Origin of the sequence: Capnocytophaga gingivalis ATCC 33624 (assembly GCF_000174755.1) — a bacterium.
Taxonomy (GTDB): domain Bacteria; phylum Bacteroidota; class Bacteroidia; order Flavobacteriales; family Flavobacteriaceae; genus Capnocytophaga; species Capnocytophaga gingivalis.
The window spans coordinates 1-115,343 of sequence record NZ_ACLQ01000035.1 but is presented as its reverse complement, the minus strand read 5'-3'; the positions used below and the strand labels follow the sequence as shown (position 1 = coordinate 115,343).

Annotated in this window: 87 protein-coding genes and 1 pseudogene (1 of these 88 running past the window's edge); 36 read left to right on the top strand and 52 right to left on the bottom strand. The window is 39.8% G+C overall.

All coding sequences use genetic code 11. The features are described from left to right. A protein-coding gene (locus tag CAPGI0001_RS11855; RefSeq protein WP_002670383.1) for an OmpA family protein crosses the window boundary here: on the top strand, nucleotides 1–351 show its end. Its footprint begins 816 nt before the window's first position; 351 of the gene's 1,167 nt are visible here — the last part of the coding sequence; its start codon lies off the left edge, out of view; its stop codon occupies nucleotides 349–351. A gap of 140 nt (nucleotides 352–491) precedes the next feature. Here the strand turns inward: CAPGI0001_RS11855 and CAPGI0001_RS11850 are convergent, their stop codons facing one another. Genes CAPGI0001_RS11850 through CAPGI0001_RS11810 form a run of 9 tightly spaced genes read right to left on the bottom strand, consistent with a single transcriptional unit; the run spans nucleotide 492 to nucleotide 8,658 of the window. Next, on the bottom strand, nucleotides 492–785 hold the full coding sequence (locus tag CAPGI0001_RS11850; RefSeq protein ID WP_002670627.1) for a hypothetical protein: 294 nt from the start codon (nucleotides 783–785) through the stop codon (nucleotides 492–494). Between the two features lie 26 nt (nucleotides 786–811). Further along, on the bottom strand, nucleotides 812–1,147 hold the full coding sequence (locus tag CAPGI0001_RS11845; RefSeq protein ID WP_050769256.1) for a hypothetical protein: 336 nt from the start codon (nucleotides 1,145–1,147) through the stop codon (nucleotides 812–814). 2 nt (nucleotides 1,148–1,149) lie between these two features. Further along, nucleotides 1,150–1,605 carry an Imm26 family immunity protein gene (locus CAPGI0001_RS11840; RefSeq protein WP_002670471.1) on the bottom strand — a complete coding sequence of 152 codons (456 nt, stop codon included), beginning with the start codon at nucleotides 1,603–1,605 and terminating at the stop codon, nucleotides 1,150–1,152. Between the two features lie 16 nt (nucleotides 1,606–1,621). Further along, nucleotides 1,622–2,185 (bottom strand): 5-formyltetrahydrofolate cyclo-ligase, encoded by a 564-nt coding sequence (locus tag CAPGI0001_RS11835; protein ID WP_002670354.1) that lies wholly within the window; start codon nucleotides 2,183–2,185, stop codon nucleotides 1,622–1,624. After that, nucleotides 2,182–4,929, bottom strand: a complete 2,748-nt coding sequence (gene uvrA / locus CAPGI0001_RS11830; RefSeq protein WP_040360408.1) for an excinuclease ABC subunit UvrA — start codon at nucleotides 4,927–4,929, stop codon at nucleotides 2,182–2,184. Before uvrA ends, CAPGI0001_RS11835 begins: the two co-directional genes overlap by 4 nt. Nucleotides 4,930–4,940: 11 nt before the next feature. Next, nucleotides 4,941–5,465 (bottom strand): gamma carbonic anhydrase family protein, encoded by a 525-nt coding sequence (locus CAPGI0001_RS11825; protein WP_002670457.1) that lies wholly within the window; start codon nucleotides 5,463–5,465, stop codon nucleotides 4,941–4,943. Nucleotides 5,466–5,473: 8 nt separating this feature from the next. Further along, nucleotides 5,474–6,160 (bottom strand): immunity protein TriTu family protein, encoded by a 687-nt coding sequence (locus CAPGI0001_RS11820; RefSeq protein WP_002670527.1) that lies wholly within the window; start codon nucleotides 6,158–6,160, stop codon nucleotides 5,474–5,476. Nucleotides 6,161–6,174: 14 nt separating this feature from the next. Further along, nucleotides 6,175–6,516, bottom strand: coding sequence for a DUF7668 domain-containing protein (locus CAPGI0001_RS11815; protein ID WP_002670397.1), 342 nt, complete (start codon nucleotides 6,514–6,516; stop codon nucleotides 6,175–6,177). 12 nt (nucleotides 6,517–6,528) lie between these two features. Further along, nucleotides 6,529–8,658, bottom strand: coding sequence for an LTA synthase family protein (locus CAPGI0001_RS11810; protein WP_002670625.1), 2,130 nt, complete (start codon nucleotides 8,656–8,658; stop codon nucleotides 6,529–6,531). A gap of 95 nt (nucleotides 8,659–8,753) precedes the next feature. Here CAPGI0001_RS11810 and CAPGI0001_RS11805 point away from each other — a divergent pair, with 95 nt between their 5' ends. The 10 genes and pseudogenes from CAPGI0001_RS11805 (at nucleotide 8,754) to cmk (ending at nucleotide 20,045) form a co-directional block, all read left to right on the top strand. Continuing rightward, nucleotides 8,754–9,674: an ABC transporter ATP-binding protein gene (locus CAPGI0001_RS11805; RefSeq protein WP_002670366.1), complete on the top strand. Its 921-nt coding sequence runs from the start codon at nucleotides 8,754–8,756 to the stop codon at nucleotides 9,672–9,674. A gap of 41 nt (nucleotides 9,675–9,715) precedes the next feature. Beyond that, nucleotides 9,716–9,946, top strand: coding sequence for a DUF6341 family protein (locus CAPGI0001_RS11800; protein WP_002670570.1), 231 nt, complete (start codon nucleotides 9,716–9,718; stop codon nucleotides 9,944–9,946). A gap of 214 nt (nucleotides 9,947–10,160) precedes the next feature. Further along, the gene (locus CAPGI0001_RS11795) at nucleotides 10,161–12,329 is read left to right on the top strand and encodes a S9 family peptidase (RefSeq protein WP_002670435.1); all 2,169 of its coding nucleotides are present in this window, start codon (nucleotides 10,161–10,163) and stop codon (nucleotides 12,327–12,329) included. Between the two features lie 28 nt (nucleotides 12,330–12,357). Then, a complete protein-coding gene (locus CAPGI0001_RS11790; RefSeq protein WP_002670629.1) occupies nucleotides 12,358–13,824 on the top strand; it encodes a peptide MFS transporter in 1,467 nt (488 codons plus the stop codon). A gap of 280 nt (nucleotides 13,825–14,104) precedes the next feature. Continuing rightward, nucleotides 14,105–15,037: pseudogene (locus CAPGI0001_RS11785) on the top strand (PorP/SprF family type IX secretion system membrane protein). Between the two features lie 25 nt (nucleotides 15,038–15,062). After that, nucleotides 15,063–17,069, top strand: a complete 2,007-nt coding sequence (locus CAPGI0001_RS11780) for an OmpA family protein (RefSeq protein WP_002670751.1) — start codon at nucleotides 15,063–15,065, stop codon at nucleotides 17,067–17,069. A 182-nt stretch (nucleotides 17,070–17,251) separates the two neighbouring features. Then, a complete protein-coding gene (locus CAPGI0001_RS11775) occupies nucleotides 17,252–18,199 on the top strand; it encodes a transporter (protein ID WP_248601320.1) in 948 nt (315 codons plus the stop codon). Between the two features lie 176 nt (nucleotides 18,200–18,375). After that, nucleotides 18,376–18,846: a hypothetical protein gene (locus CAPGI0001_RS11770; RefSeq protein WP_002670517.1), complete on the top strand. Its 471-nt coding sequence runs from the start codon at nucleotides 18,376–18,378 to the stop codon at nucleotides 18,844–18,846. Between the two features lie 11 nt (nucleotides 18,847–18,857). Then, a complete protein-coding gene (locus CAPGI0001_RS11765; protein ID WP_002670413.1) occupies nucleotides 18,858–19,235 on the top strand; it encodes a hypothetical protein in 378 nt (125 codons plus the stop codon). Nucleotides 19,236–19,334: 99 nt separating this feature from the next. After that, nucleotides 19,335–20,045, top strand: a complete 711-nt coding sequence (gene cmk / locus CAPGI0001_RS11760; protein WP_040360373.1) for a (d)CMP kinase — start codon at nucleotides 19,335–19,337, stop codon at nucleotides 20,043–20,045. Between the two features lie 20 nt (nucleotides 20,046–20,065). Here cmk and CAPGI0001_RS11755 read toward each other — a convergent pair whose 3' ends face one another. From CAPGI0001_RS11755 to CAPGI0001_RS11745, 3 genes are all read right to left on the bottom strand, one after another. Then, nucleotides 20,066–21,355, bottom strand: coding sequence for a nucleotide sugar dehydrogenase (locus tag CAPGI0001_RS11755; RefSeq protein ID WP_002670393.1), 1,290 nt, complete (start codon nucleotides 21,353–21,355; stop codon nucleotides 20,066–20,068). A 23-nt stretch (nucleotides 21,356–21,378) separates the two neighbouring features. Further along, nucleotides 21,379–23,784 (bottom strand): FtsK/SpoIIIE family DNA translocase, encoded by a 2,406-nt coding sequence (locus tag CAPGI0001_RS11750; protein WP_002670334.1) that lies wholly within the window; start codon nucleotides 23,782–23,784, stop codon nucleotides 21,379–21,381. Between the two features lie 86 nt (nucleotides 23,785–23,870). Then, nucleotides 23,871–25,040, bottom strand: coding sequence for an AIR synthase related protein (locus tag CAPGI0001_RS11745; RefSeq protein ID WP_002670600.1), 1,170 nt, complete (start codon nucleotides 25,038–25,040; stop codon nucleotides 23,871–23,873). Between the two features lie 180 nt (nucleotides 25,041–25,220). On the opposite strand from CAPGI0001_RS11745, the gene CAPGI0001_RS11740 reads away from it, so the two are divergent. From CAPGI0001_RS11740 to CAPGI0001_RS12845, 6 genes are all read left to right on the top strand, one after another. Beyond that, the gene (locus CAPGI0001_RS11740; RefSeq protein WP_002670356.1) at nucleotides 25,221–25,655 is read left to right on the top strand and encodes a hypothetical protein; all 435 of its coding nucleotides are present in this window, start codon (nucleotides 25,221–25,223) and stop codon (nucleotides 25,653–25,655) included. Between the two features lie 226 nt (nucleotides 25,656–25,881). Beyond that, nucleotides 25,882–26,844 (top strand): lytic transglycosylase domain-containing protein, encoded by a 963-nt coding sequence (locus CAPGI0001_RS11735; RefSeq protein WP_002670583.1) that lies wholly within the window; start codon nucleotides 25,882–25,884, stop codon nucleotides 26,842–26,844. A 49-nt stretch (nucleotides 26,845–26,893) separates the two neighbouring features. Then, nucleotides 26,894–27,562 (top strand): ABC transporter ATP-binding protein, encoded by a 669-nt coding sequence (locus tag CAPGI0001_RS11730; protein ID WP_002670428.1) that lies wholly within the window; start codon nucleotides 26,894–26,896, stop codon nucleotides 27,560–27,562. 113 nt (nucleotides 27,563–27,675) lie between these two features. Beyond that, nucleotides 27,676–27,912, top strand: coding sequence for a 50S ribosomal protein L28 (gene rpmB, locus CAPGI0001_RS11725; protein ID WP_002670675.1), 237 nt, complete (start codon nucleotides 27,676–27,678; stop codon nucleotides 27,910–27,912). Between the two features lie 20 nt (nucleotides 27,913–27,932). Then, nucleotides 27,933–28,115: a 50S ribosomal protein L33 gene (gene rpmG, locus CAPGI0001_RS11720; protein ID WP_002670724.1), complete on the top strand. Its 183-nt coding sequence runs from the start codon at nucleotides 27,933–27,935 to the stop codon at nucleotides 28,113–28,115. An 8-nt stretch (nucleotides 28,116–28,123) separates the two neighbouring features. After that, nucleotides 28,124–28,276 (top strand): DUF4295 domain-containing protein, encoded by a 153-nt coding sequence (locus tag CAPGI0001_RS12845; protein ID WP_002670441.1) that lies wholly within the window; start codon nucleotides 28,124–28,126, stop codon nucleotides 28,274–28,276. 248 nt (nucleotides 28,277–28,524) lie between these two features. Here CAPGI0001_RS12845 and CAPGI0001_RS11715 read toward each other — a convergent pair whose 3' ends face one another. Continuing rightward, nucleotides 28,525–29,760 (bottom strand): 3-deoxy-D-manno-octulosonic acid transferase, encoded by a 1,236-nt coding sequence (locus CAPGI0001_RS11715; RefSeq protein ID WP_002670529.1) that lies wholly within the window; start codon nucleotides 29,758–29,760, stop codon nucleotides 28,525–28,527. 125 nt (nucleotides 29,761–29,885) lie between these two features. Between CAPGI0001_RS11715 and CAPGI0001_RS11710 the strand changes: the two genes are divergently transcribed. From CAPGI0001_RS11710 to CAPGI0001_RS11700, 3 genes are all read left to right on the top strand, one after another. Further along, the gene (locus CAPGI0001_RS11710) at nucleotides 29,886–30,332 is read left to right on the top strand and encodes a hypothetical protein (RefSeq protein ID WP_002670720.1); all 447 of its coding nucleotides are present in this window, start codon (nucleotides 29,886–29,888) and stop codon (nucleotides 30,330–30,332) included. A gap of 80 nt (nucleotides 30,333–30,412) precedes the next feature. Continuing rightward, nucleotides 30,413–34,084 carry a phosphoribosylformylglycinamidine synthase gene (gene purL, locus CAPGI0001_RS11705; RefSeq protein ID WP_002670437.1) on the top strand — a complete coding sequence of 1,224 codons (3,672 nt, stop codon included), beginning with the start codon at nucleotides 30,413–30,415 and terminating at the stop codon, nucleotides 34,082–34,084. 7 nt (nucleotides 34,085–34,091) lie between these two features. Continuing rightward, nucleotides 34,092–34,994, top strand: a complete 903-nt coding sequence (locus CAPGI0001_RS11700; protein WP_002670462.1) for an NADPH-dependent FMN reductase family protein — start codon at nucleotides 34,092–34,094, stop codon at nucleotides 34,992–34,994. A 198-nt stretch (nucleotides 34,995–35,192) separates the two neighbouring features. On the opposite strand, the gene CAPGI0001_RS11695 is transcribed toward CAPGI0001_RS11700, so the two are convergent. From CAPGI0001_RS11695 to CAPGI0001_RS11670, 6 genes are all read right to left on the bottom strand, one after another. After that, nucleotides 35,193–36,389 carry an HmuY family protein gene (locus CAPGI0001_RS11695; RefSeq protein ID WP_155813486.1) on the bottom strand — a complete coding sequence of 399 codons (1,197 nt, stop codon included), beginning with the start codon at nucleotides 36,387–36,389 and terminating at the stop codon, nucleotides 35,193–35,195. Between the two features lie 12 nt (nucleotides 36,390–36,401). Continuing rightward, the gene (locus tag CAPGI0001_RS11690) at nucleotides 36,402–38,504 is read right to left on the bottom strand and encodes a TonB-dependent receptor plug domain-containing protein (RefSeq protein WP_002670447.1); all 2,103 of its coding nucleotides are present in this window, start codon (nucleotides 38,502–38,504) and stop codon (nucleotides 36,402–36,404) included. Next, entirely contained in the window at nucleotides 38,497–39,369 is an 873-nt protein-coding gene (locus CAPGI0001_RS11685) for a lipocalin-like domain-containing protein (RefSeq protein WP_002670588.1), read from the bottom strand. Before CAPGI0001_RS11685 ends, CAPGI0001_RS11690 begins: the two co-directional genes overlap by 8 nt. A 12-nt stretch (nucleotides 39,370–39,381) precedes the next feature. Next, nucleotides 39,382–42,300: a leucine-rich repeat domain-containing protein gene (locus CAPGI0001_RS11680; protein WP_002670417.1), complete on the bottom strand. Its 2,919-nt coding sequence runs from the start codon at nucleotides 42,298–42,300 to the stop codon at nucleotides 39,382–39,384. Between the two features lie 84 nt (nucleotides 42,301–42,384). Then, nucleotides 42,385–43,563, bottom strand: a complete 1,179-nt coding sequence (locus CAPGI0001_RS12645) for a leucine-rich repeat domain-containing protein (protein ID WP_002670681.1) — start codon at nucleotides 43,561–43,563, stop codon at nucleotides 42,385–42,387. Nucleotides 43,564–43,570: 7 nt separating this feature from the next. Then, a complete protein-coding gene (locus CAPGI0001_RS11670) occupies nucleotides 43,571–44,740 on the bottom strand; it encodes a leucine-rich repeat domain-containing protein (RefSeq protein WP_111986515.1) in 1,170 nt (389 codons plus the stop codon). A 420-nt stretch (nucleotides 44,741–45,160) separates the two neighbouring features. Between CAPGI0001_RS11670 and CAPGI0001_RS11665 the strand changes: the two genes are divergently transcribed. From CAPGI0001_RS11665 to CAPGI0001_RS11645, 5 genes are all read left to right on the top strand, one after another. Continuing rightward, nucleotides 45,161–48,196 carry a thrombospondin type 3 repeat-containing protein gene (locus CAPGI0001_RS11665; protein ID WP_002670432.1) on the top strand — a complete coding sequence of 1,012 codons (3,036 nt, stop codon included), beginning with the start codon at nucleotides 45,161–45,163 and terminating at the stop codon, nucleotides 48,194–48,196. Between the two features lie 3 nt (nucleotides 48,197–48,199). After that, nucleotides 48,200–49,096, top strand: a complete 897-nt coding sequence (locus CAPGI0001_RS11660) for a PorP/SprF family type IX secretion system membrane protein (RefSeq protein ID WP_002670698.1) — start codon at nucleotides 48,200–48,202, stop codon at nucleotides 49,094–49,096. Nucleotides 49,097–49,178: 82 nt separating this feature from the next. Further along, nucleotides 49,179–50,636, top strand: coding sequence for an MFS transporter (locus tag CAPGI0001_RS11655; protein ID WP_002670502.1), 1,458 nt, complete (start codon nucleotides 49,179–49,181; stop codon nucleotides 50,634–50,636). Nucleotides 50,637–50,726: 90 nt separating this feature from the next. Continuing rightward, on the top strand, nucleotides 50,727–52,181 hold the full coding sequence (locus CAPGI0001_RS11650; RefSeq protein ID WP_002670571.1) for an MFS transporter: 1,455 nt from the start codon (nucleotides 50,727–50,729) through the stop codon (nucleotides 52,179–52,181). A 33-nt stretch (nucleotides 52,182–52,214) separates the two neighbouring features. Next, a complete protein-coding gene (locus CAPGI0001_RS11645; RefSeq protein WP_002670556.1) occupies nucleotides 52,215–52,946 on the top strand; it encodes a lysophospholipid acyltransferase family protein in 732 nt (243 codons plus the stop codon). Here the strand turns inward: CAPGI0001_RS11645 and CAPGI0001_RS11640 are convergent. From CAPGI0001_RS11640 to CAPGI0001_RS11575, 13 genes are all read right to left on the bottom strand, one after another. Continuing rightward, entirely contained in the window at nucleotides 52,943–54,298 is a 1,356-nt protein-coding gene (locus CAPGI0001_RS11640) for an SWIM zinc finger family protein (protein WP_002670747.1), read from the bottom strand. The two genes, CAPGI0001_RS11645 and CAPGI0001_RS11640, sit on opposite strands and share 4 nt — an antisense overlap. 83 nt (nucleotides 54,299–54,381) lie before the next feature. Next, nucleotides 54,382–56,937, bottom strand: a complete 2,556-nt coding sequence (locus CAPGI0001_RS11635; RefSeq protein ID WP_002670512.1) for a DUF6493 family protein — start codon at nucleotides 56,935–56,937, stop codon at nucleotides 54,382–54,384. Between the two features lie 12 nt (nucleotides 56,938–56,949). Further along, nucleotides 56,950–59,532 (bottom strand): DUF6493 family protein, encoded by a 2,583-nt coding sequence (locus tag CAPGI0001_RS11630; RefSeq protein WP_002670385.1) that lies wholly within the window; start codon nucleotides 59,530–59,532, stop codon nucleotides 56,950–56,952. Nucleotides 59,533–59,556: 24 nt separating this feature from the next. After that, complete coding sequence (locus tag CAPGI0001_RS11625) at nucleotides 59,557–62,007, bottom strand: DUF6493 family protein (protein ID WP_002670752.1); 2,451 nt, start codon at nucleotides 62,005–62,007, stop codon at nucleotides 59,557–59,559. Nucleotides 62,008–65,023: 3,016 nt separating this feature from the next. After that, nucleotides 65,024–67,660, bottom strand: a complete 2,637-nt coding sequence (locus CAPGI0001_RS11615; protein ID WP_002670586.1) for a DUF6493 family protein — start codon at nucleotides 67,658–67,660, stop codon at nucleotides 65,024–65,026. Between the two features lie 24 nt (nucleotides 67,661–67,684). After that, nucleotides 67,685–70,372 (bottom strand): DUF6493 family protein, encoded by a 2,688-nt coding sequence (locus tag CAPGI0001_RS11610; RefSeq protein WP_002670679.1) that lies wholly within the window; start codon nucleotides 70,370–70,372, stop codon nucleotides 67,685–67,687. 80 nt (nucleotides 70,373–70,452) lie between these two features. Further along, nucleotides 70,453–71,229, bottom strand: coding sequence for a lipocalin-like domain-containing protein (locus tag CAPGI0001_RS11605; protein WP_002670333.1), 777 nt, complete (start codon nucleotides 71,227–71,229; stop codon nucleotides 70,453–70,455). 527 nt (nucleotides 71,230–71,756) lie between these two features. Further along, complete coding sequence (locus CAPGI0001_RS11600) at nucleotides 71,757–73,772, bottom strand: M3 family metallopeptidase (RefSeq protein ID WP_002670765.1); 2,016 nt, start codon at nucleotides 73,770–73,772, stop codon at nucleotides 71,757–71,759. Between the two features lie 110 nt (nucleotides 73,773–73,882). Beyond that, nucleotides 73,883–74,686: an acyl-ACP--UDP-N-acetylglucosamine O-acyltransferase gene (lpxA, locus tag CAPGI0001_RS11595; RefSeq protein ID WP_002670567.1), complete on the bottom strand. Its 804-nt coding sequence runs from the start codon at nucleotides 74,684–74,686 to the stop codon at nucleotides 73,883–73,885. A 1-nt stretch (nucleotide 74,687) separates the two neighbouring features. Beyond that, nucleotides 74,688–76,085, bottom strand: coding sequence for a bifunctional UDP-3-O-[3-hydroxymyristoyl] N-acetylglucosamine deacetylase/3-hydroxyacyl-ACP dehydratase (locus tag CAPGI0001_RS11590; RefSeq protein WP_002670755.1), 1,398 nt, complete (start codon nucleotides 76,083–76,085; stop codon nucleotides 74,688–74,690). Between the two features lie 38 nt (nucleotides 76,086–76,123). Further along, nucleotides 76,124–76,525: a hypothetical protein gene (locus CAPGI0001_RS11585; RefSeq protein WP_002670554.1), complete on the bottom strand. Its 402-nt coding sequence runs from the start codon at nucleotides 76,523–76,525 to the stop codon at nucleotides 76,124–76,126. A 6-nt stretch (nucleotides 76,526–76,531) separates the two neighbouring features. Next, the gene (lpxD, locus tag CAPGI0001_RS11580) at nucleotides 76,532–77,563 is read right to left on the bottom strand and encodes a UDP-3-O-(3-hydroxymyristoyl)glucosamine N-acyltransferase (protein ID WP_002670746.1); all 1,032 of its coding nucleotides are present in this window, start codon (nucleotides 77,561–77,563) and stop codon (nucleotides 76,532–76,534) included. A 184-nt stretch (nucleotides 77,564–77,747) separates the two neighbouring features. Next, nucleotides 77,748–78,965 (bottom strand): exo-beta-N-acetylmuramidase NamZ family protein, encoded by a 1,218-nt coding sequence (locus CAPGI0001_RS11575; protein WP_002670336.1) that lies wholly within the window; start codon nucleotides 78,963–78,965, stop codon nucleotides 77,748–77,750. A gap of 21 nt (nucleotides 78,966–78,986) precedes the next feature. Between CAPGI0001_RS11575 and CAPGI0001_RS11570 the strand changes: the two genes are divergently transcribed. After that, the gene (locus CAPGI0001_RS11570; RefSeq protein WP_002670596.1) at nucleotides 78,987–80,237 is read left to right on the top strand and encodes an ABC transporter permease; all 1,251 of its coding nucleotides are present in this window, start codon (nucleotides 78,987–78,989) and stop codon (nucleotides 80,235–80,237) included. Between the two features lie 173 nt (nucleotides 80,238–80,410). Here the strand turns inward: CAPGI0001_RS11570 and CAPGI0001_RS12640 are convergent, their stop codons facing one another. From CAPGI0001_RS12640 to fabD, 10 genes are all read right to left on the bottom strand, one after another. Beyond that, nucleotides 80,411–81,775, bottom strand: coding sequence for a leucine-rich repeat protein (locus CAPGI0001_RS12640; RefSeq protein WP_002670581.1), 1,365 nt, complete (start codon nucleotides 81,773–81,775; stop codon nucleotides 80,411–80,413). A 168-nt stretch (nucleotides 81,776–81,943) separates the two neighbouring features. Continuing rightward, on the bottom strand, nucleotides 81,944–83,053 hold the full coding sequence (gene alr / locus CAPGI0001_RS11560) for an alanine racemase (RefSeq protein ID WP_040360371.1): 1,110 nt from the start codon (nucleotides 83,051–83,053) through the stop codon (nucleotides 81,944–81,946). 4 nt (nucleotides 83,054–83,057) lie between these two features. Then, nucleotides 83,058–83,225, bottom strand: coding sequence for a hypothetical protein (locus tag CAPGI0001_RS13175; protein WP_002670606.1), 168 nt, complete (start codon nucleotides 83,223–83,225; stop codon nucleotides 83,058–83,060). Then, the gene (locus CAPGI0001_RS11555) at nucleotides 83,222–83,971 is read right to left on the bottom strand and encodes an enoyl-CoA hydratase/isomerase family protein (protein ID WP_002670693.1); all 750 of its coding nucleotides are present in this window, start codon (nucleotides 83,969–83,971) and stop codon (nucleotides 83,222–83,224) included. Before CAPGI0001_RS11555 ends, CAPGI0001_RS13175 begins: the two co-directional genes overlap by 4 nt. A 46-nt stretch (nucleotides 83,972–84,017) precedes the next feature. Next, a complete protein-coding gene (locus tag CAPGI0001_RS11550; protein ID WP_002670685.1) occupies nucleotides 84,018–84,830 on the bottom strand; it encodes a hypothetical protein in 813 nt (270 codons plus the stop codon). A gap of 133 nt (nucleotides 84,831–84,963) precedes the next feature. Further along, nucleotides 84,964–85,926, bottom strand: a complete 963-nt coding sequence (locus CAPGI0001_RS11545; protein WP_002670469.1) for an RHS repeat domain-containing protein — start codon at nucleotides 85,924–85,926, stop codon at nucleotides 84,964–84,966. 21 nt (nucleotides 85,927–85,947) lie between these two features. Then, nucleotides 85,948–86,598 (bottom strand): hypothetical protein, encoded by a 651-nt coding sequence (locus CAPGI0001_RS11540; protein WP_002670658.1) that lies wholly within the window; start codon nucleotides 86,596–86,598, stop codon nucleotides 85,948–85,950. Between the two features lie 34 nt (nucleotides 86,599–86,632). Further along, complete coding sequence (locus CAPGI0001_RS11535) at nucleotides 86,633–87,604, bottom strand: polyprenyl synthetase family protein (RefSeq protein ID WP_002670767.1); 972 nt, start codon at nucleotides 87,602–87,604, stop codon at nucleotides 86,633–86,635. Nucleotides 87,605–87,609: 5 nt separating this feature from the next. Next, nucleotides 87,610–88,278, bottom strand: coding sequence for an epoxyqueuosine reductase QueH (locus CAPGI0001_RS11530; RefSeq protein WP_002670368.1), 669 nt, complete (start codon nucleotides 88,276–88,278; stop codon nucleotides 87,610–87,612). A gap of 167 nt (nucleotides 88,279–88,445) precedes the next feature. After that, nucleotides 88,446–89,324: an ACP S-malonyltransferase gene (gene fabD, locus CAPGI0001_RS11525; protein ID WP_002670761.1), complete on the bottom strand. Its 879-nt coding sequence runs from the start codon at nucleotides 89,322–89,324 to the stop codon at nucleotides 88,446–88,448. Nucleotides 89,325–89,479: 155 nt separating this feature from the next. On the opposite strand from fabD, the gene CAPGI0001_RS11520 reads away from it, so the two are divergent. From CAPGI0001_RS11520 to CAPGI0001_RS11495, 6 genes are read left to right on the top strand one after another with little or no spacing between them, the layout of a single operon-like run. Further along, the gene (locus tag CAPGI0001_RS11520) at nucleotides 89,480–90,229 is read left to right on the top strand and encodes a glycosyltransferase family 2 protein (RefSeq protein WP_155813485.1); all 750 of its coding nucleotides are present in this window, start codon (nucleotides 89,480–89,482) and stop codon (nucleotides 90,227–90,229) included. Further along, entirely contained in the window at nucleotides 90,226–91,044 is an 819-nt protein-coding gene (locus tag CAPGI0001_RS11515; protein WP_002670381.1) for a glycosyltransferase family 2 protein, read from the top strand. The genes CAPGI0001_RS11520 and CAPGI0001_RS11515 overlap by 4 nt, the downstream gene beginning before the upstream one ends. Next, nucleotides 91,037–92,002 (top strand): glycosyltransferase family 2 protein, encoded by a 966-nt coding sequence (locus CAPGI0001_RS12635; RefSeq protein WP_002670656.1) that lies wholly within the window; start codon nucleotides 91,037–91,039, stop codon nucleotides 92,000–92,002. The genes CAPGI0001_RS11515 and CAPGI0001_RS12635 overlap by 8 nt, the downstream gene beginning before the upstream one ends. Beyond that, nucleotides 91,999–92,868, top strand: coding sequence for an alpha-1,2-fucosyltransferase (locus tag CAPGI0001_RS11505; protein ID WP_002670361.1), 870 nt, complete (start codon nucleotides 91,999–92,001; stop codon nucleotides 92,866–92,868). Before CAPGI0001_RS12635 ends, CAPGI0001_RS11505 begins: the two co-directional genes overlap by 4 nt. Nucleotides 92,869–92,882: 14 nt before the next feature. Further along, nucleotides 92,883–93,920 carry a WaaS/CpsH family glycosyltransferase gene (locus CAPGI0001_RS11500; RefSeq protein WP_002670577.1) on the top strand — a complete coding sequence of 346 codons (1,038 nt, stop codon included), beginning with the start codon at nucleotides 92,883–92,885 and terminating at the stop codon, nucleotides 93,918–93,920. Nucleotides 93,921–93,942: 22 nt separating this feature from the next. Beyond that, complete coding sequence (locus tag CAPGI0001_RS11495) at nucleotides 93,943–94,986, top strand: glycosyltransferase (RefSeq protein ID WP_002670467.1); 1,044 nt, start codon at nucleotides 93,943–93,945, stop codon at nucleotides 94,984–94,986. On the opposite strand, the gene CAPGI0001_RS11490 is transcribed toward CAPGI0001_RS11495, so the two are convergent. From CAPGI0001_RS11490 to CAPGI0001_RS11450, 9 genes are all read right to left on the bottom strand, one after another. Next, a complete protein-coding gene (locus CAPGI0001_RS11490) occupies nucleotides 94,972–96,339 on the bottom strand; it encodes an O-antigen ligase family protein (protein WP_002670766.1) in 1,368 nt (455 codons plus the stop codon). The genes CAPGI0001_RS11495 and CAPGI0001_RS11490 overlap by 15 nt on opposite strands. Nucleotides 96,340–96,357: 18 nt before the next feature. Further along, nucleotides 96,358–97,911, bottom strand: coding sequence for a phosphoethanolamine transferase family protein (locus tag CAPGI0001_RS11485; protein WP_002670757.1), 1,554 nt, complete (start codon nucleotides 97,909–97,911; stop codon nucleotides 96,358–96,360). Further along, entirely contained in the window at nucleotides 97,904–98,677 is a 774-nt protein-coding gene (locus CAPGI0001_RS11480; RefSeq protein ID WP_002670691.1) for a polysaccharide deacetylase family protein, read from the bottom strand. The genes CAPGI0001_RS11485 and CAPGI0001_RS11480 overlap by 8 nt, the downstream gene beginning before the upstream one ends. Nucleotides 98,678–98,700: 23 nt before the next feature. Beyond that, entirely contained in the window at nucleotides 98,701–99,627 is a 927-nt protein-coding gene (locus CAPGI0001_RS11475; protein WP_002670552.1) for a glycosyltransferase family 2 protein, read from the bottom strand. Next, complete coding sequence (locus CAPGI0001_RS11470) at nucleotides 99,624–100,793, bottom strand: glycosyltransferase family 87 protein (RefSeq protein ID WP_002670444.1); 1,170 nt, start codon at nucleotides 100,791–100,793, stop codon at nucleotides 99,624–99,626. The genes CAPGI0001_RS11475 and CAPGI0001_RS11470 overlap by 4 nt, the downstream gene beginning before the upstream one ends. Before the next feature lie 14 nt (nucleotides 100,794–100,807). Beyond that, complete coding sequence (lgt, locus tag CAPGI0001_RS11465; protein WP_002670716.1) at nucleotides 100,808–101,722, bottom strand: prolipoprotein diacylglyceryl transferase; 915 nt, start codon at nucleotides 101,720–101,722, stop codon at nucleotides 100,808–100,810. A 217-nt stretch (nucleotides 101,723–101,939) separates the two neighbouring features. Next, nucleotides 101,940–102,971 carry an endonuclease/exonuclease/phosphatase family protein gene (locus tag CAPGI0001_RS11460; RefSeq protein WP_002670422.1) on the bottom strand — a complete coding sequence of 344 codons (1,032 nt, stop codon included), beginning with the start codon at nucleotides 102,969–102,971 and terminating at the stop codon, nucleotides 101,940–101,942. An 11-nt stretch (nucleotides 102,972–102,982) separates the two neighbouring features. Then, nucleotides 102,983–104,122: a glucosaminidase domain-containing protein gene (locus CAPGI0001_RS11455; protein WP_002670430.1), complete on the bottom strand. Its 1,140-nt coding sequence runs from the start codon at nucleotides 104,120–104,122 to the stop codon at nucleotides 102,983–102,985. Continuing rightward, nucleotides 104,103–105,032: a 1-aminocyclopropane-1-carboxylate deaminase/D-cysteine desulfhydrase gene (locus CAPGI0001_RS11450; RefSeq protein WP_002670711.1), complete on the bottom strand. Its 930-nt coding sequence runs from the start codon at nucleotides 105,030–105,032 to the stop codon at nucleotides 104,103–104,105. The genes CAPGI0001_RS11455 and CAPGI0001_RS11450 overlap by 20 nt, the downstream gene beginning before the upstream one ends. A gap of 616 nt (nucleotides 105,033–105,648) precedes the next feature. Here CAPGI0001_RS11450 and CAPGI0001_RS11445 point away from each other — a divergent pair. Beyond that, complete coding sequence (locus CAPGI0001_RS11445; protein ID WP_002670460.1) at nucleotides 105,649–109,860, top strand: cobaltochelatase subunit CobN; 4,212 nt, start codon at nucleotides 105,649–105,651, stop codon at nucleotides 109,858–109,860. Between the two features lie 107 nt (nucleotides 109,861–109,967). On the opposite strand, the gene CAPGI0001_RS11440 is transcribed toward CAPGI0001_RS11445, so the two are convergent. Next, nucleotides 109,968–110,510 carry a hypothetical protein gene (locus tag CAPGI0001_RS11440; protein WP_002670404.1) on the bottom strand — a complete coding sequence of 181 codons (543 nt, stop codon included), beginning with the start codon at nucleotides 110,508–110,510 and terminating at the stop codon, nucleotides 109,968–109,970. A gap of 213 nt (nucleotides 110,511–110,723) precedes the next feature. Between CAPGI0001_RS11440 and tamL the strand changes: the two genes are divergently transcribed. From tamL to ctlX, 3 genes are all read left to right on the top strand, one after another. Further along, nucleotides 110,724–113,297 carry a translocation and assembly module lipoprotein TamL gene (gene tamL / locus CAPGI0001_RS11435; protein ID WP_002670585.1) on the top strand — a complete coding sequence of 858 codons (2,574 nt, stop codon included), beginning with the start codon at nucleotides 110,724–110,726 and terminating at the stop codon, nucleotides 113,295–113,297. 30 nt (nucleotides 113,298–113,327) lie between these two features. After that, on the top strand, nucleotides 113,328–114,302 hold the full coding sequence (locus tag CAPGI0001_RS11430; RefSeq protein WP_002670593.1) for a deoxyhypusine synthase family protein: 975 nt from the start codon (nucleotides 113,328–113,330) through the stop codon (nucleotides 114,300–114,302). An 85-nt stretch (nucleotides 114,303–114,387) separates the two neighbouring features. Further along, nucleotides 114,388–115,323 carry a citrulline utilization hydrolase CtlX gene (ctlX, locus tag CAPGI0001_RS11425; protein ID WP_002670631.1) on the top strand — a complete coding sequence of 312 codons (936 nt, stop codon included), beginning with the start codon at nucleotides 114,388–114,390 and terminating at the stop codon, nucleotides 115,321–115,323. The last annotated feature ends 20 nt before the right edge of the window (nucleotides 115,324–115,343 follow it).

Genomic DNA, 115,343 nt, shown 5'->3' with positions numbered 1-115,343 from the left:
AGACGTACATTAGAAGACCTATTGGCTAAATATGGGAATAAAAAGACTCCTATTTACTTTGCAAACAATGCGTATGTACCTTTGCCACACGATACAGAAGCTATGGATCAGATAGTTGCTATGCTCCGAGATAATCCAGAACTATCCATTCTATTAGAAGGATATGCGAGCAATGTGGGTACAGCCGAGTACAATAATCAGTTGTCAATGAAGCGTTCAGAGAGTGTAGCGCGCTTACTTCAAAAGCAAGGAATCTCATTACAAAGGATACTTACCGCTTTTAGAGGAATAGACGATTCAGTGGATAAAGAAAAAGCGCGAAGAGTAGATATCTCTGTTATAATACGCTAATGAAAGAGGAGTTTGTTTGAGAGAATTCCTACAAATTCTTGATATAAAAGGCACGAGCATTTCGCTCGTGCCTTTATAATTATACTTGATGTTTGATAGACTGAAAAGGAGGTTGAACCCTGAACAATACAGCCGATGCATTACCCTTTGTCTGATAGACTATATAAGTAAGATATGGATGAACGAATCTCCTCATCCTCAATAGTAGCTAATAATGATAAAGTCTTTTTATCTATTATAATCTTTTCTTCTATGAGATTTTCCAATAGAATATCTAAGGCTAATCTTTTCTTACCAAAGGAGATGAGTTCTCTCGCATCTTTGATAATTGCTGTCACATAGGAGATAAGTTCGTTAGTAGGTAAGTTAGGCTTAACAAACTTTTCTAATCTGTCTATAAACTTTTCTACTGTAAAGGTATCTATTTTACTCATAATACGGACAAATTTGTTCCCTTAATCTAATTTTTAGGAATAGATGAATCAAATAGAGCTTTATCAAGACAAAATTCCACTAATTTCTCATACAAACAATTGATTAAGAGTATTTCATCTTCTTTGGTTAAAGTCTTAGCAAATTCTTTTTCGAATAGGTAATATTTGATTTGTTGAGAGAAGACAAAGTTAGGAGGTAACTTATACTTAGAAGCTAACCATTCGTTGAATCCTTTCAGCAGCGTATGTTCCTTAGCCAAATCATAGCCAATAATAAGGGATACATAATTGTCATAGGAGCTATTGGGTACGAACAAGCCAAGGCGATCCTTTATATGTTTAAACAATTCTATTTCTTTCATAACTAATGAATCATCAGGTCAATTTTATTAGATAGAACAGCCTCTACAGCTTTATAACCATAGATTCCATCACTGTAATATTTCTCCGCTTCTTCTTCTGTTATGCAGTATCTTTTAGAAGAAATGATATCGTCATCATGTACAATAGCATAGCATACGCTTTCATTGATAGGGTCTCTTAGTTTGAAAGTGGGCACTTCCCATTCTTGCCTATTCCACATAGGGAAGTCTCCAATGATTTCCCATTCCTTGTTTTTTATACCCAATGCGCTAAATAAGCATATTAGGCAGACTTCTGACGGTTTCCACTCTGTAATAGTGGGTAAGTTTCTATAGGTCTGTCTAAAAAAGTAACCTAATAGGATATCTTTATTCTGACGAGTTACTAAGCCTGTCAGAAACAGATGCTCTTTCAAAGGTAGCCCTATTACTTTTCCTTCCAATAGATGTTTCTTCATTCCTATAACCCTTAATTCAAAACTTAAAAACGCCTTCTGGTGTTACTACATAATCCAAAGGAATATCGCCTTCTCTTACGTCTTCTATATGAGGTTCTGCAGGGAAGAAAGAAAGTCCAATCTTGAGAGTATCTGCCTTGCACTCTTCTAAGAAATTGTCATAAAAGCCCTTACCATAGCCTACACGGTTGCCCTTGGTGTCATAAGCTAAGAGAGGGACAAAAACGACTTCAATCTCTTCACTCTTTATAGGAATTCCTCCTTGGGGTTCAGGGATATGCCATTTGTTATTGGTATCTATCTGGGTAGGATCATATAAGAAATGTTCCATACGTACCGTCTCCATTAGGGTGCGAGAGACGACCAGGGTCTTTTCATGCTCCTGCAAAAGGTGAATAAGGTAGCTGGTATCCACTTCTCCAAAAGAGATGATAGAAAGAAAGCTATGGAAAACCTGTTTATCCCAAATGGGAAGCCTCAAAGCCTGTTGGGCTATCTGCTGGCTTAAGAGGGCTTGTTGCTCAGGGGGGATAGCAGCTCGCTTTTGCCTATAGAGGGAGCGGAGGGCTTTTTTGTTCATATATATTGTCCTGTATAGCTATTTTTGTTTTTCCTAATTTCCTCTGGGGTACCTGTGGCTATGAGGTTTCCTCCCTGTGCTCCGCCTTCTCGGCCTAAGTCTATGATATAGTCAGCACGGCGAATGACCTCTACATTGTGTTCTATCACGATAATAGAGTGCCCACGCTCGATCAGGGCATTGAAGGAACGTAGTAGCTTGCCTATATCGTGGAAGTGTAGCCCTGTGGTAGGTTCGTCAAAGATAAAGAGAGTTGGGGTTTCTTGGTATGATTTTACTAAGAAAGATGCTAACTTGATACGCTGTGCTTCCCCACCAGAGAGGGTGGAGGAGGGTTGCCCTAAGGTTACATAGCCTAAGCCTACCTCTTGCAAGGGGAGGAGCTTTTGGGCAATTTTCTCCTGCTTGTGCTGGGTAAAGAAGGCTACTGCATCGTCGATAGTGGTCTCCAGTAGGTCGTGTATATTCTTCCCTTGGAAAGTAACTTCCAGAATCTCAGGCTTGAATCGCTTCCCATCACAAGCCTCACAAGTCAGATGTACATCGGCCATAAACTGCATTTCTATAGTTACCTCTCCTTCGCCTTTGCAGGTCTCACAGCGTCCCCCCTCGGTATTGAAAGAGAAGTGCTTGGCGGTATAGCCACGCATTTTGGCAAGTTTCTGGGAGGCAAAGAGCTGACGAATATCATCGTAAGCCTTGATATAGGTTACAGGATTGGAACGGGTGGACTTTCCTATGGGGTTTTGGTCGACAAACTCAACCCGCTTGATATAGGAGAACTTCCCATCCATACTGCTGTACTCACCTATCTTGTCTGTAGGTTGGTCGAGCTTGCGCAAAAGGGCAGGGTAGAGGATATTCTTTACTAAGGTACTTTTTCCACTGCCTGATACACCGGTTACTACGGTGAGCATATCCAAGGGGAAGGTAACATCTATATTCTTTAGATTATTGGCACGGGCGCCTTTGATTTCGATAAAGTGCTTGGAGGTACGCGCTTTTTTAGGCATTTCTATAGTGCGCCTGCCGCTGAGGTATTCTCCCGTAAGGGTAGGAGCCTTGAGGATCTCCTCATAGGTACCTGTGGCAACCACTTCTCCGCCTAGGGTACCCGCTTCGGGTCCTATGTCTATGATATAGTCAGCCGCTTTCATGATATCTTCATCGTGTTCTACCACAATGACGGTGTTGCCCAAGTCTCTAAGTGATTCGAGTACATGGATAAGACGTTCGGTATCTTTGGGGTGTAGCCCAATGCTTGGTTCGTCCAAGATATACATGGAGCCTACCAAACTACTCCCCAAGGAGGTAGCCAAGTTGATACGCTGACTCTCTCCCCCTGATAGGCTATTGGACTTTCGGTTGAGGGTAAGGTAGCCCAAACCAACGTCCAACAGGTAGTGCAGGCGGTTGTGTATTTCTCTTAAGAGGCGCTCGGCGACCTTTTGTTCGTAGGTATTGAGTGATAGGTTATCAAAGAAAACCACCAAATCGGAGATAGGCATAGAGACCAAGTCAGAAATAGACTTTCCTCCTACCCGTACATAATTGGTTTCAGGGCGGAGCCGCTTACCTCCACAGGCATAGCAGGTGGTCTTGCCTCGATAGCGTGCCAACATTACTCGGTTTTGTATCTTATAGTTCTTTTCTTCTAATTCTTGGAAGAAAGCGGTAAGTCCTGTAAAGTACTCGTTGCCGTCCCAAACAAGCTGCTTTTGTGCTTCGGTGAGCTCATACCAAGGACGGTGGATAGGGAAGTCAAACTTGTAGGCATTGTTCACCAACTGATCTCTGAACCACGACATCGTCTCCCCACGCCAAGGATAAATAGCATTATCATATACTGAAAGGGAGGTGTTGGGTACAATGAGAGTTTCATCAAGTCCTATAGTATCGCCGTAGCCTTCACATACAGGGCAAGCCCCATAAGGGTTATTGAAGCTAAACAGATGCACATTAGGCTCTAAGAAAGTAATCCCATCTGCCTCAAACTGGTTGGAGAAGTGATGTACCTCTCCTGTGGTTAAGTCCTCCACAAAACATACCCCTTTCCCTTCGAAGAACGCTGTGCTTACCGAATCAGCCAAGCGCTGGGTGGTTTCCTCTTCATGATCCACCACGATACGCTCTACTACTAAGGAAAAATCACCTTTAACCTTCTTGAAATCCAAATCACTCAGGCGCTCTACTTTCCCTTGATACTTGATACGAGCGTATCCCTGTTCTTCCAATAGACGGAGCGTTTGCTCGTAGGTACGCCCAGCACTAAGGGTAATAGGGGAGAGCAGTAATAGCTTGTGCTCATCAGGGAAGGAAAGGATAAAGTCTACCACATCCGAGACAGTATCTTTCTTGACCTCTCTACCTGAAATGGGTGAAAAGGTGTGTCCCACCCGAGCAAAGAGTAGCTTTAGGTAGTCATACACTTCGGTGGAGGTACCTACTGTAGAGCGAGGGTTACTGGTATTGACCTTCTGTTCGATAGCAATAGCAGGGGAGATGTTCTCAATGAAATCCACCTTAGGCTTGTCCAACCTACCCAAGAATTGGCGAGCATAGGAACTTAGGCTTTCCACATAACGGCGTTGTCCCTCTGCATAGAGGGTATCAAATGCCAATGTGGATTTCCCAGAGCCTGAAAGCCCCGTTACCACCACCAATTTCCCTTTGGGAATAGCTACACTGATATTTTTAAGATTATGTAATTTAGCTCCTTTGATAAGGATTTGTTCTTCTTTCATTTTTTCACTTTTCACTTTTCACTTTCTTGGTACCACTGGGCATACTTTACATAAGCATTGGCGATACGATTGATTTCTCCTTCGGTGAGTTCGGGAGAGATGTCCTTAATTTTCTTGGCAGGGATGCCTGCCCATACTTCGCCTGCACCTATATGGGTGCCTTTGGTAACTACGGCACCTGCTGCCACGATGGAGTTACTCTCCACCACACACCCATCCAAGACGATGGCTCCCATACCAATAAGTACATTGTCCTTAAGGGTACAGCCGTGTATGATGGCATTGTGCCCTATAGAGACATTGTTGCCGATAGTGGTAGAGGTTTTCTGATAGGTACAATGTACCATCACATTGTCCTGTATATTTACCTTATTGCCGATGACAATAGCATTCACATCGCCCCTAAGGACGGCATTGTACCATATACTACAATCCTCTCCGAGAGTAACCTCGCCAATAAGGACAGCAGTCTCGGCTATAAATACGTTCTTTCCTATAATCGGGGCTTTTCCCCTAATTTCTCTGATGATAGGCATAAAATGGTTTATTTCTTCTTAAATCTTTCTGGAGCTTCTATATACTCTTGCATTACCTCCTCATAACGCTCATAACACCGGTTTACAAAGGCTTGCATTTTAGGCTTTAGCACTTCAAGAGTTCCTTTTGTTGCTTCAAATTCTTCATAGGTACCTCCCCCATGACCGGTTACCCAATAGCCTAATACTTCTATCTCCTCACCTATGTATTGGTAAAATAAACAGAGGTCTAATAGGTCTATATCCTTTTCGTTCAAGTATTCTTCTTTCCAAAGGAGCGAAAGATATTTTTCATATGGATAATTATCCCCTTTGTACTTGCTATAATGGTCTTCTCTTATGATATTTGCTATTTCTTCTCTATCTGTTAGGCGTGCTCGGTAGTCCTCATAAAGTTGGTTGATGAATGTATCTACCTCTGAGTAGGCGGTATGATAGAATCGGTTGAAGATACTTATGAGCTGGCTCATATTATCAAATTCCTTACTCTCATACACGCTTAGCTTATCAGTAGCTATACACAAGGCTTCGTAATCACAACGTAGGTAATTCCTCCATACGGTGAACCTTTTCAGGTGCGTTTCGGTTTCGAAATCCACCACTATGCCCTCGTTATCCTCCCCAAAAAACCTTAGGTTCTCTTCGGGGATTTTCTTTTCAAGCACTTCTTTTATAAAGGGTTCTACATCAATCATAGATAAGGGGGGTATTAGGGAACAAATACATCATAGATAACGACTTCCTCAGCCCCATCGTTCATATAGCACGAAAGAGCAAGCATTAGGTCACTTCTTCCCTCTTCTTTTGTCCAGAAGGGAATATATACATCAAGGCTCTTTTTCTCCTCTATGAAGCAACTTTCTGCTAAGTCAAATGCTTCATCAGGCAAAGGGATTATTTTATAAGGATACCAATGAATCACCTCAGCCAAATCCTCTACAAGGATATCTCCATTTTGCCCCTTGCGCTCTATGGAGGCGTAATCGTCAATAGAAATATGATACACCAATTCCTTAATGATAGGAATAAAAGTACTCAGTTCTAAGGCCATAGGTGTAGTTGGTTATTTATCCAGTTCCCCATTCTTTAGCAAGAAATAGGTGGTTTCGTAAGCGGATATACATTTTTTCATTAACTTTCCATCAGGTTGAGCTACTTTGAGCTGTTGGTAAAAAATAGGAAGCTCTACCTTAGGTTGTTCAGCCTCTGGAACTATTTTATATTGTATCTGCTCACGCAAAGGCTTGATAATGGAAAGAGTGTCAGGGGTAAGGTATCCCAGCTCGCGGTAGGTAGCGATATAAGCACGTGGCTTGTAGAACCTACTGAAAATATCCTGACCTAAGAACTTGCTCTCATAAGAAAAGTTCAAGAGTTCCATTACGGTAGGCATCACGTCTATTTGAGAAGCGAGCTTATCTATCTGTTCGGCTTCTAAGAAGTCAGCATAGATAAGGCAGGGAATACGATACCTATCCAAGGGCAATTCGGTACGCCCAGCACTCGAAGCGCAGTGGTCGGCAACAATTACAAATACCGTATCCTTAAACCACGACTCTTTTTTAGCCAACTCGAAGAACAGCTTGAGTGCATAGTCAGTATATTTTACCCCACCTTGTCGCGACTTAGCCGTACCAGGGATATCAATGCGACCTTCTGGATAGGTAAAAGGACGGTGGTTGCTCACGGTCATCCAGTGGTTAAAGAACGGTTTGCCTGTTTTCGCTTGGGCATTCATCTCCTTAATGGCTTTGCGTGCCATATCCTCATCACTCACTCCCCAGATGTTGGCAAAGGTAATCTCCTCAGGAGTAAAGTTGTCTCTATCTATGATATCGTAGCCGTTACCTCCGAAGAAGTCTTTCATATTGTCAAAATAGCTATAGCCCCCGTAAAGGTATTTCACGCTATACCCTTTGGACTTGAAGACACTCCCCGTGGTGAATTTGTTCTTGTTGTCCTTGCGCTTAACGATACTCTCACCTGGTGTAGGTGGTACACAAAGGGTCAGAGCCTCCAAACCTCGCACGGTGCGATTACCCGTAGCGTATAAGTTAGTCAGGAAAATACTCTTTTGCGCTAAGCTATCAAGGAACGGAGTAATGCCCTCAGTATTGCCATAAGCCGCCATAAACTCCGCAGAGAGGCTCTCTACTGAGATAAGCACCACATTCTTATGCTGTTCGTCATCTTCTCCTTCTACAGGATAAGGTAGCTCCCTAATAGGGGCAAAGTTTCGAAAGCCACACTCACCAAACCCAGGATAAGGTATCATGAAATTACTGAAAAAGGTGCTTCTTGCCTCCTCTTCAGGCAGGGTGGGGTAGAACTGGAAGAAGTCCAGCTCGCTATGGGTGAAAGCATAATAGAACTTATAGACCCCGTTGGCGCGTATCTCCTGAACAAACACGTTGTTGGACTTGATATTGTCAAACTTGGGGGTAACCCACAAGCTCAAAAGGAACAATACCACATAGCCCCCCAAGAACAAGCCTTTTTCTTTGAGGTTAGGGATAGTCTCAAGGGTAGATTTTGTTTTTTTATAAAGGAAAATAGTCAGTGCAAGTACCACGACAAACACCCCTGAGAAGAGCGGTACTACAGGGTAGCTCTCCATAATATTGCCGATAACCTCCGTAGTGTAGATGAGGTAATCCACCGCGATAAAGTTGTACCATATCCCGAACTCATTCCAGAAAAAATATTCGCTAACGGCATTCATCACTATAGCAAAGGTATAGATAAATAGAGTAATGAAATAGAGTACTTGGCGTACCTGTCTGCGCCACTTACCTGCAAAGAGCATCGCAGCAAAGCAAAGGGTCTTTGCCCCAAAGAAGAATAAGGCGATTTCCTCTACTGAACCTCCATACTGATAGAATATATTGTTAGGTACAAACTGTATATAGCACAAGAGCAAGAGCATTGCTCCAAGGATAATATAGCCATAGGGCTTTTGGTACTTCACATTGGCGATAAAAAGGAAGTAAATCACCAAGATACTAAGAGCTAAGATGGTGATAAATATGTCATTGAAGGAGCCTACTAAAAGCATGCCCAAGACCTGACCCAATGAAAAGGAGGTTGTGGTAATGGGGTGTCCCATAAAGATAATCCTCAGGACAAAAGAGATAACTATATATAACCCACCTACATAGAGGAAGGGTTTAAGCCTACTTAGCAGTGCTTTCATAAAGATAAATTTTTGGCAAAGGTACAACAAACAAATGAGATAGAATGGTCATTTGGGAAATAATTCTTATTTTTGCACCATAAAATATAGAGTCAATGCTTATTGTAGAAAATCTATCTTATACCTATACAGATACTCAAGTCCTTGAAAATATTCACTTTACCCTCTCACAGGGCGAGGTACTCTCCATAGTAGGAGCCAGTGGCTCAGGCAAATCCACCTTACTCAAGGCGCTCTATGGTTTGTTTGACCTCTCTCAAGGCAAAATCTTTTGGAAAGGAACACCTGTCTTGGGACCTTCGCACAATCTGGTGCCAGGCTTCCCTAAAATGAAATATTTGGCACAGGATTTTGGTCTGATGCCCTATATGACAGTGGAGGAAAATGTGGGAAAATTTCTCTCAAATCTGGACTTGCCTAAGAAGCGAGCTCGTGTAGCAGAGCTATTGGAGATGACCCTCATGCAGGACTATGCCAAGGTAAAGCCTCTTTTCCTTAGTGGAGGGCAGAAACAGCGTGTAGGCTTGGCGCAAGCGCTGGCACAAGCACCTGAACTGCTGCTTTTGGACGAACCTTTTAGCCAAACGGATAGCTTTCTTAAGAATCGTATCCGCCAAAATCTTTTTACCTTTCTCAAGGATCATAAGATTACCACTCTTATTGCTACTCATGAAAGCCAAGAAGCTTTGGGATTCTCGGATAGGATTATGATTATAAAGGATGGCAAACAACTCCTGATAGATACTCCAGAGAAGGTCTATTACTCACAGAATGAGTATATAGCTACCCTCTTCGATGAGGTCAATAAGGTACAAGTGGAAGGAAAAGAACACTTATACTACCCTCACCAGATACATATTGTCAATCAATCCCCTTGGCAAACAGAGGTAGAAAATTGCTTTTTTCAAGGAGGAGATTACTTGATTCTCTGTCGTTCGGATAAACAATTGTTTTATATAAAACACAATGAAAAAATAGAAAAAGGAAAAAAAGTTTTTTTAAAAGTAGGAAAATAGAAAAAAAGTTGTATATTTGCACCATTAAAAACAACAACATCATGACATCATTTTTCAGAGGAATCAAATATTTTTTTGAGCAATATGCTTTTGCTCCTTATGATTATCTAAGAAAATTAGAATTATCTTCTTGGTGGGGTGCCAACATTGCCACTTGGATTATGCTTGTGGTACTCTTTGGATTCTTTTTCTATTGGGTAAAACAATTAGTGAAATTCTCTAAAGAAGGAACTGAGAGAATGGATGTCACTGCTCATTCATTTTTCAAATAAAAAAGGGATAGCTGTATTTTATCATAGCGATCTGATAAACATCAGGTCGCTTTTTTGTTAAAAATAAATATTGATATTTGTATTTAGCTGTAAATCAGTTTAATACATTTGTTTGGAGAAAAAAATAAGCAAAGTGGATTAAAAAAAGCATAAAAAACACTGATATATCAAAAAAAAAAACGTAAAATTGTATCCTACAAAAAATATTCTAAAGATGAGAACTAAAATGAATTATTTCTGGCTGTTTTTGCTAGCTATCTCACTGAATGTGAGTGCACAAAACAAACAAATTACCCTAAAGGACATCTGGATAGATTATGCCTTTTATCCTAAGGGAATGACCAATCTGTCAGCACTTAAGAATACCAACCAGTATACAGTGCTCAATTATGATTATACAAATCTTAACTATACTATTGATTTGTATAACTTTTCTACTTTGGAAAAGGAAAAAACGCTTTTTGATACCAAAAAATTCCCACAAATCAAACGTATCAATAGCTATACTTTCAACAAACAGGAGGATAAAATCCTTATAGCTACTAACAAAGAGCCAATCTTTAGGCGTTCTTTCTCAGCCGATTTCTATGTTTTTGACCTAAAAAAGCAAGAATTGGCTAAGCTTACAGATAAAAAAATCCAAGAACCTCTCTTCTCTCCACAAGGAGATAAAGTAGCGTATGTGTATAAAAATAATATTTACATATATGATACTCAATCCAAAAAGGAACAACAAGTAACTTTTGATGGAGAGAAAAATAAAATAATCAATGGTACCAGCGATTGGGTATATGAGGAAGAATTTGCTATTGTAAGAACATTTGATTGGAATGCGGATGGTACTCAACTGGCTTATATTCGTTTTGATGAACATGAAGTGCCAGAATTTTCTATGGATATCTATGGAACTACTCTGTATCCTACTAAAGACACTTTCAAATATCCAAAAGCAGGAGAAAAGAACTCTGTAGTAAGCCTTTATTTGTATGATGTAAAAGCAGGAAAACCTACACAGATTCCTTTGGATGCTTACTATATCCCTCGCTTGCAATGGACAAAAGAAGCCAATATTCTCAGTGTACAGACATTGAACAGACACCAAAATGATTTCAATATTATTTTTGTAGATGCTTCTACTAAGAAATTCAAATCCGTATACCACGAAGTAGATAAGGCTTATGTAAGTATTACCGATGATCTTACTTTCTTGGACGACAATAGCTTTATCATCTCTTCTGAAAAAGATGGTAACAATCATCTCTATCACTATGACAAGAATGGAAAGCTTATTAAGCAAATTACACAAGGAAAATGGGAAGTGACAGAATATTACGGATACAATCCTAAGGCAAAACAAATCTATTACCAATCTACTGAACCAGGGTCTATCAACCGAGGAATCTATAGTATAGCCCTTTCAGGAAAGAACAAAAAAGGATTAGCTACTACAGAAGGAACTAATGAAGCCACTTTCAGCCCTGACTTTTCTTTGTTTATCAACGAATATTCAAGTGCTCAAAAACCTAATTTCTATACACTGAATGATAGTAAGACAGGGAAAGTAGTAAAGGAAATCCTCAACAACAAAGAATTAGAGGATAAGATTGCTACCTATAATACAGGTAAAAAAGAATTCTTTGAACTCACTACTAAGAATGGAGACAAGCTCAATGCTTGGATGATTAAGCCAAGTGATTTTAATGAAAATAAAAAATATCCATTGCTTATGTTCCAATATTCAGGTCCTGGTTCTCAGCAAGTACACAACTCTTTCTCAGGATTTGATACTTTTTGGTATTATATGCTTGCTCAAAAGGGTTATATTGTACTCTGTGTAGATGGTCGTGGTACAGGATACAAAGGAGCTGCTTTCAAGAAATGTACTTACAAACAATTAGGTAAATACGAATTGGAAGACCAAGTAGAGGCTGCTAAGATTGTAGGAAATTACAAATATATCGACAAAGATCGTATAGGTATCTGGGGATGGAGCTTTGGTGGCTTTATGGCTTCCAACTGTATCCTAAGGGGAGAAGTGTTCAAAATGTCAATAGCTGTAGCTCCAGTGACCAATTGGCGCTTCTATGATACTGTGTATACAGAACGTTATATGCAAACTCCTCAGGAAAATCCAGAAGGATATGACAATAACTCTCCACTTACTTATGCTAAGAATTTGAATAAAAAATTCCTTTTGGTGCATGGTACTGCCGATGATAATGTACATGTACAAAACTCTATGCGCTTGATAGAATCCTTTGTACAATACGACAAGCAGTTCGAATGGGCTATTTATCCAGATAAGAACCATGGTATCTATGGAGGAAATACACGTCATCATTTGTATGAAAAGTTAACTAACTTTGTCTTGAACAATTTGTAATAATAACAATAATTTAATTGTATAAATAATGAATACAGAAAAAAAAGGACACCCCGCGGGACTTTATCTCGTATTTTTTACAGGAATGTGGGAGCGCTTTAGCTACTATGCGATGCGCGGTATTTTGGTGCTTTACCTAACAGCTACATGGCTAAATGGGGGGCTTGGGTATGACGAAAAATTTAGTACAACCCTTTATGGTATTGCTACAGGACTCTGTTACTTTACGCCTCTCTTTGGAGGATGGCTCTCTGACAGATATTTGGGACAACGTAAGTCTATTCTCATTGGAGGATTTATCATAGTCTTGGCGCTATTTGTGCTCTTTGTACCTGAACTCTTTACCTCTACAGCATCTACCTTGTCTGCTGAAGATATACAATCTAATCAATTGATAGGGCGTATAGGCCTATATGGAGGTTTGTTCCTATTAGTTATTGGTAATGGTTTCTTCAAGCCTAATATTTCCTCTATTGTTGGGGATTTGTATGAACCAGGCGACAAACGATTGGATTCAGCTTTCTCTATCTTCTATATGGGGATCAACTTAGGCTCTGTATTAGCGCCACTCATTGTAGGACTACTTGCTGATAATATATTTGCTACCACTTATACTGATGCCAATGGCGTAGTTCAGATTACTCACGGCTATCGTTATGGGTTTTTGGCAGCTTCTATAGGAGCGCTATTGGGACAGCTTTTATTTGTATTCTTGAGTAATAAATATTTAGGAGATATAGGAATCAAACCTAAAAATGCTAATGTCCACTCCTTAGAAGCTGGAGAAAAACAAGAAGAAAAGACACCTCTTACTCGTGTAGAGAAAGAGAGAATTGCTGTAATCTTTATTTTCTTCTTCTTTGCTGTTTTCTTCTTTGCCGGTATGGAACAAGCAGGAGCTTCCTTTAACTTATATGCTAATAAATATATAGATAGAAATGTATTCGGATTTGAAGTACCTACCGCTTGGTTACAGATGGTTAATCCTTTCTTTGTGATACTATTAGCTCCAGTATTTGCTTATTTCTGGAATACACGTTTGGGACAAGCTCTCAATACTCCTTTGAAGATGGGATTTGGTCTCATTGTATTGGGAATAGGGTTCTGGTTTATGCTTATAGCTGGTTTCCAAAGAGGCGCTGTATGGGAAGGAGGACTCAATATCGTAGACAACTCTAACGAAATGGTTAAGGCAAGTATGATCTGGATGATTCTTACTTACTTGATGCATACTATAGGTGAGCTTTCTCTCTCTCCAGTAGGACTTTCTATAGTAACCAAACTTTCTCCAGCTCGCTTTGCGTCCTTATTCATGGGAGTGTGGATTATGGCAGCTGCTTTTGCTAATATGCTTGCAGGACTTATCTCTTCCTATGTAGTAGAGCTTGGAGCAAGTACTGTATTTGCTTCTATTTCGACTTTTGTGCTTATATTGGGTATACTCATGGTTTCTCTCAATAGACTTATAGAACGTATGATGCACGGAATTAGATAAAATATCTGTTACATTTAATTATTTTAGAAACAAAGGCTATCATATATTTTGATAGCCTTTGTTTATTTTATATGCTAAGAAAAATATATTTTCTTTTACAAAATATATTTATTTGGTATTTAAAAAATAACTTATAATTGTTAATAACTTTTAAAGGTGTAAAATATTGATTTTCATTAAGTTATTAAAAAATGTATAAAAAATGATTCGAATAGATAGCTAATATTTGTTTATTCATTTGTTTTTATTGTACCTTTGCACGCTCATGAATAAAAAGAATATGTTAAAAAAAGGAACGCAATTGATCGTATTGTTCGTGTTGATTTTGTTTGCAGACCAAGCAAAAGCGCAACAAGATTCGCAATACACACAGTACATGTACAATACAATGATGGTAAATCCAGCTTATACAGGTTCTTGAGGAGCAACCAGTATATTTGGATTGTATCGTAACCAATGGGTAGGCTTGGATGGAGCTCCTAAGACAGCATCTTTGAGTATCCATACTCCTATTGAAGGCAAACATGTTGGCTTGGGAGGGGCTATCTATCATGAAAGTATAGGGCCTCAATCTACCAATATGATAGATGTAGATTTCTCTTATACTTTGGAATTTGAGGAATCTAAGTTGGCTTTTGGTCTGAAAGCAGCAGGTGCTTTCTACCGATTTGATAGAAGTAAGATGAATCTGGTAGATGCTGATGATTATGCTTTTCAGGGAAAAGAGACTTCTTTCTTACCTAATATAGGTGCTGGTCTATACTATTATGGAGAAAAATACTATGTAGGTTTCTCTATTCCTTACCTGTTGGATACAAAGACTTTTTCTAGAAGTGATGAAAGAAAAATTATTTCTGATATCAATGAAAAACCGCATTATAATATCATGGGGGGATATGTATTCGACCTTTCTGAGAATACTAAGTTCAAACCTGCAGCACTGATGAAGATTGTATCAGGGAGCCCTTTGCAGTTAGACCTTTCAGGGAACTTCCTTTTCAACGAGCGTTTTGTCCTAGGGGCTGCTTGGCGATGGAGTGCTGCTGTGAGTGCTATGGCTGGTTTCCAGATAGATAGAAACTGGTTTGTAGGATATGCTTATGATTGGGAAACTACTGAATTGAGAAAGTATAATTCTGGATCTCATGAGATTTTCCTCAGATATGAGTTCTACAGAGATATTAAGAAAATTATCTCTCCTCGATTCTTCTAATAATAGACTAATAAAAAAACGGAAAATGATAAAAAGGATAACAATATTGATGCTTCTTCTTTTTCCTTTCTCAACTATTTTTGCACAAGTAGATGACAAACAAAAAGAAGAAAATGAAAAAAAGGCACAGAAAGCCAATGAACTATATAGTAAGTATGCCTATGTGGACGCTATCAAAATATACGAACGCATAGCAGAACAAGGATATGTAGACCAGACCATTTTGCAGAATTTGGGGAATTCCTATTATTTTAATGCAGATTATACAAATGCTTTAAAATGGTATGACCAACTGTTCAAAAATGCGCAAAAGGATAATTATACCCTTACTCCAGAGTACTATTATCGTTATGCTCAAACTCTTAAATCTGCAGAACGTTACCAAGAGGCTACTGCTATACTCCAACAATTCATGAAGCTTACTGGTCGTGAGGATATCAGAGCTCGTAAATTGGAAGAAAATACTGATTATCTGAAAGTTATCAAAGATAATTCAGGCAGGCTTACTATAAAACCAGTCGATATCAATACAGAATATTCTGAGTATGGTACTGCTTTTTATGGACCTGATGCGGTTGTCTTTACAGCAAGTAGAAAACCTTCTTTATTTAGAGAAGCTTCCAAGTGGACAGGAGAAGGATATTATGATCTTTTCAAGACCTCTTTGAAAGACGGTAATTTACATGGAGAAGAGCGTTTCTCTTCTGTACTGAATACCTCTCTCAATGAATCAAGTCCTATTTTTACTAAGAGTTTGGATACTATCTATTTTACTCGTAACTACTTGGTACCACTTACAAAAGAGGAAAAGAAAAAGAAAAATAGAGATGAAAAGATACTCTTGGAGCTATATCGTTCTGTTAAGAAAGGAGATAATACCTGGGCAGAGCCTGTACGCTTACCTTTCAATGTTACCGGATATAGTGTAGCTCATCCTGCACTTACTCCTGATGGAAAATATCTCTATTTTGCTGCAGATATTGTAGGAACTCATGGGAAATCTGATATTTTCAGAGTGAAAATAAATCATGATAAAGGTACCTATGGCAAACCAGAGAATCTGGGAGAGATTATCAATACCGAAGGAAGAGAGACTTTTCCTTTTATCTCTCAGAATAATGTACTATTTTTTGCTTCTGATGGATTGCCTGGTTTAGGAGGATTGGATATCTTTGCTGTAAAGATCAATCAGGATGGTTCTCTCAAAGGATTACAGAATATAGGTCGCCCTGGGAATACTCCCGATGATGATTTTGCTTTTATTCTTGATGAACAAAAGAGCATGGGATTCCTCTCTTCTAATAGACCTGGAGGGAAAGGAAAAGATGATATTTACTCTTTTATACAGAACAGACCTTTGGAGTTCGATTGTTATAAAGTGATAAAGGGTGTCGTAAAAGATGCTGATACTCACGAGACACTCTCCGATGTATTGCTTACTCTTTCTGATAGCCAACAGAAAGAGATTACCCGAAAAACTAATGAAGCAAATGGTACTTTTGACTTTGGAAAAAATCCTGTAGATTGTGATGATACTTTTGTCTTTGTACGAGCTCAGAAGGAAGATTATGCAGTAGCTGAAGAACAAATCAATATTCGTCAGAATGGAGAAATTCACCAAGAAATATTCCTAAAGAGTATCAAGAAAAAAGTTACTGTAGGGGATGATTTGGCTAAATTCTTTAATATAGAAATTATATACTTTGATTTTGACAAATCAAATATCCGTCCGGATGCAGCTGTGGACTTGGCTAAGATTGTTGAAGTAATGAAGGAACATCCTACTATTAAGATAGCCATCAAGTCTCATACGGATAGCCGTGGTTCTGACGCTTATAACCTAGCTCTTTCTGATAGGCGTGCAAAATCTACTTTAGAGTGGATGGTACAGCAAGGTATTGATAGAAGCAGGCTCACTGCTAAAGGATATGGAGAAACACAGCTTGTTAATGGATGCTCCAATGGAGTTCCTTGTTCTGAAGAAGAACATCAAAAGAACAGACGTAGTGAATTTATCATTACCGAAATGTAAAATTTTTTCATAGTTTATATTTTTTACAGCAATAGGGAAACTTATTGCTGTTTTTTTTTGCAAATAAAAAATACACAAAAATAGGGTTTGTAATAATAATTTTTTATCTTTGTGCCTTATAATACCTATGGAGAAAATAGAAATTATTTTATAGATTGTGATACTAAATTATAAGATTAGATATGAATAAAAGGATTTTGTTTATGAAAAAAGGGTTGTTTTCTTTTTTTGTACTATTGGCTATTACAGCCCATGCTCAGTATACAGATATTATTAACTCTAATAAGCCAGGAAGGTCTATGGGAGCATATTCTGTAGGGCAAAAGGTAGCTCAAGCCGAAGCAGATGTGTATTATGAGACAAACAAACACGAAGCACTCAACCTTTCACAGGAGAATATAGGGCTTAACTATATGGTTCGTTATGGAGTATGGAGAAATGAGTTTGAGATCATTGGTGATGGTACTTTTCTATATAGCAATCGCACAGCAGATGGTCTTTCTTCCAGTAAGTTGGGCTTCCAGCGCAATACCATAGGAGCGAAATACCTCTTCTATGATCCTGTCTTCTTGAGCAAATCAAATGTCTATAGCTGGAAGGCCAATGCCGATTTTAGTTGGAGAAAGATGATTCCTGCTATCTCTCTGTATCTTGGATTCAATATATTAGAGAAAAATCGCTATCTCTATGAATTAAACAATGAGGATTATAAGATTATAACTCCTAAGGCTATTATAGCTCTACAGAGCCATCCACTTAACGAAGTGGCTTTGGTCTTGAACTTGGTGGGGAACAATATGGCTTCTAAACATGCACAATATAGCTATATTTTTACTCTAACACACAATCTTTATGATGATCGTTGGAGTATTTTCTTGGAAAGTGAAGGGATTACCAGTGACTATTACAAGGATTCTTTGCTAAGGATGGGAGCTTCCTATCTGATAGATGAGAATTTTCAGATAAATGCTTCTATAGGAGCCAGTTGGAAAACTACTCCTACACGATATCTTGGAGGGGTAGGAGTTTCTTACCGCTTCTATGATCGGTACAGAGATATAGAATATATAGAAAAGAAAAAGGCCAGAGATAAGCAGAATAAGGAAGATGCTCAGATATTTGGCTTCTGATAAATATATTGATAAGTAAAAAGTAATGCTTGTTTGTAATGAATTAATTTACAATATCTTGTGTTGTTATTAACAGGGTTTGTTATTTTGTTGATTATATTCTATTACAATACTTGCTTTTTACAGAAAAACGTTGTAGATTTGCAGTGTGATAACCTAATTAAAATTTTAAAAGTATGATTTTAGAAGAATTCAAAAAATATGCCGACCAGATGGGAGCCCAACTCTCTGGTATACTCTCAGTTAGCTTCATAGGAACTGAACATGGCGAAGTCTTGTACAATCAATCTTTTAGTGGATTGGATTATACTGCTACTGCAAAGTTTGAAGCAGAAATAGCTAAAAATGCGCTTCAGGAGATCAAATATATTGATAATATACACGAGGATTCTCTTCGAGAGATTACTATCTCAAACAGTCAACAGATTCATGTGATCTATGTGTCTAAGGATTTTGATTACCTTATACATCTTATTACTGATGCCAAAAAAGTAAACTATGGAATCCTTAGTATCATCCATAAAAAATGTTATGAAGCGATGACTAAGGTGGTTACTTTTGACTCTGTACAAACAGAGCTTTATCCTAAAATAACACAGGAAGCCCCTAAAAAGGAAAGTCATTTCAGAAAATTATTTTTTAGCTAAAGCATTAAATCATGGAACAATTTCTTAACGGATATGTAGAAGAGCTTTTTTCTAATATATCAGGTACTATTTCTGTATCTTTGGTAAGTACTTTGGATGGCTCTATCTTGGCTTACAAGGCGCGTCTTGGGGTAGATAATCGTTTGGCCAGTTCTTATCAAGTAGAAATCTTTCGAAATGCAGTACTTTCTTTTGAAAATACAGAAGGGTTGGCTGATAAAAGTGTGGATGATGTGTGCTTGGTATATGAGGGGCAGACACATCTTATAGGACTCTTGCAAAGTAGAAAAATATTGCATCATATTATCTTGGACGATACAGCCAATATAGGTATGGCTAAGCTCCTTATCCGAAAAATACGCACTGAAGCTGAAGCAAAATCCTTCTAATACAACAACTTTCGAACAATAATCAAAATCATACTTTAATAATATAACTTACTGAAAATCATATTCTGTTTTTTGGTAAGTTATTTTTTGCCTAAAACCATGAAAAAAATTATCATTGCCATAGATGGCTATTCCTCCACAGGAAAGAGCACAACAGCCAAGCTCGTAGCTAATGCCTTGCAATATGTATATATAGATACAGGAGCTATGTACAGAGCTGTAACTTATTTGGCACTCCAACAGAAGTTTCTTTCTTCTTCTGAAGAAGGAAAAGAAAAACAGTCTATAGACGAGCAGGGATTATTGAGAGCTCTTGAGCAAAGCGCTATCAGCTTTCGATATAACTCCCAGCGGGGAGCTTCTGAACTATATCTCAATGGGGAGAATATAGAAAAAGAGATACGTAGTATGACAGTAGCTACCTATGTGAGTGAAGTGGCTAAAATTCCACAGGTACGTGCTTACTTGGTGAACCTACAGCGACAAATGGGAGAGCAAAAGGGAATAGTTATGGACGGACGTGATATAGGCACCGTCGTATTTCCTGAAGCCGAACTAAAGATATTCATGACAGCTTCAGAGCAAATACGTGCGCAAAGACGCTTTGAGGAACTACAACAGAAGGGGGAACAGGCTTCCTATGAACAGGTACTTAAGAATATACAAGAGCGTGATTATCAGGATACTCACAGAACAGAATCTCCCCTACAGAAAGCAGACGACGCTATAGAAATAGACAATTCAGACACTACAGTTATTGAGGTAGTCTCCCAGATTGTACAATTGGCTCAAGAAAAAATAAAAGCGTAGGTAACTACGCTTTTTATTTTTTATAAATGTCCATCGGCCTCGGGGAGTATTCCTTTTACATCATAGAGAATACTGTGTGTTTTTCTCAATTCCTTCCAAGGGAGGTCAAGGAATTCCTTATGAGCAACAGCCAGTACAATAGCATCATATTTTTCGATAGGAAGTGTAGTTACAGAGTGTATCTGATGCTCTTCCCATACTTCTTTAGGGTTAGCCCATGGATCATATACAGTTACTTGGGTATGGAAAGATTCTAACTGACGTACCACATCGGTAACTTTAGTGTTGCGTACATCAGGACAATTTTCTTTGAAAGTAATACCTAATACTAAAATATGGGCTTTATGAATGGTGATATTGCGCGCTATCATGAGTTTGATTACTTGATCAGCTACATACTTTCCCATGGAATCATTCATTCGGCGTCCGGCTAAGATAATTTCTGGGTGATAGCCTACCTCTTGTGCTTTTTGGGCTAAGTAATATGGATCTACTCCTGTACAATGCCCTCCCACCAGTCCGGGAGAGAATCTTAGAAAATTCCATTTGGTGCCTGCGGCTTCCAAAACGGCTCTTACATCTATCTCCAAGAGGTTGCATATCTTGGCAAGTTCGTTTACAAAGGCGATATTAATATCCCTCTGAGAGTTTTCTATAACCTTAGCAGCTTCAGCAACTTTGATAGTAGGTGCCAAATGAGTGCCAGCTTCTAAGACAGACTGGTATAGAGCATCTATCTTTTGAGCTACTTCAGGAGTGGATCCGGAGGTGATTTTTAGAATATGCGCTACAGTATGGAGCTTATCCCCTGGGTTGATACGTTCCGGTGAGTATCCTACAAAGAAATCTTCGTTATATTTCAGTCCAGAGACTTGTTCTAAGATGGGTACACATTCCTCTTCGGTACAACCAGGATATACAGTGGACTCGTAGATGACAATATCTCCTTTTTTGAGATATTTACCTGCCACTTCACTCGCTGAATACAAAGGGGTCAACAAGGGACGATGATGTATGTCCACAGGAGTAGGTACAGTGATGATAAAATAATTACAATCCTTTAATTCATCTGAGTTATCAGTACAAAAAAGCCCTTTTTCACCTTCTGTAGTAGTAGGATTTTTTTCAGATAAGACTTCTTGAAGGAGGGAACTGTCTATTTCCAAGGTGATATCTTCTCCTTTTTTTAGAGAATCTACGCGTGATTGTTTTTTGTCGTAACCTACTACGGGGTAGCGTGTTGCAAAAAGGCGTGCTAACGGGAGGCCTACATATCCCAGACCAATAACCGCTATCTTTATAGTATTCATTGTGCTTCTATATCTTACTTAATCTAAATTCCTTTTTCATCTAAAAATTCTTGTAGACTCATCGTATCAGCAAAGAAAATTTCTCTGGGTTTGCTTCCTTTGAAAGGGCCTACTACTCCCAATACTTCTAGCTGATCCATGATACGTCCGGCGCGTGCATGACCTATCTCCAGCTTACGTTGGAGCAATGAAGTAGATCCTTGTTGGGCACTGATGATGACTTCAGCAGCCTCTCTCAGGAGGGAATCTTTTTTGGACATATCCACCTCAGGGCTACTTCCTCCACCTTCCTCTCCTACATATTCTGGGAGTAGGAAGGCATCAGGGTATCCTCGCTGGGAACCTATGAAGTTGGCGATACGTTCTACTTCAGGGGTATCGACAAAAGCACATTGGATACGTATCAAGTCATTGCCTTGGGTGTAGAGCATATCCCCTTTTCCGATAAGTCGTTGGGCACCAGGACCATCCAGAATAGTCTTGGAGTCAATGGACTGAGAAACCTTAAAGGCTACACGAGCAGGGAAGTTGGCCTTGATAAGACCTGTAATCACATTGACCGAAGGTCGCTGGGTTGCGATAATCAGATGGATTCCCACCGCACGTGCCAGCTGTGCTAAGCGAGCGATAGGAAGTTCTACCTCTTTGCCAGCGGTCATGATAAGGTCAGCAAACTCATCTACTACCAATACTATATAAGGTAAGAACTGGTGACCATCATTAGGATTGAGTTGGCGTGCTTTGAACTTGGCATTGTATTCCTTGATATTGCGCACCATAGCATTCTTTAGTAGGGTGTATCGGTTGTCCATTTCTATACACAGAGAGTTCAGTGTATTGACAACCTTGGTAGTATCGGTAATTATAGCTTCTTCATTATCAGGAAGTTTTGCCAAGAAGTGGCGCTCTATTTTGTTATAGAGTGTAAGCTCGACCTTCTTCGGATCTACAAGGACAAACTTCACCTCAGCAGGGTGCTTTTTGTAGAGTAGGGAGGTAAGTACTGCATTGAGCCCAACGGATTTCCCTTGTCCTGTAGCCCCTGCCATGAGCATATGTGGCATTTTAGCAAGGTCAACGACAAAGGTTTCATTACTAATAGTCTTACCAAAGGCGATAGGTAGTTCCATTTCTGCTTTTTGGAAATTAACAGAACTGATAACCGAACGCATAGGCACCATGGCTGCATTTTTATTAGGGACTTCTATACCTACAGTACCTTTTCCAGGGATAGGGGCAATGATACGAATTCCTAAGGCGGCTAAGGATAGAGCAATATCATCCTCTAAGCTTTTTATTTTAGAGATACGTACTCCAGGAGCAGGGGTTATTTCATAAAGAGTAACGGTAGGACCTATGACAGCTGTGATACGAGAAATCTCAATCTTGTAATCACGCAGTGTCTGGATAATGGTGTTTTTGTTCTCCTCCAATTCTTCATCATTGCGTACTACACCTGCTTCTTTGTATTCCTTGAGTAGGTCTATAGGAGGAAATTGATAACTCTTGAGTTCTAGGGTAGGGTCATATTCTCCGAAATCCTCCACCAAGCGGCGAGCTACATCCTCTGGATTGACCATTTCCTCTTGTTTGATTTCTACTTTGAACTCTTTATCTTCTATGGTGGTGTCTTGGCTTTCCTCTTGGTCATACAACAGAGGAATATCTTTCCTGTGGGTATAGATATCAATAGCATTGTTCTCCTCCTCTTTTCTTTCTTCCTCTCTCTCAGTAGAGGGCATTGTGAAAATTTCTTCTTCTGGTAAGTCAGATGGTTTTTCTGCTGTTTTATCATCCTCTTTTGTTATTTTCTCAGAGGATTTCCAGATAGTTTTTTTATTTTTCAACCAAAGTTCTCCTGAAGAAAAACTATTTTTTATTTTTTCAGGGGTAAGGTGTAGCTTCCCAATGAGGTATAAGCATAAAATGAGAAGTAACAACAAGGCTGTCCCCAATCGTCCTATGTAGTCTCTTAGGTAGGCATTGATTTCGTATCCGCCTATTCCACTAAGGATAGTTGCATCGGAGGAGAAAAAGCCTAAGGAAATTGAGATGAAGAGCATCCACAAAATTCCCCAAAACCATTTGTTGAGCAGCTTGGTTTTGGTCGAAAGAATGAGCTTCAGTGCGGTAAGGGATAAGATAGCTAAGGGAATGAAGACTGCAATACCAAACCCTTTGTATATAAATAGATTCCCAATATAGGCGCCTACCTTATTGAAAATATTCTGTGATTGTATGTTCCTATCGGCAAGCTCTGAAAGAATACTTTGGTCAGCTTGCCAGCTGAAAATGAATGAGATGAAAGAGACACAAAGGATAAAACAAACAAATAGCAGAACTACTCCTATTGAGACTTTTCTCTCAAGGAAGGAAGTGGAATTTTTTTTGGTTTCTTTCTTTGCGGGGGTGGATTTGGTTTTTGACATTGGCTGATAGCTCTTTGTAAAATTAAAAAACAGTGGCAAAGATACTTAATTAGGATGATTTCGCAAAGGGTATTGCCATTTAGTTTTTAACAATATTCAAAAGTGCCGTATTCGCTTTTTATAGTCAGGCGTTTCTTATCCGAATTTTCTACGTGTCCTATTACTTGGGCTGGCACGCCGAAGGATTCGGAGATAGCTATAATATCAGTGGCAACCTTTTCAGGTACGTAGAGCTCCATGCGATGGCCACAGTTGAACACTTGGTACATTTCCTTCCAACCAGTATTGGATTCTTTTTGAATAAGCTGGAAGAGAGGAGGTACAGGGAAGAGATTGTCTTTAACAATATGTAGATTGTCTATAAAGTGTAATATTTTAGTTTGTGCGCCACCACTGCAATGCACCATTCCACATATTTGTGTATTGTTGTAGTGTCTTAATATCTCTTTGATAATAGGAGCATAAGTGCGAGTAGGGGAGAGGACAAGTTTACCAGCATCCAAAGGGCTATTAGTTACCCTATCAGTGAGTTGTTTGCTACCTGCATACACAAGCTCATTAGGAACTGAGGGATCAAAGCTTTCAGGGAATTGATGCGCTAAATCCTTTGCAAATACATCGTGGCGTGCTGAAGTGAGTCCATTGCTCCCCATACCACCATTGTATTCCTTTTCATAAGTAGCCTGCCCATAGGAGGCCAAGCCTACAATTACATTTCCTTCTCTGATATTGGCATTGTCAATTACCTCTCTGCGATTCATACGTGCTATAACGGTAGAGTCCACGATAATAGTGCGTACCAAGTCGCCTACATCAGCTGTTTCCCCTCCTGTAGAATGGATGTTTATCCCAAAAGTTTTCAATTCCGCAATCAGTTCTTCTGTCCCATTGATAATGGTAGAAATTACCTCCTGAGGGATAAGATTTTTATTACGACCGATGGTAGATGAAAGCATAATGTGGTCTACTGCCCCTACACATATTAGATCGTCTATATTCATAATAAGCGCATCTTGGGCAATACCTTTCCATACACTTAGGTCGCCTGTAGCCTTCCAATACATATATGCCAAAGCCGATTTGGTACCCGCACCATCAGCGTGCATCACTAAGCAATAGTTCTCATCGCCTGTAAGATCATCGGGTATTATTTTACAAAAGGCTTTAGGGAACAAACCTTTATCTATATTTTTGATAGCATTATGTACTTCTTCTTTGGTGGCAGAGACACCACGCATCGTATATCGGCTGTCCATAAATGTACGGTTTTTTGCAGTTTTTTTAAGTGCCAAAGGTAATAAAAATACTTGAAATGACCAATATTTGAAGGAAATAATTTCGGTTATTTTATTTAACAAAAAAATAACTATCTTCTATGTTTGTTTATTGTGAAATAAATGTTACTTTTGTCCCTCAATTCTTAATATTTTTTTACCATGAATAAATTATTCTTTTTGGGAGCATTTCTCCTACTTGCTTCCACACAAGCCTTTGCTAAGGTAGGAATTCCTATTGGGAGTCGTGAGGTATTAGAGAAAGTGCATGATTTACCTGATACAGACGAGTACAAAAATGGGTCTACTTATGTCGATATAGGCCGTCTTCACAAAGAGTTCAATGTGGCTTATTTCCTTCCTCTCTGGATACAAGAAGAGCCTAAATTGGTTCTTATAGAAGCCAATAATAAGGATGCTTATTATGATATAAAGAAGGAAGATATGGATGCAATCCTAAAAGAGAATAATTTGGATGGTGAAAAGCTTAACAAATTGGATTTCTATACTCGTTATGGAGGAAAATTGGTAGCGGTAGCTATCATAGGCGTACTTGTATGGAGTGGACTCTCTCGCAAAGGGAAAAATGAAGATTAATAGATCTTGATACCTGAACAATATAAAGAAGACTGTCTGAATTTCTCAGGCAGTCTTTTCTTGTATTCTTAAAAAAGCACAAAAAAAATATAAGTAGGAAAATATTTTGATATTCTATAAGAAAAATATTTACCTTTGCAGATTGAAAATGATAAGGTGTTGCAGGGTTATGATTTACACAAGTCAGACCGTAGAACACTAATAATAATGATGTAATAAATAAAAGATGAAAAAAGTTTGTTCTATTTGCCAAGAAGTATTCAGTGGAATAGGGGTTGCTGCAGTTGCTTTGTTGCTTATCAATGCAGTAGCAGCTCCTACAGAGGTGGCAGTGCCTACCCTAAGTGAGGATGACCCCTTGATGTTGGCCGCTTCAGGCGAAAGAGATACTTTGCCTACCTATCAGATAAAGGCATGGGACTTACCTAAAAAAATGGATTTTGCAGGTGAGTCTGTGCCGCTGCAAATATCAGATGTACGTGAGCGCTTGGACCGTGAACTACTTGTCAACGTATATTGGCAATCGAATGGACTTCTCTTGATCAAGCGTGCCCATAAGTTCTTTCCCATTATAGAACCTATCCTAGCCAAGTATGATGTACCTAATGACTTTAAGTACTTAGCGCTTATCGAAAGTGGATTACAGAATGTCGTTTCTCCCTCTGGAGCTGCGGGATTTTGGCAGTTTATGAAAGGAACAGCGAAGGAGTATAACTTAGAAATGGAAAATACGGTGGATGAGCGCTATCACTTAGAAAAAGCTACAGAAGCCGCTTGTCTGTATCTGAAAAAGGCAAAAGAAGAAATGGGGAGCTGGACATTGGCTGCTGCTTCCTATAATGCTGGTAAGAGTGGAATCCGTACTCAGCTGAACAAACAACAAGTGAATGATTATTATGATCTACACTTGAATAATGAAACCAGTCGTTATGTATTTCGTATCTTGGCACTGAAGGAGATAATGAAGAATCCTAAAAAATATGGATTTATCTATAAGAAAAGTCAGTTGTACGATCTAGAACCAGTACAATATGTTACAGTGGATTCGACCATTACGAATTTGGCAAACTTTGCCAAGCTCTATAAAACCAATTATAAGACTATCCGTCTGCTCAATCCTTGGATACGTGATTTTACCTTGGAGAATAAGACAGGTAAGACGTATGTTATCAAAGTGCCAAAACAGTGATCGGTATTGTTACTAACCTCTGATCCTTCGAATACTAACAACTAACGGTGTGATAAAAGCAACAAATATACATAAGAAATTTGGACAAGTAGATGTACTCAAAGGAGTAGATATACAGGTAGATAAAGCTCAAGTAGTTTCCATAGTGGGAGCTTCTGGGGCAGGGAAGACTACACTGTTACATATCTTAGGTACTTTGGATACGATGACCAAGCAGGAGGGTAGTTCGCTTCTGATCAATGATATAGATGTAACAAAGCTTTCGGCAAAGAAGCTTGCACAGTTTCGCAACGAGCAGATAGGATTTATATTTCAGTTTCACCAGCTTTTGCCTGAGTTCACAGCAATAGAGAATGTCTGCATACCGGCATTTATCAAAGGACTATCTAAGAGGCAGGCAGAGGCTAGAGCAAAGGAGCTGTTAGGCTATTTGGGGCTTTCTCATCGCATCACTCATAAGCCACAAGCGCTCTCTGGGGGAGAGCAACAACGGGTGGCGGTAGCCAGAGCGCTGATCAATCAACCTTCGGTGATTTTTGCCGATGAGCCCAGTGGAAACCTTGATTCCGAGAGTGCTCAGCAATTACATCAATTGTTCTTTGACCTGAGAGATACCTTCTCACAGACCTTTGTAATTGTTACTCATAATACTGAATTAGCTCAAATGGCGGATAAGGTTTTCACTATGCAAGATGGAAGAATTAAAAGTGAAGAGTGAAAAAGTATGATTCACGATTTATTGAAAAAAAATAATGAAAAAAAAATTTGGTGGTTTCAATAAAAGTTCGTTACTTTGCACCCTGATTGAATAATAAACTAAAAAGTGATAAAATGGCACAAGTTTGCGAATTGACAGGTAAAAAAGCTATGGGGGGAAACAATGTTTCTCACGCTATGAACAAAACAAAAAGAAAGTTTAAGGTGAATTTAACCACTAAGCGTTTCTATATTCCAGAGGAAGACAGATGGATTACTTTGCGTGTATCAACCAATGCAATCAAAACCATCAATAAAAAAGGAATTTCCGCAGTACTCAAAGAAGCAAAAAAACAAGGATTTATAAAATAACTCATTAATTTACTGTAACAATGGCTAAAAAAGGAAATAGAATACAAGTAATCTTAGAGTGTACAGAACACAAAGATTCAGGAATGCCTGGAACTTCAAGATATATTACTACTAAAAATAAAAAGAATACTCCAGATAGGCTAGAGCTTAAAAAGTACAATCCTATCTTGAAGAAAGTAACTGTTCACAAAGAAATTAAATAAGCGAAACTATGGCAAAGAAAACAGTAGCAACTTTACAAGGAAAATCAAAGAGATTGACCAAAGTAATAAAGATGGTAAAATCTCCTAAAACAGGTGCTTATACCTTCGTCGAAGGAGTAATGGCCCCAGAATTAGCAGAAGAATTCTTGAAAAAGAAATAAATAAAACCCTTATAAGGGTTTTATTTGTTTTTAGTAATTATATATCTAAAAATTTAGACTATTCACTTGGTGAGTAGTCTTTTTTCTAAGATAGTACTGTATTGCTAAAGAGTTCAATTGATCAGGCAGACATAGGTTTCGCCTTTGTTATTCGGATAATTAGAAAAAAAAACTTATAAAAGTATATAAAAACAGAATAAATAGTAGGCTATTTATTCTGTTTTTATTTGTATATATGAAAAATAATATTATTTATTTACAAAATCAACGAAAGCATTAGTAGCTCCTGTGTTTGAAATGATATAATTATAGTTAAGTACTCCAGCTTTCTTCCTTTGTATAACATTGGTGAATAAAAAAGAAGCGATTTTTGTAAATTCATCAGTATCTTTTATAGAAAAAACTCCTTCTCTTTCTATCAGATCTTTAGCTTCGTTGAACTTTTCATAATTTTTCCCTATTACTACAGGAATACTGAATACAGCAGGCTCTAAAATATTGTGCAATCCTTTTTTTCCCATTCCTCCTCCTACATAAGCAATAGAAGCATAACTATATATTTTAGTAAGTAGACCAATTTTGTCTACTATAAGAACTTCGTATGAGGGTAATTTTTGTTTATCTACTTCTGAAAGAATGCCTACATATTTATGAATTCTTTCTTTGAGAGATAATATTTTATCCTTGTTACCTACTTCATGAGGAGCAATGATAAACTTCATATTTCCTTTGTAAGAATTTAGAAAAGGAATATATACATCTTCGTCAGCCTTCCATGAACTACCAAAAACCATACAAGGAGCACCAGAGAGAAATTCCTCTACGAAAGAAAGCTTGTTATCACGAGAGAGTATTTCCATCACACGGTCAAAACGAGTGTCTCCACTTACCATTACATTGGTAAATCCTATAGATTGCAATAGCAGTTTGGCATTCTCATTCTGAACAAAGAAATAAGTGAAACAAGGAAGCACAGCACGCATTCCATAGCTTCTTTTTTTGAAGAATAATTGGTCTTTGCGGAACACACCAGAAACCAGATAAGTAGGTATATGTCTGTTCTTAAGAGCAAATAGGTAGTTTTGCCAAAATTCATATTTGATAAAGATAGCCATCTGAGGATGTAGTAAGTCAAGAAAACGATTTACTTTTTTGGGAATATCCATCGGAAGATAAAGAATAACATCGGCATCCTTGCTATGCTTTTTCGCCTCATAGCCAGAAGGAGAAAAGAAGGTGACAGCTATTTTTTTCTCAGGGAATACCTCTTTAAGTTTTTTGATAATAGGGAGTCCTTGTTCGTATTCGCCAAGCGAGGCTGCATGTAGCCAGATGACCTGGTCATCCTCCTGAATATGTGTCTCTAAGATATGAAAACTCTCCTTCCGCCCTCGGTAGAAGAGCTTTATCTTCTTACTAAACAAAGAGAGTAGGGGGAGGGCACAAGCCACCAAGCGAGTGATTAAGGTATAGAGAATATTCATGATGAAATTTTTTACAAATGTACATATTTTTTGTAGAGTGTGAAAGATAAAAATTATTTTTTCTCAGAGGATGTTATTTTGCTTTTTATTTCTTATCTTTGTGCCTTAATCCAAAATGAAGTTTTATGAAAGCAACATTTCTACTTCCTATAATAGCTGTTTCTTTTGCAGCTTGTAACAACGCCACTCCAAATCAATCTGAAAACACTACAGAAACCCCTGAAGTTACTCAGGAAGTTCCTGTGGTAGGAGGTGATAGGGACGAACACGGCTGTATAGGAAGTGCAGGATATACATGGAGTGTGCTCCGAGGGGAGTGTATACAAGTGTTTGAAGTAGGTACACGCCTCAATCCTGTGGATGTGAAGGAAGAGGAAGCTGTAATTAGTGCTTTTATTGTCTCCAAAGAAGGTGACAACAGCCAAGTAGAGTTATTCATCACAAATGAAAACCAAAATCCGATCTTAAAACACGAAGCTGATGGAACTTACAAAGGGGGTAAATATCTCTATAATCCTAAGAAACAAGAACTTTCCATTGATGGAAGAGTAACTTATACTGCGAAAAACTAACCTATCAATGACGAATAACAAACTAAGTCGTTTGTCATTCGTCATTAATCATTAATCATTGACCATTAATCATTGAAAAAATGCTTCTTTTCTTTAAAAACCCAAAAAACACTATCTATGTGGTAGCTACCGAAGCTGCCCTTACTGAGACTGATCTTAACAAACTTAAATGGCTGTTTGGTAATGCTGAGCAACTCGATCAGCAAACGCTTCAAGGTACTTTCATCGGACCCCGTGCGGCGATGATTACCCCTTGGAGTACCAATGCGGTAGAAATTACTCAAAATATGGATATTCACGGGATAACTCGTATCGAGGAGTTCCGCGAGGTAGCCGAACCCAATACGCCTTTCGACCCTATGCTCTTTGAGCGATACAACGGTCTTACTCAAGATAGCTTTACTATCGACATTCAACCGCAAACAACACTCGAAATCGATGATATCGAGGCGTATAATCAGCAAGAGGGGCTTGCGCTAAGCGCTGAAGAAGTTGCCTACTTAGAAAATTTATCTAAACAACTGGGGCGCAAACTCACCGACTCGGAAGTCTTTGGATTCTCGCAAATCAACTCCGAACACTGCCGCCATAAAATTTTCAATGGTACTTTTGTCATCGATGGTGAGGAAAAACCTTCTACCCTCTTCAAACTCATTAAAAAGACATCACAAGAACACCCTAATAGCATTGTTTCGGCTTATAAGGACAATGTGGCTTTCATCCAAGGGGCTACCGTAGACCAGTTCGCACCCAAAAGTGCCGATAAACCCGATTTCTACGAGGTAAAACCTTTTGAGGCAGTGCTCTCCCTCAAAGCCGAAACTCATAACTTCCCCACTACCGTAGAGCCTTTCAACGGGGCTGCTACAGGCTCGGGAGGTGAAATACGCGACCGCCTCGCGGGCGGACAAGGTTCTTTGCCATTGGCAGGTACGGCTGTGTATATGACGGCTTACCCCCGATTAGAAGAAGACCGCCCTTGGGAAAAAGGAATGGCAGAGCGTAAATGGCTCTACCAAACACCAATGGATATCCTCATTAAAGCCTCTAATGGGGCAAGCGATTTTGGTAATAAATTTGGGCAACCACTCATTACAGGTTCGCTTTTCACTTTTGAACACGAAGAAGGCGGGCGCAAATTAGGTTTTGACAAGGTGATTATGCGAGCAGGAGGCGTGGGTTATGCCAAAGCCTCACAAGCCATAAAGCACACCCCCAAGGAAGGCGACAAAATAGTTATCTTAGGCGGTGAAAACTACCGCATCGGTATGGGTGGCGCGGCAGTATCATCTGCCAATACGGGGGCTTTTGGCGCAGGTATTGAGCTGAATGCCGTACAGCGTTCTAACCCCGAGATGCAAAAACGCACTGCCAATGCGATCCGCGCAATGGTAGAATCGGACGAGAACCCTATCGTTTCTATACACGACCACGGGGCTGGTGGACACCTCAACTGCCTTTCTGAACTTATTGAAGAAACCGGTGGTAAAATAGATTTGGATAAACTGCCTGTAGGCGACCCTACCTTATCGGATAAAGAGATTATAGGCAATGAATCTCAAGAGCGTATGGGACTGGTATTGCCCGAAAAGGCTATTGCCAAACTAAAAACCATTGCCGACCGCGAGCGTGCGCCTATGTACGAAGTGGGTGTGGTTACCAGCGACAAGCATTTCAGCATTGCCTCTGCAAAAAAAGGCACCCACCCAATGGATTTAGACCTCAGTGCGCTCTTTGGCAGTTCGCCAAAAACCGTAATGACCGATGAAACTGTCATTACTAACTACCAAGAGCTACACTACTATGCAAGTCAGTTACAGAACTATTTGGTACAAGTACTGCAATTAGAAAGTGTGGCTTGTAAGGACTGGCTTACTAACAAGGTAGACCGTTGTGTAGGGGGCAAAGTCGCCAAACAGCAATGTGCAGGCGCACTACAACTCCCCTTGAACAACGTAGGGGTGATGGCTTTGGACTACAATGGCAAAGAAGGAATTGCTACCAGCATAGGTCATTCGCCTCTTACGGCACTCATCAGCCCTACTGCAGGTAGCCGCAATGCTATTGCCGAAGCACTTACTAATATCGTTTGGGCGCCACTAAAAGACGGCTTGCAAAGTGTATCACTTTCAGCCAACTGGATGTGGGCGTGCCGCAATAAAGGAGAAGACGCCCGTTTGTACGAAGCTGTAGAAGCCGCTTCTAATTTCGCAATTGAATTGGGTATCAATATCCCTACTGGTAAAGATTCCCTATCAATGAAACAAAAATACCCCGAAGGAGGTGATGTGATTGCCCCTGGTACGGTAATTATTTCGGCGGCTGCCCATTGTAATGAGGTACAAAAAGTGGTAGAACCCGTACTCAAACGCAATGGAGGCAATATTTATTATATCAACTTCTCAGGCGCTCATTTTGAATTAGGGGGTTCGGCTTTTGCCCAAGTGTTAAACAAAATAGGCGATAAAGCCCCTACCGTAACAGATGCCGAAGGCTTTAAAACAGCTTTCAACGTAGTACAATCTCTGATAAAAGAAGGTAAAATACAAGCAGGACACGACATTGGTAGCGGCGGACTTATCACAACGCTCTTAGAAATGTGTTTTGCCGAAAACGACTTAGGGGCTACCATCGATTTGAGCGGACTCTCTGCCGATGAAGACCTTGTCAAAACCCTATTTGCAGAAAATGCAGGGGTGGTAATACAAGCCGATAGCAGCATTGAAGCCATTTTGGAAGCACACTTCTTAGAATGGGCGAATATAGGCGAAGTAACTACTTCACAAGAACTTACCATTCACCATTTCGGTAGAGACTATCATTTCAACATCCCCGAATTGCGCGATGTGTGGTATCTCACTTCTTATCTGTTAGACAAACAGCAAACGCAAAACGACAAGGCAACCGAGCGTTATCAAAACTATTCTGAACAGCCTTTACAATACACTTTCCCAGCACATTTCACGGGCGAAAAACCCGCACGCCCCGCAGGCAAACGCCCAGTAGCGGCAGTGATACGTGAAAAGGGTAGCAACTCCGAGCGCGAAATGGCAAATGCCCTTTACTTAGCAGGCTTTGATGTGAAAGACGTGCATACCACCGACCTTATCAGCGGACGTGAAACTTTGGAAGATGTACAATTTATAGGGGCTGTAGGTGGTTTCTCTAACTCCGATGTGTTAGGCAGTGCCAAAGGTTGGGCAGGGGCTTTGCTCTACAACGAGCAGGCTAAAAAAGCATTGGATAACTTCTTTGCCCGCCCCGATACCCTTTCAGTAGGTATCTGCAATGGCTGTCAGTTGTTTATGGAATTAGAGGTCATCAATCCTGAGCACACTGAACACGGAAAAATGTGGCATAATGATAGTGGCAAGCACGAAAGTGGCTTTGTATCAGTAACCATTCCTGAGAACAACTCGGTGATGCTCTCCACCCTTGCCGGTAGTACCTTAGGGGTATGGATATCAAACGGCGAAGGGAAATTCCACTTGCCATTGGCAGAAACCGAATATAATATTGTAGGTAAATACGCTTATCAGGAGTACCCTGCCAACCCTAATGGCTCTGATTACAACACGGCTATGCTATGCGACAAATCAGGACGCCATTTGGTAACGATGCCTCACATAGAGCGTTCGCTTTTCCCTTGGCAATGGGCGTACTATCCGAGTGAAAAAACAGCGGTTAGCCCTTGGTTAGAGGCATTTATCAATGCCCGCGAGTGGATAGAGGCGCGTAATGCAGAGAAATAGAATTCGGATGAAACGTATATTAGTCATATATTACACCCAGTCAGGTCAACTCAAGGAAATAGCGGATAATTTTGTAGCTCCTTTTCAAAAACAAGGGATACTTGTAGATTTCTATGAGATACAAATGGAGACTCCTTATCCTTTTCCATGGACAAATGAGAGTTTTTTTGGGGCTTTTCCAGAGTCTTTTTTAGAGTTACCTCAACCAATAAAGGCAATGCCTCCTGATATCGAGACACAAGAATATGATCTTGTGGTTTTAGCCTACCAAGTATGGTATCTTTCCCCATCTATTCCGGTGACTTCCTTTCTTAAAAGTGAGCAAGCACGAGCACTTTTGGAGGGAAAACCAGTAGTAACTCTTTCAGGGACTCGTAATATGTGGATAAAAGCACAAGAGAAAGTGCGAAGTATGCTTGTGAAGAAGGGTGCCTGTATAGTTGCTAATATTGCTCTTACTGATCGCCATTATAACCATATCAGTGTGCTGACAATTGTTCATTGGCTCTTTACAGGCAAGAAAGATAAGTACTTAGGTGTTTTCCCTCTACCAGGAGTTTCTCAGAAGGATATAACCAATGCTACTCAATACGGAGAATTGGTTTTAAACCATTCACAAAAAGGAGAGTATCAGCAGTCTTTACAAAAAGAGATTGTTGCTCAAGGGGGGGTACAAGTAAAGCCTTTTCTACTCTCAGCTGAAAAGAAAGCTAATCGTTTGTTTAGAATTTGGGCAAGAGCTATTTATCAGAGTCCCCGGAGGAAGTTTCTTCTTAAGTGTTTCCATGCATATCTGTACTTTGCTATATGGATACTAATGCCTATTGTATGGCTCTTCTACTGGCTTACCTATCCGCTTTTCTATAAGAAGATAAGGAGAGATTGTAAGGAAGTAGCCGAGAGGTGCTAAAAAAGAGACTGTCCGAAAAGTCTTGTTTTTAGCGGGCAAATTGCATCACATACTCCGCTTGTTCGCGGACTTTGCCCCTACAACAGAATCTAAAATACCTGATTTTCAATAGAATAAAATATAAAAATATTCAATTTAAACTTTTGAAAGACAATATTTTAGACTTTTCAGACAGCCTTTTTGTTTTACCCTTTGTCTCTACTTTAGCAACTCATATTCGAAGGCAGGGTAACCACGCTCTCCTTTATCATTTTTCATAGATAATATCTTGAGCTTGAAGTAGTTTCCATCTCCATCTTTGATAAGATAAAATAACTCATTTCTTATAAGAGCTCCCAATTGATTATCACGCCAATTTCTACCTATAATCATCTGGTTATTATATTTTTCTAAAGAAAAATTAATTTTCAAGGCTTTCTCCTTCGTATAAGCGCTATATTCAACATTACGCTTTTCTTCACTCTTATCAGAGGATTGAAATATAGTAGCTTTCGTTTGGCCATGTAGGTTACTGATAATCATATCAGGAAAAAAAGTAGTACTATTAAAAGGAGAACCTATTTTCTCTTTTTCAGTACTGAACCAACTAGTAGAGGGGGTAAAGCATAGATCCCAATCCTTCTTTTTGGGTTGTACTTGTACGGTTTTTCCAGTGGAGAGGTTTAGGAAAACAAAGTTATAATCTGCATTTTTAGAGATAGTAACAGTTTTGATATCTTTGAGTTCATCATTTTTGGCATAAGAGATCTCATATCCATTACCACTTCTTTTTACACGTATCTTCATAAAACCTCGGTGTGCTCCTTGTAGGTTTATACCTCCAGTTTCAGGAGTAGTGGTACTTATCTCATTCCCAAGGTTTAGGAGGTATACTTTATTTTCTTCTTCCTTTTCAGAAATCTGTGCAATAGCCGTACCGGTTCCTTTTAGTCCTGCTTCTTCTTGTAGGATACCTCTAGGATCATCAATTAGGTGATCGGCAATAGGTTTTCGAGAAGGTAGCTTAGGGTCATCATCAAAGAGAATTTCAGATACAGGAGCTACAAACTTGTGTATATCGGTAAAAGGAGTTTCCTTTACCGTCATAGCAATAGAGGGATTTAGGATAACCCTGAAATCGTCTCCACAATAGAAAGCCAAGTCCCAAGCATCTCTTCTTATGGAAGTCATTTTCCCAGAACTGAGATCTACATATACCTGATTGGGTTCGTTAGCTCCACCTACTTCAGGGAGTAGGGTATATGCCTTACCTGCTTCTATAAGATTCTTCTCAGGAGAAGGGGTAGGAGCTGGGGAGGGGGTAGGGGGAAGCGGTTTTTTCTCCGTTTCATCTGCTTTAGAGCAGTTTACCAATAGCCCTCCAATGAGGGAGAGCATCAAAAAATATTTTCTCATATCTTTATGTAATTAATTTATATTCAGGTTATAAGTAAGCTTTAGAAAATAGTTTCGTCCATTTCCCATAGGAAAGTTAAGTCGCACTTTTTCCCCAGCCATAGTTTTTTGATACAGTCCCACATCCATAGTATTAAGTACATTTCGTGAGCCTAAGGTGATTTCTAACTTTCGCTGAAAGCATCTTTTTTGTATAGAAACATCCAACCACCCATAGGGGTCTAAGTCAGCTATGACATATCCTGTACTGGACATTTGCCACATCTGAGACTTTCCTACGAATTTGTAATAAGCTGAAAAAGAAGTGTTCCACTTCTCTACTGTATAGGAAAGGCTAGCATTGGCATTGATATTCAGTAGGTAGCGATCATCAGTCCTATAGCGTTCTGTATCAATTTTTTGAGAAATCCAAGTAAAAGCACCTCTTAGAGAAGCCTCCCAGGCTGATAGCTTTAGACTGTGAGAGGTAGAGAGGTTATAGCTTGTGTACTTACTGATATTGATATATTGCGTATGTGGCATTCCATTGGTCATATCCAAGAGTACACTATGGATTTTGTCCTTGATATTGTTATAATCAAGCCCTAAGCTCTGGGTTAGTACCCCTTCCTCTCTTATGAGAGAAGTTTTTTTGATACTGGTCTCTGCCGAGAGGCCTTTTTCAGGAAGTAGGTTTTCATTTCCTAAGAAAGCATGCCCTAAGAAGACACTCTTAGTATATAGTTCCTCAAAGCTGGGAGTTCTATAGGATTTTCCTACAGAAGCCCTCCATTCCCAATGGTTATCAAGAGTCCATCTGCTACCCAAGGAATAAGCATATTGGTTCTGAAAAAGACGCTGGAAGGAAACTCTGCCCCCAGGGCGAAGGGAAAAATGATCAGAAAGATGCCATTCTAATACAGAATATAGGTCATAGTTATCCACCTGTCGCTCTACTTCCTTGAGGGTTTGTCCTTGATCAGTGATCAAGGAGAATCCGGTATTACGTGTCAGTTCATACCCCATTTGCCAGAGGAGTTTCTTGTGGGCTAAGGGACGACTTACACTTCCGGTGGAGTAGAATACCCGCATCGAATGTGTTTTTCTTTCCTTATTATTGATTTCCTTTTGATACTCGATCATATAGCGAAACTCTTCTTCTTTGCGTTCTTGGTATTGGTAAGAAAAAGAAACATTATAGAGCCACTTAGAGAGTGCTCCATTGAGATTCAGATGATGGAAATAGCGCAAATAAAAATCACGACGGTCATCCCCAAAATGATAACTTCTGTAGAGCGGACTAAAGGTAGATTCAGCAGTGCGATCATAAGCCTCAAACCGTTCGTTCATATATTCAAACTTATAGAGGAGCTTTAGCTTATCTTTTCGATAGCTAAGTAGAGCATTGCTCTGTAGGCTCTCATAGGGAGAGGTGCGATACCCTCTTTTCCCATCTGTTTGGAAATAGTTTTTTCCATGATATCCATTCCAAAATCCTTGATACTTATTATGAGTACTTCCCAAGGAGAAAAACCAAGAATCATTTAGGCTATGAGAGGCCTTGAAGGTTTGTATATGTCGTCCCTTATTCGAAAGATTGTATTCGGAACCAATACTTTCTTCCTGTATGGTATAGCCCACTTCCCAACGATGTTTATTTGATTTCTTAGTAATGATGTTGAGTATACCCGTGACAGCATTAGCTCCATGGGTGACCCCCATAGCTCCCTCTACAATTTCGATACGTTCTACATCGTCCAAGTTCACCTGTGAAAGGTCTGTATTATTACCAAAACCATTCTCACTGACTAAGGGGATATTATCTACCAGAACCTTGAAATAGTTTTCTCCTAATCCCATCATGGATACTGTCTGTTTTCCAGTATTGACATTGGGAAGCACTGTGATATTGACATATTGGTTGAGCACATCAGCGAGGTTTACTGCACCCATTTTTTGAATCTGTTCCTTGCTAATGACCTGTACATTCTTAACAGATTTCTTAATCGATTGGGGTTCTATTTGAGCAGATACGACCACAGAATCCAAAGAATACATCTTATCTTTTTCTTCTTGAGAGAGGAGGATATATGGGAATAAAGAGAAAAATAAGGTGAAAAAAATCCTATTACTCATCAGTATATTTCTTTTCTTTTCTATAAAATTTCTGTTCTAAATCCCCATTGGCTATATATCCAAACAGTTCCAAAGTGCCATCATTGAGGAAGAATTCTCGGTTACCTTTGAATCCATTTCTTTTGGAGGTAACGATGATTTTACTCAGATCTTCAGAAATCTCATATGCTCCTTGGTAAATGACTTCTTTACACTGTAAGCTACCCAAATCATATTGATAGATTTTGATATCTGTATCTGTAAATATGATCTTTTCTTTAGTCATACATTGTCCATTTTCCAGTATATCATTGTAATCATATCCCGCTCTTTTTAAGTGATGAATATACCAAGTACCCACCAATTCCTTTTTAGGATTGTATAGGTAATGCTTTTTATAGGTGGTAGTTACTGTGATAGTTTTTCCATCTTTCTGTTTTAGAGGGAAACTAAGGGTAAGAATATTTTCCTGAATCTGATAGGTGTAAGTCTCTTTTTGGGTTCCTTCTGTAAGGGTAAGTTGATCCTTCTGAATACTTACGGTATATTGGTGAGAATTATGTTTGCATTCTCCCAATTCTTTGTCTAAGTAATAAGAAACTTCTGATGCTTTGTACTCTTTGGAAAAGGTAATAGAGGATTGTCGCTTACAGTTGGAGAGTTCTCTCTCCAAAGGATCATTGCTATCTTTGATAGAAAGCAAGCGCCATTCTCCTTCGAGTAATTCCTCAGGGGTCTTCTCCTTGGTAGGGGGAGTAGGAGGTATAGGTGTAGGCTGAGGCTTCTCTGGTGTAGGCTTGCCAGGGTTTTCTTTTCCTTGAGAGTTCTCCTTTTGACAAGCAAATAGTAGTAAGGAAAGTAACGGAAGTATATATATTTTTTTCATCTTTATAAGTAATTATTTTCTTATTTTTCTATTAGTTAGCTCAGAAATAGGCTTTATTTTGTTTTTATAAAGTTCCCAGTCCATATCATTTTTGTAGGATTCTACAAGAGAATCAGGTACATAGATGGCAACTAAGTTTTCTATATACCCCATGGCCATATGTAAGGAGCAAACAGAGGTGTGTCTGAGAATAATGGTTCTTAATGAAGTACAGCCATTAAAAGCTTCTCCATTGATCTTGCGAACAGAGGAAGGTATATCCAAACGTCGGAGGTTTCTACAGTCAGAGAAGGCGCCTCTTGCTATCTCATCTAAGTTATTTCCTTGCAATTTAACAGATTCTAAGAGGGAACAATGAGCGAAAGCATCAGAATCTATATACTCAAGGCTACTGGGTAAAACTATCTTTTTTAGCTGTGTAAGTCCTTTGAAAGCCCCTTCGCCTATCATTCCTATATTTTTTAGTGCGGGAATCTGGGTGAAATCCACCTCTTCAGTACTCATATCCAGCCATTTGTTAAGAGTATATCCATCCGCTTCGAATTGTTTCTCCATAGTAGCGGGGAGTATCGTAATGGTGAGTTTACGAGACTCATAGTTTTTGGCTTCTTCATTGTCCTCGGAATCATGATCCTTGTCGTCATTTTTGTCTTTCTCTTCACTAACACTATTGAGGTCACGTACATAGAGTGTTTCTTCTCCCTTGGCTTTTCCCTTGATAGTAAGTGTTCCTGCTTGGTTAAGGGTTAGTTCTACATAAGGGCTGGAGGTTTTACTTAGTTCATATTTTCCATTGCCGGTGATAGTTACAGTCTTTGTCTCACCTACTTTCACATGTATGGTAGAAGGGGAGATATGAAAGGGAACCAAAGCTTGTGTAACTTTTACAGTAAGCTCAAGGGTCTTATTGGCACGCTCGTCTTTGATAGAGATACTTCCACTACCTACAGTTTTCCCTTTGAAGGTAATCAGATGTTCGCTCTGGGAGACTACCTCTACCAAAGAGTTTTGACTTATCTGGTAACGTCCTCCTCCCTCTATAGCAATGGATTGAGTTTGCCCTACTTTGATATTCAAAGTACTAGGATTGATACTAAAAGGCCTTAGGACAGCAATATGTAAGGGCAGTTCCTTGTTCGCCTTTTTGTCTTTTATCTTAATGGTTTCTTCTCCTGCTTTTACTGCTTTTACAGTAAGCGTTTTCTTATCATCTGATAGGGTAAGCTGTGCGATTTGGCAGTTTCCTATCTCATAATCTTCATTTCCTTGTAGGATTACTCTTTTCTCTTCGTTCATCTTTAGAGTGAGTTGGCTTGCAGATAGGCTAAATTCTTTGATAGAGGGTGCTGCGGCCATTACTTTGATACTTAGGGTAGCTGACAGATTGGCTTTCTTATCCTTGATAACCACTTGTGTATCTCCCTCTTGTAATCCCTTGACTATAAGTTTCTTTTTATCTCCAGAAAGACTCAGGGTTACATGAGTATTGGTAGGGATTTCATAGTCTCCATTGCCATCTATGATAACTTCTTTGCTCTGCCCAACAGTAAGAGTTAATTGCTTGGGAGAAAGTGTAAAAGAATTGAGTACTGTGATAGAGATTTCTACTTTCTCTTTGGTTATCTTATCCACAATGGTAGCTTTGAAAGCGCCTACTTTTTTTCCTCGGATACCTAATATTTTCTGATTGTTAGTGATTCCAATGAACGCAATTTCTTTAGAGCTCTCTGATCTTTCGAGATCATAATCATCGTTTCCAGATACAATTTCTAACTGTTTTACCTCCTCTACAAAAAGAGTTACCTCAGTAGGGCGGATAATTAAGTGCTTGAATTCCCTGTTTTTGTTGATAATAGTAGCGTAGTTATGCCATCCTTCTTTGTCACGATAGGTCTGGGTCACATGCTCAGGAACAAAGATATTCTGTAGGGTAGAGGAGGGGAAAGGTTCTATCGCTTGTTGTGTTTGGGAGTCTATGCCAAACTTCAGGGCAGGTGGGAGGGTGGCTTCTATTTTAATAGTCTTCAGGGCTGTTTCTTGGAAAGCCGCTAAGCTGATAAGGGTCACATTCTTAGGAATTGTAATTTCAGTAAGCTCTTTATTGCCAGCAAAAGCCTGCTGGTTAATTGTCAGTAGGTTCTCAGGGAAATGTATTTCCTTGAGCCCTGCATCAGCAAAAGCAAGAATACCTATCTCATTAATTGTGTTAGGAAGGTGTAAGGTACTAAGGCTCTTACATTCTTCAAAAGCTCTTTTAGGAATAGAGGTAAAGGAATCATTTTCAGGAAGTGTAACTTCCTTTAGTGCTGTACAACCAGCAAAAGCACCTTCACCTATAGAAGTTATAGAATTAGGTAGCTTGATAGTCTCTAATTTGGATACCTTTGCAAAGCTTTCCTTAGAGAGGAAAACAATCTTTTCATGAAGTGTAATTTTCTTTAGGGTACTATTTTCCTTGAAAGCACCTTGTCCGATAGAAGTAATTTCTTTGAGAATAGGGTCAGAAGAAAGGTCAAGTTCTTCCAAATGAGTATCATTCCACTTAAGCAGTGTTTTTTTGTCTTCACTCAAGGTATAGTAAGAAGGAGGAATGATTGCTTGTATGGAGATAGTAAGATCTGTCTTGCTGAGCAGATCAGTGACAGAGGCGGTTGTAGTACCTGACTTAAGAGCTTTTATAAGGATATTTTGATTTTCGTTGTTTAGAGTGATTTCTACAATTTCCTTACTTTCAGTACTTTGATTAATTCTATATGAGCCATTGCCAGAGCTAATGGTAAGTGTTGTAGTTTCTCCTATGGGTACTTTTACCTCGGTAGGGGTAAGTTCGAACGGCTTCAAAGAAGCGTTGTTTTTGGATTCCTCTTTGCTACAATTGAGGATAAGAATAGCTGTGAAAATGGCTAAACTGGCTAAGAATACTTTTTTCATAAAGTGATAGTTGGAATTAAAAAATAGAAGAATGATTAGGGGCTGACTTAGCCTACATCAGTGTAGGCTAAGTCAAACTCCTTTTTATTGTTTGGGCATTTTGGAGATAGGTTTTATCTTTCCCCAATCGGGTTCCCATTCTGGGTCATTTTTGTAGAGGGTTACACTTTCATCAGGAACGTATATGTCCACAAGTTCTTCGAAATCAGCTAAGTGATAGTTAGGCCACTTAGGAATCTCTTTGGAGTGGAGTACAAGGGTATTTACATTATGGCAGTCTGAAAAAGCTCCTTCTCCTATGCGTTCTACACTTGCAGGAATCTCAAAATGAGTGAGTTCTGTACAATGGGCAAAAGCACTACTTCCGATTTCTTTAAGGCCTTCACGCAGTTTTATTTTCAGTAGTTTTTCATTGTTGGCAAAGGCATATCCACCTATCTTGCGTACGGAGGAAGGTAGGTTAATTTCTTCAAAACTTGCATCTGAGAGAGAAAAATCTCCTATGCTCTGTATTCCTTCATTAAGATTGATGACCCTAAGTCTAGGACATTGGTTGAATAGTCCTCGTACAATTTCCTTGATACTACCAGGAAGAGTGACCACTTCTAAGAAGGGCAGTGCGGAGAAAGCACTTTCTTCTATTTTGGTTACATTGTCAGAAATGATAATAGAAGTAAGACCATACGAAGGGGTAAAAGCTTCTTTGGCAATAGTAGTTACTTGATTGAGTTTCGAGTCAGTACGCATGTCAATGTGTATAGTACGTTGGTTTACCCAAGCAAGGAGGGTTTTGCCATCTTTGCTAAGCCTATAGTCAGGCCATTCGTCTTTGGGAGTATGAGGGGTTCTATCCCCCAATTCGTAAGGGTTGCCCCAACCTTGTTCACTTTTAGGACCATACATCTTAAGATTCTGTTTGTCAATGTATAAGTCACCTATTTTTCCTTGGTCAGCTGAGGGAGCACCTTGACCAGATACAAAAGTATTACCAGATAACTGCTTGTCATCAAGGAGCTTGATAGGATTTTTTCCCCAACCATTTTCTTCGGATTTGGGGCCATAGAGAAGTCCTGTGAGTTTATCAATATAATAATCACCTGCTTCTCCTTTGTCCAAGAGTGGAGTGCCGTCACCTATATAGATACGACTGGCTTTTTTTACCTTGAGCTGCTCTACTGTTTCCTTGTTACAACTGGTAGAGATAAAGGCGATAGTGAATAATCCCAAGGTAGATATAACAATTGATTTGATTAGATTTCCCATGGAATTATTATTTAATAGGATGAATAATATTTTTATAGTCAGAGAGTTGAGCTTTATAATCCTCTATGAACTGCTCAGGGACATAGATTTTTTCAAGAGTAGCGACTCCTTCGAAAGGACTTCCAGTACCCTGTCCGAGACCACTCTCAGGAACATTTCCTTTGAAAGTCACCTCTGTCACCCCAGAATCCTTGAAGATTCCAGCACCTAAGCCTTTCAAAGAAGCTGGAAATACCACCTTTCGTAGGGTTTTACAACCTTGAAAAGCATTGGTATAGATATTCTCTATACCTTCTTTGAGGACAACTTCTTCTAAGGCTTCACATTTTTCAAAAGCAGCCCCATGTATATTTTTACAAGTAGAAGGAACTACTACTTTTTTAAGTTTTACACAGCTGACAAAGGCTTGCTGGCCTAAGACCTCCAATCCTTCAGGGAGCTCCATGGTTTCCAAGTATAAGCAATACTGAAAGGCAGTTTCCTCTATGGTAGTTAGTTTGCGATTGAATACAAATTCTTCCAAATAAAAACAGTTCTTAAAAGCAGAGGCTCCTATGATTCCCACTTGGTCGCCGAGAACAAATTTCTGTAAAGCACGTTGCTCAGAAACAGCTCCAATTTCGAGCTTTTCTACTTGGTTTAGCTTGGCATCCTTACGCATATCAATAACTTGAGTTTTAGGGTTCGTCCAAGCAAGCAGGGTTTTCCCTTCATCTCCTAAGCGGTAATTAGGTAAGGAAGCATCGTTATCCTGATTGGAACCATTGTTAGGGTTTCCTCCCAGTACGATACCATTTCCCCATTGGTTTTTAGTCTTGGGGCCATAGAGTTTTTTAGTCTCTTTATCAAGATACCAATCCCCCTCGTTTCCATCAGTATTCTTAGGCATTCCAGTGCCGGAGAGGATACGTGCTTTGCTACTGATATCTTTTCCAAAGCGAACAGGAGCACCCCAACCTCCCTCTTCGGCAGATTTTTTGGGACCATAGAACTCTGCTGTTTTTTCATTAATGTAATAATCCCCAACTTTTCCCACACTATCTACAGGAGGCGTTTCCCCCCTTAGGATAGCAGATCCAGCTTGTTCTACCTCACGCTCTTCGGTAGTTTGTTTAGTACATTGCACTGTAGTAGTGAGACTTAGGAGCATCACTGAGCAGATGATTATTTTTCTCATTTTTGTGTAAATTATAGATTGTAAAAATTAATTCTTATTTTATATGAACTTAAGATAAGGCTCATGTATGATAATCTTCAGAAATGTAGAAATAAACTAAGATTAATTATAAATAACATCTTTGGCTGCAAATTTACGTTTAATTCTTTTTTAATCCAAATTATGATAGACTATTTTTAAGATGTGAATTAAAAAAAATAGCTAAAAAAATCTAAATACATAGTGATATTTACTAATGTATTTTTGATTAAATGTTAAATTTTTTAAATTAATACATTCATTTGTAGGGTATTAAAGAAGAAATCTTAGCAAGGATATAAAATTTATCTAAAAATCTCAGTAAAAAGTAGTAACTTTGCAACGCTTATAAAAACAAATAAATAATCTAAATAAAAATACTTTTATCTAAAACAAATCTTCATGTTCACAATCAAATTACGTTCTTTGGTGTTGTTATTACTTTTATTCTCATGGCCAAAACTCTACGCACAATCTTATTGGAAAGAGAATAATACACAACGATCTACAGCACAGGAAAAAACTTACACTTATTACACTCTTGAAAGAAAGGCTTTTGAAAAAGCTTTGCACAACACAAGTGCACGTTCGTCCCAAGACTATACCTATATAGATATACCGGATGGTACTTCCGTAAAAACCTATAAGGTACGCAGGACAGCAGTACTTTCTCCTGAGTTGGCACAGAGATATCCTCAGATAGAGACCTATTCGGGTTATGCTCTTGATAATTCAGATCAATTAGTTAGCTTCACTTGGTCTCCAGCGGGGTTGTCGGCTATATTTCAACAGGATTTTAGTTATACTTTTGTACAACCTACCGATAAGAGAGGGAAAAATCATAAGGTGTATCAAAGAAGTGATGTCTTAGAGAGTGTACATTTTGATTGTACTACTCAAGGTGCCGCTAAGAAAACACCCACTTCTTCTGCTACACAACGTAATAGCTATGAGAGCGAACATACATTACGGACAATACGTATTGCGGTGGCTGCTACCAGCAGTTTTACACAATACTTCGGAGGGAAAATTCAGACGCTTGCTCAGATCGCCTCAACCATTCAGCGAGCTAACCAAGTATATCGTTCCCAGATGTCTGTACAGTTCCAATTGGTCAGTGGTGAGGAGACACTTATCGAACATAGAAGGGATGATAATCTCTCAAACTATATCAATCAAAATTGGACAGGTTCTCAGTTACAGAAATTCTTGGATGATAGGGTCGGGACGGCTAATTATGATGTAGGGCACTTGTTCCACAATACCACCAATCCCAATGGGAATGCAGGGTGCATAGGCTGTGTGTGTGATGATAACAGCAAGGGAAAGGCTTTTTCAGCAGGAAATTTAGGATCGATGGATATAGATCGCTTTGATATTGATTTCTTCTGCCATGAGTTGGGTCACCAAATGGGAGCAAACCATACACACAATCTACAGAATGAAGGTTATGGAGTACAGGTAGAACCAGGTAGTGGCTCTACAATCATGGGATATGCAGGGATTACAGGTAATAATGATGTACAATCTCGTACAGATCCTTATTTTAATCATATCAGTGTCCGACAAATAGTGGATTATATCAAAAAGCAAAGTTGTCCTACCACTGAGAATGTAAGTAATACTCCCCCTCAGATAGCGGATTTGCCTAATTATACTATTCCTAAAGGGACTGCCTATGTACTTGATGGTACAGCAACAGATCCTGATGGGGATAAGCTCTATTACACTTGGGAGCAAGCAGATAATTTGGGTTCTATTACCTATGATCGCTTCTCTCCTAATATTCCTCGTGGGCCTATGGCACGTTCACTTCCTCCCACTGAGTCCACACAGCGCTATATCCCTCGTATGTCACGTATCTTACAAGGGACCTTGACCGAAAGAAACCCTACCCGAAGAAGTGCTTGGGAGACAGTCTCCAATGTGAAGAGAAAACTTACATGGGCTTTTGTAGTGATGGATAAGAAGGTAGGAGCACGTAATGATAGAGAGCATGATCGGGTAACAGGGAATACCAGTTATGCCCTGATGGAGATCAATGTAGCCTCCGATGCAGGACCTTTTAAGGTTACCTCGGATAAGAATAGGGCATATTGGTTTGTCAATAAGCCTCATACCATCACTTGGGATGTGGCTGATACAGACAAAGGAAGTGTCAATACCCAGAAGGTCAGTATCTATTTCTCTTTGGATGAAGGAGCAACTTTTCCTATCGTATTGGCTCGGAACATTCCGAATAATGGTAGCTATACCTTTACAGTTCCTACTTCTTTGGCCACTACTCAAGGAAGGTTTATGATCAGGGCTGAGGAGAATATTTTCTTGGCGGTGAACCTTGCGCCAATCACAGTACGTGAAGATGGAGATATGGATGGTGATGGAATCTTGGATAGCCAAGATAATTGTGTAGAAACACCCAATGCTGATCAGAAGGACACCGATCTAGATGGTATAGGGGATGTATGTGATGATGATCTGGACGGAGATGGGGTACTCAATACATACGATAATTGTCCCAATACGCCCAATGCTGACCAGAAAGATACTGATGGAGATGGTATAGGGGATGTGTGTGATGAGGATATAGATGGGGATGGTGTCCCCAATGGTAGGGATAACTGCCCCTACAAACCCAATCCTGACCAAAAAGATTCTGATGGAGATGGAAAAGGTGATATATGTAGTGGAGATAGGGATAATGATAAGGTCTTGGATGAGGTAGATAATTGTCCTGATACCCCTAATCCAGACCAAGTAGATACCGATGGGGATGGCATAGGCGATGCTTGTGATGAGGATATAGATGGAGATGGAGTACTCAATGCCCAAGATAACTGTCCTAAGACCTCAAACCCTGACCAGACAGATACTGACGGAGATGGAGTAGGGGATGTATGTGATGAGGATATGGATAATGATGGTATCCCTAACTCTCGGGATAATTGTCCTTATGTAGCCAACCCTGATCAAGTAGATACTGATGGGGATGGCATAGGTGATGTGTGTGATGACGATATAGATGGGGATGGAGTCCCTAATGAGAAAGACAATTGTCCAGCGAAGGCAAATCCTGACCAAAAAGATACTGATAAGGATGGAGTAGGGGACGTATGTGATACCGATGCTGATGGAGATGGAATAGCTGATGAGGAGGATAACGAATTTGATATAGTACTGATTCCTAATGCATTTACTCCTAATGGTGATGGAATCAATGATAGTTTCTACATACAGCGAATAAGCTTGTACCCACAGAATACCTTACAAATATTCACACGTCAGGGACAGCTTATCTATCAGGCAAATGGATATAAAAACCAATGGCAGGGAATAGGTACCGATGGTATGAAAGTACCTCAAGGGTTCTATTACTATATACTTACTCTTAAAAAAGCGAAAGAAACCAAAGAAGGATGGTTGTATATTAATTACTAACAAATGAAAAAAGCACAAAAAATCTTATTATTTCTGACAGTAACCCTTTTGGGGGAAGTTCTCAATGCACAATCTACAGATTTTATCTTCTATGATCAGCTCAAGAATATAAATAATCCTGCTGCTGTAGGAGAAGAAAAAGGACATACAATTTCACTGAACTTGCGTAGCCAATGGATGCAATCCTTGAATGCAGATGCCCCTCAGGTACAGACACTCAATACCACTCACCGTATTACCAATCGTATAGGCTTAGCTGGTTCGGTGGTCAGTGATAAGGTGTTTCTACAGAGGCAAACCGCTTTTTTTGCTGATTTTTCTTATTCCTTACCTCTTACAGAAAGTTCTACTATTTATTTAGGGCTTAAGGCTGGAGGAAATTTATATTACCTTGATGGAACACGATTTAAAACCTATAACAAGGAGTATGACCCTTATCTACAAGGGATTTCAGGAAAATTCCAGCCCAATGTAGGGGTAGGTGTTTATTATACAAGACCGCAGTTCTATATAGGAGTTTCAGCTCCCAACCTGCTCGCTTCGGATAAAACAAAGCTTGTAGAGGATAGGGTAACCACAGTCTCTGAAAGAATGCTTCTCTATAGTACTGGGGGGTATTACTTCCCTCTTACAGACGACTTTACAGTGAAGCCTTCTTATCTATTCTATGTTTCCAAAGGGAGTCAATATCAGCTGAGTGCTACAGCTTCTGTTATTTATAGGGGTTTCTTGGAGGCAGGGGCTACCTATAGAACCACTCAAGCGGCCAATGGATATATATTGTTTAATATTCCTAAGTTCTATCTCTCAGTAGGTTATGGATTCGAAAGTACGCTACAGCCCAAGGCCTCAGCAAGCATACGCAATATCCATGAGTTGATGGTAAAGTTCAATTGGTGAGGTATAAAATAAATTTTTAACAAATAATTTGCTTTTAAATAAGAGAAAAAACGTAGTTTTGTCTTTTTTTAAAACATAAAAAATGCAGGAGAACAAACCGTCCTTTTCTCAGACAATTAAGTCTTTCTCGCCTACTTTTTGGGTTGCCAATTTTCTCCAAATCATGGAACGTGGTGCTTGGTTTGGTATTTTTTCTGTTTTAGGTCTTTATTTAGTGGCTTCCACAGATGAGGGAGGATTAGGGCTCAGTCATGTAGAAAAAGGAAATATATTAGCCAATGTAACAGCTATACAATTCTTTCTTCCTCTTTTCTTTGGGGTGATTGCGGATCGTATAGGCTATAAGATTTCTCTTATTATTGCTTTTGTAATCATAGGTGTGGGATATTACCTGATGGGAACCGTAAGTAGCTATTGGGCAGTATATTTGGCTTTCCTTTTTGCGGCTATAGGAGGTAGCCTTTTCAAACCAGTAGCATCAGGGATTATTGCCCGTACTACTGATGAACAGACCAACACTATGGGCTTTGGGCTCTTCTATCTGATGGCTAATATAGGAGGATTCTTTGGTCCTTCCTTTTCCTCCTATTTGCGTACTACTATGGGATGGCGTATTATCTTCCTACAGGGAGCCATCATTATTTTTATCAACCTTCTGGTTGTATTGTTTTTCTACAAAGAGAAAAAAATAAACAGAGAGTATAATGTGCCTATTCTTCAGGAGATAAAGGGTTCTTTTGGCAATATCATAGAAGCGCTTAGGGATAAGAAATTGTCTATACTTCTGTTCCTTATGGTGGGATATTGGATGGTGTATAATCAGCTTTTTTATACCCTGCCCAACTTCATAGAGGACTGGGTGGATTCTGCCCCAGAGAGTGCTTGGATCAATAAGTATATTCCCTTCTTAGGAACTACTCTTACTGAGAAAGGACAGATCAAAGCAGAGTGGTATGGGAATATCGATTGTGTGATGATTATTCTTTTTCAGGTATCGATCTCCTATATGGTGATGCGTATTAGGCAAATCAGTGCCCTGATTCGCGGAACACTGATCGCTACTTTGGGAGTAGTGCTTACTTTTGTTTTTAACAATGTATGGTTTACCATCATAGGTACGGTGATTTTTGCCATAGGGGAGATGATTGCAGGGCCTACTCTCTATGCCTATGTCGCTCAGATAACTCCTAAAGGGAAAGAGGCTCTTTACCAAGGGACTCTGTTCCTGCCGGTGGCAGTGGCGAATTATCTTACAGGCTTTGTTACTGGTGATCTGTATCAAAAGTGGTCGGATAAGTATTCCTTGCTCAAAGTGGAACTTCTTCAGCGTCAGCTCTCTCTACCAGAGGGCTTAAGCAAAAAACAGTTCTTTGAGCAAGCTGAGCAACAACTACACATGTCCCCCGCTGAGCTTACTGAGTTTCTTTGGAATACTTACCAACCTAATAAGCTGTGGTTTCTTGTTTTAGCGATGGGGGCTTTCACTATAATCTCTGTTTATATCTATAATAAAATGATGATAAAGACTAAAGAGAGATGAGGCTATTGATTGCCCACACGACTGTACTTGACAATGGTTTGTTTTTTGGCATTATTTTTGTACTTTTGCGCCCATAACAAATACTAACGAATGTCAGAAACAAAGAAAACCTATACACAGACTCTAAAATCGTTCTCATCTACTTTTTGGATAGGGAATTTCCTACAACTAACTGAGCGATGGGCGTATTTTAGTATCTTTTCACTATTAGCCCTTTACTTGGTAGCTGGTACCGATGAGGGAGGCTTGGGGCTTACTCATACCCAAAAAGGAAATATTATGGCACAAATCACCGCCATTTTATTTCTTTTGCCGCTGTTCTTTGGAGTGATTGCCGATAGGATTGGTTATAAGCTTTCCTTGCTAATCTCTTGTCTCATTATGGGAGTAGGCTACTACCTAATGGGTACAGCTGTCTCCTACTGGGATATTTATCTTGCATTCCTCTTAGCGGCGGTGGGATGTAGCTTCTTCCGCCCTGTAGTGCAGGGGATTATCGCACGCCATACCACTGAAGAGAATAGTACCTTAGGTTTTGGTTTTTTCTATATGGTGGGTAATATAGGAGGACTATTGGGACCAGCTATGTCGTCCTACCTACGTACTACTATGGGTTGGAAGGTGATTTTTGTACAAGCTATGGTAGTGATTGTCTTTAATCTCTTGGTAGTTGTTTTTTTCTATAAGGAGCCTAAAGCCGAAAGAAAGTATAATATACCCTTACTAACTGAGATAAAAGGATCTGTACAAAACATAGTAGGTGCTCTTAAGGATAAAAAACTAACCATATTATTACTTCTTATGGTTGGTTTTTGGACAGTTTTTAATCAATTGTTTTACACTTTACCCAATTTTATAGAAGATTGGGTGGATTCTTCTCAGCAAAGTGACTGGATCAATCGTAATATTCCTTTCTTTGGAAGTACTTTTACTGAACATGGACAGATAAAAGCCGAGTGGTTTGGCAATATAGATTGTGTGATGATTATCCTAACTCAGATGGTAATTTCCTATTTTGTGATGAAAATGGATCAGGTTTCTGCTATGATTCGAGGGACTATAGTTATGACCATAGGAGTTACTCTTACTTTCATGTTCAAGGAAGTTATCTTCACTGTATTGGGAACGGCTATTTTTGCGATAGGGGAAATAGCAGTCGGTCCTACTATTTCAGCTTTTATTGCTAAAATCACTCCTAAAGGGAAAGAGGCTCTCTACCAAGGGACTTACTTCTTACCTATGGCCGTGGGGAGTTATCTCACAGGTTTTTTCTCAGGGGACTTATATGATAAGTGGTCGGATAAGCATTCTTTGCTAAAAATGGAATTGGAGAAACGTGCTATTACCTTGCCAGAAAGCTTGAATAAGAAGCAATACTTTGAGTTAGCTCAAGAAAAATTGCATCTTTCTGCTACAGAACTTTCAGATCTGTTATGGAATACTTATCATCCTAATAAGTTTTGGTATATCATCTTCGGATTAGGGGTACTGACGGCCTTTTCTATTTTTCTTTTTAATCGCTACTTGAAAAAATCTGCTCATTAAGTGATTCCTTCAATATCTAATAGCTACTCCCTAATGCCTAAATACCTCTTCTGGTTACTTTGGAGAACTTGGTTTTATATATTGGTAGGTACTCTTATAGTGCTTTTATTGCCAGTATTGCTTCTGCTTACCACTCATAAAAAATGGTATCGCTCTCTCTATTGGGTAATGCGATACCTATGGGCTACGCCTATACTATATGCGATGGGCTTTCTCCCTAAAATAAAACGTGAATATACAGTGCCAAACGACCATCATAGTTATATGCTGGTAGCCAATCATTATAGTATGATGGATATTATGCTCATGCTCTATTGTAGCAAGAACCCCTTTGTATTTGTAGGGAAGAAGGAACTCTCCAAACTACCTCTCTTTGGCTATTTCTACAAGCGAGTGGCCATCATGGTAGATAGGAAAAGCCCTCAGAGTAGGAGGGAAGTCTATACCCAAGCAATGGAACGGATCGGGGAAGGGCTTAGTATCTGCATCTTCCCCGAAGGAGGTGTTCCTGATGATGAATCAATAGTCCTTGACAGCTTCAAAGACGGAGCCTTTCGTATCGCTATTGAGTGCCAAATACCCATCGTGCCTATGGTTTTCTATGATACCAAAAAGCGATTTCCTTTCCGCTTCTTCTCTGGCAGTATGGGCGTGATGAGGGTAGATGTATTACCTCCTGTCTATACACATGGCAAAACTCTTCAAGACAAAGATACCCTACGCGAAGAAGTACGCTCCCTTATTCTACAGCGTCTAATGGGTTAGTTATCTAACTGCTGACTTATCATCTTAGTCGCTAAGATATGTTTGCATAATCCTCGATTTGTTTGGTGATTGGTGTACCAATTGCAAGTACATTGTGCCTTCTCGCCATCAAGAATAACAGTATGGGTCACTCCCCCTGTTCCTTTTACATTGGCTTTTACATAATCACCGCGTTGCTCTACGATTTGTACTTCATTATTTTCAGTGAGTTTTTTGGCATTTTGCAATCGCGGGTTCAGACTTATCAATCGCTGGGGTTTGAATGGCAAACGGCGGTAGAAATAATTGCTGTCTGTTAGGTTGTATCCTAATAGTCCTATACTCGAGAGCGATGCTTGTAGGGTCGCCATTGTACCCATATTCACATCATTCTCAATAGCCACCATCGTAGGCGAAAATACTTCGTTGGTCTTGAAGAAATTGTTAATCCCCACAAGCCATTCCATAGGTACTTCTTCAATCATATTCTCCAAGTATTTTCCTTCACCCGAAAAACCTCGATATACATTGTCTGACAGCAAGAAAAGCATTTCTACTCCTTTGAAATGCAACACAAAAGCAACTGATTGCTCACTGCTACTGCGATATACGTAAAGACTATCGGCAAGCAGAAGTAAGCCTTGTAAGAGGTTGAGACGGTGTACTCCTCCTATTTTGATAGCCCCTGCTGTAGCGGTAGGTGCAAAAGTGTAACCTACGCCACGTTTTACCAAGTAATAATCGTTTTTTACAGCTTGTTTGGGCAGAGAACGGAAGAGCTGAATGGCTTCGGCTTTATTGAGGCGATATGCCAAATCCATTTCAGAAAGATATACCTGTACGTTGCCCAATCCTTTGATCCAGCGGTTGGGGAGCGTTACTTTTTTCTCTACAGATTTGTGCTTTTCAGTGATGAAATGTGTTTGCTTTTGGCCTATCCCAAGTATCATTTTCTCGGAAGCGGTTACCGCATTGAAAGCGCGCACGGTTACATCGTTGAAATCGATATTGGTACAACCGCTCTGCAAGAAATCGCCGTCCAACACATCGTTGCGCAAGCCTACACGGGCATAAACGCTATTACAGGACGAGAACCCCTCAAAAAGCAATTCACCATTTCCTACCGAGATAATGGGGTCACGCAATTTTGCAAGCACTCCAGGGGCGATAGCAAACTGAGAGGCTACGGTCTTCGCCAGTGTAGCAAGACACTTAGCCACCACAAAAGGTTGGGTGATATTTCCCCAAAAGAAACAAGGCACTGCATTGTCTTCTTTGAGTTCTGAACAGTGCGAAAAGATAAAATTCTTCTCGTGAGCATTCGCCTCTTCTATCACCGAGGCGAACGGATAAGCATATTCAAAGTCGTTCATTTTATTTATCAATTTATTAGGCAAAGATAAGGATAATTTGTTGATTAGCAAATATGGGAGCTCTGGGAGCTAACAAGTAATACCTAATCGCTAAAAGCAGCTAACTTTTTGTGATTCGTAGGTTTCTTCTCTAATTTTTCAGCTAAAGGCAAATAGGCTTCTACCACACTTTTTTGGAAAGCTTTTACTTTGGGGTCGCGGGTGGGGAGATCCAAAAACTCTACAAAGCGAGCGATAGGGGCGTATTTATGCGCTAAAAGCGTCCCGATGGCTTCGGCAAGGTAGGTAAGCGTTTCCCCTCTTTGGAGTGCTAAAAGGATATACTCGGTAGCAAGATCGCGCAAGGGTTTTCTTTCGGCTAAAAGACAAGTAGCAACCATCAGCCAACCACCGTGATAGATAGGCAAGTGGTGCTCAAGGAGCAGACTCATCACACGGGTAGCTTCGGTGAGGGATTCCCCTTCCACACCTTGGGCGTAGGTAAGCAAGTACTTGCACAGCCATCCATCTATATAGCGGGGGTTTAGACTGAGCCCATAGTCGATATCCTCATCTGTTGCCCTGCTCATTGGTGATACATTGTAATAATTGGCTCCGAGGTCATTGTAGAGAGAATAAGCACTATATTTTTTATCCCAATTGTCCTCCAAAATGATTTTATTCAGTTCTACACCCTTAATTTTGGTAGGTTTTACTTCATATTTCAGATAAAACGGATGCGCCAAGCCCTGTAAGTTGGTTTTCTGTGGGATTTCCAATTCAGGGAATACTCCATCGAGGTCTTTCAGGCGTAAAACTTGCCCCCAGAGTACTCGTGTAGCATCGGTTACAGCTATTTGTTTGTTTACCTCAAAGTAATATTGCAAGGCAGGAGCATAGTTGCCCGTAAGGGAACGAGCCAATTGCTTTTGTTCTTCGGTAACTTCCGTAGGAAGCAAGCGGTTGAGCCCCACGACAACATCTTCTAACATCGGGGATTTTTCAGTTTTTTCATATTGTGCGATACGTTCTAAAAAGGTAAGCGGGTCTATATAAAACGGAGCGTGAGTGGGGGTGCTGACAAAGGGCAATGAGTTGCCTTGCTTGAGCTTTAGGAGCAGTCGCTTGGTTTTCTCTCGGAGGAATGGCGTAGGATTATAGAGCTTCCCGCCAAAAATATCATCGGAGAGTGAGGCTTTGCCCTCCCAAACATCAATCACCCAGCGCATACACTTTCGGTAGGTGGTAAATTCAAAAGGCTGTTCGCCCAACTGCTTTTGGTACGGACTTATTTGCCGAGAGAAGTCAGCAGGAATTTGCGCTTGTAACTGGTTCAAGCCCTCAAAGAAAAGGTCTAAAGCAAGAGGCGAACGCTCACGGATACAGTCGCCAATAAGGAAGAGCAGGTCGTCCCAAGTATGAGGAGTGCGAGCGGCAGGAGCAATTTTTGGGGTGCGAGCCGCACAGGCAGTTTCAGAGGTTTCTGATGAGTTGGGTGAGGGTAAGGATTGGAGAAGCTCTTGTGCCTTCCCTTTTAGGTAATCCTGATACGGTGCTACTACCTCTGCTAATCCCTCTCCTCCAAAATAAGTGGTTAGCAAGCTGGCAACTTTTTCTTGGAGTTTTACGTCGGGGACGGTGAAGAGTACCGCTAATTGTTCGCGGGATTCTATATGGGTAGGAGGTTGTTTTTTGTAATGCTTTGCTAAAATATCCAAACCTATGAGTTGTGATTTGGCTATCTTTTGGGTAGCAAAACACAGGGCAAAGTTGTCGGCAAAAGATTGGAAGTCAAATCCTTTTTCGCTGGCTATCTCTTTGATGAGCTTCATCACAAAGTTCACCACCGATGTTTTGTCGCTACTGAGCAGGGCAAAAAGGGTGCTTTGATGAGATAAAAGCTCTTGACGGGTAGGCTCGAATGTTTCAATAATACGGCAAAAGAAGTCAAGGATATTCTTTTTGTAAGGATTTAGGAGTGCCTCTATATGACTGCCAACGATACTACGGTCTGCGAAATATCCTTTAGCTTGCAGAATACTGTACAACTCTTTCCAAGCCTCAGAAGGATAGGGTACCTCTTGGGTGATATGTTGGGGGACTATGGCAAAAATCTTTTCGCTGATTTGCTTGTTTTCCAATAGAAAATCGACAAAAGGTTCATCGGTGATATGCTTATTGTTCCAAAAGAAGAATTTTTCTATAAATAGGTCTTCATCAAAGGCAATGAATCCCTTTTGGTACAAAGTCCAAAGGTTCTGAAAGGTAGTATCTTGTAGAAAGTGATTTTTTCTTAGAGACTGTAGTGTGGTGATGAGGTATTGCCCTTCTTGGGTTGTGAGCAAATCCAATAGGTGCGGAAAATAAAACTGCAAGAACTCAGCTACAATATCTTTATCAGAGCTATAACATCCTTTTACGGCTTTCTTGAGGGACTCACTACTGCGGGATACACATAAAAATATATAAGAAAAGCATACTATATCAAGGCTTTGTAATCGTGGTGCACGCTTATCGGTGTTGTGATATAGTTGTTCCCAGCGGGCTGTTTGCAAGGTATGTATAAGGTCATTGCGTTCTTCCTCTGAAAGCGCAAAGCAAATATTGCGAATGGCGGTAAAATCGTGTGCCTTAATGGCGGAAAGTAAGTTTTCTTTCATAGCGAAAAGTGACTAATTAATAAAAGTTGCTAATTTCTTATGGTTTGTAGGTTTCTTATCAAGTTTTTCAGCCAAAGGCAAATAGGCTTCTACTACGCTTTTTTGGAAAGCCTTTATTTTAGGGTCGCGGGTAGGGATATCCAAAAACTCCACAAAGCGGGCTATGGGGGCGTATTGTTCGGCTAATAGCTTGCCGATATATTGCGCTAAGAGGTTGAGATTTGTACCACTTTCCAAGCATTCTAAGATATAAGCGGCTGCCATATCGCGGGTGGGCTTTTTCTCAAAGAGCAAGGCGGCGGCTACAAACAGCCAACCACTGTGATAGATAGGCAAATGGTTCTCAAGCAACACTTGCATAGACGTTTGCATATACTCTATATCATACGACTCATTGCCCTTGGCGTAAGAGGCTATATAACGGAGGATTTGCGCCTCTGGATAGTGTGGGTTTAGACTGCATTGGTACAATATATCCGTGCTCCAGCCTTTGCGACTGTTGCCCGCATTGTAATACAATACAGGGTATTCCGTAGGTTTCTTACGTGCATCAAAATTGTTGTTCCAATTGTCGTGAATGCTCAAGTAATGGAAAGTAACTGTACTTTGCTTGCGGGTGAGTACCCCAAATCCAGTTTCAAAAGGCTTGACCACACACGGTATATCCTTAGCGGAAGTGTTACCAAACTCTACGAACTCACCATCGGGGTACTTGATACGAGTGATTTGCGTCCAAAGGGGCAAAAGTTCCTCGGTAGGTTGCACCTTATCCGTAAGCCCTATATAGTACTGAATGGTAGGAGCGTAGGCACCCTTGAGTTGTTGGGCTTTTTCTTTGGCTACTGCCGAAATATCTTTAAAGAGCAGTCGGTTGCAAGCCACTACCAAGTCGTGGAGGTCGGGATTTTCGCCTTGTCTCTCGTATTGTAAGAGTCTATCCATCAGTACCTCTACCTCTATATAGAACGGGGCGTGTGTAGGGGTGGAAAGGAAAGGGAGTCTGTTTTTCTTCTTGCGATTCTTCAACAGGTGCTGGGCTTTATGATATAGATAGGGGAGGGTGGTGAGGAAAAATGTTTCATCTTCCTCAATTAGCTTCTTTTTATCACCCGTCCAACGCTGTAAAAACCAACGCAAGATAGGCACTGAGGCAATGCCGTTCCAGTGTCTTTCTAACTGCTTAAGATAGGGTGCTAACTGCTCCTTAAAGTCAGTAGGGAAGTCATCTTGCAATTGGTTAAAGCCCTCAAAGAAAAGGTCGATAGTCTGGGGCGTACGCTCGCGGAGACAGTCGCCCAATAAGAATAATAGAGCTTCGGGGGTGGTGGGTGTTTCAAGTTCCGTCACATAGCCTACTCTCACAGATTTTTCCGAAGGAGAACAATCGGTAAGTTGACAGGAAAGATTATCGTTCTGAATAGGCGTAGGACTTAGGGTAGAAAAAAGCTCTAGGGCTTTACCTTTTAGGTAATCCTGATAGGGTACTACTACTTCTACTAATCCTTCTCCTCCAAAATAAGTCTTTAATAAGCTTGCAGCCTTCTCTTGGAGTTTGGCATCGGGCACAGTAAAAAGTACCGCTAATTGCTCGCGATAGTCGGGATTGGTAGGGGCTTGCTTTTTATAGTACTTTTCTAAAATATGTAAACCTATGAGTTGGGATTTGGCTATTTTTTGGGTAGCAAAACAAAGCGTAAAGTTATTGGCAAAAGATTGAAAGTCAAAGTCTTTTTCATTAGTAATTCGCTGTATATGCTTGAGGGCAAAGTTGATAAGGTTAGTGTTGCCTGTACTGAGCAAGGCAAAGAGGGTTTGCTGGCAGGCGAGGAGTTCCTCTGTAGTAGGCTCTAAGAACTCAATCCAACGGCAATGCCAATTGAGGTGAGGTTTTTTCCAAGGGTTGAGCAGGCTCTCCAAAAGTTCGGGGATGTACTTTCTATCGAACACATAGCCTTGTCTTTGCAGATGTACAAAGAAGTCCTCCCACGGTTTGGCATCGTGGAACATTTGGTTTTCATAAAGGTGCAAACGCCTAAAAATCTTGTCGTGGAACTCTTGGTCATGTAGTACTAAATCGGTATAACGGACTTTTTTATCATCATAGAGATAGGTTGCAGTGATATTTTTGGTAAAAAGTGCCTCGTCAAAAGGAATTTCTCCCGCCTTGTAGAGCGCCCAATAGGTTTCAAAAGAGATGAACTCTTTTTCATAGGGCTTTAGTGCACGGTAAAAGTCTAAGATAAAGCGATATTTTTCCTCTCGGAGGATTTTGGGGAGAATGTGTAGCGCTTTTGAGTCGCTAAAAAAGCGGGAACTTGCTACATAATAACCACATATTTCGTGAATGCTGAGCGCTTGGTATTCTTCCACACTTCGGGTAAGGAGAAATAGTGCTATAATAAACTCGTAATCGGAATTGTTAGGCGGTTGCAATTCAAACATACCTTTATCCCCAAAAGATTCTTTTAGTCCCCATTTAGACTGTTGGAATTCCTCTAAAAGGGCAAGGCGCTCGTTATCTGCTAAGTTACTGCAGAAGGAAAAGAGAGTATCTAAATCGTGGGTAGTAATCAGTTTTTTTAAGTGTTCAAACATAAGGGCAATTTGTTAATTAGTAAATTAGCTAATTAGCCAATTGGCTAATTTTTTATGATTCGTAGGTTTCTTTTCTTGCTTTTCAGCCAAAGGCAAATAAGCTTCTACTACTGCTTTTTGGAAAGCCTTTATCTTAGGGTCGCGGGTGGGCATATCCAAGAACTCTACAAAGCGATTGATAGGGGTGAGTTTTTGGGCGAGGATATCGGCTATAAAGTGTTGCAAATAACTGAGGTCTTCGTCACGACTAATGGCGCGGAGGATATACTCTGCTGCGAGGTCACGGGTTTCCTTTTTGTCGTGAAGCAAAGCCATTCCTACAAAAATCCACCCACTGTGATGCACGGGCAGATCGTATTCCAAGAGTAGTTGGAGGGGCACCTGCAAGTTGCGATAAGTTTCAGCATCACTTACTCCTACCCAAGGTGGGGTGTATTTACCTAAGAGCACATCTACATATTGAGGGTTTAAGGAAATTGTATAACGTAAGGTATCTACATCAAATATCTGAAAAGCCCCAGCGTTGTAATAGTTATAAGGTAAACGATCTTCTTCTTTTTCAAAAGTCCCACGTTGATAGTCGTTATACGGACTATTAATATACTTCTTTTCCAAATAAAACCATTTGAGTTCAGAGTCAATTTCGTAACTTAGGAAGAAAGGTTTTACAGCCGAAAGATAGTCCTTGGCAGCGGTAACTTCAAATTCAGTAAACACTTTGTCAGGGTGTTTTAGGCGGGTGATTTGCGTCCATAATGGTAGGAGCTCCTCTGTAGGGGTTACCACATCGGAAAGTCCGAAGAGGTAGCCCAAGGCAGACGCGTATTGTCCTGAAAGTGAGCGTACTTTTTCATGTGCTTTAGGGGTAATGGTACTCAATAACAATCGGTTGCAAGCCACTACCAAGTCATCCAAATCTACTTCTTTGCCTGCTGTTTGATAAGCGAGCAGTCGGTCGGCAAGGGTCTCAGCATCTATATAGAAAGGCGCGTGTGTAGGGGTGGAGAGGAAAGGCAGTTTGCTACCTGTTTTGAGTTTGTCAAGGGTTGCCTTTACCTTATAGAGTAGGTAAGGAATCTCATCACGCAAATACCAAACGTTGTGGAGCACACACGCTTGCTTGAAAGGTTCTTCTTCGTTGGTATTGAGGCGTCTTACTTGGGTATTCATTTTTTTCCAGTCCTCAGGAGACTCCAAAGGTCTGTTCTCCACCCAGCCCGCAAGGAGCAGTTGCAGGGCAGCCAACTGTACATTGGTATAATACATCCCATTGACTTGCGCAATATAAGGGGCGAGTTGCTCCTTAAAGTTTTCTGGCAATTGGTCTTGTAGCTGTACCAGTCCCTCGAAGAAAAGGTCGATAGTCGCAGCTGTACGCTCACGGAGGCAGTCGCCAAGGAGGAACAGGAGTTTTTCAGGGGTTAGGGGACAGGAAATAGGTGTCAGGGTACGGGCTGTTTTTTGGGGTTGGGAGGTGCAAGCCGCATAGGCATTTTGGGAGCTGTGGGAGTTCTCAGAATTTTCTGAATTTTCCGATGGACTTAGGGTTGCAAGGAGGTCTTGGGCTTTGCATTTTAGGTGATCGCTGTAAGGGGCGATGACCTCGGGGAGACCTTTGTGGTTAAAATAGGTGGTGAGGAGGTTGGCAACTTTTTCTTGGAGCTTCACGTCGGGGACAGTGAAGAGTACCGCCAATTGCTTGCGGTAGTCGGGATTAGTAGGAGCTTGCTTTTTGTAGTACTTTTCTAAGATATCCAAACCTATGAGCTGTGATTTAGCTATTTTTGGGGTAGCAAAACAAAGCGCAAAATTGTCGGCAAAGGCTTGGATATCAAAGGCTTTTTCGTCGGCTATTTGCTTGATGAGTTTCATCACAAAGTTGATTACCGAGGTCTTATCGCTACTGAGCAGGGCAAAAAGGGTCTGCTGAGAAGGAAGGAGTTCTTCTGTTGTGGGTTTGCAGCTCTCAATAATACAGCAATAGGTATTGGCTGTATAGGTCTTCATAGGACTGAGTAAGGCTTCCAAGAAGTTAGGTACTACTTGGGTACCTTTGAAAAATCCTTTTGCCCCGAAATCAAGTAATTTCTCATATTCTGTAACATAAATATGTCTTTTTTCAAGGAAATAGAAAGGTAGTTTCTCTCCTATTTCTTTAGCAATACGGGGTCTTTTAAGGATAAAGGACTCTATTTCTTTGTGTTTGCTCATTAGAAATAAAGCATCACATAGCTTTTCTATCAAAAAATCTTCCTCAAATGGGATAAAATCATTTTCATATAGTGACCATAGTACAAGGAAACCTAAATGTTTACAACTCTTCACATCTAACTGAGTGAGTTGTTCTAAGAAAAGCGGATTTTTTCCCTCTTTGAGTACTGAAATCAGCTCAGAAATATCACGGCTATATAATAAGTTTTGTAGTTCTTTGTCTAATGCCTCGAATTTGAGGGTTCTTGTGTTTTTCTTTGCCATAAAATAGTTCTATCAGTTATAATGAATAAGATATAAAGAGAAGTGATAACCATTAATAGAAGGATTAATCAACCAATTGCGCTAACTTTTTATGGTTTCTTGGCAACTTGTCCTGCTTCTTCACTTCTTCTAAATAGAGCTGTACTACTTCTTTGCCAAAGGCTTTTACGGCTGGTGGATTAGGGCGGTCAAGGAATTCTATAAAGCGCGGTATGGGCAGGTAGTCCCATGCGAGTACTTCAGCGAGATAGGTCTTTAGGTAGCTCAGGTCTTCCCCACGAGCAATTGCCTGACAAATATACTCATACGCCAAATCGCGTGAGGGGCGTTTTTCAAAGAGCAAACACGCGCCTATATACAGCCAACCGCTATGGCGCACCCTAATATCATAACGCAAAGCACTTCCAAAGGCACTGACATATTGCGAATTCAAACCCTTTCGGTTCCAACAATCGCGTGAGGGGCGTCTTTCAAAGAGCAAACACGCGCCTATATACAGCCAACCGCTATGGCGCACACGCAGGTCGTAGCGCAATACGGCTTCCAAAGGCAAAGACATATCGCGCACTTGGTCAGCCTCATTCATTGTTGCCCAGAGCGCTATGTGAGCACATAATATCGCATCAGGATAGTGGGGATTGAGGCTTAGTTTATATTCTGCCTCTTGAGCCGAAATGCATTTCCCTTCATTGGCATTGTAATAGTTGTAAAGGGTAGGACGGCTTTTATCTTTGCCGTATTTGTAATAATGATTGCAGTGATAGGTGAACTCTTCGCCTACTTCACCATTGGCATAAGTTCTTTTCTCCCAACCATAACGGATATAGAAAGGTTTTACCACGCTAAGGATATTCTTTGCCTGAGTAGTTTCAAATACTTTGAACTCCTCATCGGGGTGTTTTAGGCGGGTGATTTGCGTCCATAGCGTTAGAAGCGCTTCGTTTAATTGTATTTTATCAGTAAGACCTAAGTAATACTGAATAGCAGGAGCGTAGTCGCCTTTGAGTTGTTGGGCTTTTTCTTTGGCTGCTGCCGAAACCTCCTTAAACAGCAAGCGGTTGCAGGCGACAATTAGGTCGTCGAGGTCGGGGGATTTGCCTTGGGCTTCGTATTGCAAGAGTTTATCCACCAACACTTCTGCCTCTATATAGAAAGGTTCGTGTGTAGGGGTAGAAAGGAAAGGCAAGGTGTCTTTCTCTTTGAGCTTTTGGAGTGTGCGTGCTATCTTATTAAAGAGATAAGGGAAAGTCTGTTGTGCTTGATTGGCTGCTATGTGCATCACTCTTGGTTTGTCGAGTTTATCGGCTTGTGTATATTTATCTTCTTTGTATAGTTTTTGAATTTCTTTCCATTCCTTGTCGGTATCATATACAAGGGGTGTAGAGCTTTGGTTGCTCCAAGAGTCTAAAAATAAGTATAGTAGAGGCATCGTTCCCACAAACCACTCACGGGCGAGAAGCTGCTTGAGGTAGGGTTTTACCTGCTCAGCATAATCTGCAGGGATTTGGTCTTGCAAGCGTACCAGCGCATCAAAGAAAACATCAATAGTAGCGGCTGCTTTTTCGCGGATACAATCACCAATGAGGAAGAGGGTTTCATTAGGGGTTAGGGGATAGATGATAGGGGTTAGGGTGCGAGCCGCACAGGCAGAGCGAGCCGCACAGGCAGTTTGGGAGTTCTCGGACGAGGCTGACCTGTCGGACAAGTCGGACGGGGCGGATGATTCCGATGGACTTAGAGTTGCAAGGAGGTCTTGAGCTTTGCCTTTTAGGTAATTGCGGTAAGGTGCGATGACTTCGGGGAGACCTTCTTGGTTGAAATAGGTGATGAGTAGTTCAGCTACAGCTTCTTGTAGTTTTATATCGGGCTGAGTGAAGAGTACTGCCAATTGTTCACGATAGCTGACATCGGTAGGAGTATGTTTTTTGAATTCCTTTGCCAAAATCTCTACTCCTTGAAGGAGTGCTTTAGGTTGCTTCTCTACGGTAAAGGCGAGCGGGAATTGCACGCGGAAGCCTTCAAAATCAAACTTTTGCGCATTAGCAATAGAGACGATGTATTCCATAACGGTCTTCACTACACTGCCTACTCCAGTGCCTAAAACGGCAAAGAGCGTTTGTTGATGAGCCAAAAGTTCCTCTTGGGTAGGGGCAAGCCATTTGAGCAAACGGCAATGCCAATCGAGGTGGGGTTTCTTCCATTGGTTGAGCAATGATTCTAAAAGCTGCCCTACAAAACTACGAGGAATTTGGTAGCCATAATGCACCAATAATTCAAATACCTCATCCCAATAGGTAGTTACCTTAGCCGAACCCAAGTCGTTGGTCTTACGTAGGGTGTTGTCACTCTTCCACTTCGAAAGGTCAAGCACTTTGGTCTCAATACGGTAGAGTTGTAGGAGTACCTTTTCAATAGCTTCGGGGTTTTGCAAGAGGAAGTTTACATCGGCGGTTACATAGCGGTTGAACATAGAGACCTCAAGAAGGTTTTTTACAAAACGTTCTTCTTCAAAGGGAATCCATCCTTTTTTATAGAAATACCATTGGAATCCAAAAGAAAGTCCGTTAATTTCTTTGTTGTAGCGTTCTTTGAGCACTTCTTTGATATAGTAATCTGGCGGAAACTTTGTAAAGTACTTGATTACAGGTTCAAAATAGTAAGAACCCAAGATAACATAAGGAGTTACTTGATAAATTTCACCATAATAATTTTCTTTATTAATCATCACTTTGGCAATATCGCTTTCTTCACGTACCATAGTGATAAGGGCGTAGTTAAGCGCTTGAAAAACACTATCTTTATGGCGATAAGTATCCTTTTTATCCACGTTCTTTTGTGGGAAATCTGTTTCTGAATAGGGGTTTAAATCCTTGATAGCAGCGATGGTGCTATAACGCTCACTATCGGTGAGTTGGCTTGTAATGCTTAAAATAGCCGAAAAATTTCCCTCGGCAATGGCGGTGATGAGTTCTTTTTTCATTTTTCATTTCATTTTATTATCAAACAAATCAATTGATTAATTAGTCAGTTGTGCTAATTTCTTATGGTTTCTTGGCAGCTTATTCTGCTTTTCCACTTCTTTTAAATAGAGCTGTATTACTTCTTTCCCAAAGGCTTTTAGCTTCGCATCGTGGGTGGGTCTGTCCAAAAACTCTATAAAGCGAGGGATAGGGAGAAAATCCCAAGCGAGTACTTGGGCAAGGTAAGTTTTCAAGTAAGTTAAGTCTTCCCCACGAGTAATTGCCTGACAGATATATTCATACGCCAAATCACGTGAGGGACGTTTTTCAAACAGCAAAGCCGTACCTATATAGAGCCAACCGCTATGGCGTACCCTAATATCATAACGCAAAAGCACTTCCAAAGGCACTGACATATTGCGAATTTCGCGCACTTCGTTACCCGTAACCCAAGTGCTGATATAGTCACACAGCATCGCATCGGGGTAGTGAGGGTTGAGGCTTAGCTTATATTCAAAAATAGTACTGATGGGCGAACTTCCACCATTAGCATTGTAATAGCGATATGGGAAGGCATTCTTTAGATCTGTATAACTTACCCCTACCCACTCGGTGTGGTGCTCAAATACAAAACTCTTATGAGACTTATTTTCCTGCCAGCCATAGCCAATTAGGTAAGGTTTTACTACCCCCAGAATATCCTTAGCCGAAGTGTTTTCAAATTCTGGAAACGCTCTATCGGGGTGTTTGATACGAGTAATTTGCGCCCAAAGAGGGAGAAGCTCTTCGGTTAGTTGTATCTTATCAGTTAAACCTAAATAATACTGGATAGCAAGCGCATAGTTACCTTTGAGTTGTTTGGCTTTTTCTTTGGCTGTTGCCGAAACTTCTCTGAAAAGCAAGCGGTTGCAAGCTACAATCAGGTCGTCAATATCAGGTTGTACGCCTTGCGCTTCATATTGCAAGAGCTTATCCACCAATACCTCTGCTTCTATATAGAAAGGCAGATGCGTGGGGGTAGAGAGCAAAGGCAAGTGGCAGTGCTGGAGGATAGCGTCAATGACCATTTGCCCCTTGCGAAAAAGAAACGGCAGGACTTGGCGGGCATTGCCTAAGTAATAATCCTGCGTATAGGCTTCAAACTCTTTTTCGGAGAGCTTTTTGCGCTTTTTACAGAGTTCTTCCCACGTATAGCTACACTTAGGGTCAAGTGCTAAAGGACGGCGGTCTATCAGCGCACGTAAGACTCCCAAGAGAATGGCATCGGTAGGGATTTCCTCCTTATCTACTCGCTTGGTGAGTTGTTTGATATAAGGTGAAAGAGACTTTGCCCAATCGGCAGAGAAGTTATCTTGTATAGTAATAAGTCCCTCCAAGAAGACATCTATTGTATGAGCAGCAGGCTCGCGTAGGCAGTCGCCGAGGAGGAAGAGGAGGTCTTCAGGTTTTAGAGGATAGGTGATAGGGGTTAGGGTGCGAGCCGCACAGGCAGTTGGGGAGTTCTCAGAATTTTCAGAATTTTCTGATGGACTTAGGGTTGCAAGGAGGTCTTGGGCTTTGCCTTTTAGGTAATCGCGGTAAGGAGCGATGACTTTGGGAAGACCTTCTTGGTTAAAGTAGGAGGTGAGGAGGCTAGCGACTTTCTCTTGGAGCTTCACATCGGGTACAGTGAAGAGTACCGCTAATTGTTCGCGGTAGTCGGGATTGGTAGGGGCTTGCTTTTGGTAGTATTTTTCTAAAATCTCTACCCCTATGAGTTGGGATTTAGCGATTTTTTGGACAGTAAAGCAAAGTGCAAAATTATCGGCAAAGGATTGGAAATCAAAATCGGGATGAGTGCTTATTTGAGCAATACGCTTCATTGCAAAGTTGATAAGCGATGATTTGTCCAAAGTTAGCAAAGCAAAAAGCGTATGCTGACTTGGTAGCAACTCTTCTTCAGTAGGTACTAATCCCTCAATCCATCGGCAGTACATATCCAATACATTCTTTTTCCAAGGGTTGAGTAATATTTCTATAAAGCTGGTTATGAAGCTCTTATCAGGGAAATAGTTTTTCTTACAAAGCAGGGTAAAGACTTTTTGCCATTCCAAACTACTACTAATAACATAATCTATATACTTAGCCGTATGAGGAATCACCCGTGTTGCCAGCTCAGGATACTGGAGAAGTACCTCAGCTACTTCAGTTTCTTGTGTACGGTAATACTCAATATCATATAAGTTTTTGACAAAAATCTCTTCATTAAAAGGGATAATCCCCTCTGTGTAAAGGGCTAAGAGTATTTCGATAGAAAAACTACGTGGGGATTGCTCAAAAACCTGTTGGGCACCCGCTATCATATACGCCCCTTCGGGGGTGTGGATAAAATCCATAAAGGCTTGGGTGTGTTGGGAATTCAAAAAGAAAAGAGGATACTTAATACGTGTATGATAGCTCTTTACAGAAGTGAAATCCAGCTGTTTTTCTACACTTAGCAGTTCTTCTACGCTATGGCATACACACATCATCAGATAGGTGATGACATACTCGATTTTGTAACTAAGATGCTTTTCCTCGAATATATTTTCCCAATCTTTGTTGTGAGTTTGCTTTTTGATTTGTGTTTTTTTCTGCTCGGGAAGGGCAAAGGCAATACGGCGGATTTCTACCCAATTTTCATTTTTAAGGGCTGAGATAAGTTCTTTGTTCATAAGGTACTTTTACTATTATAATTATTAGTTAATCAAAAAACTAGCTAACTTCTTATGGTTGGTAGGTTTCTTTTCTTGTTTTTCAGCCAAAGGCAAATAGGCTTCTACTACCGCTTTTTGGAAGCCCTTTACTTTAGGGTCGCGGGTAGGAAGATCCAAAAACTCTACAAAGCGGGCGATAGGGGCGTACTTATGAGCTAAGAGCGTTCCGATGGCTTCGGCAAGGTAGGAGAGTGTTTTCTCTCTTTGCAGGCTTAGAAGGATATACTCGGCAGCCAGATCGCGCAAGGGTTTTCTCTCGGCTAAAAGACAAGTAGCGACCATTAGCCAACCGCCGTGATAGATAGGCAAGTTGTATTGTAAAAGCAAACTCATCACGCGAGTGGCTTCAGAGAGGCTTTCGCTATCCATCCCTTGGGTATAAGTGAGTAGGTATTTGCACAGCCAGCCATCTATATAGCGAGGGTTTAGACTGAGCTCATAGTCAATGTCCTCATCTATTACCTTGCCCATCGGCGATACATTGTAATAATTGGCTCCGAGTTCATTATAGTACGAATAAGTACTATGTTTTTTATCCCAATTGTCTTCCAAAATGATTTTATTTCGTTCTACACCGTTGATTTTGGTAAGTTCTACTTCGTATTTCAGATAAAACGGACGCACCAAGCCCTGTAAATTGGATTTCTGTGGGATTTCCAATTCAGGGAATACCCCATCAATATCTTTCAGACGTAAGACTTGCCCCCAGAGTACTCGTGTAGCATCGGTTACAGCTATTTGTTTATTTACCTCAAAGTAATATTGCAAGGCAGGAGTATAATCGCCTGTAAGGGAAAGAGCTAATTGCTTTTGTGCTTCTGTAATCTCGGTGGGGAGTAGGCGGTTGAGCCCTATGATGACATCTTCCTGCATAGGGGTTTTACCTGCTTTTTCATATTGAATAACGCGCTCTAAAAAGGTAAGCGGTTCTATATAAAACGGAGCATGAGTGGGGGTGCTGATAAATGGCAACGTGTCTTTCTCTTTGAGCTTTTGTAGAGCACACGCTATCTTATTGAAGAAAAAAGGGAAGATCTTCTTCGCTTTATTAGCACTTACGTGTATTTCTCTTAGTTTGTTGAACTTCTCGGCTTGTGAGTATTTCTTTTCGTTATAGAGTTCTTGTAATTCATTCCATTCCTTATTGGTATTATAAACAAGAGGGATAGGGCTTTGGCTACACCACGAGTCTAAAAACTGATAGAATAGTGATGTAACAGCCCTTTCGTTAGAGAGTAACTGTTTGAGATAGGGTTTTACCTGCTCTGGGTAATCTGCAGGGATTTGTGCTTGCAACTGGTTCAAGCCCTCAAAGAAAAGATCTAAGACAAGGGGAGAGCGCTCACGAATGCAATCGCCAATGAGGAAGAGCAGATCGTCCCAAGTGCGAGGAGTGCGAGCGGCATAGGCAATCTTGGGGGTGTGAGCCACACAGGCAGTTTGAGAGGTGCGAGCCGCACAGGCAATTTGGGAGTTCTCGGAATTCTCAGAATTTTCTGATGGACTTAGAGTTGCAAGGAGGTCTTGAGCTTTGCCTTTTAGGTAATCCTGATAGGGTGCTACGACTTCTGCTAAGCCCTCTCCACTGAAATAGGTGGTTAGGAGGTTGGCGACTTTCTCTTGAAGTTGGGCATCAGGGACGGTAAAGAGTACCGCTAATTGCTCGCGATAGTCGGGATTGGTAGGGGCTTGCTTCTTATAGTGCTTCTCCAAAATATCCAAACCTACCAATTGAGATTTGGCGATTTTTTGGGTAGTGAAACACAAAGAAAAGTTATCGGCGAAGGCTTGGAAGTCAAAGTCTTTTTCGCTGGCTATCTCTTTGATGAGTTTCATCACAAAGTTCACCACCGATGTCTTGTCGCTACTGAGCAGGGCAAAAAGGGTGTGTTGGTTAGATAAAAGCTCTTGGTGGGAGGGTTCAAAGGTTTCTATCCAACGGCAATACATATCCAACACAGTCTTCTTCCAAGGGTTCAGTAGGGCTTCGATAAAAGAGTGGAGAATCGCATTTTTGTTAGTCAAATATCCTTTTTTGTTTAGGGTATGATATATTTTTTTCCATTCTTCTGTAGTAAATATAGTATCTTGGATATACGCTGGTACAGAAGGGAAAAGAACAACTGTTTCTGGGTGTTTCAACAGGTATTTAGTAAGATGCTCGTCTGCCTTAAACCAATTGAGGTCATACATTTTTTGTATAAAAACACCCTCATTAAGAGGAATATACCCAGCCTTGTATACCGACCAAAGTATTTGAAAAGACATCTCCAGAGGATTATCTTTATACATCAGCTGGATACCTTCTATCATATAAGCCCCTTGTGGAGTTTGAACGAAATCTAATAAAACTTCGTCTTCTAAAGAAGATAGAAAATAGTAGTAATTCCCCTTTACATAAGGTTCTATATTCTGGAAAAGTTCTATTTTTCTTACCTCCTCTAAGGTATTGCACACACACATAATAGTGTATGAGATAATGGCTAATTCCTTATTAGAGAAATGGTATCTTTTTTCTTTTTCGAGGATTTCCCGAAAGATAAAGTTAAAATTCTTTCGGGCAAAATAACTCTTTAGCTCCTGTCTTTCTTCCTCAGAAAGACCAAAGCAAATATTGCGTATCGCGGTAAAATCGTGTGCCTTAATGGCGGAAAGTAAGTTTTCTTTCATAGAGATAAATTAAAAGCCTATTTATTCATTTATTCCTTAAAACAAACTCCCCTTTGGCAAGGGGAGTTTAACAAGGCGGGTTATTTTTCTTTGGTAAAGTGCATTACTGTGCGTCCGTTATCTATAGCAAAGGTCATATAGCGGTTATTGTTGGAGAAATTGATGTCCCAAAGTGTTTTTTTCGCAGGGTTGCTCACATTGTAGTACTTGCCCCCTTCCTTTACCCACTCGTAGCTGTTTATCGTTTTATTACATTGCCCATTCTCTGGATAATTAAGGTATAGGGTAGCTCCCAAAGAGCTGGCTACTATACTTCCGTACAAACATTTGCCATCTTGTACTATAAATTCTTGTTGTCCCACTACATATTTGGTCATTTGCCAACGTCCCACAAAAGGGTCGAGATAACTATAGTCTTCTCCTTTTTTATGAAGGACACTTATTATATCATAAGCTCCTGATTTAAACCTAAAAATCAGTTCTTTCCCTTTCATTTCATATTTGATAGAAAATGTAGAACCTATTCTATGATTAGGAGAGTCCTCGGCTACAATCGCATTTATAACCCCATTATTAATCGTGTAATTGTAATATGTAGGAGTGTATTTGCAGTCTGAACCTTCTAAATGGTGCCGTTCGTAGTTTATTTTTTTATCGGAAATAGACCAATAAGATTGTTGAGAGCAATTATCAAGGGTTATCCATCGCAATCCTTTGTTATTGTCATTACTATAGACAGTATGGAAATACCAATCTCCGTTAAGCGAAGTGCTACCTCCGCCGTTGTCGTCGTCTTTCCCGCAAGAGGAAACGAATAATGCTGTGGCAACAAGTGCCAAAAAAATGAGTTTTTTCATAAGTTTTTTTATTTTGAAAATTAAGTGTTACTAAGTTATTTATTTATCCCCTACAATCCCCCTCTTCGAGGGAAGTCCGCGAGAGCGGAGTATGTGAGGGGGGAGGTCTTTTAATAAATTATTTCTCTTATAGGTGGCGGTTATTATTATCGATTCTTTGTGAGAACCTCCCCCTAACCCCCTCCCTGAGGGGGAATCACGCACTACAAAGATACTTTTATAAGAACAAAATCCCTGTTTGCGCCCTACAATCCCCCCTCTTTGCGTCCTGCAATCCCCCTCTCTGAGGGGGCAGGGGGAGGTTAATTATTCTCCCACTTTGAGGGAAGTCCGCGAGAGCGGAGTATGTGAGGGGGGAGGTTTCCATTATAAATTATTTTTCTCTTTGGGCAAAGGTAATAAAAAAATTAAGATATAAATGTAATTAATTCGTTTTTTTGCTTTTTTTACTATCTATCGGCTCTAAATGCTTTGCCGGTATTGGTTACAAGAAGCTCATTAATAGAAAAAATCCTTTTCATCTCTCACTATTCGCCTTTCACTTCTCCAAAAGCTCTTCGGATAAGGGCATCGGGGGTAGGGTCTTGACCACGGAAGCGCTTGTATAGCAGGCTTTCCTTTTCGCTACTGCCCTTTTCGAGAACCTCCTTGCGGAAACGAGTCGCTACTTCAGCATTGAAAATACCTACTTCCTTAAAGGCTTCAAAAGCATCGGCGTCCAATACTTCCGACCATTTGTAGCTGTAATACCCTGCGGCATAGCCTCCGCTGAAAATATGAGAGAAAGCAGGAGAAATACACATCACATCAATAGGGGGATAGAGCTGGGTTACTTTGGTAGCTTCTTGCTCGAACAAATCCACACTCTCGAGGCGTTCCAGATGAGGATAGGTATGCCACGCCATATCTAAGAATCCAAAATTGAGCTGGCGCACACTTAGGATACCCTCCATAAAGGCGCTGGCTTCTTTTATCTTTTGTACCCATTCTATAGGCAGAGGGGCGCCCGTCTCATAATGTGTGGCGAAAAGGCGCAAAGTTTCTTCTTCATAACACCAATTTTCCATCAACTGACTGGGGAGTTCCACAAAGTCTCGGGCTACATTGGTACCACTGAGCGAGGGGTAAGTAACCTTGGAGAGCATCCCGTGAAGGGCGTGCCCAAACTCGTGAAAGAGAGTCGTTAGCTCGTTGAATGTCAGCAAAGAAGGAGCGGTATCCGTTGGGCGGGTGAAGTTGCACACTATAGAGATATGAGGGCGGGAATCGTTGCCCTGCTTATCTGTATACTGCTCTTTGTAGGAGGTCATCCACGCTCCATTGCGCTTGCCTGCACGAGGGAAAAAATCGGTGTAGAAAAGGGCGAGATAATTGCCATCCTCATCGGTTACCTTGTAGGTTTGTACTTCAGGGTGGTATTTTTCTACCTCCTCGGTAAGGGAGAAGCACAAGCCGTAGAGCTTGTGGGCAACGGCAAACATACCTTCTACTGCCTTGTCTAAGGATAGATAAGGCTTGAGCAGGGAGTCATCAATCTGGTAACATTCTTGTTTGAGTTTTTCGGCATAGTAGGCGAAATCCCACTGCTGGAAGTCGGCAAGCCCCGAGAAGGTTTTGAGTTGTTCTAACTCCTTAAGGGCTTGCGGTTTGGCTTTGCTTAACAGTTCACTCAGGAAGTTCATCACCTTTTCGGGTGTTTCTGCCATACGCTCCTCCAAGGCAAACGCTGCATAAGAAGGATAGCCCAAGAGGGTAGCACGGGCTTGGCGTAGCTCGGCGATACGCAAGACATTGGCCTCATTGCTAAAGGCACTCTCTCCCGCACAACGACTGTGATAATCGGTGAAGAGTTTTTGGCGTAGGTCACGGTTATCGGCATATTTCATCACAGCAGTATACACGGGCATATCCAGCGTAATAACCCAGCCTTGGGTATGGCGCTTTTGGGCTTCTTGGGCGAGTATCTCAAGGACAAAATCGGGTAGCCCACTCAGTTGTTCCTTATCGGTAATTACCCATTGGTAATGCTGGGTTTCAGCGAGTACATTCTCGGAGAATTTCAGCTTAAGTGTAGCCAATTCTTTATCAATCTTGCGCAAACTCTCCTTATCGTTGAGTGATAAGTTAGCCCCATTGCGAGTAAAACTTTTGTAAGTTTTTTCAAGGAGTGTCTGTTGTTCTGCAGTGAGTGATAGGTTTTCGCGCTGGTCATATACTGTTTTTACTCGCTTGAAGAGGGCTTCATTCAGGCGGATATCATTGCCGTAGTCAGTAAGTAGGGGCGAGATGCGTTGCGCTTCGGCTTGCAGGGTGTCGTTAGTCTCGGCACTGTTGAGGTTGAAGAACATAGCCGTAAGTCGGTCGAGTTCTAAGCCTGTGTAAGCCAAGGCTTCTATTGTATTCTTAAAACTAGCTGGTTCAGGATTTTGGGTAATACTATCGATTTGAGCGAGGCTTTCGGCGATAGCTTTTTCAATAGCTGGTAGATAGTCGGTAGGAGTAAAGCGCGAAAAGGGCGCCGCGTTATAAGGAGTTTGAAACATATTATACGTATTTTAATGATGAAAGGGCAAAGATACAACTATTATAGAAAAATAAAAAGAGATACAATGATTTGCATCTCTTTTTTATAAGCTAAGAAGAAAATAGCACTTTATACATTTCCTTCATCTGGAAGGATACCTGCATATCCTTTCATAATACCGTGTTGGGAGCGACGAACGAATTGTAGGATCTCGTCTCTCTCTACAGTAGCCTCCATTTCAGCCTCTATATATTCTAAGGCGTGGGAAGTACTGAGTTTCTTTTGGAAAAGGATACGATAGATATTTTGTATTTCACGAATTTTCTCGGTAGAGAATCCTCTACGATGTAGGCCAATAGAGTTCACCCCTACATAGGAGAGAGGATTACGAGCGGCCTTGACATAAGGAGGCACATCTTTTCCTACTAAGGAACCCCCTGTAACAAAAGCATAGCTCCCAATAGAGCAGAACTGATAGACAGCTGTCATTCCAGCCATTACAGCACAATCCCCCACAGTTACATGTCCGGCTAAGGTGGTGCCATTGGAGAAAATACAATTGTCCCCCACGATACAATCGTGAGCGATATGGGAGTAAGCCATAATCAGGCAGTTATTTCCCACCACAGTACGCATGCGATCCACCGTTCCTTTGTTGATAGTAACGCATTCGCGGATGGTAGTGTTGTCCCCTATATGGGTAGTAGTTTCTTCTCCTTTGTACTTAAGATCTTGGGGAATGGCTGAGATAACTGCTCCTGGGAATATTTTACAGTTTTTCCCGATACGAGCCCCTTCCATAATGGTTACATTAGGACCTATCCAAGTGCCTTCTCCAATCTCTACATTTCTGCAAATAGTAGAGAAAGGTTCTACTACCACATTCTGAGCGATTTTAGCTTCAGGGTGTATATTGACTAAGGGATACATCATATTACTCTTGATTATCGTCTCTTTTTACTATTTTAGCCATAAGTTCTCCCTCGGTTACGAGTTTACCATTGGCGTAGGCATACCCCTGCATATGGCAGATACCTCGACGGATAGGAGTGAGTAGCTCTAACTTGAAGATAAGGGTATCTCCGGGGAGTACTGGGTTTTTGAATTTGACATTGTCAATCTTCATAAAATAAGTTAGGTAGTTCTCTGGATCGGGAACTGTACTAAGGATCAGTACCCCTCCAGCCTGAGCCATAGCTTCTATCTGTAGGACTCCAGGCATAACGGGTGCTCCAGGGAAATGTCCCACAAAGAAAGGTTCATTCATGGTAACACTCTTGGTGGCAATGACATGCTTATCAGAAAGTTCGAATACCTTATCTACCAAGAGCATAGGCGGACGATGGGGAAGAAGTTTCATAATTCCCACAGTATCAATTAGTGGTGCTTGGTTGATATCTACTTTAGGTATATCGTTTTTACGCTCATTGGCTATAATTTTGGAGAGTTTTTTAGCAAACTGAGTATTGGTAAAGTGTCCAGGTTTGTTAGTGATTACTTTTCCACGAATACGCACTCCTACGAGAGCTAAATCACCTACTACATCCAAGAGCTTGTGTCGAGCTGCTTCATTAGAATAATGGAGGTCTATATTGTCCAATACACCATTAGGCTTTACTGTAACATTGTCACGATTGAATACTTTTTTAAGCTTCTCCATAGTCTCCTTGGAAGGCTCTTTATCTACATAGATAATAGCATTGTTCAGATCACCTCCTTTGATAAGTCCCTTGTCCAAAAGTACTTCAAGTTCGTGTAAAAAGCTGAAAGTGCGAGCATTGGCTATATCATCCTTGAACTCAGAAAGCGAGTGCATATAGGCATTTTGGGTGCCGAGTATTTTAGTGCCAAAGTCCACCATGGTGGTTACTTGGTACTCATCGGCAGGGATAAGGGTGATCTCAGAACCTGTCTCCTCATTCTTATAAGAAATTACCTCGTGTACAATATACTCATGGCGCTCAGCTTCTTGGGCTACAATCCCTACTTTTTCAATGGCTTCTACGAAATATTTAGCAGAACCATCCATGATAGGAGGCTCAGGTGCGTCCAATTCCATGATGACATTGTCCAAGTTCATACCTACCAATGCAGCAAGAATATGCTCACAGGTCTGTATTTTTACTCCTTTTTTCTCCAAGACAGTACCTCTTTCGGTACTGGTCACATAGGAAGCTTCTGCTTCTATGACTGGGTTGCCCTCCAAGTCTACTCGTACAAATACAAACCCTGTATTTTCATTGGCAGGTTTTAGGGTGAGGGTTACATTCTTTCCTGTATGGAGCCCTTTTCCTTGTAAGGTAACTGGGGCAGCTAATGTATATTGTTTCACAAGATATATTTTTTAATTACGTAATTTTCTAATATCTATTAAAGTATTGTTTCTAAAATGGGTTTTTCAATAACTCTAAATATTTCCTGATTTATATTGGCTACTTTACAAATTTTCTTCTTTATACTATGGGGAAAACTTCCTGTTCTAAATAAGCAAATAATGTTTTCTATATAGATACGTTCAAAAAATAAGGAAAGCAGGCTTTTATCATCACTTTTTAGTCTAATATATTCATCAACCTCTTTACTTGTAAGAGTAGGATATTCTTTTAGTTTGCCTTTTATATAAGCGGAGCCTCTTTCTTGAGCAATCTGCTCTATATCCTTCAGGCAACGTTTGTAAATACTTAGATACTCTGCTCCTGAATTGATATAATATATATGTTCTGGAAAATCATTGAGTAGGTTCAAAGATTCCTTCAATAGCTCAATATTCATAATAGGTTAAGAATCAATCTTTTTTTCTAATTCACCGATTTTCTTGAACAATTCAGGAAGTTTTCTGAATACTACATAGGATTTGTTGTAATCCATATAAGTAAAGGCAGGTGAACCCTGAATTACTTCATTGTCCTTAACATCTCTACCAATTCCTGATTGGGCTTGTATTTTTACATTATTACCTATAGTGAAGTGCCCTGCAATGCCGACCTGTCCACCTATGCTACAATGTGCGCCAATCTTACTAGAACCTGCTACCCCTGCTTGAGAGGCAATAACCGTATGAGCTCCTATTTCCACATTGTGAGCTATTTGCACTAAGTTGTCTATTTTTACCCCTTTTCGGATAATGGTAGAGCCCATAGTGGCACGGTCTATAGTGGTATTGGCTCCAATCTCTACCTCATCCTCAATCACTACATTGCCTATCTGAGGGATTTTCTTGTAGGAACCATCTTCTTGAGGGGCAAAGCCAAAGCCATCCGCTCCAATGACTACCCCTGAGTGGAGAATGCAATTGGCACCTATTACAGAGTCCGCACAGAGGGTTACTGCACTGAAGATAATAGTGTTGTCTCCTATTGTGACATTGTCTCCTATGTTGGTGTTGGAATATATCTTTACATTGTTGCCTATCTTACAATGTGCCCCAATAGAAGTAAAAGCACCTATATACACATTCTCTCCTAAAGTAGAAGAAGAATTGATAAACACGGGTTCTTCTATGCCTACTTTGGTAGCTATACGCATTTGATTATAGTACTCTAATAGTTGTGTAAATGCCAAATAAGGATCAGCTACCCTAATCAATGTAGATTTGATAGGTTGTTCTGGATGGAAGTCATCCTTTACAATCACCACAGAAGCCTCTGTCGTATAGATAAAGTGCTTGTACTTAGGATTGGATAAAAAGGTAATAGTCCCAGGACACCCTTCTTCAATCTTGGAGAGTTTGTAAACCTCTACTTCAGGGTCTCCAGTGACAGTTCCATTGAGGACTTGTGCAATCTGACTTGCGGTAACTTTATGTAACATAGAAACTTAAGTTCTTGTAAGATAGGTATTTACTCTATTGATAGGTGTTTTTTGAGTAAATATACCCTCTTTTCATGGCACAAAAATAAAAAATATAATTTACATAGCGCATATTTTTTGTATAATTTTCTCCACAATTTTTATTTTTAACCCTCTTAAAAATAAAGGGAAAACTCTTTATAGTTTAAAAATCAGAGGGATACAAAAGATATTTTTTTCGTGTCTTTTTGAATTTTTCTAAAGCATCTTGCCAGCTTGCTTTGATCTCTTTTTCACTCTTGTGCTGGAGGAGCTGCTCTTTGAGGGTTTTGTTACCTGCCAGCTTATCAAAGGAAGACGAAAAAAAGTTAACCTTCACAGCAGAAGTCTGTTCGTAGGTCTTTATTAGCCAAGAAAGGTTCAGTGTGGATAGTGTAGGAGTATGGCTTAGATCTTCTCCATAGCATACTTTTCCATTGTATTTAGGATTCTTATCCCCAGCATTGGGCTTAGGGGTGAAGGTAAAGGCTGTTTTTTCCAAATAGGGAGAGCCATATATTTGGAATTGCCATTGGGTACCACGCCCCATACTGATGTTAGTCCCCTCGAAGAAACATAGGCTTGGGTATAGGTTTACCGCAGTCATATTGGGGAGATTAGGAGAGGGAGCTACAGGTAGGGGATAGATAGCCTTGCGGTCATAGCTCTTAAGGGGCACTATCTTCAGGGTACACTGGATACCGTTCTTAAGCCATTTCTCTCCGTTGATCATCTGGGCGTATTCGGCAATGGTCATTCCATAGACCACAGGGACGGGGTGCATACCTATAAAGCTTTTATAAGAAGATTCTAGTACAGGCCCATCTATATAGTGACCGTTAGGATTCGGACGGTCAAGGATTACCAAGGGAATATAGTTCTCAGCACAGGCTTCCATCACATAGTGTAGGGTCGAGATATACGTGTAGAAGCGCACCCCTACATCCTGTAGGTCAAAGAGCATGACCTCTATTCCTTTAAGCTGTTCTGCTGTAGGTTTCTTATTCTTCCCATATAGGGAGATAATGGGGAGTTTAGTCTTGGGATCTACTCCATCCTTGATTACTTCTCCAGCATCAGCTGTACCCCGAAAACCATGCTCAGGAGCAAAAACCTTGGAGATGTTTATCTTCTTGGCAAGAAGAAAATCCACCAAATGTTCGTTCTGTACTGTGATGGTGCTGTCCTTTTCATGGGCAATTTTTTGAATAATCCCTGTATGATTGGTAACTACTCCTATACGCTTGCCTGCAAGCATAGGAAGGTACTGATAGGATTGGTTGGCACCAGTTCCTACATACTCATATTTCTTAATAGAAATATTTTGTGCAGAAAGTTGTCCAAAAACACCTATAAGTAATAAAAAAAGTGTAATTTTGCTCATTCTAAAATTGCATTTTTTATTTTGAATATTGAATTTTTTATAGCCCGTCGTTTGGTTCATAATTCAGGGGGCAAAAGTAGTATTTCTTCTCCAATTATCAAAATCGCCATCAGTGCTATTGCACTTGGGGTGGTGATGATTCTTATTGCTATTGCAACAGGGAGGGGCTTACAGGAACGTATCCGACAGAAAATAGCCTCTCTCAATGGGCATATCCAGATATTCAATTACGATACCAATCGCTCGGAAGTCTCTATTGTGCCTATTTCGAATCAGGAGGATTTCTATACAGACCCTCAGTTCTTCAACCGAGAAGGGAAAAAGGTACTACACCTACAAGGGGTTATCACCAAGGGGGGAATTATCCGTACTGAAAAAACTTTTGAGGGGATTATAGCTAAGGGAGTAGGGAAGGACTTTGATGCTCAGTATATGAAGGCTTACCTCAAAGCAGGAAAATTCCCTGATTTCAGTTCTGATACTCTTAGCAATGAGGTGCTTATATCGGAATATTTGGCAAACCGATTAGAACTCTCCGTAGGGGACACTTGTAATACTCTCTTCCTTAGAGAAGAGAGTGAAGGGATACCGAATCAACGCAATTTTACTATAGCAGGAATATATGCTTCTGGTTTTCAGCAATTTGATGCTACTTATATTCTTGTGGATATTCGCCAACTACAAAAAATAAATAAGTGGACACCCCAGCAAGTAGGGCTTTTTGAGGTTTTTATCAAGGACTTTGATCAGATGGATTCTGTAGGGGAATATGTCTATAATCATATTCCTACTACCTATGATTCACAGACGATTGCTCAGAAGTATCCAACTATTTTTGAGTGGTTTCATACTTTTGATCTCAATATCTTCATCATCATTGCTATAATGGTGATTGTAGGCGGGGTGAATATGATTACTGCCATCCTTGTGCTGATCCTAGAGCGAACACCTATGATAGGTACGCTGAAAGCATTGGGAGCGACCAACTGGAATATCCGTAAGATATTTCTTTACAATGCAGCTTACCTGATAGGCTTAGGGCTTTTCTGGGGAAATCTTATAGGGCTTAGTTTGCTCTGTATACAGTATTATTTTGCTCCTCTGAAACTGGATCCTACCGTGTATTATGTAACTGAAGTTCCTATCTACTTACATATGGGCTATATCATAGCACTTAATATAGGAATTCTTATCACTTGCTTACTCATGTTACTGGTTCCCTCTTATATAGTAAGCAGAATATCTCCCATTAAGGCTATAAAGTTTGAGTAATATAGAAAGACATCCATCAGACGATTCTCTTTTGATTAATCGTATGGTAGAGATGCGATAAATTGCATCTGCTTAATATTCATATAGTGATACAATTCTTGTGCCCTATGTTGGTGCAAGTTTGTAGCTTGTGCTACTCATATCGAGAAATTGTATAAATGAATATACCCCTATTAGTCTTTAGGTTTTTCAGAAATAGGTTTTATATATCTCTCATATTTACTCCATTGAGAATCATTTATATAGGTATCTACACTATTGTCAGGAACATAGATGATTTTTGTCTGGGGAGTATCTTTGAATGCATCAGGTTCTGTATTATCTTTGATCAAAATAGGAGGATTCTGAGATTCCATGATAATAGTTTTTAAGTTTTGACATCCATAGAAAGCTGCATAATTAATTTCAGCAACATTTTTTGGAATAATAATACTTGAAATACCAGCACCTGCAAAAGAATATCTTCCAATTTTTTCCAAATTTTTATTAAGGATGACTTCTTTTAGCCCCATCATTCCATTAAAGACTCTAAGTCCAATAATTTTTACATTCTCGCCTATTATAATCGATTCGAGTTTGTTACAATCTTTAAATGCTCCATGTCCAATGCCTCTCACATTTCTCAACTCCTCTACACTATTCATATCTAATTTCCTGATAGTTTTTAAGAACCATTTTGTTAGGGACTGCTCTCCTGTTTCTTCATCATTTCCAATTTCATAATCGGAGCTGCGTATCTCAGGAGGGATTAAACTGATAAAGTTATCTCTCCAGTTTCCTCCTTCTTTAGGTCCATAAAGTCTTTTATGGAGTATATCAATATAAAAATCTCCATCTTGACCTATTTCTTTTTTTGGGGCTCCTGTTCCCGAGAATAGACGACCTACACCTTTATCAGGGATTCCTGCTTGTCCATCTTTTCCATTAGAACCAGGTTTTCCGTCTTCACCCTTAGGCCCTTGCTTCCCGTCTTCACCCTTAGGCCCTTGCTTTCCATCTTCACCCTTGGGTCCTTGCTTTCCGTCTTCACCCTTAGGTCCTTGTTTTCCATCTTCACCCTTGGGTCCTTGCTTTCCATCTTCACCCTTGGGTCCTTGCTTTCCATCTTCACCCTTAGGTCCTTGCTCTCCCTTGAATCCTTGTTTGCCTCGTTCACCTTTGAGTCCTCTGTCTCCCTTTTCCCCTTTATCCCCTTTGACTCCTTGCTCGCCTCGTTCACCTTGGTCTCCTTTGTTGCCTTGGTCTCCTTTATTTCCTTTATCTCCCTTGTCCCCTTTCTCCCCCTTCTCTCCTTGTAATCCTCTTAGGGAAATAGGGTTTCCCCAGCCTTGTGCTGTCTTTGCTCCATAGAGGTTGGAGGTAGAAAGGTCTAAATAGTAATCTCCAATACTACCTAAGGAGGCATCGGGAGCTCCAGTTCCTGAGTGGATAAGGTTGCCTTTTTGTACTTCGGTACGTTCCACCACAGTTTCTTTCTGACAGTTGGTAATAGTAAAACTGCTTATCAATAAGATAGTTAAAATGATGTATCTTTTCATAGCATTAGTTTTTAGCTGAAATGATTCCATTGTTTGTAAGATCACCACAAAGTTAAGAATAAAGGAGGAATTAACCTAATTTTTTTCTTAAAAAAAACAAGAAAAAAAGAAAACTTTCTTAAAGAGTATTTTAAGAAAGTTTCCTTAGAAATTTTTAAGATAAATAGATTAATCTTCTATGAATACTCTTTTTATCCTTCGCGAAAGGGAGGTAATTAGTTCATAGGAGATAGTTTTTGCGGTTTCAGCTAAGGTCTCTGAGGTGTGTCGCTCATCAAAAATGACAACTTCTTCTCCTTCCTCACAGCCCAATCCTGTAATATCCACCATGATCATGTCCATACATACATTTCCTACGATAGGACATTTTTTGTCTTTGATAAAAACAAATCCTACCTCCTTACCATAGATACGGTTAAGCCCATCGGCATGTCCCACTGAAATGGTGGCTATTTCCATAGGTTTCTGTGCTTGAAATCCAAAATTGTATCCTACATAATCTCCCTTCTGGATAGTATGTATCTGGGAGATGATGCTCTTGAGAGTTGTTATGGGTTTGAAATCCTTCTGTAGCCGAGGGTCATTGGCAAATCCATACATTCCTATCCCGCTGCGTACCATATCGAAATGTGCTTCAGGGTAGTTGAGTATACCAGAGGTATTACAGTTGTGATAGATGATCTTGTGTGAGAAGTGGTTCTCCAATTTCTTCTGGAAAGCCTTAAAGAGAGCTATCTGTTTTTCCATAAAAGGGCGTGCCTGAAGGTCTTCGGATGCTAATAAGTGAGAAAAGGCAGTTCTTACTTTGAGTTCCTCATGTCCCTTGAGTAGCTCACAAGCCTCATCAATTTCTTCTACTGAAAAACCCAAACGATTCATTCCTGAATTACACTTGAGGTGGAAGGGATACTGGTTTAGCTGTTTTTCCTTGGCAAAGTCTATAAAATGGGTGATGAGCCTTTTGGAATAGAGGGTAGGTTCCAAGTTATAACGAACGATGTCTTCAAAATCCACCAATTGAGGGTGGAAAATAAGAATAGGACGAGTAACTCCAGCCTTGCGAAGTTCTATTCCTTCACTGGTGAAGGCCACGGCAAATTCATCCGCTAAGTCCTTTTTCTCCAAATACTGTGCTACCGCAACGGAGCTATTTCCGTAAGAGTTGGCTTTGACTACGGCTAAAAAGCGAGTGCCTTCCTTGAGATGTTTTTTGAGTTGACGTACATTGTGCTGGAGATTGTCCAAGTGAATCTCCAAAGTAGTTTCTTGCACTGACATTTTTCTATGACTGTTTTTTATTTTTATAATAGGAATATAAGAGATACCCTAAAATAACTAATACCACAAAGGGTAAAAGACTCCCTATGAGTACCCCTATGGCATAGCTGTTGTCGGGGGCATTGGCTATTTTTTCTTGTATCTCGGCGATGTTCTGTTGTAGTGAGATCATTTGTTCTTAGGTTTCAATTTTTCTTTAGTATAAGGGGATAAGGCTAATCTCCCTGTAATTTCTGCATTTTCAAAGAGAAGAGGCTCCCAAGAGGGGGTATCCTTCCATAGAATTTGCTTGATTGCTACTAAGGATTCCGTAGGATAAGAAGCAAGCCTCTGGGAAAAATAACCAATTTCCTTGTCCATGTCTGCTATATTTTCGAAAACACAGGCATAGAGCCCCTTACGCTCTGCCCAATATGCATTTTTCCACAGGTCAGGGGCCAAGGAGAGTTCTGCAAGGGCACCTACCCCCATTTTTCGTTCAATAGCAGGAGCGATGACAAAGGGGCCTATTCCAATACTCAGTTCAGGTAAGCGAATAGAAGCTGCTTCTGTGGCAAATACATAATCACAGGCAGCCAGTATGCCTACCCCTCCACCAACAGCCTTGCCATGAGCCCTGCCTATGACAGGTTTTTGGCAACGACGAATTGCACAGAGTACATGGGCAAATCCACTGAAGAAACGTTGCCCACTTTCTAAGGAATCTACCTGCACAAGTTCGTCAAAAAAAGCACCTGCACAGAAGGCTTTTTCGCCCTTACTGCGGAGGATAACTACTTTTATTTCCTTGTCAGCAGAGAGGGTGTCCAGCTCCTTGGCCAAGCGCTGCAGTAATTCCATAGAGAGTGCATTGGCTTGTTCGGAGGCAAATTCTACAGTAGCGATACTGTCAGTTGTGGTTGTATATACGTAATCCATAGTTGTTTGTTGTTAGGTTTTGTCGTTAGTAACTGAAGGTTAATCCTTAATAATACTCTATCTGTCGTTCTTCTTTCAGATATACACTCTCAAAATTTCCTTTTTTTACTTTTGTATTAGAGTCTTCTTTCATAATATAGTTCTGGTGAGAATCATATTTGTATCGGTAATTGTACTCTAAAGAGTGCTTGCTCTCGAGAATAATCTTATCCTTGATCACATTATTATATGCATCATATTCCATTTCTCGAGAAGTAGTTTTGTCTCCCTTAGCATTGTAAGTATCACTTTTGGAAAGATTTCCCAAGGAATCATAGTAGTTTTTAAGGGTGCTTTGTAACTCATTTTTATTATTAAAATTACTCACCTCTACCAATTGGTCTATGTCATTGTAAACAAATTCTGTATGAGAAAGTTCTTTTTCCTCTCTATAAATTGTGGAAAGAATGATATGATGCTTGTTGTCATACTTATTTTGTGTATATTGTATGAGTTTATCATTTTCGTAATACTCTTCTTGGATGGCATCTCTTTTTCTATTATAGGAAAAAACAATCTTTCCTTCTTTGGCATAGTCTCCATAGAAATTCATTTCATAGAAAGAAAACCTTCCTTGATCATCATAATGATAGATGAACTCACTGTTTAACTGGCCTTTCTGATAATTATTATTTCTCTCAATGTTTCCTTGACGGTTAAAGAAATATTCCTTTACAAAATTCAATTCCTTATCGTTGTATTCATAAACTTTTAGGTATTTCACCTCGCCATTAAGTTTCATTTCTTGCAAATGGGTTTTTCTTTGTCCCCAGCAAAATAATGAGTAAAGTGATACTAATAGAAGTAGGTATTTTCTCATCAAATATTGGTTTTAGTTGCAAATACTAGTTATTCTTTCTCTTTAAAGAGAATAGTTGTTAAGGACAATTTCTATTCCTTGTTCACTTCCTCCTACCCTTCGAAAATCTTACTACCTCCGAAGAGGGACTGTTTCATGGTTCTTTGTATTTGATAATTCTTTCAGTAACAAGGAATACCTCATCATCGGCGGTCGATATTCTTTGAGTCCAGTTGCCAAAGGTGTCATAGGTATAGGTATAGTGATAAGAATTATTACATTTTACTTTGGGAGTTTCTAAAACATCCCCTTCTTTTTTCTGTTCTATAGCGATATCCCCCTTCTCGTTGTACTCATACGAATACTTTATAAAAGAAGTATTGTCCCACCAATGTTCTTTTTTACTTATCTTTCCCTGAGTATCATAGACAAAAACATCATGGTATTGCACATCGCCTGAAGGAATTGCTGCCCACTTGAGGGAGGTAACTTTCCCTTCTTTGTCATAAGTAAAAGTAAGATGTGTGGTAGAAGCATATATTTTCCCTTGATTTTGTTGTATAGAGGAAATCTTCTCTTCTGTCAGTTGTCCTAAAGAATCATAGCTATAAGTACGATATTCCTTAAGCAGATTCCCTTGATAGGTTAGCGCAGAGGTTTTTCTTGCCTTTGGGTCATTGTCCATTGGATCATACTGATATATGACAGACCAACAATGATCTCGTTCTTTGTAAGGAAGCTCTTCTGTATCGTAAATTTTTGTATAACCAGTAGGTCTATCTAACTTATCATATAGAAAAGAGGTCTTCACTATACAATGAGTAGGCGTATCATATTCCTCATAGGTTTGTTTTCTTCCTTTTTCATCAAAAGTAATACGGCGCTTTACTACCTCCAGGGTTTTGTATGCTGTCTCATACGTACGATTGCGGTAATGTTCCAAGGAGGTATAGCAATTCTCTTCCACCGAGAGAACCTTTCCTTTGAGGGATTCAAACTCTTCATAGGAATCTGCCTCTTGGGCTCTTACACAAAAACCAAAAAGGAAAAAGAGGCAAATAATTCCCCTAACCCCTGAAGGGATAATCAATAACCTATGATAAGTAACCCATTCCATAAAGTATCTAAAATAGTAAAATTAAAAAGTCACTATTTTCCCTCTCCAGAACTTCATAGCCGTTTCGGCAAACTCTCTTACATAGTCGTCTTCATCGTCAAGGAAAGGTTTTATATGAGTCTCTACCTCCGAGGCAATAGAAAGGACTATAATAGAGTAGATACGTGAAGAACGGTTTTGATCATAACTCTCATCTTCTGTGTCAAGGCTGTCAATCTCTTGGTAGAGCTGTTCTATAATCTGCTTTCTTCCCTGAAAGTCTTCTAAGGTCTTAGAAGGAAAGTCAAATACATTTTCAGGAAGTTCTCTTAGTTCATCGAAGTCATAAGCCTCCTCATGCTGCTCAATAACCTCAAGCAGACGGCTAATGCTCTTAAAGCGAGGTTGTTGTTGGTCTTGTTCTTCATGGTCAAGATGACAAACCATTCCCTTACGAGCCCCTCCTACAAATACACACCAATAATTAGAATTTTCATCGGTAAGAATTACTTTCAAATCATTAAAGAGCGTATAATCATCAAAGAAATCCTGCATTCCCTCGAAATCCTCATCTTCAACAGCTATAAAACCATCTCTTCCACGGATAAAACGTTCTTCCCCATAGAATTTTTCTAATTGTTCTATGTCATGGCTATCAATTCCAGCTTTTCTAAGTTCGTCAAATACTTTCATATATTTTTACCCATTAACAATTGATAATTACCCATTAAATTGTTCTATTCATAAGACTACCACCGAATTCTTTTAGAATATTCTTTTTCTCCTCAGGAATATCAAGGGTATCTAAGATAGCGAATGCCTTTAGCGTGTAAGTCTCTACTTGTGCTCTAAGGAAGGTATGACTTTCAGTAGCTATAAAAAGCTCAGTTACACGAGTGATTTTCTCCTCCTCACTCTTAGGTTCAGTGGAATAGAGTGTTAGCAATTCTTGTTTTTGTTCTGGTGTACCTTTCTCTAAAGCCTTGAGATAGAGGAGTGTCTTTTTGTTTTGGAGGATATCTCCTCCTATTTTCTTACCAAAGGAAGCATCGCCAAAGGTATCCAAATAATCGTCTTGTAATTGGTAAGCAATGCCCAAGGCAAGCCCAAAATCATATATTTTTTGCTTATTTTCTTCTGTGGTCTGAGCAATGATTGCTCCCATCTGGAGTGCAGCCCCCACAAGGACAGCTGTTTTGTAAGCAATCATTTTGAGATATTGGTCAGTGGAGACCTGTGCTTGTTGCTCGAAATCTACATCATACTGTTGTCCTTCGCATACTTCAATAGCGGTTTTGCTGAAGATTTTGGCTAATTCTTGAAAAATATTTGGCTCATACTGCTCAAAATACTGATAGGCAAGAATAAGCATAGTATCACCAGAGAGGATTCCTGTATTGAGATTCCACTTAGTATGTACTGTAGGATGTCCACGCCTAAGAGGTGCTGCATCCATAATATCGTCATGCACCAAGGAGAAGTTGTGAAAAATCTCCACCGCAAGGGCAGCATAGAGTGCTTTGTGGTAATCTGTTCCAAAAATATCTGCACTGAGCATCGTCAGGGTGGGGCGTAGGCGCTTCCCTCCTACATTGAGGATATAATGGATAGGATCATACAAATTTTTTGGGTCTCGCTCCTTCAAGTGCTCTTGCATAAAGGCGACAAACTCATTTTGATAATCAGTAATTAGTTGCATAACTCTTATTGTTTATCATTATCATTATCGTCTACTCCATAGAATTTTACTCCTATTTGGATACGTTCTCTCCCATTGGCCAGACGCCATTGGTTTGTGTCACGCAGTGAATAGGCACAGCCACAATATTCCTGCATATAGAAGTGCTCACGCTTGCTGATTTCCAACATACGGGCAGAACCTCCTTTTTTTCGCCAATTGTGTGTCCAGTAAGTTAGCCCTTCGTAAGGGGCAACGGCACGTAACCCACTGTCATTGATTTGGTCAAAATTTTTCCAGCGAGAAATGCCTAAGGAACTGGTAATAGTATCAAAACCATGTTCGTATGCATAGAGAGCGGTGCGCTCAAAACGCATATCAAAGCACATAGTACAACGCTTGCCACGCTCAGGCTCGTATTCCATCCCTTTAGCTCTCTCATACCAATTGTCCACATCATAATCTGCATCTACAATTGGGATACCGAGTTTTTCAGCAAATCGGATATTCTCATTCTTACGGATTTCGTATTCTTTTTTAGGGTGGATGTTGGGATTATAGAAGAAAATGGTATACTCAATACCTGAGGCACTGATAGCTTCCATTACTTCCCCAGAACAGGGAGCACAACAAGAGTGCAAGAGAAGCTTCTTGCCTCCATTGGGTAAAACTAATTTTTCACGGATCAATTCCATAGGAAATTTCTATATGATAAGGGTTTTTAATCTAAAAAAGACTTTCATGCAGGATGAAAGCCTTTTCTAATCTTCATATTATGAGCAACTATTCTAAATGCTTTACCTAAAGCGAGGCAAAGTTACGATTATTTTCGAGAACGACAATAGCTTTCTTACATTTTCTTTTAAGCTGAGATAGCCTCTACTTCTTTGTTGATTTTCTTAATTAACCCTTGAAGTACTTTTCCAGGAGCAAGTTCAACGAAAGTAGTAGCGCCGTCCTGAATCATCTGTTGTACACTTTGTGTCCATTTGACAGGAGCAGTTAGCTGAGCGATAAGATTTTTCTTGATAGTCTCAGGATCGGTCATGGCAGTGGTAGTCACATTCTGATAGATAGGACAAAGCGGTTTTTGAAAAGTGATTTCTCCGATAGCCTTGGCCAGTTCCTCCTCAGCAGGTTTCATCAATGCTGAGTGGAAAGCGCCCCCAACGGGGAGGATCAGTGCACGCTTGGCTCCTGCGGCCTTGAGTGTTTCGCAGGCTTGCTCTACCGCCTCATAGGCACCAGAGATAACCAGTTGCCCTGGGCAGTTATAGTTGGCTGGAGTTACTACCCCCTCGGTATCCTTGCATACCTGTTCAACCACAGCATCGTCTAGGCCTAAGATAGCGGCCATAGTACCACGTTCTAGTTCGCAGGCCTTTTGCATGGCCTCGGCACGCTTGGCCACCAAGCGCAGACCCTGTTCGAAGGTTAGTACTCCACTGGCTACTAAGGCAGAGAATTCTCCCAAGGAGTGTCCTGCAACCATATCAGGGGTGAAGGCTTCACCCAAGACTTGTCGCTGGATCACAGAGTGGAGGAAGATAGCTGGCTGGGTAACACGCGTTTGCTTAAGTGCCTCTTCATCACCAGCAAACATGATGTCAGTGATAGCAAAACCTAAGATATGGTTAGCTTCATCAAAGAGTGATTTGGCAAGGGGACTGCTCTCATATAAGTCCTTTCCCATTCCCACAAACTGGGAACCTTGTCCAGGGAAGATATAAGCTTTTTTCATGTTGTATCTTGAGTTTGTGTATCTCGGGGCAAAGATAAGTTTTTTTCATGAGATGGACAAGCGACAGCCGGTGTAAAATTTCATAAAAATAAATTTGTTCGTTTAATAAAAAGTAGTAAATTTGCACTTTAGAAATCATGCAAGGGCTCTTTTCTATGAAAATATCTGTTATTATCAATACCTACAATGCAGAAAAACATTTGGCTACTGTTTTAGAAACAGTGAAGGATTTTGATGAAGTTGTTATTTGTGATATGCGCAGCAGTGATCGAACCATTGCTATAGCAGAACAATATGGGTGCAAAATTGTCTATTGTGAGCGTTATCCCTATGTAGAGCCTGCAAGGAATTTTGCTATTGCTCAGGCACAATATCCATGGGTATTGGTAATAGATGCTGATGAGACCATTCCTACCAAGCTCCGAGAATACCTTTACCAAATTACAGAAAATCCTACCATAGGAGGGGTGTATATTCCTTTTAAAAATTATTTTATAGATCAGTATATGCGTTCGGCTTATCCTGATTTCAAGTTGCGTTTTTTTAAGAAAGAAGGAGCCGATTGGCCTAAAGAAATTCACTCAACAGTAAAGGTACAAGGGCAGGTTATCAAGATACCACGCCATAGAACAGACTTAGCTTCAGAGCACTTGGCTAATGATTCTGTAACAACCATTCTCAGTAAGAATAATAATTATAGTACTCAAGAGGTGGAACGCCGCAAAGGCAAGCGCATAGGTTGGGGCAAACTGCTCTTTTCTCCTTTCTTCTGGTTTATAAAGTACTATTTTATCAAGAAGGGTTGCTTAGATGGCAAGAGAGGATTTATCTTTGCTGTACTCAAAGCTCAATACAAATTCTCTTGTTTGGCAAAAATATATGAATATCAGCAATTACACCGATGAAAACAACTTTACTCATTACTACCTATAACCGACCAGATGCTTTAGAACTATGCCTGATGAGCGTACTGAGACAGACACATTTACCTGATGAAGTCTTGATTGCTGATGATGGATCAACTGCCGATACAAAAGAACTGATAGATACTTATCGAACAAAATTTCCTATTCCTGTGATACATATTTGGCATGAAGATAAGGGATTTCGTAGAACAGTGATTCTCAATCGAGCTTTTTTGGTGGCTAAAGGAAATTATATTATTCAAGTAGATGGAGATTTAATACTGGGTAGACATTTCATAGCAGATCATATTAATTTTGCTAAGGAAAAGTGTATAGCTAAAGGACGTCGAGTATGTCTTAGCCAGAAGGAAACAGATAGGTTACTTAAGGAAAAGAGTCTCAAGGTTTCTATTTTTCTTCAGGGGACAACCATGCGAGAACACGGTATTAGAATACCTCTCTATAATCAGTTGTTTTCTCCTAAAGAAAAAGCAACAGGAGATGGAGTAGGAGGTGGAAATATGGCTTATTGGAAAGCAGATGCTCTTGCCATCAATGGTTATAATATGGATATTCAAGGTTGGGGGCCTGAAGATTGGGAGTTTGCTCAACGATTGGTTCATTTTGGTTGCAAACAAAGAAAATTAAAGTTCGGTGCTATACAATTCCATTTGGAGCATAATACCTATCCCAAGCAGCCTACAGAGGCTCACTTGCGGATGGTAGAAGAGCTGAAGAAAAATAAAAATATCCGTTGTACAAATGGAATGGAACAGATAAATAATTTAATTGAGCAAGTAAAAATCTATGAATAATCCACTTATATCTATTATTGTTCCTGTGTATAATGGAGAGACTTATTTGGCACGTTGTCTAGATTCTTTATTGGATCAAACCTATGCTCCAATAGAGATATTAGTGGTTAATGATGGGAGTCAAGATAGAACAGCAGAGATTCTTTCTCAGTATGAGCAATATCCACAAATAAAGGTTTTTTATCAAGAAAATAAAGGACTTTCAGGAGCTAGGAATTTAGGTCTGAAACATTTTGAAGGGGATTTTGTATGTTTTGTAGATAGTGATGATTATGTAACCCCAACCTATTGTGAGGAACTTTATAAAGCACTAATAGATAACAATGCTGATATAAGTGTCTGTCAGTATACACTTATAGATACTAAAGGAAAAGAAATTCCACAAGAGAAAGATAAGAAAATACAACTATTCTCTCATATAGAGGCTTTAGCTTTACTATTGGAAGATGGACAACTAAAAAGTTATGCTTGGGGGAAACTATTCAAAAAGGAATTATTAGAGAATTTTTCTTTTCCAATGGGAAGAATATTTGAAGACTATGCATCTATGTTTTTTCTTTTTGATAAGGCAACAAAAGTGGTGATGATTAATAACTGTTTATACAATTATATTCAGTACCCTAATAGTCTTTCTAATAAAAAAGGTGGAGAGAAATTTTTTCATTTCTTTTTGGGAGTGATGGAAATGTATGATTTTGCTTGCCAATACAAAGAAAAATTTCCTAATTGGAATAGAATTGTTGAAAAGACAGCCAAGCAAAGTCTTTTCGCTATTAAACGTTTTTACCTTTTCTCTAAAGAGGTAGAAAAATCTATAGAACAAGCGATGAAAGAAAGATTAACTTCCTTTTATTCAAATGAATACAAAAAAATCCCTTTCAAATACAGATGGAAGATTTTCTCTTTTTTAAAACTTCCTTTTTTATATAATACTTATATACAATTTAAAAAGAGATGAAACAAAAACATTATATATACCAGCAAGGTGGACTGGGGAATCAACTTTACATATTGGCTTATGCTTTTTATTTAAAAGAAAAAGGAGTAGGGCCTTTATGTATGTATAGTGCAGATCGTCAGAAAAAGGATACAAAGGACAAGAAAAAGCGCAATGTTTATTCTCAAATTACTGAAAAATTAGGTTTTCCTATCAGTGGGTTAAGCTATTTCTTTTTTTCAATGGCTAAAAAGATGGCTAAAAAATCTTTTTTTAAAAATTATATAGCATTACAAGTAGAAAAAGAAGGACAATTTGCTGTTTTCCAAGAGCCAGCGACTCAATATGAATCTAAGATATATCTTCATATGGGGTGGTATCAGTCTTATCTTTATCAAACCCCCGAATTTATAGAGAGACTTTACAAAATTATAGAAGAATTAGCTGGAAATACAAGACAATTTTCCATCACTGAAAATGATGTAGTACTCCATATTCGCAGAGGAGATTTTCTAAAGGAAAAAAACAGGGCTCTATTTCATATTATTGAAACCCCTCATTATTTGGAGGGATTGGCTAAGCTCTCTCAAGGAATTAATCTGGAAAAGGTGTATATTCTTTCTGATGATTTTGAAGGAATAGAAGATATTATTACAACTCTGTCCAAACAATATGAAGTAGTTTTAGTTAAAGGAAATACAGTACTCCAAGATTTATACTTACTTACCCAATTTAAGAACTATGTGATTGGAAATAGTACCTTCTCTTGGTGGGGAGCTTATCTTTCCAAATATAAAGAGCGAGCAAATATTATCGTTCCCAAGGAACCTTGGAAAATACCGATGCCTGAAAAATCACCATATCCTCCTTACTGGGTACAAATATAACTTTAGCAAAGTATATGGACAACACAAATAAATATAAAGATATTTCCAAACTAAAAGGGAAAACTATCCTTCTGTGTATGCCAAATTATTTTAATATATATGAGCTGTTCGCAGCAGATATTAAGGCATTGGGGATGGAGCTAATCCTAATAGTTCCTCCTGTATTCTACTATAAAAGATCGAAGGATAGAGTGATTAATTTCTTTAGAAAACTATTTTTAGGTGACAAACAGTATAAGAATAAACTGATAAAACAATTTAATATTGAATATTTTCTTGATAAGACAACCAATATTGAATCTAAAAGTATTGACTATATGCTTTTTGTGCAACCAGATCTTGTCACTGATAATCAGATAGGGAAACTTTTGCGTATAGGAAAGAAAAATATTGCTTATCATTGGAATGGATTAGAGCAATATCCTGATATGGAGGTTTTTGATAATATTGGTCAGTTTGATACATTTTATGTTTTTGATCCTAAAGATTACCAGAAATATAAAGAAATATACCCTAATATAAAATTAAGTCATAATTTCTTTTTTGAGAATATAGAGAATATAACCACAGTAGACAACATAGAGAAAAAGGCTCTTTATGTAGGAAGTTATTTTGAAGATAGAATAAAAAATGTTATATTTGTAGAAAAATTATTAGATAAATATAATATTCCTACAGATATTGAATTAGTTTATAAGGATAAGAGACCTTTTTTATCGAATAAAAATATAAAAATTACTTCTGAGAAAATAAATTTTATAGATTACTTAAAGAAAGTACAGAGGTCTAAAATTCTTTTGGACTTCAAGTTGGGACACAATGGCCTTTCTTTCCGTTTCTTTGAGGCTCTAAAGTATGAGAAAAAGATTATTACAGACAATTTTTCAGTAAAGGAATATGATTTTTACAACCCTAATAATATTTTTATTCTACATAAAGATAATTTAGAGAACTTAGAAACTTTTTTGCATTCAGATTATCAAAAATTACCTCCTGAATTGGTAGAAAAGTATTCTTTCAGTTCTTGGATATATGATTGTTTGTGTAAGTGAAAAACACTATTAAATTTTATGTATGAAAAAGATATATTTTGTATGCCCTAATACTACACATATAACAGGAGGAGTGAAACAAATATATAAACAAGTAGAAATTTTAAATAGAAATGGTATTTCTGCCTATGTGTTATTAGAGAAAAAAAAGCAGAGTAATATATGGCTTACTTCTTACAATATACCGATTAAATATAGCTCATATCTATTCAAAAGATTGCGATATTTTTTTGGGGGTAAAAAAATAAATATAAAAAGGAAATTAAAACTTTACTATTTACAGAGAAAAAGTGAGAAAATAGATGATACTGTTATTTTAGTATTTCCTGAAATTTATGGGATATATATAAAAGATGTTTTTCCGGACACTCCTAAAGTAATTTTTAACCAAGGATGTTATATGACATTCAGTGGTTTTTCTATCGATAAGGATTATCCAATAACACCCTATAATGATAGAAAAACACTAGCAACTATTGTAGCTTCAGAAGATGCTTTTTCATATTTGAGTTATACTTTTAAAGGGTTAAATATATATAGAATGATTTTAGGAATAGATAATACTATTTTTAATTATTCAGCTGAAAAAAGCAAACAAATATGTTTTATGCCTAGAAAAATGGAAGAAGATATAATTCAAGTAATTCATATTCTGAAGCAAAGGGGTAGGGTGCAAAATTGGGATTTTGTATCAATAGACAATAAAACAGAAAAGGAAGTAAGTGAGATAATGAAAAAAAGTATATTTTTTCTAAGTTTTAATCGGAATGAAGGCTTTGGTCTACCTGCTGCAGAGGCTTTGGCCTGCGGATGTTATGTAATAGGGTATCATGGGCAAGGAGGAAAAGAGTATTTTAAGCCTGAATTCAGTACTATTATAGAGGCAGGGAATATTATAGAATATGTAAAAGAAATAGAAGAAAAGATTGTTCTCTATGAAAAAGACTCTTTTGCCTTTTTAGAAAAAGGCAAAAGAGCATCACAGTTTATTCTGTCAAACTATTCTATTGAAAAAGAAGAAGAGAGTATAGTAAAAATATGGAATCAAATATTATGTAATACTTGATTTGTTATCCTTAAAAATAATAAAAATAAGAAAAGGGAATAATATGTAAATTCCTTGATGAAAATTAAGTAGGACATCCGTATTCATTAATAGAAGAAATATAACAAGAGTGTATATAATCCTATTATCTTTTGTACTAATTGATTTATAATAAGTAGAGATAATCCAGAAGAGAAATAATAAAAAACCTATTATTCCAAAATCAATAATAAAGGCTAAAAAATCATTATGGATGTGATAATACCCCATTTCTTTTGCTATTATTTTTTGTGCACCATAGCCACTACCTAATATAGGGTGTTTATGTATATTATCAAAGGCCTTATTTAATAGTTGTTCCCTTATTGGATCAGAAAAATACGTTGTTTTCTTTACTAAAAAGAAAATACTTAGTAAGCCTATCAGTAGTATTCCCATTTCTATAAAAATTCTTTTATGGTATCCCCATTTATTAGCAATAGAAAACCATATTAATAGAAGAATAGTTAAAGGAAATGCTACAATAACTACGCGAGCTTGCACAATAAAGGCAAAGCATAATAAAAGAACTCCATATAAAAAGAATTCCATAGAGGAAATAAGCTTTTTATTTTTTTTCCAAACAAAAGCTCCTAATCCCCATATAAGTAATATTACCCAAGCTATAAAACTAGGATGGTGAAAGGCAGACCATTTTAGTACTTCATAATAAGACATATATCCTTTGTTTAGAGTGAAAAAGCTAAAAAAAGGAATATTCCAATTTTTACTTATGAGGATATAGGCTGTAATATTTAATGTGAGCAAAAATAAAAAAATCTTGAAACAAAGAGTTATAAAAGCAAAGCTTTCTTGTTCTCTTGTTCTAAATCCAAGACATATTATAGGTAGTATTAATAAAAGATACAACATGTCTTCATTCATGTTTTCCCATGCGAAAGTTTGATCTTTATTCCAAAAAACAGCTAAAAAACGAAAAATAGCTAATAGAAAAAAACTTATGATGGTCCCATCTGGTTTTATCCATTTTCTATGGATTATACCATAAATGAAACAAAGTAATAATAATAAGATATCCATACGGAAAGTAATCTTATGTTTGTATGTCCATAGGAAAACGGTTGTTGCTCCTACACATATAATAAGAGAACGTAGATATTCTCCTTTTCTGAAAAGAAGTGTATGGTGCTGAAACATCCATAAGGCAGAGATTATGCCACAAAAATAAAAACCTACTTTAAAGAAAATCATTTTAAATCCATCTTTTTCCCATAGCAAAGGTTGCCAATAGGCTAATAGAAAGGTAGCTAAGATGATAATTAAAGGAAGTGCTGAAAGCCAATATTTGTTGATGTTTTTGGAGATAATATTCATAATTGCTTAGTGATTAATTTATTTTTTGTTGTTAAGTATGACTGTATCCTCTGGTAAAGAGTTAAAAGGGAGATATTCACCTGTAAATACTTTTAAAGAATCCATAGGAGGAGAAAAGAAATTATAGGTTTTATCTAACCCTTTTTCTTTGATGCCGAGCCATTGGGCAAAACCATCGATAAAATGATAACCAGACTTGCTGATATGTACTTCGTTGTGCAGAGAATCATCACTATTGATCCTTACAAAAGGAACACAAAAGTTAGCTTTAGAAACACCATGAGCGAAAGAAACATTAGGGGAATTTCTATCCTTTGTTTCTAAACCATGATCAGAGAAATAGATAAGAGAAAAGGAATGTGCCTGTTCTTGTAGAGTCTTATAGATTTGTTCTAAGAATATATCTGTTTGTTCAATACTTTGTATATAGGAGGATAGATTAGCATTGTAATAGTCGTAATGGAGAGGAGTTTCCAATCTATTTTCGAAAAGAGGGTGGGAGCCTATTAGGTGGAGTACGAATAATCGATTATGAGTAGCAGGAAGAGCTAAATATTCTTTGAAAATAGGTAATAAGGCACTATCATATATAGGTTTTGATTCATAATGACCTAATTTCATAAATTTTCTATGGTCAGCCAAAGAAGCTAATTTAGCTATAGGAGTATCCCATTCACTAACAAGGCCTTGATTAGAAAGCCAAAAGGTTTCAAAACCAGCCTGTTTGGCTAAACTGATGATATTATTTTCATATATAAAATCAGTACCTTTCATTTGGATAAAGGTTCGTAGTAGAGAGGCCGTAGTATTAGCACCTGCAGCGGTAAATCCCTCTAAGACAGTGCCTTTTACCGTTTTTAGGAATTTTGAATTTTCCACAGGGAATCCATAGAGAGACATATAATCACGGCGTACACTTTCTCCTATGACTAATACATAGTCTTGATAACGAGGGGTAACAGCATTTATTTTCCAAGAAGGAGGGAGATCTACATTTATTCCAATATTTTTATGAAGCTCATAATAGGCTGTAATATCCTTGTAAAGAGAATCGTAAAAAGAAAAGATAAGTGTATGTGAATGCCGAAACTCGAATCCTTGTTTTTCGTTCATTTTTCTAATAGGGCGCTCGATAGTTAGTACAATAGCTACTACAGCTATTAGTGTATTAATGAGGATAGATTTTTTGTTATAGATATACCTTTTCTTTTTCCCTAAATAAAGTATATATCCTGCAAAAAATAATACAGCTATTGAAAGCATATAGGCATAGAGAGGTAGTGATTGGGTGAATTCCTTGGCTTCTTGAAAATTTGTTTCAAGAAAGGCACTAATCATGGTAATAGTGGGGTAACCAAACCAAATAGTTGCAGGAAGTAAAAGGGCACAAGTAAGGGCTATAAAAGAAAAAAAGATAGCAAATAACCAATAATTTATATATCTTAGTACGATAAGAATCAAGAAAGAGGCAATCATTCCTCCTACAGTCTCAGAGGCATCTAAGGTGTAAGGAATACCTATTGTAAAGCATAAAAGTAGGATTTCAAAGAGGTATGTTTTTAGTTTAATCATCAGTTTTCTCTATTAATTTTTTATATCTCTCTACTTTCCAATTTTTCTTTTTAGCAAAGCTAAGTAGTTTATCAAAACGTGCGATCATAGCATCTCCTGTGTTGCGCATCACGTAGAAGGGAAAGTTGAACTCTTTTTGGTGTAGGTCGGTAAACTCCCATGGGTGGAAGTAAAGGGCGGCATAGCCTAAACTCCCTACAGTACGGCTCAAAAGGTGCTTATAGTACCACAAGGGGAAGTTATGGAAAGAGAGCCAAAAGAGGGGAATACGCCAAGGACTTACTCCTGCAGGTATCTGCCAGAGATCTTCTTCACGAAACATGTATCTGGGGACATGTAACTTATTATATCTTCCTGGGAGGAAGGTGGGGTTAATAGACGAATTGTATAGATAGCCTGCTTCCTTGACATCAGTGGCAGAGACCTCCAGCATACGTGGCATACGGAGTCCCTCAATGCTTACGCCAAACTGAGATTCCAAGGCCTCCTTAGAAGAACGCAGGTGCTCTATGGCAAAGTCGGAGTGGTAATAGGTATGTGAAGCCAATTCGTGGCCTTCGCTCAAAAGCCGCTGGATAAGGTCAGAGGCATTTTGAGCAAAAACGACAGTAGAGAAAAAGGTAGCCTTGGCCTCGTGCTTTTGGAGTAAGTCCAAAATAGCAGTAAGCCCCTCTCGAGAGATGGACATCTGTCGCTCAAAAGGAATATCAAAGCCGTATTCCTTAGGCATATCGAACTCTTCTATGTCAAAACTTAAATAAATCATAGGTTAGCTTGTTTTTCAAAAGGTTACAAATGAGCTTCCTGAATGATATAGGCAGGTCTTTCCTTGGTTTGGGTGAATATTTTTCCGATATATACCCCGATGATGCCTAAGATAATCAACTGTAAACCTCCAAAAAAGACAATAGTCATGATAAGGGAAGCCCATCCTGATATTTCCGAGCCATTGAGGAAGGAGTAGATCACATAAGGGATGTACAGTACCGAGAGCAAGGAAAAGAAAAAGCCTAAGAATACTGCAAAGTAGAGAGGTTTTACACTGAAAGAGGTAACTCCACTTAGAGCAAGTTGGAACATTTTTTTGATCGTATATTTGGTCTCTCCCGAATGGCGTGCTTGAGCGGTATAGGGTACATATACTTGGTTGAAACCTACCCAAGGTACCATACCGCGTAGAAAGGGTTCATTCTCTTTCATCTGGCGAATGACCTCTACTACTGCCTGATCCAGTAGTCTAAAGTCGGCCGAACCTTCTTTGATTTCAATATCAGAAAGTAGGTTGAGCAGCTTGTAGAACTGTTGGGAACTCTTGCGTTTTTTCTTAGAAATTTCTGGAGGATAGGTGCGGAGGGTAGCTACTACTTGAGCCCCTTCTTCCCATTTATGAATGAGTGTAGGGATTAGAGCTGGTGGGTGTTGTAGGTCGGCATCCATGGAGATGACCGCTGGGGAAAAGGCATGATCTAAGCCTGCTTTCACAGCTAATTGGTGACCGAAATTACGAGAGAAAGAAAGGTATTTTACTCGCTCGTCTTCCTTGGCCAATTGTTCAAGTGTAAGAAGGGAGCTATCCACACTACCATCATTTACCAATAATAAATTGAAGTCATATTCAGGTAGCTCTTTAGCGAAAACTTCCTTAATGGCCTCATATAGTGGACGGATATTCTCACTCTCATTATAGCAGGGTACGACGATATCTATCTTTTTCATGAGGCAATTTCTTTAAGGTTAGTCTCTTGTTTTCCATAATCCAAGCGACACATTTCCCCAATAAGGGTCAGCCATATCAGGACTACTGGGACAGCCCTAAGGGAATAGCGGATAATATAGGGTTCCTTCAGCGGCTTGAATAGGTCTGTAGGGGAAAGTGAGGCCAAGAAAGCTAAAATTAACAGCGTGATTTTTAGGGCTTTATTTTCGTTGGGAGAAGCCATAAACCAAATGCCAATACCTACATAAGCTATGATATAGGTGCTATTTTCAGTTCCTGTACTGAACAGACATAAGAACATACTCACTGAGGCTAAGAACATGAGCCTAAAGCGTAAGTGTTTGTATTGTCCTATACGCAGATAGGGAAGAGCAAAAAGGACTAAGGCTATGGCAATTACAATTAGGTTGTTGTTGAATAGTCTTGTACGTTGTAAAAACCCTAAAAAGGAGAGGTTTTGTAAGTTATAATGTGAAGCGTCCATATTTTCTCCATTCTTCTGGGAAAGGGAAATGTACCAATCATGATATTGGGAAAGCACATATTCAGGGGAGGAATATAGCATAGGCAAGCAAAAGAGCAAGGCAGCCCATAATAGACCTGACCATACAAAGCGTCCTTTGTCCTTGGCAAAGAAAAAGAAGGCCAAACCGACAATTCCATAGAGTTTGGTCAAGGCACCTATCACAATAAAAAGGGTTGCCCAGTGACTTTCCCCTTTTTCTACAAAAACGAAAGCCACTACCAAAAGGGCGATGACACTGATGTTGAACTGTTGCATAGCCGCTGCTGTATACATATCATGGGCAGCTATCAGTAATATTCCTATAATAGCTCCCTTGGACAGAGGCAATTGACGAATAGCCCAATAAAGGAAGGCTACATTGACCAATATCCATAAAGCACAACCCAAAGAGGAGGGCAAAAGAGCAAAAGGGGCTATAATTGCACTAAAGAATACCCCATAATGATTCATATCCCCATATTCTTCTGGATAGGGAATAAAGAGGGGAAGCTGCTTGAGGGTGTGATTAAAAACACCCTCGAAGATAAGGTAATTGTTGTACTTACCCCGAATCACTACATTTTGGAGGATAGTAGCCAGCGCCAATCCCGCCCAAAGGATAGCTGCAAAACGTTCGTTATAGAATAGCTTCTTTAGCATTTGTGACGAGTAGGTTACACATTTCTTTTCTTAAAAAACAGCAAGAATACTCCAGCGAGGATAAAGGGGATACTCAGCCACTGTCCTGTGGAGAAGATGCCTAAGGTATTTTCTATACCTCCTTGGCTGTCCTTGACATATTCTGTAAAGAAACGTATTGTCCAAAGCGCAATGAGGAATACTCCAAAGATAAAGTAAGGTTGGTTTTTCTTGTTGGTTTTCCAGTAGAGATAGTAAAGTAGCCAAAAAAGGAAGAAGTAGCAGATAGCCTCATATAACTGTACAGGATGACGGTAGGGTATCTGGTTATAGATCTCGACAAACTGAGGGTTGTGGGCTATCATAGCAAAGGCTTTCTGTGGGGTATTCTCTCCTGTGAGCTGCATGGCTTGGTTAATAGGAAAGTCTCCTGATTGTAGAAATTTTACACCTAAAGGAAAGCTCTTATCCACCACTTTTCCTACAATTTCAGAGTTCATAAAGTTGCCAAAACGAACAAACATACCTCCTATGGTGATAGGTATGACAATGCGGTCAAGTATCCAAGATAGTTTGAACTCAGGATATTTACGAATGTATAGGACCATTGCAAGGATAATCCCTACCGCAGCACCATGACTGGCCAAGCCTGAAAAACCTGTAATCTCGAAGGAGGGAGAGAAGCGGAAAGGAAGGATGATTTCTAATGGATGTTCCTTAAAATAGTCCCAATCATAGAAAAAAACATGTCCTAAGCGAGCTCCTAAGAGGGTCGCAATGGCTACATAAATGACTAAAGCATCAAGCTTATCCAAGGATTTATGTTCAGCTATAAAAATCTTTTTCATGATGTAAAAGCCTAAGGAAAAGGCTATTACAAACATCAGACTATAGTAGCGTATCTGTATGAAATGCAGGTCAAATAGTACCTGATTGGGATTCCAGTCCATGTGAATTATTTTTATAAGGCACAAAAGTACGAATTTTAATTGTTAATTGTCAAGGGCTAATTGTTAATTTTCATTCGTGGGCCATCCCTAAAAAGTGTAGCCAAGCAAATGAGTTTGGGTATGTAGTGAAGAGTGAAAAGTAAAGAGTCTTCATTCTACGACTACTAAGAGCCATCTCCTATTTACAGAAGGCTGTTCCCTGCTTTCTGTTCACAGTTCACTGCCTCTTTTTAAGGGTGGCCCTGATAGGGAAGTGATCGGAATAATCTCTTCCTGTATATACCTTGTGGGAGGTAATCTTAAAGTAAGGATCAGCCAGTATATAGTCGATACGGAAAGGAAAATAAGGGAAGTCATAGGTGCGCCCGAATCCGCTACCTGCTTCCTCAAAGCTATCCACTAAGCCCCTATCTTGGAACTTCTGGTAGAGGTAGGAAAAAGCAGTGTTGTTAAAGTCTCCACATACCACAATAGGGTAGGGGCAGCTGTCGGCATGGGCATTGAAAAGCTCTACCTGTGCTTGCTGAATGGCAAACCTGCGAGGTAGCTTTAGGAAAATTCGCTTGGAGTTCTCTTGGGATATGTCGGTGTCTTCTATGTGAAAAGATTCAAAGTGAAGACTATATAGTCTTAGGGTATCTCCATTGACTACAATATCAGCATAGACTCCATTGTTTCCAGTATGGGGGAAGTCCAAAGAGCCACTGTTTATAATAGGATAGTCACTGAGAATGGCTTGTCCTATCTTATCTTTTTTGTGTTTGTAGATGAATTTCTTATATTTGTAAAAAGGGAAACTCTCTTTTTCTTTGTAGTAAAATTCTTGTAAAGCAAGGATCTTGGGATGTTCTTCTTTGACAAAGGTAAGGATTTTTTCCCTTAGCAGCGTATCAGAACTCCATTTGTAGTGGTTGAACAGTCGTACATTGAAGCTCATTACACTGAGTTGTTCAGGGGAAGTGACATTGTTTTTAGGCAACTGTACAAAACGGTGTATAAAGGGAAGTCCTATACAAAAGAGGATGCCCGAGAAGAGGAAAATCCACTTACCTCGGGCGATCCATATACCTATAAAAACAATGTTCAGAAGCATTAGTATCGGAGTGAAAACACTCAAGGAGGCATACTCAAAGTAGCGAGGAGGTATAAAGGGGAGTAGATAGGCGAAAAGTAATATTACGCCTATCCCTCCATTGATTATGAAAATGATTTTCTCTACCCAAGAGAGTGCGCTCCATATATGCTTCATGTAGGGGTGTTTTATTCTCGTATCACGAGGACTTGTCCTAAATTGATATTTGAGTTGTTCATATTGTTCAGGCTCATGAGTTGTTCTACACTCACTCCTGATCGGCGGGATATATTATATAGAGTATCTCCCTTCTTGACAATGTACATTTTGATAAGTTCCATAGCTACTTCCTCAGGTTTGGCCTGTGTATTGGGCTTTGTGACAGAGGTATTATTCACTTCAGTACTATCTTTTCTGACAATAGCTTTTTCTTTTGGTGTAACCTGAGTGCTATCCACTTTTTGAGTAAGGGCTGTAGTGTCCTTTTTCTGGGTATTTTCTCTTTTGGCAACACTCTTTTCTCCAGTGGGTACTACAGTCGTGGTACTCTTCGCAACAGTTGAGTTTGTCTTTGCAGGTGCTGTCTTGGCTATTTCTTTCTTAGCACCTATAGGTAGGGGAGGGGTGTTGGGAATAGGGGAGAGGGATTTCTCTTCCTTGTAGGCATACCCAAGTACTTCTGTATCATACTGGTGTAGCTCGTACTTATTGATAAGCAAAAGGAGCTTTTGCGCATAGCCAGGGTCAGTGGCATAGCCAGCTTTTTTTAGGCCATGAGCCCAGCCCTTGTAATCACCAGCCTTTAACTCAAAGAGGGAAGCATAGCGAGAGCGGTTTACTAGGAATTGCGAATGGTCTTCGAAAGAGGCTTCAGCATGTTCGTATTTTCTAAAACACTCTCCTTTGGCATCGTCATCATGGATGATGGTATCTCCTTCCCAACCATAATGGCACTTGATGCCAAAGTGATTGCGAGCATGGCGTGCCAAGCGCCCTTGTCCAGAGCCACTCTCCAAGATCGCTTGGGCTAAGGTGATACTGGCAGGGATACCATAGCGCTGCATCTCGACCATAGCTATATCCTTATAGGTGTTGATATATTCACGAATGAGGGCAGGGGTTACCTTCACCGCCGAGGTGGCTTTCAGCTCCTCAGGAGTTTCAGGGACTTCCTTATTGATATAGGTTTCACTGCGCTTGCTCTCAGTGAGTACCTTCTCTGGTACACGCGAGACAATAGGCTTGTGTGAACTAACAGTTTTTTGGGTAGTACCACAAGAGCTTACAAGCGCGACCAAGGCTAAGAGGCTAAGTAATTTCTTTTTCATAATCCAATATTTCTTTCTTTTTTTTATTAAGTTTTTGGTTCATTCCATATATACCTTGCAATCCACCAGTGTGGATAGCCATTATTTTACTGTTATCAGGGAAAAATCCCTTCTCTATCAGGCAGGTAACCCCATAGATCATCTTTCCTGTATATACAGGGTCTAAGGGGATATGTGTTTGCCTAAAAAAATCATTCAGAAAGCGGATAAAATCATCATTTACCTTGGCATATCCGCCTAAGTTATAGTCATGGATCAGTTGCCAATGGTCATTGGGGTGTATCCATTTTTTTATTTCTTCTTCTAAAAACCTTCCGCACAGGGCAGGGAATCCCAGTACTCTTTGGTGAGGAGCCGCACTATTGATAAGCCCAGCTATGGTACCTCCTGTACCCACGGCGGTGGTGATAAAATCGTATATGGTATCTTCAGGGGTAAGGATTTCCTCGGTACCCTTGATGGCCAGAGGATTGGTACCCCCCTCTGGGACATAGTAATAGTCACCAAAGCGCTCAAAAAGTGCTTCCTTGAAGGATTCTGTATGTTTTAAGCGAAAATCCTCACGAGTGACAAAGTGAAACTGCATACCACACTCTTGTGCAAAGTGGAGCGTGGGGTTTGTCGCTATAGCAGAGGCTAATTCGTCACCACGAATTACTCCAATGGTCTCTATGCCAATCATTTTCCCTGCATAGGCAGTGGCTGCTATATGGTTGGAATAGGCGCCACCAAAGGTTATCAGTCGTTTGTATCCCTTAGATAGCGCTTCTTGGACATTGTATTTAAGCTTTCTATACTTGTTTCCCGAAACATGTATATGGGTCTTGTCCTCTCGCTTTATGTATAATTCTATCCCATGAGGATAGTCAATAGGAACCTTTTGAGTCTCTATAGGGGGAATGTTTATCACTTCTTTGGGCTCTAAATTGTTAGTGCAAAATTACAAGCTATTGAGGGAATCTCTGGCAAAAGGATGGTGAATAACAATAATAAGTGTTCGTTTTTTAAGAAAAATGATAGTAAAAATATTCAATTGTAATATATTGAAAATAAGTGTATTGTATTTGTTTTAAGAGAGTTTTTAGTATAAGGAATTAACGATAATGAAATAATTTTCAACAAAAACGCTGCTGTTGTTAATTAGTTGATTTTAATACGAATTTATGTTAAATAAATTGTAAATGTTTATAATTAAAATACAATGAATGTTGATAACATTTAGAGTGGAGAATAGGGGGATATGGGGAAAGTCGCGTGAACGAGTGTGTGAGTAAAACCATTGTAGAACAGTAGGGGCGAATTGCAATTTGCCTCCTGATTTAAGAAGCATTTTTCCTTACTCATGGGCAATTCGCTTTTGTTTATAGTGCAATTCTCTTTCCTCTGTTATACTTGATTACCTTTGCGAAAATAAAAAAATCGTTTCGTAGTGAGAAGTTTCAAAAAAAATCGTATTTTTGCGCTATTGCAAATTATATAAAATAAATCTAAATATCAATAACAAAAAAGAGTAAATTACGTATGCTATGAGAAAAAAAATAGTATGGCTGTTTCTGGCATTGTTCCTCTGTGGAGGGGGGTATTTTCTCTGGCGCAAGTATGTGGCGCCTACACGAATCGCCTTGGTGAACTTCCTGAGCTATCAATCGTCCAATGTGATTTTGTCCAACAAGGATAGGTTTATCCGCTTCGATGAGGTACCTTTGGAAGAGCTTGACCGGCTTAGAGGGTATGACTTTGTACTTATTTGGGGGATGGGAATGAAAATAACCCAAGAACAGCGGGAACTTCTGCAAGAAATCTCTCAGAGGGTGCCTTTCCACAGTTTTGCTGTGACCAATCCTGACAATGATATCAATAGCTTAGGGGCAACCGATAGCCAACGTATATCGGAGTATTTGGAGAGTGCCAATAGGGATAACTACCAGAACTTGGCTCGTTATGTACGTAAGTATATTGATAAGAAATGGTTTGCCCAAGAACCAGCTCCAGCTATTGAGCGCAAGGAGAATGTATATTTTCACTTGGATGATGACCTTTCTTTTGATTCACGACAGGCTTATGAAAAATATATTAGAGAGCATAATTTTTATAAGGAAGGTGCCCCTCGTATAGCAATCGTAGCAGGACTACATGAGCCTTTCGGTGGAAATAAGGAACATCTCAATGGGGTGATTTCTGCCTTAGAGCAGGAGGGTATGAATGTATATCCTTTTACGGCTCAGTCCAAGCGTATTGAGTTTTTGGAAGAGATTAATCCTGATGCCATTGTTTATTTTCCTCATGGACAGATGATGATGGGAGCTCCAGAGACATTTATCAATTGGATAAAACAAAAGAATATTCCTTTCTTTACGGGGCTCTCTGTACTGAGTTTGCAGGAAGATTGGGAAAAAGATCCTATGGGAATGGCTGGAGGCTTCTTAGGACAAACAGTGGTAATGCCTGAGTTGGATGGAGCACTTTATCCTTATGTGGTCATTGCTCAGCAGAAGAATAAGGATGGCTATTATTACCTTGATGCCATCAAGAACCGTGCAGCTAAGTTTGCCAAGATTATACACAATTTTACCCAACTGAAAAAGCAGGCCAATCAAGATAAGAAATTGGCTATTGTATATTTCAAAGGGGTAGGGCTTAACCCTCCTGTAGCACAAGGCTTGGAGGTGGTCGAGTCGCTCTACCATTTTCTACAAGAGCTCAAAAAGGAGGGGTATCGGGTAGAAGGTCTCCCTGCTACAGTCGCGGAGTTCAATACGTTATTGGTCAATCATGCCAATACTTATAGGGCAGGAGCTAAAGGGGAGATAGAGCGCTTTCTCTCTCAGGGAAATCCAGCTTTGGTAGAGGCTGCCGAATTGGATAGTTGGCTCAAACAAGCCTTGCCTACCTCGCTCTATAAGGAGGTAATCACTCGCAATGGAGCAGTTCCTGGCACCTATCTCTCCACAGAGAAAGGAGGAAAAGAGTACTTGGCGGTAGCTCAGCTTACTTTTGGTAATGTAACCATACTGCCACAACCTCCTGCAGCCATCAGTACTGAGGATGATTTCAAGGTGCAGCATGGAGTAAAGGAGATTCCTCCTTATGCTTATATAGGGGCATATCTGTGGATACAACATGGCTTAAAGGCGGATGCATTGATCCACTTTGGTACTCATGGCTCTTTGGAATTTACGCCTAATAAGCAGGTGACACTCTCGGATTACGATTGGGGGGATATTCTGGTAGGCACAGTACCGCACTTTTACTATTATACTATCGGAAATATAGGGGAGGCTATGACTGCTAAGCGCCGTTCGTATGGCTCCTTAGTCTCTTATCTGACACCTGCTTTTACCGAAAGTGACATGCGCAACACTTTCAATGAATTAGAGAATGCGATTCTTGCTTATCAGAAATCCAAACAAGAAGCAGATAAAAATACGATTTCTCTGCATATCAAAAAGTTAGCCGTAGGTATGGGCTTACATCGCGATTTGCGTTTGGATAGTATTCTTTCCAAACCATTTACCGAGGAGGAGATAGACCGTTTGTCCAACTTTGCCGAAGAGATAGCTACAGAGAAAATCAATGGGGAGCTCTACACCATGGGAATACCTTATGCTCCTGATAAGATTCTCTCCACTGTGATGGCGATGTCCGCAGATCCCATCGCTTATAGTATAGCTGCTCTGGATAAGCTCGAAGGGAAGGTGACTGAGAAAGAGCTTAAAAGAAAGGTTTTCTTCTCTGAGAAATACCTAAATCCAGCAAAAGCTTTGGTCAGACAGATTCTCTCAGGAAAGCCTGTCACGACGGAGCTTATTTGTAACTATGCACATATTGTCCCTAAAGATCTGGAAAAAGCCAAGGAACTTTTGGCTAAAGAAGCAGAAAGTGGGATGCCTTATTTCTTGAAAAAACAGATGGAGAAAAAAGCAACACCTTCTTCTCAGGGACAAGGGAAAAAACCAGATGCCGTAGGCAAGCCAACAAAAACCAAAAAAGCACCGGCTAATAAGGTGGAAAGCAAACCCCTGACTCCGGAGGAACTGGCAGAGATAGCCGCTAAGAAAGCCAAGCTCAATAGAGCACAAGCTATTGTGGATATCGAGAAGTCAATCCTAAGTGTGGCTACCTATCGTGAGGGGTTGCAAAATAGTCCTCAGGCAGAGGAAAAAGCTTTCTTTAACGCTCTTAAGGGCGGCTATACACCTCCTTCTTCAGGGGGGGATGCCGTAGCCAATCCTAAGGGAGTTCCTACAGGGCACAACCTGTATGCAGTCAATGCCGAGGCGACTCCTTCCAAGTTGGCTTGGGACAGAGGAGTGACTTTGGCACAGAATGTCCTAAAGGAATACAAGGATAAGCATGGGGATTTTCCTAAGAAGGTGGCCTATACTTTCTGGAGTTCGGAATTTGTCGAAACAGAAGGAGTTTCTATAGCACAGGCACTGTATATGCTGGGAGTAGAACCAGTATGGGATACTTTTGGCAGGGTAGGCGATATCCGCCTGATTCCTTCGGATGAGTTGGGTAGACCTCGTATCGATGTGGTGATACAGACCTCTGGTCAGTTCCGTGACTTGGCTGCTTCTCGCTTGTTCCTTATTACCAAGGCGATAGAAATGGTCAGCGCCTTACCTGAGGAGACTTATACTAATGAAGTAAGTGCTGGTAGTGTGGATATAGAAAAAGAATTGGTAGCAGCAGGAGTACCGCCAAAACAAGCCCGACAGATGGCCACTCAGCGTATTTTTGGAGGCTTGCAAGGTAGGTACGACACAGGAATTAAGGAACTGATCAATGCTGGAGATAAATGGGAAACCCAAAAGGATATCGCTCAGGTGTATATGCATAACATGGGCGCTTTCTATGGTAGCAAAGACAATTGGAGCCAGTTTCAAGAAGGAATGTTCCGTGCAGCTATCAAGAATGCGGATGTACTCATCCAGCCCCGACAGAACAATACTTGGGGAGCTCTGAGCCTTGACCACGTGTATGAGTTCATGGGAGGAATGAATGCCGCTATCAAGGAGGTGACAGGCAAGGATCCTGATGCCTACTTGGCAGATTACCGCAATCATAAGAATATGCATATGCAAGAGCTCAAGGAAGCTATAGGGGTGGAAGCACGCTCAACAATTCTAAACCCCAAATACATTAAGGAGATGATGAAGGGAAAAGCTGCAGCTGCAGGGCAAATACAGGAAATTGTAACCAATATGCATGGCTGGGAAGCCACTCGCCCAGAACTGATCGATGATGCTCTATGGGAGGAAGTGTATCTTACTTATATAGAGGACAAGCAGCAATTGGGGGTAACCGACTTTATTCGTCGAGAGAATGCTACTGCCTTGGAGGAAGTCACCGCAGTGATGCTTGAGGCTACTCGTAAGGGAATGTGGAAGGCCTCTCAGGCACAAATAAGCAAACTCGCTACCCTGCATACGGATTTGGTGAAAGAGTTTGGGGTAACCTCATCAGAGTTTTCTTCAGAGAATAAGAAGCTCCAAGCCTATATCTCACAAAAAGCACCTCAAGCCAACGCAGAGGCTTACCAAAAGCAGCTCAAGCAGGCGAAAGAGTCCTCCACTCAGCTGCAGGATAGTAAGGATGGTAAGCTTCTGAAAAAGGAAGAAACCTCTACTGCTCAAGAGAAAAAGAAAGTCTCTCTCAATATCCTTTGGGTAGGACTTGCTGCCTTAGTAGCACTTATTGCTTTGGTGATTTTTGTTAAGAAAAGAAGAAAGTAAAAGAAAATATCAGTATTTTTTAATTCCCTGTAGGTAAAGACACTATGCCCTTACCTACAGGGAATTGTTTTTCAGCAGAAAGATTGTTATAATGAAAATGAGGTGTCTCAATCCTTTCTTGGAGGATAGGCACTTATTATAGTCGGGTCGAAAGGTTCTTCTTCTCGTACTGGTAGAAAATTATTCCATTTCCTATCTCTGAAAAGTTGTCTTATTTTATTTCTAAATTCCTCATTAGTTAGAAGTTCTTTGGTATCTTCATATTCTTTATACCACTCAGATTTTTTAACTACCTCTATAAACATTTCCATTTCCTCATAGTATAGAAAACCTAAATCTTTCATATATTCTGTGGCATGATAAAATTCTCTTTCTTCAGCCACTTCCATACATACTTGATTGGTAGGACTAAAATACACTTCATCAAGATATTCCCTAATCATAGAGTATTTAGCTTCTCTTGCTCCTTCTATAGAATAAACTTTTCCATCAATTTCTTGAGTAAATTGTTTATCTACTTCATCTAAATTAAGTTCCTGCTGAATTTCGTTGAAAATTCTTTCAGCTTCGTTCTTTCTCAAATCTAGTTCAGGTCTATATATCATAAACCAACGATGAATGTAGTCCAATAGAATTTCTTCTGTTTCCATATAAATTAATGTTTAATTTTATTGCACAAAATACAACATAATTTAAAAAAAAGCAAGTAATAATGGCTGTGATAGAGAGAACTATTGTACTCATCTTAGAAAATGAGAAAGTAAAATTATCTTTCTTACTTTAAAATAGAGAATTAACGCTTTTTTATTATTGATATACCATATAAAATTTGTAATTTTGAGCCGAATTTTTTAAGTTGCTGGATGAAGTGTAATTTTTTTATAAAAGCCTTATTATTACTGTGTTTGTTCTCTCTTTCAGGTTGTAGTCCTACTAAGAAGGTACCTGAAGGAGCGTATCTCTTGCGCAAAAATGATATCAATGTGGACGGAAAAGCGCCTAAGAACAGCCATGTATATGGATACTTGCGCCAGGAACCGAACTCCAGATTGTTGGGGATTCCTATAGGGCTTTTGATCTATAACTTAGCGGATGATCAGTCAGAAGAAAATTATCAAAAATGGCTCGAGCGCCATCCCCGATGGCATCGATTCTTGGATGGATTCCTTTCTAAAAAGCAAACTCAGCGCTTGGGAAAATCTTTCTTGGTCTCTGGAAAAGACAGGCTCTTGCAACGAATGGGACAGCCTCCAGCTATATTGGATACCGCTCAGGTGAACAAATCCACCAAAGTGCTCAAGGCTTATTATAACAGTGTGGGGTACTATAACAGTAAGGTGGAGCATGATATCCTCCCCTTGGAAAAGAAAAAAGAGGCAGCTGTAGTCTACTCTATAGAAAAGGGAATGCGATACTATATTGATTCTCTGGATACTCGTATCCTCTCTCCTGAGATAGATACACTCTACAAAAAGCATATAGGTGAACGACTGATTAAGAATCATACCCATTACTCCTTGGAGAAATTTACCAACGAACGCTCTCGTATCACCACCCTCTTGCGTAACAATGGGTTCTATAACTTCCAACAAAGTGCGATTGATTTTACCATTGCGCGGGATACTGTAGCTTATAATAATGATTCGTTGATCAATGTAACAACCACCATTGCCAATTATACCGATCGCTCTACGGATCCTCCTACTGAAAAAACTTATAAGAAACACCTCATCAAAAAAGTATATCTCTATACAGATTATGACTCCTCTCTGCAAACTACTATCTATGATTCTGTGGAGTACAAGGGGATTACCTACTACTATCGCAATAAGTTGCACTATCGTAAGCAGACGCTCTATGATGCTATCGCGCTGCGTCCCAATACACTCTATCGCGATATAGACCGCAACAATGCTTACCGACAGATCAATAACCTTAGGGCATTTAAGTATCCTAATATACAGTATCGTTATGCCAAGAAGGATTCTTTGGAAAGAACTCTGGAGGCCGATATATTCTTGGAGCCACTTTCTCGCTTCTCTATAGAGACCAACTTGGAGCTTTCTCGCTCTTCTATACAGGAATTTGGAATAGGATTCAATACCTCTCTGATCGCAAGGAATGTTTTCCGAGGAGCGGAAACCCTTGAGATAACTCCTCGTGTAACCCTGGGAGCACAGCAATTTCCGGATGGAACGTCAGCTTTCTTTAATATATTCGAATATGGAGGAGGATTGCGCCTTACGATACCACGTATTTGGTTTTTCGGAAGTATAGAATCCCTGATTCCTTATTCCAAAACTCCACAGACAATCTTGCAGTTTACCACCAGTACCCAGCAGAATATAGGGTTGGATAAGCAGAAGACAAGCGGAGTGCTGCGCTATACTTGGAGTCCTAATACACAGAATCGCAATATATTGGAGCTCTTGGATGTGGAATTTGTCCGAAACAAAAATCCTGAAAACTATTTCCGATTGTACAGGTCTTCGTATAACGCTCTGAATGACTTGGCTAAAAAGCACAATGCTCCCGCCGCTGTGATGGACAATGATGGCAATCTCAATGATCGAGAGGGGGCTATTGCTTATGTGATCTGGGCGTCCAAACAGGGAGGCTATGCGGGCTATCCACAAGATACTAAGGATTTGTATAATATCTTCCAGAGATATTATCGAATGACTAAGAATGATCTTATCATGGCTACGAGTTTTACCTATATGTCTAACAATACATTTAACTATTACGAGCCTGATTATGAGCAGTTTCGAGTAAAAGTGGAGACAGCAGGTAATATCCCTCAATTGCTCAGTATAGTACGTAAGCTTCCTAAGGATGATCAAGGGCAGCGCAAGTTCTTGGATGTCACCTATGCACAATATGCCAAGGCGGAGCTTGAGTATATCAAGCACATCCCGCTGACTATAAGGAAGAATGGAGGAGAGGTATTTGCTTTTCGCACCTTTATAGGTTTTGCTATGCCCTATGGCAATGGGAAAAGTATTCCTTTTTCCAGAAGCTACTTTGCAGGAGGTTCCAATGACAACAGAGGGTGGCGAGCGTACTCTCTGGGTCCAGGTTCTTCGGGCTCTCCCTTGGAGTTCAATGAAGCCAATTTCAAGTTTACTGCCAATGCCGAGTACCGATTTACCATAGCCAATGCACTCAAAGGGGCTTTGTTCTTGGATGCTGGAAATGTATGGCACCTGATGGATGATGAAGAAAATACAGATTATAAGCTCGATAGCTTCTCGGATATTGCAGATGTAGCACTGGCTACAGGGTTTGGATTGCGTTATGATTTGAACTATTTTGTTATCCGTGGTGATTTTGGAATGAAGCTCTATGACCCTTCCAAATATGCGACACATCATTGGACAAATGAGCTGAAACTTTCTAATTTTGTTTTTAATATAGGGATAAATTATCCTTTCTAAAATATGTATAACTTAATAAATATTTAAAAAATGAATAAAGGACCTATTTCTCAATTCATTGAGAAGAACTTTCTACACTTCAATGCAGCTGCTTTAGTAGATGCTGCTAAGGGTTATGAAGCCCACCTACAAGGAGGTGGTAAGATGCTTGTGGCACTTGCTGGGGCTATGAGTACTGCAGAACTTGGAATTTCTTTGGCGGAGATGATTCGCCAAGGCAAAATAGATATTATCTCTTGTACAGGGGCTAACCTTGAGGAAGATGTTATGAATCTTGTGGCACATTCTCACTACAAGCGTGTACCTCACTACAGAGACCTTACTCCTGAGCAGGAAAGAGAGCTCTTGGATAGTCACTACAATCGAGTTACTGATACTTGTATCCCAGAAGAAGAGGCTTTCCGCCGCCTTCAAAAACATTTGGAAGAAGTATGGCACAAGGCTGAGGAAAAGGGCGAACGCTATTTTCCTCACGAATTTCTTTACCAAGTGGTACGCTCTGGAGTATTGGAACAATACTATGAAATAGATCCAAAAAACTCTTGGATACTTGCTGCAGCAGAGAAAAATATCCCTATTATATGCCCAGGTTGGGAAGATTCCACTACAGGAAATATCTTTGCCGCTAATGTCATCAAAGGCAACTTAAAGGCTTCTACTGTCAAGACTGGTATTGAGTATATGATATACCTTACTGAGTGGTATAGAAATAATTCTTCAGGTAAGGGTGTGGGCTTTTTCCAGATAGGAGGAGGAATCGCAGGAGATTTCCCTATCTGTGTCGTACCTATGATGTATCAAGACTTAGAATGGGAGGATGTGCCTTTCTGGTCTTATTTCTGCCAGATTTCTGACTCTACTACCAGCTATGGTTCTTACTCTGGAGCTGTGCCTAACGAGAAAATAACTTGGGGTAAACTCGATATAGATACTCCTAAATATATCGTAGAATCCGACGCAACTATTGTTGCACCTCTTATATTTGCTTATATACTTAATCAGTAAGCAGTGAACAGCGAGCAATGAACATAGAATCATTGCTCGTTAATCACTAATTATTGAACATTAATCATTAATAATGTGTTAGGAGATGAAAAAACAAATTACCGATACTGTATTGATGGTACGCCCTGTTCGTTTTAGGACGAATGAGGAGACGATTGTCAATAATTATTTCCAGAAGGGAATAAATATTACCCAAGAAGAAATCAACCGGAAAGCGCAACAGGAGTTCGATATGTTAGTTCAAAAGCTGAAGGAAGTGGGAGTACATGTCATTCAAGTGGAGGATATATACGAGCAGGATACGCCTGATTCTATCTTCCCTAATAATTGGATTAGCTTCCACAACAATGGAGATGTGGCCATCTATCCTATGTTTGCTGAAAACCGACGTAGAGAGCGTCGAGAAGATATTCTCGATATAGTCGAAGAGGCAGGCTTCGAGATAGAAAATGTATTTGACTATACAGAAGCTGAGGATGAAGGTATTTTCTTGGAAGGAACAGGCGCCATGGTCTTGGATAGGATACACCGCAAGGCCTATTGTGCCCTATCCCCCAGAGCCTCTGAGGAATTATTTATTGAATTCTGTGAGGATTTTGAATATACTCCTGTCATATTTAGAGCTTTTCAGAAAACCGATGGGGAGCTAAAACCTATTTATCATACCAATGTGATGATGGCCTTGGGTAGGACTTTTGCGATTGTTTGTCTCGATACTATCGAGGATAAAAAGGAACGCAAAAATGTATTGAACCATTTAAAAGAAGATAAAAAGGAAATCATTACCATTAGTAGAGAACAGGTTGATTATTACGCAGGTAATATGCTTGAGGTAAAAGGCAAAGAACATTCTTACTTAGTGATGAGCCAAACAGCTTACGAGTCACTTACTCCTCAGCAAATCGAGGCTATAGAACGACATACTCAGATTCTTTATAGTGATCTTTCCACTATAGAAATCTGTGGAGGAGGTAGTGCTCGCTGTATGTTGGCGGAAGTGTTCTTACCTCATTCTAAGTGAAGAATGAAAAATGAATAGTG

What these genes read in the sequence shown, in the direction of transcription:
- CAPGI0001_RS11655 (WP_002670502.1), top strand. Translation starts at nt 49,179, where the DNA reads ATGCAGGAGAACAAACCGTCCTTTTCTCAGACAATTAAGTCTTTCTCG.
- CAPGI0001_RS11545 (WP_002670469.1), bottom strand. Translation starts at nt 85,926, where the DNA reads ATGGAATGGGTTACTTATCATAGGTTATTGATTATCCCTTCAGGGGTT.
- CAPGI0001_RS11430 (WP_002670593.1), top strand. Translation starts at nt 113,328, where the DNA reads ATGAATAAAGGACCTATTTCTCAATTCATTGAGAAGAACTTTCTACAC.
- CAPGI0001_RS11775 (WP_248601320.1), top strand. Translation starts at nt 17,252, where the DNA reads ATGAATAAAAGGATTTTGTTTATGAAAAAAGGGTTGTTTTCTTTTTTT.
- CAPGI0001_RS12640 (WP_002670581.1), bottom strand. Translation starts at nt 81,775, where the DNA reads ATGAAAAGATACATCATTTTAACTATCTTATTGATAAGCAGTTTTACT.
- CAPGI0001_RS11535 (WP_002670767.1), bottom strand. Translation starts at nt 87,604, where the DNA reads ATGCAACTAATTACTGATTATCAAAATGAGTTTGTCGCCTTTATGCAA.
- CAPGI0001_RS11460 (WP_002670422.1), bottom strand. Translation starts at nt 102,971, where the DNA reads ATGAAGCATATATGGAGCGCACTCTCTTGGGTAGAGAAAATCATTTTC.
- CAPGI0001_RS11500 (WP_002670577.1), top strand. Translation starts at nt 92,883, where the DNA reads ATGGACAACACAAATAAATATAAAGATATTTCCAAACTAAAAGGGAAA.
- CAPGI0001_RS11455 (WP_002670430.1), bottom strand. Translation starts at nt 104,122, where the DNA reads ATGAAAAAGAAATTACTTAGCCTCTTAGCCTTGGTCGCGCTTGTAAGC.
- fabD (WP_002670761.1), bottom strand. Translation starts at nt 89,324, where the DNA reads ATGAAAAAAGCTTATATCTTCCCTGGACAAGGTTCCCAGTTTGTGGGA.
- CAPGI0001_RS11820 (WP_002670527.1), bottom strand. Translation starts at nt 6,160, where the DNA reads ATGATTGATGTAGAACCCTTTATAAAAGAAGTGCTTGAAAAGAAAATC.
- CAPGI0001_RS11670 (WP_111986515.1), bottom strand. Translation starts at nt 44,740, where the DNA reads ATGAGAAAAATAATCATCTGCTCAGTGATGCTCCTAAGTCTCACTACT.
- CAPGI0001_RS11480 (WP_002670691.1), bottom strand. Translation starts at nt 98,677, where the DNA reads ATGATTTATTTAAGTTTTGACATAGAAGAGTTCGATATGCCTAAGGAA.
- CAPGI0001_RS11650 (WP_002670571.1), top strand. Translation starts at nt 50,727, where the DNA reads ATGTCAGAAACAAAGAAAACCTATACACAGACTCTAAAATCGTTCTCA.
- CAPGI0001_RS11840 (WP_002670471.1), bottom strand. Translation starts at nt 1,605, where the DNA reads ATGAAGAAACATCTATTGGAAGGAAAAGTAATAGGGCTACCTTTGAAA.
- CAPGI0001_RS11780 (WP_002670751.1), top strand. Translation starts at nt 15,063, where the DNA reads ATGATAAAAAGGATAACAATATTGATGCTTCTTCTTTTTCCTTTCTCA.
- CAPGI0001_RS11690 (WP_002670447.1), bottom strand. Translation starts at nt 38,504, where the DNA reads ATGAGTAATAGGATTTTTTTCACCTTATTTTTCTCTTTATTCCCATAT.
- CAPGI0001_RS11810 (WP_002670625.1), bottom strand. Translation starts at nt 8,658, where the DNA reads ATGAAAGCACTGCTAAGTAGGCTTAAACCCTTCCTCTATGTAGGTGGG.
- CAPGI0001_RS11825 (WP_002670457.1), bottom strand. Translation starts at nt 5,465, where the DNA reads ATGCCTATCATCAGAGAAATTAGGGGAAAAGCCCCGATTATAGGAAAG.
- CAPGI0001_RS11660 (WP_002670698.1), top strand. Translation starts at nt 48,200, where the DNA reads ATGAAAAAAGCACAAAAAATCTTATTATTTCTGACAGTAACCCTTTTG.
- CAPGI0001_RS11750 (WP_002670334.1), bottom strand. Translation starts at nt 23,784, where the DNA reads ATGTCAAAAACCAAATCCACCCCCGCAAAGAAAGAAACCAAAAAAAAT.
- CAPGI0001_RS11530 (WP_002670368.1), bottom strand. Translation starts at nt 88,278, where the DNA reads ATGGAATTGATCCGTGAAAAATTAGTTTTACCCAATGGAGGCAAGAAG.
- CAPGI0001_RS11665 (WP_002670432.1), top strand. Translation starts at nt 45,161, where the DNA reads ATGTTCACAATCAAATTACGTTCTTTGGTGTTGTTATTACTTTTATTC.
- CAPGI0001_RS11575 (WP_002670336.1), bottom strand. Translation starts at nt 78,965, where the DNA reads ATGAGCAAAATTACACTTTTTTTATTACTTATAGGTGTTTTTGGACAA.
- CAPGI0001_RS11585 (WP_002670554.1), bottom strand. Translation starts at nt 76,525, where the DNA reads ATGAATATTGAGCTATTGAAGGAATCTTTGAACCTACTCAATGATTTT.
- CAPGI0001_RS11815 (WP_002670397.1), bottom strand. Translation starts at nt 6,516, where the DNA reads ATGGCCTTAGAACTGAGTACTTTTATTCCTATCATTAAGGAATTGGTG.
- lgt (WP_002670716.1), bottom strand. Translation starts at nt 101,722, where the DNA reads ATGGACTGGAATCCCAATCAGGTACTATTTGACCTGCATTTCATACAG.
- CAPGI0001_RS11490 (WP_002670766.1), bottom strand. Translation starts at nt 96,339, where the DNA reads ATGAATATTATCTCCAAAAACATCAACAAATATTGGCTTTCAGCACTT.
- alr (WP_040360371.1), bottom strand. Translation starts at nt 83,053, where the DNA reads ATGTCAGTGCAAGAAACTACTTTGGAGATTCACTTGGACAATCTCCAG.
- CAPGI0001_RS11685 (WP_002670588.1), bottom strand. Translation starts at nt 39,369, where the DNA reads ATGAAAAAAATATATATACTTCCGTTACTTTCCTTACTACTATTTGCT.
- cmk (WP_040360373.1), top strand. Translation starts at nt 19,335, where the DNA reads ATGAAAAAAATTATCATTGCCATAGATGGCTATTCCTCCACAGGAAAG.
- CAPGI0001_RS11610 (WP_002670679.1), bottom strand. Translation starts at nt 70,372, where the DNA reads ATGAAAGAAAACTTACTTTCCGCCATTAAGGCACACGATTTTACCGCG.
- CAPGI0001_RS11790 (WP_002670629.1), top strand. Translation starts at nt 12,358, where the DNA reads ATGAATACAGAAAAAAAAGGACACCCCGCGGGACTTTATCTCGTATTT.
- CAPGI0001_RS11745 (WP_002670600.1), bottom strand. Translation starts at nt 25,040, where the DNA reads ATGGACAGCCGATATACGATGCGTGGTGTCTCTGCCACCAAAGAAGAA.
- uvrA (WP_040360408.1), bottom strand. Translation starts at nt 4,929, where the DNA reads ATGAAAGAAGAACAAATCCTTATCAAAGGAGCTAAATTACATAATCTT.
- CAPGI0001_RS11520 (WP_155813485.1), top strand. Translation starts at nt 89,480, where the DNA reads ATGAAAATATCTGTTATTATCAATACCTACAATGCAGAAAAACATTTG.
- CAPGI0001_RS11845 (WP_050769256.1), bottom strand. Translation starts at nt 1,147, where the DNA reads ATGAAAGAAATAGAATTGTTTAAACATATAAAGGATCGCCTTGGCTTG.
- CAPGI0001_RS11700 (WP_002670462.1), top strand. Translation starts at nt 34,092, where the DNA reads ATGAAACGTATATTAGTCATATATTACACCCAGTCAGGTCAACTCAAG.
- CAPGI0001_RS11755 (WP_002670393.1), bottom strand. Translation starts at nt 21,355, where the DNA reads ATGAATACTATAAAGATAGCGGTTATTGGTCTGGGATATGTAGGCCTC.
- CAPGI0001_RS11740 (WP_002670356.1), top strand. Translation starts at nt 25,221, where the DNA reads ATGAATAAATTATTCTTTTTGGGAGCATTTCTCCTACTTGCTTCCACA.
- CAPGI0001_RS11475 (WP_002670552.1), bottom strand. Translation starts at nt 99,627, where the DNA reads ATGAAAAAGATAGATATCGTCGTACCCTGCTATAATGAGAGTGAGAAT.
- CAPGI0001_RS11680 (WP_002670417.1), bottom strand. Translation starts at nt 42,300, where the DNA reads ATGAAAAAAGTATTCTTAGCCAGTTTAGCCATTTTCACAGCTATTCTT.
- rpmB (WP_002670675.1), top strand. Translation starts at nt 27,676, where the DNA reads ATGGCACAAGTTTGCGAATTGACAGGTAAAAAAGCTATGGGGGGAAAC.
- CAPGI0001_RS12635 (WP_002670656.1), top strand. Translation starts at nt 91,037, where the DNA reads ATGAATAATCCACTTATATCTATTATTGTTCCTGTGTATAATGGAGAG.
- CAPGI0001_RS11795 (WP_002670435.1), top strand. Translation starts at nt 10,161, where the DNA reads ATGAGAACTAAAATGAATTATTTCTGGCTGTTTTTGCTAGCTATCTCA.
- CAPGI0001_RS11800 (WP_002670570.1), top strand. Translation starts at nt 9,716, where the DNA reads ATGACATCATTTTTCAGAGGAATCAAATATTTTTTTGAGCAATATGCT.
- CAPGI0001_RS11640 (WP_002670747.1), bottom strand. Translation starts at nt 54,298, where the DNA reads ATGAACGACTTTGAATATGCTTATCCGTTCGCCTCGGTGATAGAAGAG.
- CAPGI0001_RS11505 (WP_002670361.1), top strand. Translation starts at nt 91,999, where the DNA reads ATGAAACAAAAACATTATATATACCAGCAAGGTGGACTGGGGAATCAA.
- CAPGI0001_RS11445 (WP_002670460.1), top strand. Translation starts at nt 105,649, where the DNA reads ATGAGAAAAAAAATAGTATGGCTGTTTCTGGCATTGTTCCTCTGTGGA.
- CAPGI0001_RS11765 (WP_002670413.1), top strand. Translation starts at nt 18,858, where the DNA reads ATGGAACAATTTCTTAACGGATATGTAGAAGAGCTTTTTTCTAATATA.
- CAPGI0001_RS11600 (WP_002670765.1), bottom strand. Translation starts at nt 73,772, where the DNA reads ATGTTTCAAACTCCTTATAACGCGGCGCCCTTTTCGCGCTTTACTCCT.
- CAPGI0001_RS11770 (WP_002670517.1), top strand. Translation starts at nt 18,376, where the DNA reads ATGATTTTAGAAGAATTCAAAAAATATGCCGACCAGATGGGAGCCCAA.
- rpmG (WP_002670724.1), top strand. Translation starts at nt 27,933, where the DNA reads ATGGCTAAAAAAGGAAATAGAATACAAGTAATCTTAGAGTGTACAGAA.
- purL (WP_002670437.1), top strand. Translation starts at nt 30,413, where the DNA reads ATGCTTCTTTTCTTTAAAAACCCAAAAAACACTATCTATGTGGTAGCT.
- CAPGI0001_RS11645 (WP_002670556.1), top strand. Translation starts at nt 52,215, where the DNA reads ATGCCTAAATACCTCTTCTGGTTACTTTGGAGAACTTGGTTTTATATA.
- CAPGI0001_RS11515 (WP_002670381.1), top strand. Translation starts at nt 90,226, where the DNA reads ATGAAAACAACTTTACTCATTACTACCTATAACCGACCAGATGCTTTA.
- CAPGI0001_RS11710 (WP_002670720.1), top strand. Translation starts at nt 29,886, where the DNA reads ATGAAAGCAACATTTCTACTTCCTATAATAGCTGTTTCTTTTGCAGCT.
- ctlX (WP_002670631.1), top strand. Translation starts at nt 114,388, where the DNA reads ATGAAAAAACAAATTACCGATACTGTATTGATGGTACGCCCTGTTCGT.
- CAPGI0001_RS11635 (WP_002670512.1), bottom strand. Translation starts at nt 56,937, where the DNA reads ATGAAAGAAAACTTACTTTCCGCCATTAAGGCACACGATTTTACCGCC.
- CAPGI0001_RS11715 (WP_002670529.1), bottom strand. Translation starts at nt 29,760, where the DNA reads ATGAATATTCTCTATACCTTAATCACTCGCTTGGTGGCTTGTGCCCTC.
- CAPGI0001_RS12845 (WP_002670441.1), top strand. Translation starts at nt 28,124, where the DNA reads ATGGCAAAGAAAACAGTAGCAACTTTACAAGGAAAATCAAAGAGATTG.
- CAPGI0001_RS12645 (WP_002670681.1), bottom strand. Translation starts at nt 43,563, where the DNA reads ATGGGAAATCTAATCAAATCAATTGTTATATCTACCTTGGGATTATTC.
- CAPGI0001_RS11805 (WP_002670366.1), top strand. Translation starts at nt 8,754, where the DNA reads ATGCTTATTGTAGAAAATCTATCTTATACCTATACAGATACTCAAGTC.
- tamL (WP_002670585.1), top strand. Translation starts at nt 110,724, where the DNA reads ATGAAGTGTAATTTTTTTATAAAAGCCTTATTATTACTGTGTTTGTTC.
- CAPGI0001_RS11625 (WP_002670752.1), bottom strand. Translation starts at nt 62,007, where the DNA reads ATGGCAAAGAAAAACACAAGAACCCTCAAATTCGAGGCATTAGACAAA.
- CAPGI0001_RS11835 (WP_002670354.1), bottom strand. Translation starts at nt 2,185, where the DNA reads ATGAACAAAAAAGCCCTCCGCTCCCTCTATAGGCAAAAGCGAGCTGCT.
- CAPGI0001_RS11850 (WP_002670627.1), bottom strand. Translation starts at nt 785, where the DNA reads ATGAGTAAAATAGATACCTTTACAGTAGAAAAGTTTATAGACAGATTA.
- CAPGI0001_RS11630 (WP_002670385.1), bottom strand. Translation starts at nt 59,532, where the DNA reads ATGTTTGAACACTTAAAAAAACTGATTACTACCCACGATTTAGATACT.
- CAPGI0001_RS11495 (WP_002670467.1), top strand. Translation starts at nt 93,943, where the DNA reads ATGAAAAAGATATATTTTGTATGCCCTAATACTACACATATAACAGGA.
- CAPGI0001_RS11605 (WP_002670333.1), bottom strand. Translation starts at nt 71,229, where the DNA reads ATGAAAAAACTCATTTTTTTGGCACTTGTTGCCACAGCATTATTCGTT.
- CAPGI0001_RS11550 (WP_002670685.1), bottom strand. Translation starts at nt 84,830, where the DNA reads ATGAGAAAATACCTACTTCTATTAGTATCACTTTACTCATTATTTTGC.
- CAPGI0001_RS11615 (WP_002670586.1), bottom strand. Translation starts at nt 67,660, where the DNA reads ATGAACAAAGAACTTATCTCAGCCCTTAAAAATGAAAATTGGGTAGAA.
- CAPGI0001_RS11485 (WP_002670757.1), bottom strand. Translation starts at nt 97,911, where the DNA reads ATGATTAAACTAAAAACATACCTCTTTGAAATCCTACTTTTATGCTTT.
- lpxD (WP_002670746.1), bottom strand. Translation starts at nt 77,563, where the DNA reads ATGTTACATAAAGTTACCGCAAGTCAGATTGCACAAGTCCTCAATGGA.
- CAPGI0001_RS11540 (WP_002670658.1), bottom strand. Translation starts at nt 86,598, where the DNA reads ATGAAAGTATTTGACGAACTTAGAAAAGCTGGAATTGATAGCCATGAC.
- CAPGI0001_RS11555 (WP_002670693.1), bottom strand. Translation starts at nt 83,971, where the DNA reads ATGGATTACGTATATACAACCACAACTGACAGTATCGCTACTGTAGAA.
- CAPGI0001_RS11470 (WP_002670444.1), bottom strand. Translation starts at nt 100,793, where the DNA reads ATGCTAAAGAAGCTATTCTATAACGAACGTTTTGCAGCTATCCTTTGG.
- lpxA (WP_002670567.1), bottom strand. Translation starts at nt 74,686, where the DNA reads ATGATGTATCCCTTAGTCAATATACACCCTGAAGCTAAAATCGCTCAG.
- CAPGI0001_RS13175 (WP_002670606.1), bottom strand. Translation starts at nt 83,225, where the DNA reads ATGATCTCACTACAACAGAACATCGCCGAGATACAAGAAAAAATAGCC.
- CAPGI0001_RS11440 (WP_002670404.1), bottom strand. Translation starts at nt 110,510, where the DNA reads ATGGAAACAGAAGAAATTCTATTGGACTACATTCATCGTTGGTTTATG.
- CAPGI0001_RS11735 (WP_002670583.1), top strand. Translation starts at nt 25,882, where the DNA reads ATGAAAAAAGTTTGTTCTATTTGCCAAGAAGTATTCAGTGGAATAGGG.
- CAPGI0001_RS11695 (WP_155813486.1), bottom strand. Translation starts at nt 36,389, where the DNA reads ATGAGAAAATATTTTTTGATGCTCTCCCTCATTGGAGGGCTATTGGTA.